The organism is Micromonospora sp. NPDC005174, assembly GCF_040608495.1.
GTDB lineage: Bacteria > Actinomycetota > Actinomycetes > Mycobacteriales > Micromonosporaceae > Micromonospora.
Genome location: NZ_JBEXIJ010000023.1, coordinates 1 through 104489, shown reverse-complemented (window position 1 = coordinate 104489; position 104489 = coordinate 1). Strand labels below are relative to the sequence as shown.

The 104489-nt window shown below is 70.4% G+C and carries 92 protein-coding genes; 52 read left to right on the top strand and 40 right to left on the bottom strand.

Annotated features, from left to right (window positions below; all coding sequences use genetic code 11):
- Positions 1-89 precede the first annotated feature (89 nt).
- The gene (locus tag ABZU91_RS23240) at positions 90-431 is read right to left on the bottom strand and encodes a hypothetical protein (RefSeq protein WP_355244063.1); all 342 of its coding nucleotides are present in this window, start codon (positions 429-431) and stop codon (positions 90-92) included.
- 206 nt (positions 432-637) lie between these two features.
- On the opposite strand from ABZU91_RS23240, the gene ABZU91_RS23235 reads away from it, so the two are divergent.
- Complete coding sequence (locus tag ABZU91_RS23235) at positions 638-1240, top strand: maleylpyruvate isomerase N-terminal domain-containing protein (protein WP_355244060.1); 603 nt, start codon at positions 638-640, stop codon at positions 1238-1240.
- A gap of 170 nt (positions 1241-1410) precedes the next feature.
- Entirely contained in the window at positions 1411-2421 is a 1011-nt protein-coding gene (locus tag ABZU91_RS23230) for a mechanosensitive ion channel domain-containing protein (protein WP_355244057.1), read from the top strand.
- A 63-nt stretch (positions 2422-2484) separates the two neighbouring features.
- On the opposite strand, the gene ABZU91_RS23225 is transcribed toward ABZU91_RS23230, so the two are convergent.
- From ABZU91_RS23225 to ABZU91_RS23215, 3 genes are all read right to left on the bottom strand, one after another.
- Positions 2485-3660 carry a zinc-dependent alcohol dehydrogenase gene (locus tag ABZU91_RS23225; RefSeq protein ID WP_355244054.1) on the bottom strand — a complete coding sequence of 392 codons (1176 nt, stop codon included), beginning with the start codon at positions 3658-3660 and terminating at the stop codon, positions 2485-2487.
- Positions 3657-4559: an SRPBCC family protein gene (locus ABZU91_RS23220; RefSeq protein ID WP_355244052.1), complete on the bottom strand. Its 903-nt coding sequence runs from the start codon at positions 4557-4559 to the stop codon at positions 3657-3659. The genes ABZU91_RS23225 and ABZU91_RS23220 overlap by 4 nt, the downstream gene beginning before the upstream one ends.
- Positions 4560-4886: 327 nt before the next feature.
- On the bottom strand, positions 4887-5468 hold the full coding sequence (locus ABZU91_RS23215; protein WP_355244049.1) for a type 1 glutamine amidotransferase domain-containing protein: 582 nt from the start codon (positions 5466-5468) through the stop codon (positions 4887-4889).
- Between the two features lie 269 nt (positions 5469-5737).
- On the opposite strand from ABZU91_RS23215, the gene ABZU91_RS23210 reads away from it, so the two are divergent.
- Complete coding sequence (locus ABZU91_RS23210; protein ID WP_355244046.1) at positions 5738-6535, top strand: aldo/keto reductase; 798 nt, start codon at positions 5738-5740, stop codon at positions 6533-6535.
- An 87-nt stretch (positions 6536-6622) separates the two neighbouring features.
- On the opposite strand, the gene ABZU91_RS23205 is transcribed toward ABZU91_RS23210, so the two are convergent.
- Entirely contained in the window at positions 6623-7750 is a 1128-nt protein-coding gene (locus ABZU91_RS23205) for a hypothetical protein (RefSeq protein WP_355244044.1), read from the bottom strand.
- Between the two features lie 388 nt (positions 7751-8138).
- On the opposite strand from ABZU91_RS23205, the gene ABZU91_RS23200 reads away from it, so the two are divergent.
- Entirely contained in the window at positions 8139-8549 is a 411-nt protein-coding gene (locus tag ABZU91_RS23200) for a hypothetical protein (RefSeq protein WP_355244041.1), read from the top strand.
- Between the two features lie 188 nt (positions 8550-8737).
- On the opposite strand, the gene ABZU91_RS23195 is transcribed toward ABZU91_RS23200, so the two are convergent.
- The gene (locus tag ABZU91_RS23195; protein ID WP_355244038.1) at positions 8738-9661 is read right to left on the bottom strand and encodes an AEC family transporter; all 924 of its coding nucleotides are present in this window, start codon (positions 9659-9661) and stop codon (positions 8738-8740) included.
- 7 nt (positions 9662-9668) lie between these two features.
- A complete protein-coding gene (locus tag ABZU91_RS23190; protein ID WP_355244035.1) occupies positions 9669-10397 on the bottom strand; it encodes a DUF4291 domain-containing protein in 729 nt (242 codons plus the stop codon).
- A 166-nt stretch (positions 10398-10563) separates the two neighbouring features.
- Here ABZU91_RS23190 and ABZU91_RS23185 point away from each other — a divergent pair, with 166 nt between their 5' ends.
- Positions 10564-11586: a hypothetical protein gene (locus ABZU91_RS23185; protein ID WP_355244032.1), complete on the top strand. Its 1023-nt coding sequence runs from the start codon at positions 10564-10566 to the stop codon at positions 11584-11586.
- A 53-nt stretch (positions 11587-11639) separates the two neighbouring features.
- On the opposite strand, the gene ABZU91_RS23180 is transcribed toward ABZU91_RS23185, so the two are convergent.
- Genes ABZU91_RS23180 through ABZU91_RS23170 form a run of 3 tightly spaced genes read right to left on the bottom strand, consistent with a single transcriptional unit; the run spans position 11640 to position 13905 of the window.
- Complete coding sequence (locus ABZU91_RS23180; RefSeq protein WP_355244029.1) at positions 11640-12617, bottom strand: ABC transporter permease subunit; 978 nt, start codon at positions 12615-12617, stop codon at positions 11640-11642.
- Positions 12614-13513, bottom strand: a complete 900-nt coding sequence (locus tag ABZU91_RS23175) for an ABC transporter ATP-binding protein (protein WP_355244027.1) — start codon at positions 13511-13513, stop codon at positions 12614-12616. The genes ABZU91_RS23180 and ABZU91_RS23175 overlap by 4 nt, the downstream gene beginning before the upstream one ends.
- A complete protein-coding gene (locus tag ABZU91_RS23170; RefSeq protein ID WP_355244024.1) occupies positions 13510-13905 on the bottom strand; it encodes a GntR family transcriptional regulator in 396 nt (131 codons plus the stop codon). The genes ABZU91_RS23175 and ABZU91_RS23170 overlap by 4 nt, the downstream gene beginning before the upstream one ends.
- 332 nt (positions 13906-14237) lie before the next feature.
- Between ABZU91_RS23170 and ABZU91_RS23165 the strand changes: the two genes are divergently transcribed.
- Complete coding sequence (locus tag ABZU91_RS23165; RefSeq protein ID WP_355244021.1) at positions 14238-14828, top strand: hypothetical protein; 591 nt, start codon at positions 14238-14240, stop codon at positions 14826-14828.
- A 39-nt stretch (positions 14829-14867) separates the two neighbouring features.
- On the opposite strand, the gene ABZU91_RS23160 is transcribed toward ABZU91_RS23165, so the two are convergent.
- Positions 14868-15290 (bottom strand): helix-turn-helix domain-containing protein, encoded by a 423-nt coding sequence (locus tag ABZU91_RS23160; protein WP_355244018.1) that lies wholly within the window; start codon positions 15288-15290, stop codon positions 14868-14870.
- A 92-nt stretch (positions 15291-15382) separates the two neighbouring features.
- Here ABZU91_RS23160 and ABZU91_RS23155 point away from each other — a divergent pair, with 92 nt between their 5' ends.
- Positions 15383-16192: an NAD(P)H-binding protein gene (locus ABZU91_RS23155; protein WP_355244072.1), complete on the top strand. Its 810-nt coding sequence runs from the start codon at positions 15383-15385 to the stop codon at positions 16190-16192.
- 40 nt (positions 16193-16232) lie between these two features.
- Here ABZU91_RS23155 and ABZU91_RS23150 read toward each other — a convergent pair whose 3' ends face one another.
- Positions 16233-17327 (bottom strand): hypothetical protein, encoded by a 1095-nt coding sequence (locus ABZU91_RS23150; RefSeq protein ID WP_355244015.1) that lies wholly within the window; start codon positions 17325-17327, stop codon positions 16233-16235.
- Between the two features lie 269 nt (positions 17328-17596).
- Here ABZU91_RS23150 and ABZU91_RS23145 point away from each other — a divergent pair, with 269 nt between their 5' ends.
- A complete protein-coding gene (locus tag ABZU91_RS23145; protein ID WP_355244012.1) occupies positions 17597-18196 on the top strand; it encodes a hypothetical protein in 600 nt (199 codons plus the stop codon).
- A 4-nt stretch (positions 18197-18200) separates the two neighbouring features.
- On the opposite strand, the gene ABZU91_RS23140 is transcribed toward ABZU91_RS23145, so the two are convergent.
- A complete protein-coding gene (locus ABZU91_RS23140) occupies positions 18201-18800 on the bottom strand; it encodes a hypothetical protein (RefSeq protein WP_355244009.1) in 600 nt (199 codons plus the stop codon).
- Between the two features lie 122 nt (positions 18801-18922).
- On the opposite strand from ABZU91_RS23140, the gene ABZU91_RS23135 reads away from it, so the two are divergent.
- Complete coding sequence (locus tag ABZU91_RS23135) at positions 18923-20164, top strand: helix-turn-helix transcriptional regulator (protein ID WP_355244006.1); 1242 nt, start codon at positions 18923-18925, stop codon at positions 20162-20164.
- 141 nt (positions 20165-20305) lie between these two features.
- Here ABZU91_RS23135 and ABZU91_RS23130 read toward each other — a convergent pair whose 3' ends face one another.
- Complete coding sequence (locus tag ABZU91_RS23130) at positions 20306-23149, bottom strand: BTAD domain-containing putative transcriptional regulator (protein WP_355244003.1); 2844 nt, start codon at positions 23147-23149, stop codon at positions 20306-20308.
- 185 nt (positions 23150-23334) lie between these two features.
- Between ABZU91_RS23130 and ABZU91_RS23125 the strand changes: the two genes are divergently transcribed.
- From ABZU91_RS23125 to ABZU91_RS23100, 6 genes are all read left to right on the top strand, one after another.
- Positions 23335-24189 carry a hypothetical protein gene (locus tag ABZU91_RS23125; RefSeq protein WP_355244000.1) on the top strand — a complete coding sequence of 285 codons (855 nt, stop codon included), beginning with the start codon at positions 23335-23337 and terminating at the stop codon, positions 24187-24189.
- A 437-nt stretch (positions 24190-24626) separates the two neighbouring features.
- Positions 24627-25202 carry a MauE/DoxX family redox-associated membrane protein gene (locus ABZU91_RS23120; RefSeq protein ID WP_355244069.1) on the top strand — a complete coding sequence of 192 codons (576 nt, stop codon included), beginning with the start codon at positions 24627-24629 and terminating at the stop codon, positions 25200-25202.
- Between the two features lie 16 nt (positions 25203-25218).
- Positions 25219-25767, top strand: coding sequence for a hypothetical protein (locus ABZU91_RS23115; protein WP_355243997.1), 549 nt, complete (start codon positions 25219-25221; stop codon positions 25765-25767).
- Positions 25764-27731 (top strand): ABC transporter ATP-binding protein, encoded by a 1968-nt coding sequence (locus tag ABZU91_RS23110; RefSeq protein ID WP_355243994.1) that lies wholly within the window; start codon positions 25764-25766, stop codon positions 27729-27731. The genes ABZU91_RS23115 and ABZU91_RS23110 overlap by 4 nt, the downstream gene beginning before the upstream one ends.
- Before the next feature lie 80 nt (positions 27732-27811).
- Positions 27812-28435 carry a S26 family signal peptidase gene (locus ABZU91_RS23105; protein WP_355243991.1) on the top strand — a complete coding sequence of 208 codons (624 nt, stop codon included), beginning with the start codon at positions 27812-27814 and terminating at the stop codon, positions 28433-28435.
- Positions 28423-28869 (top strand): hypothetical protein, encoded by a 447-nt coding sequence (locus tag ABZU91_RS23100; protein ID WP_355243989.1) that lies wholly within the window; start codon positions 28423-28425, stop codon positions 28867-28869. Before ABZU91_RS23105 ends, ABZU91_RS23100 begins: the two co-directional genes overlap by 13 nt.
- A gap of 47 nt (positions 28870-28916) precedes the next feature.
- Here ABZU91_RS23100 and ABZU91_RS23095 read toward each other — a convergent pair whose 3' ends face one another.
- Complete coding sequence (locus ABZU91_RS23095; protein ID WP_355243987.1) at positions 28917-31739, bottom strand: BTAD domain-containing putative transcriptional regulator; 2823 nt, start codon at positions 31737-31739, stop codon at positions 28917-28919.
- A 182-nt stretch (positions 31740-31921) separates the two neighbouring features.
- Here ABZU91_RS23095 and ABZU91_RS23090 point away from each other — a divergent pair, with 182 nt between their 5' ends.
- The 8 genes from ABZU91_RS23090 (at position 31922) to ABZU91_RS23055 (ending at position 36968) form a co-directional block, all read left to right on the top strand.
- Complete coding sequence (locus ABZU91_RS23090; protein ID WP_355243985.1) at positions 31922-32293, top strand: hypothetical protein; 372 nt, start codon at positions 31922-31924, stop codon at positions 32291-32293.
- 102 nt (positions 32294-32395) lie between these two features.
- Positions 32396-32812, top strand: coding sequence for a hypothetical protein (locus tag ABZU91_RS23085; protein WP_355243983.1), 417 nt, complete (start codon positions 32396-32398; stop codon positions 32810-32812).
- On the top strand, positions 32809-34248 hold the full coding sequence (locus ABZU91_RS23080; protein WP_355243980.1) for a caspase family protein: 1440 nt from the start codon (positions 32809-32811) through the stop codon (positions 34246-34248). The genes ABZU91_RS23085 and ABZU91_RS23080 overlap by 4 nt, the downstream gene beginning before the upstream one ends.
- A 111-nt stretch (positions 34249-34359) precedes the next feature.
- A complete protein-coding gene (locus ABZU91_RS23075; protein WP_355243977.1) occupies positions 34360-34827 on the top strand; it encodes an NUDIX domain-containing protein in 468 nt (155 codons plus the stop codon).
- Between the two features lie 152 nt (positions 34828-34979).
- Complete coding sequence (locus ABZU91_RS23070) at positions 34980-35552, top strand: GNAT family protein (protein WP_355243974.1); 573 nt, start codon at positions 34980-34982, stop codon at positions 35550-35552.
- Positions 35553-35664: 112 nt separating this feature from the next.
- Positions 35665-36492 (top strand): TIGR02452 family protein, encoded by an 828-nt coding sequence (locus ABZU91_RS23065; RefSeq protein WP_355243972.1) that lies wholly within the window; start codon positions 35665-35667, stop codon positions 36490-36492.
- Entirely contained in the window at positions 36473-36619 is a 147-nt protein-coding gene (locus ABZU91_RS23060; RefSeq protein WP_355243969.1) for a hypothetical protein, read from the top strand. Before ABZU91_RS23065 ends, ABZU91_RS23060 begins: the two co-directional genes overlap by 20 nt.
- Before the next feature lie 175 nt (positions 36620-36794).
- A complete protein-coding gene (locus tag ABZU91_RS23055; RefSeq protein ID WP_355243966.1) occupies positions 36795-36968 on the top strand; it encodes a hypothetical protein in 174 nt (57 codons plus the stop codon).
- Between the two features lie 153 nt (positions 36969-37121).
- Here the strand turns inward: ABZU91_RS23055 and ABZU91_RS23050 are convergent, their stop codons facing one another.
- Positions 37122-38135 carry an aminoglycoside phosphotransferase family protein gene (locus ABZU91_RS23050; protein WP_355243964.1) on the bottom strand — a complete coding sequence of 338 codons (1014 nt, stop codon included), beginning with the start codon at positions 38133-38135 and terminating at the stop codon, positions 37122-37124.
- Positions 38132-40606, bottom strand: coding sequence for a hypothetical protein (locus ABZU91_RS23045; RefSeq protein ID WP_355243962.1), 2475 nt, complete (start codon positions 40604-40606; stop codon positions 38132-38134). The genes ABZU91_RS23050 and ABZU91_RS23045 overlap by 4 nt, the downstream gene beginning before the upstream one ends.
- 332 nt (positions 40607-40938) lie before the next feature.
- On the opposite strand from ABZU91_RS23045, the gene ABZU91_RS23040 reads away from it, so the two are divergent.
- The 6 genes from ABZU91_RS23040 to ABZU91_RS23015 all read left to right on the top strand — a co-directional run bounded on the left by ABZU91_RS23040 (position 40939) and on the right by ABZU91_RS23015 (position 47731).
- Positions 40939-44124 carry a penicillin acylase family protein gene (locus tag ABZU91_RS23040; RefSeq protein WP_355243960.1) on the top strand — a complete coding sequence of 1062 codons (3186 nt, stop codon included), beginning with the start codon at positions 40939-40941 and terminating at the stop codon, positions 44122-44124.
- Positions 44125-44238: 114 nt separating this feature from the next.
- On the top strand, positions 44239-44496 hold the full coding sequence (locus tag ABZU91_RS23035) for a hypothetical protein (protein ID WP_355243958.1): 258 nt from the start codon (positions 44239-44241) through the stop codon (positions 44494-44496).
- 157 nt (positions 44497-44653) lie between these two features.
- Positions 44654-45508, top strand: a complete 855-nt coding sequence (locus ABZU91_RS23030; protein ID WP_355243956.1) for a hypothetical protein — start codon at positions 44654-44656, stop codon at positions 45506-45508.
- Positions 45501-46001 (top strand): SigE family RNA polymerase sigma factor, encoded by a 501-nt coding sequence (locus ABZU91_RS23025; protein WP_355243953.1) that lies wholly within the window; start codon positions 45501-45503, stop codon positions 45999-46001. The genes ABZU91_RS23030 and ABZU91_RS23025 overlap by 8 nt, the downstream gene beginning before the upstream one ends.
- 199 nt (positions 46002-46200) lie before the next feature.
- Complete coding sequence (locus ABZU91_RS23020; protein WP_355243951.1) at positions 46201-46815, top strand: hypothetical protein; 615 nt, start codon at positions 46201-46203, stop codon at positions 46813-46815.
- Positions 46808-47731 (top strand): serine hydrolase, encoded by a 924-nt coding sequence (locus ABZU91_RS23015; protein ID WP_355243948.1) that lies wholly within the window; start codon positions 46808-46810, stop codon positions 47729-47731. Before ABZU91_RS23020 ends, ABZU91_RS23015 begins: the two co-directional genes overlap by 8 nt.
- Before the next feature lie 58 nt (positions 47732-47789).
- On the opposite strand, the gene ABZU91_RS23010 is transcribed toward ABZU91_RS23015, so the two are convergent.
- A complete protein-coding gene (locus tag ABZU91_RS23010) occupies positions 47790-49004 on the bottom strand; it encodes a histidine decarboxylase (protein WP_355243945.1) in 1215 nt (404 codons plus the stop codon).
- A 251-nt stretch (positions 49005-49255) separates the two neighbouring features.
- Here ABZU91_RS23010 and ABZU91_RS23005 point away from each other — a divergent pair, with 251 nt between their 5' ends.
- Complete coding sequence (locus ABZU91_RS23005; protein WP_355243943.1) at positions 49256-50170, top strand: hypothetical protein; 915 nt, start codon at positions 49256-49258, stop codon at positions 50168-50170.
- Positions 50171-50237: 67 nt separating this feature from the next.
- Here the strand turns inward: ABZU91_RS23005 and ABZU91_RS23000 are convergent, their stop codons facing one another.
- Positions 50238-51728, bottom strand: coding sequence for an APC family permease (locus ABZU91_RS23000; protein WP_355243940.1), 1491 nt, complete (start codon positions 51726-51728; stop codon positions 50238-50240).
- Between the two features lie 347 nt (positions 51729-52075).
- Between ABZU91_RS23000 and ABZU91_RS22995 the strand changes: the two genes are divergently transcribed.
- Positions 52076-53263 carry an amidohydrolase family protein gene (locus ABZU91_RS22995; protein WP_355243937.1) on the top strand — a complete coding sequence of 396 codons (1188 nt, stop codon included), beginning with the start codon at positions 52076-52078 and terminating at the stop codon, positions 53261-53263.
- A gap of 15 nt (positions 53264-53278) precedes the next feature.
- On the opposite strand, the gene ABZU91_RS22990 is transcribed toward ABZU91_RS22995, so the two are convergent.
- Both ABZU91_RS22990 and ABZU91_RS22985 read right to left on the bottom strand, forming a co-directional pair.
- Positions 53279-54544, bottom strand: a complete 1266-nt coding sequence (locus ABZU91_RS22990) for a PHB depolymerase family esterase (RefSeq protein WP_355243934.1) — start codon at positions 54542-54544, stop codon at positions 53279-53281.
- A 142-nt stretch (positions 54545-54686) separates the two neighbouring features.
- The gene (locus ABZU91_RS22985; protein ID WP_355243931.1) at positions 54687-55289 is read right to left on the bottom strand and encodes a hypothetical protein; all 603 of its coding nucleotides are present in this window, start codon (positions 55287-55289) and stop codon (positions 54687-54689) included.
- 112 nt (positions 55290-55401) lie between these two features.
- Here ABZU91_RS22985 and ABZU91_RS22980 point away from each other — a divergent pair, with 112 nt between their 5' ends.
- Positions 55402-57720, top strand: coding sequence for a tetratricopeptide repeat protein (locus ABZU91_RS22980; RefSeq protein WP_355243928.1), 2319 nt, complete (start codon positions 55402-55404; stop codon positions 57718-57720).
- A 106-nt stretch (positions 57721-57826) separates the two neighbouring features.
- Entirely contained in the window at positions 57827-58534 is a 708-nt protein-coding gene (locus ABZU91_RS22975; protein WP_355243926.1) for a TMEM175 family protein, read from the top strand.
- A 42-nt stretch (positions 58535-58576) separates the two neighbouring features.
- Here ABZU91_RS22975 and ABZU91_RS22970 read toward each other — a convergent pair whose 3' ends face one another.
- From ABZU91_RS22970 to ABZU91_RS22960, 3 genes are all read right to left on the bottom strand, one after another.
- Positions 58577-59947 carry a glycosyl hydrolase family 18 protein gene (locus ABZU91_RS22970; protein ID WP_355243923.1) on the bottom strand — a complete coding sequence of 457 codons (1371 nt, stop codon included), beginning with the start codon at positions 59945-59947 and terminating at the stop codon, positions 58577-58579.
- 94 nt (positions 59948-60041) lie between these two features.
- A complete protein-coding gene (locus ABZU91_RS22965) occupies positions 60042-60485 on the bottom strand; it encodes an alpha/beta fold hydrolase (RefSeq protein WP_355243921.1) in 444 nt (147 codons plus the stop codon).
- Between the two features lie 51 nt (positions 60486-60536).
- Entirely contained in the window at positions 60537-60722 is a 186-nt protein-coding gene (locus ABZU91_RS22960; RefSeq protein WP_110562400.1) for a hypothetical protein, read from the bottom strand.
- Positions 60723-60960: 238 nt separating this feature from the next.
- Here ABZU91_RS22960 and ABZU91_RS22955 point away from each other — a divergent pair, with 238 nt between their 5' ends.
- On the top strand, positions 60961-61119 hold the full coding sequence (locus tag ABZU91_RS22955) for a hypothetical protein (protein WP_355243917.1): 159 nt from the start codon (positions 60961-60963) through the stop codon (positions 61117-61119).
- 213 nt (positions 61120-61332) lie between these two features.
- Here the strand turns inward: ABZU91_RS22955 and ABZU91_RS22950 are convergent, their stop codons facing one another.
- Complete coding sequence (locus ABZU91_RS22950) at positions 61333-62160, bottom strand: SAM-dependent methyltransferase (RefSeq protein ID WP_355243914.1); 828 nt, start codon at positions 62158-62160, stop codon at positions 61333-61335.
- 224 nt (positions 62161-62384) lie between these two features.
- On the opposite strand from ABZU91_RS22950, the gene ABZU91_RS22945 reads away from it, so the two are divergent.
- Together ABZU91_RS22945 and ABZU91_RS22940 are read left to right on the top strand one after the other, a co-directional pair.
- A complete protein-coding gene (locus ABZU91_RS22945; RefSeq protein WP_355243911.1) occupies positions 62385-63575 on the top strand; it encodes a cellulose binding domain-containing protein in 1191 nt (396 codons plus the stop codon).
- A gap of 26 nt (positions 63576-63601) precedes the next feature.
- Positions 63602-64729: a glycosyl hydrolase 53 family protein gene (locus tag ABZU91_RS22940; protein WP_355243909.1), complete on the top strand. Its 1128-nt coding sequence runs from the start codon at positions 63602-63604 to the stop codon at positions 64727-64729.
- Between the two features lie 75 nt (positions 64730-64804).
- Here ABZU91_RS22940 and ABZU91_RS22935 read toward each other — a convergent pair whose 3' ends face one another.
- Positions 64805-66328 carry an RICIN domain-containing protein gene (locus ABZU91_RS22935; protein WP_355243906.1) on the bottom strand — a complete coding sequence of 508 codons (1524 nt, stop codon included), beginning with the start codon at positions 66326-66328 and terminating at the stop codon, positions 64805-64807.
- Positions 66329-66600: 272 nt separating this feature from the next.
- Between ABZU91_RS22935 and ABZU91_RS22930 the strand changes: the two genes are divergently transcribed.
- A complete protein-coding gene (locus ABZU91_RS22930; RefSeq protein WP_355243904.1) occupies positions 66601-67839 on the top strand; it encodes a hypothetical protein in 1239 nt (412 codons plus the stop codon).
- On the opposite strand, the gene ABZU91_RS22925 is transcribed toward ABZU91_RS22930, so the two are convergent.
- Entirely contained in the window at positions 67761-68120 is a 360-nt protein-coding gene (locus tag ABZU91_RS22925) for an MFS transporter (RefSeq protein WP_355243901.1), read from the bottom strand. The genes ABZU91_RS22930 and ABZU91_RS22925 overlap by 79 nt on opposite strands.
- A 9-nt stretch (positions 68121-68129) precedes the next feature.
- Positions 68130-68663: a hypothetical protein gene (locus ABZU91_RS22920; protein ID WP_355243898.1), complete on the bottom strand. Its 534-nt coding sequence runs from the start codon at positions 68661-68663 to the stop codon at positions 68130-68132.
- A gap of 113 nt (positions 68664-68776) precedes the next feature.
- Here ABZU91_RS22920 and ABZU91_RS22915 point away from each other — a divergent pair, with 113 nt between their 5' ends.
- Positions 68777-69274: a YcxB family protein gene (locus ABZU91_RS22915; protein WP_355243895.1), complete on the top strand. Its 498-nt coding sequence runs from the start codon at positions 68777-68779 to the stop codon at positions 69272-69274.
- A gap of 6 nt (positions 69275-69280) precedes the next feature.
- Here ABZU91_RS22915 and ABZU91_RS22910 read toward each other — a convergent pair whose 3' ends face one another.
- Positions 69281-71299: a GTP-binding protein gene (locus tag ABZU91_RS22910; RefSeq protein WP_355243892.1), complete on the bottom strand. Its 2019-nt coding sequence runs from the start codon at positions 71297-71299 to the stop codon at positions 69281-69283.
- Positions 71300-71694: 395 nt separating this feature from the next.
- Between ABZU91_RS22910 and ABZU91_RS22905 the strand changes: the two genes are divergently transcribed.
- From ABZU91_RS22905 to ABZU91_RS22895, 3 genes are all read left to right on the top strand, one after another.
- Positions 71695-72996 (top strand): cellulose-binding domain-containing protein, encoded by a 1302-nt coding sequence (locus tag ABZU91_RS22905; protein WP_355243889.1) that lies wholly within the window; start codon positions 71695-71697, stop codon positions 72994-72996.
- A gap of 123 nt (positions 72997-73119) precedes the next feature.
- On the top strand, positions 73120-73731 hold the full coding sequence (locus tag ABZU91_RS22900; protein WP_355243886.1) for a YdeI/OmpD-associated family protein: 612 nt from the start codon (positions 73120-73122) through the stop codon (positions 73729-73731).
- A 119-nt stretch (positions 73732-73850) separates the two neighbouring features.
- Entirely contained in the window at positions 73851-75446 is a 1596-nt protein-coding gene (locus tag ABZU91_RS22895) for a Na+/H+ antiporter (RefSeq protein WP_355243883.1), read from the top strand.
- Positions 75447-75471: 25 nt separating this feature from the next.
- Here the strand turns inward: ABZU91_RS22895 and ABZU91_RS22890 are convergent, their stop codons facing one another.
- From ABZU91_RS22890 to ABZU91_RS22875, 4 genes are all read right to left on the bottom strand, one after another.
- Positions 75472-75813 carry a transcriptional regulator gene (locus ABZU91_RS22890; protein WP_355243880.1) on the bottom strand — a complete coding sequence of 114 codons (342 nt, stop codon included), beginning with the start codon at positions 75811-75813 and terminating at the stop codon, positions 75472-75474.
- Positions 75780-76235 (bottom strand): hypothetical protein, encoded by a 456-nt coding sequence (locus tag ABZU91_RS22885; protein ID WP_355243877.1) that lies wholly within the window; start codon positions 76233-76235, stop codon positions 75780-75782. The genes ABZU91_RS22890 and ABZU91_RS22885 overlap by 34 nt, the downstream gene beginning before the upstream one ends.
- Before the next feature lie 150 nt (positions 76236-76385).
- Complete coding sequence (locus tag ABZU91_RS22880) at positions 76386-77138, bottom strand: GNAT family N-acetyltransferase (RefSeq protein ID WP_355243874.1); 753 nt, start codon at positions 77136-77138, stop codon at positions 76386-76388.
- Positions 77139-77142: 4 nt separating this feature from the next.
- Positions 77143-78147, bottom strand: a complete 1005-nt coding sequence (locus ABZU91_RS22875) for an RNA polymerase sigma factor (protein WP_355243871.1) — start codon at positions 78145-78147, stop codon at positions 77143-77145.
- Positions 78148-78404: 257 nt separating this feature from the next.
- Here ABZU91_RS22875 and ABZU91_RS22870 point away from each other — a divergent pair, with 257 nt between their 5' ends.
- From ABZU91_RS22870 to ABZU91_RS22860, 3 genes are all read left to right on the top strand, one after another.
- Complete coding sequence (locus ABZU91_RS22870; RefSeq protein ID WP_355243869.1) at positions 78405-81305, top strand: BTAD domain-containing putative transcriptional regulator; 2901 nt, start codon at positions 78405-78407, stop codon at positions 81303-81305.
- 113 nt (positions 81306-81418) lie between these two features.
- Positions 81419-82627, top strand: coding sequence for a zinc-dependent alcohol dehydrogenase (locus ABZU91_RS22865; RefSeq protein WP_355243866.1), 1209 nt, complete (start codon positions 81419-81421; stop codon positions 82625-82627).
- A 118-nt stretch (positions 82628-82745) separates the two neighbouring features.
- Complete coding sequence (locus ABZU91_RS22860; RefSeq protein WP_355243864.1) at positions 82746-83669, top strand: hypothetical protein; 924 nt, start codon at positions 82746-82748, stop codon at positions 83667-83669.
- Between the two features lie 138 nt (positions 83670-83807).
- Here the strand turns inward: ABZU91_RS22860 and ABZU91_RS22855 are convergent, their stop codons facing one another.
- From ABZU91_RS22855 to ABZU91_RS22840, 4 genes are all read right to left on the bottom strand, one after another.
- Positions 83808-84524, bottom strand: coding sequence for a zf-HC2 domain-containing protein (locus ABZU91_RS22855; RefSeq protein ID WP_355243861.1), 717 nt, complete (start codon positions 84522-84524; stop codon positions 83808-83810).
- Positions 84521-85069, bottom strand: coding sequence for a sigma-70 family RNA polymerase sigma factor (locus ABZU91_RS22850; RefSeq protein WP_355243858.1), 549 nt, complete (start codon positions 85067-85069; stop codon positions 84521-84523). The genes ABZU91_RS22855 and ABZU91_RS22850 overlap by 4 nt, the downstream gene beginning before the upstream one ends.
- 223 nt (positions 85070-85292) lie before the next feature.
- Entirely contained in the window at positions 85293-85856 is a 564-nt protein-coding gene (locus ABZU91_RS22845) for a type VII secretion system-associated protein (protein ID WP_355243855.1), read from the bottom strand.
- Entirely contained in the window at positions 85856-87694 is a 1839-nt protein-coding gene (locus tag ABZU91_RS22840; RefSeq protein WP_355243852.1) for a putative T7SS-secreted protein, read from the bottom strand. Before ABZU91_RS22840 ends, ABZU91_RS22845 begins: the two co-directional genes overlap by 1 nt.
- Positions 87695-87893: 199 nt before the next feature.
- Here ABZU91_RS22840 and ABZU91_RS22835 point away from each other — a divergent pair, with 199 nt between their 5' ends.
- Entirely contained in the window at positions 87894-88199 is a 306-nt protein-coding gene (locus ABZU91_RS22835) for a hypothetical protein (RefSeq protein ID WP_355243849.1), read from the top strand.
- Positions 88196-88870 (top strand): hypothetical protein, encoded by a 675-nt coding sequence (locus ABZU91_RS22830; protein ID WP_355243847.1) that lies wholly within the window; start codon positions 88196-88198, stop codon positions 88868-88870. Before ABZU91_RS22835 ends, ABZU91_RS22830 begins: the two co-directional genes overlap by 4 nt.
- 59 nt (positions 88871-88929) lie before the next feature.
- Here ABZU91_RS22830 and ABZU91_RS22825 read toward each other — a convergent pair whose 3' ends face one another.
- Both ABZU91_RS22825 and ABZU91_RS22820 read right to left on the bottom strand, forming a co-directional pair.
- A complete protein-coding gene (locus ABZU91_RS22825) occupies positions 88930-93318 on the bottom strand; it encodes an FtsK/SpoIIIE domain-containing protein (protein ID WP_355243844.1) in 4389 nt (1462 codons plus the stop codon).
- Between the two features lie 87 nt (positions 93319-93405).
- Positions 93406-93702, bottom strand: coding sequence for a WXG100 family type VII secretion target (locus ABZU91_RS22820; protein ID WP_007457407.1), 297 nt, complete (start codon positions 93700-93702; stop codon positions 93406-93408).
- 232 nt (positions 93703-93934) lie between these two features.
- Between ABZU91_RS22820 and ABZU91_RS22815 the strand changes: the two genes are divergently transcribed.
- From ABZU91_RS22815 to ABZU91_RS22805, 3 genes are all read left to right on the top strand, one after another.
- Entirely contained in the window at positions 93935-94615 is a 681-nt protein-coding gene (locus ABZU91_RS22815) for a hypothetical protein (RefSeq protein ID WP_355243841.1), read from the top strand.
- Positions 94616-94631: 16 nt separating this feature from the next.
- Complete coding sequence (locus ABZU91_RS22810) at positions 94632-95066, top strand: DUF4333 domain-containing protein (RefSeq protein ID WP_355243838.1); 435 nt, start codon at positions 94632-94634, stop codon at positions 95064-95066.
- A gap of 179 nt (positions 95067-95245) precedes the next feature.
- Positions 95246-95761 carry a sigma-70 family RNA polymerase sigma factor gene (locus ABZU91_RS22805; RefSeq protein WP_355243835.1) on the top strand — a complete coding sequence of 172 codons (516 nt, stop codon included), beginning with the start codon at positions 95246-95248 and terminating at the stop codon, positions 95759-95761.
- A gap of 20 nt (positions 95762-95781) precedes the next feature.
- Here the strand turns inward: ABZU91_RS22805 and ABZU91_RS22800 are convergent, their stop codons facing one another.
- The gene (locus ABZU91_RS22800) at positions 95782-97845 is read right to left on the bottom strand and encodes a glycogen debranching N-terminal domain-containing protein (protein ID WP_355244066.1); all 2064 of its coding nucleotides are present in this window, start codon (positions 97843-97845) and stop codon (positions 95782-95784) included.
- 365 nt (positions 97846-98210) lie between these two features.
- On the opposite strand from ABZU91_RS22800, the gene ABZU91_RS22795 reads away from it, so the two are divergent.
- From ABZU91_RS22795 to ABZU91_RS22785, 3 genes are all read left to right on the top strand, one after another.
- Positions 98211-101177 (top strand): BTAD domain-containing putative transcriptional regulator, encoded by a 2967-nt coding sequence (locus tag ABZU91_RS22795; RefSeq protein ID WP_355243832.1) that lies wholly within the window; start codon positions 98211-98213, stop codon positions 101175-101177.
- 567 nt (positions 101178-101744) lie between these two features.
- The gene (locus ABZU91_RS22790; protein ID WP_355243830.1) at positions 101745-103076 is read left to right on the top strand and encodes a cellulose binding domain-containing protein; all 1332 of its coding nucleotides are present in this window, start codon (positions 101745-101747) and stop codon (positions 103074-103076) included.
- Positions 103077-103575: 499 nt separating this feature from the next.
- Positions 103576-104489: non-reducing end alpha-L-arabinofuranosidase family hydrolase (locus tag ABZU91_RS22785; RefSeq protein ID WP_355243828.1), on the top strand; the 914-nt coding region annotated here is incomplete at its 3' end.

The window sequence follows — 104489 nt, the reverse complement described above, 5'->3', positions numbered from 1 at the left end:
CCCGCTACGCCAAACGAGCATCCCTTTACCGGGCCAGCCTTGTCCTCATCGCCGCCATCATCTGGCTTCCATGATCGACAGGACAGGCCCTAGTCCGGGATGTCTCGTCGATACAGCTGGGCGACCGGAACCAACGGGATGGGATCCTCGATCAGGTCGTCCAGGTCGAGAGCATCGGCCGAATCGAGCTCGGCCCGCTCATCCGCCGTCAAGAAGTCCCCACCCGGTAGTGGCTCCCGGGCTTCTGCGGTCGCGAGGATCTCCCTCCTGCGGTGCAGGGCGGCCAGGGTCGTCAGGTTCCATGGCTCGTGCGCTCCGGCGTCGTCGCAGGCGGGCCACACCTCATCTGCCGGCCACAGAAGGGGTCCACCGACCGAGCTGTCCCTGACGCTCGGAGCGCCCGGTCGGGGATGCAGACGGGTGGTCGTCACGGAATGGTCCCGCAGTTCGGGAAAGACCGCAGTGATGTCCAAGGGGCGCGGAGGCGTGGTGCGGAGCATGTCGGCGGATCTTATGGCTCTCGTACCTGTCCTGACGTCCCGGCCGACGAACTGCCCCTCGCGGGCAGGCGCACCCATGACGACAGGTGCCCGCAGGGCATAGCGTGCATTAGATGATCCGATCTGCCTTCCTCGACATGGCCGGCACCGCCGCGGCTCTGTTGCGTGAACCGGTACTGGCCGAGCGGTGGTCCCGGCCCAGCGCGTTGCCTGACTTCTCGATGGGGGGCCTGGCTCGTCATCTCGCCTACCAGGTGACTCACACGGTGATCTTCCTGGGCGCTGCTCCAGGCAGGTCGGCGATCTCGGTGCTGGAGCATTTCACTGGCAACACCTGGGTGACCTCAGGCGTCGGCAGCGTGGACAACATCGGTATCCGGCGTCGCAGCGAGCAGGCAGCCGCGTCGATCACCGCCGAGGGCCTGGCGGACGCCGTCGATGCCGCGTTGACCGAGCTGCGGGCCGTCGTGCCGGCACAACCTCTCGACCGCATCGTGGACCTCGGCGAGTGGGGTCTGCGCGTCGATGACTTCCTCCTGACCCGTGTCATGGAGCTGGTCGTGCACGTCGACGATCTGGCCGTCAGCCTCAGCTTGCCGACGCCCTCGATGCCGGCGGCAGCGACCGAAGCGACGATCCATCTGTTGACCAGCCTCGCCGCCTGGCGACACGGTTCCCTGAACGTGATGCGCGCACTTGCTCGACAAGAACGAGCTCCCACCTCGATCGCCGCCCTCTGAACGCCGCAAAGCAGTGCGGCGTCGCCGTGATCTCCGCCAAGCTCACCGCTCCGGCACACCAGCAATCGCCGATGTTTGCCGCCTAGCACTGCGCAGGATGGGACGCTGGCACCTGGACTGGGCAGGAAGTCGGGGGAACCTGGCATCGGGATTACGGTGAACGGCCTCTGATGCGTACCGCGTTGATCGTAGTAGCCGCGCTGGCGGCGGCGGTGGTCGTGGACTTGATCTCCGGCTTGCTGATTCGTCGGGTAGCCCGTGGCCGTTATCGGTGGCTGCTGGAGCCGTTGCGGCATTCCTGCCGGCGCCCGGCGGCAGCGGTGCTGCTGACCGGGGCGCTGTACTACGCGCTGCCGCTGGATTCGGTCGGTTGGCAGCGTCATCTGCGGCACGCGGTCCTGGTGGCCCTGGTTCTGTCCGGGGCCTGGTTGGTGATCAGGGCGTTGCACGTCGCCGAGGCGGTCGCGTTCAGCCGGCTGCCGGGTGACCCGGTCGCCAGTCGGCGGGTCCGGCGTGCTCGGACGCAGATTCGTCCCGTGCGACGGCTCACCGTCGCCGTGGTCACGATCGTCGCGATCGGCCTGATACTGATCACCTTTCGACCGGTACGCCTCTTCGGTGTCTCCGTGTTGACGTCGGCGGGGGTGGTCGGGGCGTTGATCGGTCTGTCCGCCCGTACCGCGCTGGGCAACGCGTTCGCCGGCGTCCAGGTCGCCTTCGCCGACGGGCTGCATGTCGGCGACGTTCTGGTGGTGGACGGTGAGTGGGGCCGGGTCGAGGAGGTGAAGCTCACCAACGTGGTGATCCGGCTCTGGGATGAACGGATGCTCATCCTGCCGACGACGTACTTCACCGAGCGGCCGTTTCAGAACTGGACCCGAAACGAGTCCCGCGTGATCGGCAAGGTCCAGATTCACGTCGACCACACCGCCGACCTGGATGACCTGCGCCAGGAAGCGCGCCGGCTGGTCGAGTCCTCACCGCTCTGGGATCGCGGCCAGTGGGTGCTCCAGATGGTCGACTCCACACCGCAGACGGTGGTCATCCAGGTGCAGGCCTCGGCCGCCGACGGCGCCAGCGCCTGGGACCTGCGCTGCGACCTACGCGAGGGACTGGTCTGCTACCTGCGCGACCATCATCCGCAGTGGCTTCCCCGCACCCGCAGTCAGTATCAGCCCTGAAGGACGCCGCAGGACACGCATCCGGCCACCGGGCGCGTCGCGGTGGCCGGATGCGGGTGGTCGTCAGGGCTTGAGAACGACCTTCTCGCAGTTGTCCTGCTTGTTTTTGAAGATCTCAAAGCCGCGCTCCGCCTGGTCGAGCGGCAGGGTGTGGGTGATGACCCGGGTCGGGTCGATTTCCCCCCGTTCAATGCGCTGGAGCAGCGGTTTCATGTAGCGCTGCACGTGGCATTGACCGGTACGCAGGGTCAGCGCCCGGTTCATCCACGCCCCGGCGGGGAACTTGTCGAGGAAGCCGCCGTACACGCCGATGACCGACACGATGCCGCCGCTGCGGCAGGACAGGATCGCCTGGCGTAGCGCGTGCGGCCGCTCGGTCTCCGAGCGGACTGCCTGCTTGATCCGGTCGTACGCGTGCACGTGCGCGGCACCGTGGGTGGATTCCATGCCGACCGCGTCGATGCACTTGTCCGGCCCCCGCCCACCGGTCAGTTCCAGCAGTCGGGACCGCACGTCCACGTTCTCGAAGTTCACCGTCGTGTGGCCCGCACGTTCGGCCATCTGCAGCCGGTACGGCTCTTTGTCGATGGCGATGACCTTCGCGGCGCCGAGTGCCCGGGCGCTGTCCATCGCGAACTGCCCGACCGGGCCAGCGCCCCACACCGCAACCACGTCGGTGGGCTGGATGTCGCACATCTCGGCGCCCATGTAGCCGGTGGGCAGGATGTCGGAGAGGAACAGCACCTGCTCGTCGGTGAGGTCGGCCTCGATCTTCAGGGGACCGACGTCGGCGAACGGAACCCTCGCGTACTGCGCCTGACCGCCGGCGAAGCCACCGGTCAGATGCGAATAGCCGAAGATCCCGGCGACCGGATGGCCGAACATCTTCTCGGCGATTCCGGCGTTCGGGTTGGAGTTCTCGCAGCAGGAGTAGAGCTCTGCGGCGCAGGCGCCGCACGCGCCGCATGCGATCGGGAACGGCACGACGACCCGGTCCCCGACGCGTAGCCGACCCGGGTCGACGCCCCGGCCGACCTCGATTACCTCGCCCATGAACTCGTGGCCCATGACGTCGCCGTCCTGCATGGTGGGCACGTACCCGTCGAGGAGGTGCAGGTCCGAGCCGCAGATCGCGGTAGAGGTGATGCGTACGACGGCATCGCGATCGTTCAGGATCTTCGGGTCCGGCACGTCACGGACCTTGACCTTGTTGCGGCCCGCCCAGGTGTTCGCCCTCACGCGCCTGCCCCCTTGGCCAGCTCGGAGTCCGACAGCGGCTGCGCCGGACGCTGCGGGAACTCCTTGCGGGCCCGCTTGCCCCACGGGGCGCCCTCGGATCGGACCACCTGCCCGGTCTCCAGCACCTGCTTGAGCCGGCGCAGGTCGTCGTCGAGCTGCTGGTGCGGTTCCTCACCGAAGTACCTGGCGACCGCCTTGCCGACCGCGCCGCCCGGGAGGTCGTAGGACATGACGACGTGCACCTCGGTGCTGGCACCATCCGGAGCGGGCACGAAGCGGACCGTGCCGGCGTTCGGCACGTCGGCGTTACCGGTGGACCGCCACGCGATCTTCTCCCCGGGCGCCTCGTCGGTGATCTCCGCGTCCCACTCGACGTTCCTGCCGAAGGGAGCGCTCGCGGACCAGTGGCTCGTGCGGTCGCCGGTGGCACGGATCGTCTCGAGATGTGCCATGAACGTCGGGAGGTTGTCCAGGTCACGCCAGAACGCGTACACGGTGGGTGGGGATTTGCGGATTGTCGTCGTGGCTGTCAGCTCCATGGATCCTCCTCCGCGTGAACCTCGTATCGCCGGCGCCGAACCGATCCTCTTGACGCGGGTGGCCTGCACGGCGGTCAGCAGGTCCACCACCGTGATTCCGACGATGGCGCTGGTGACACCGACGAGGCGACGCCGGCGGTGCCCGCCACGGTGGGGCATGGCCACCCCGAGAGAGGCCAGGTCCATCGCATCGCCCAGCACTCGGGTCCACACCCAGATGCCCTTGCGACGGCTCGTCAGGAGCCCGGCCGCATGGACCAACTCCCGCGCCCCGACAAGCGGCACCACCGCCCGGGAGGTCGACGAGTCGTCCACCCCGCTGATCCGGCGCACCGTGTCCGGTGCCGCGAGCTGTGCCACGCCCAGACCGAGAATTCATCCAGCCCAGCCGGCGTCCTCGCCGTCGCACGTCGTCCTGCCTGGCCTGCGCTGCCTCTCGGGTTGCTAGTTGAGTCACGGGTGGCCCTCCGTATCCGGTCGCTTCCCGGCCGAGCCATTGCGGCCCACGGAAGTCCGGGGACGCGACCTGTAGAGCCCGCATACCCCTCGAAAACCACCTCAATCCGTGCATCGGTCGCGTCATGGAGGTGATCCCTGTCCCGCTGCTCAGCACGGGGTCCGGGCCGCGACCGCCAGCGGCAGCCGCTCAGGCCCGGGCTGATCCACCGGAACCTGAACCCCACCGTGTCAGGCCGACGCCATCTGACGAACGTTCTCGCCCTGGGCGAACACCTCGACCATCTTGGCGCAGAAGGCCGGAAGGTCGCTGGGGTTGCGGCTGGTGACCAGGCCGTTGTCGACCTGTACCTGTTGGTCAACCCAGTTGCCGCCCGCGTTACGGATGTCGGTACGCAGGCTCGGGAATGAGGTGAGGGTTCGGCCCTTGACCATGCCGGTCTCGACCAACGACCAAGGGCCGTGGCAGATCGCCGCCACCGGCTTCTGTTGCTGGAAGAACGCCCGGACGAAGTCCATCGCCTGCGGGTTCATCCGGAGCCGGTCGGGGTTGACAGTCCCGCCCGGCAGCAGCAGGGCGTCGTAGTCGGCCGCATTGGCATCGTTCACGGTCCGGTCCACCCGAAAGCGGTTGGCCGGGTCGATGTCCTGGTTCATCGACTGGATCTCGCCGGAGTTCAAGGAGATCAGGTGGACCTCGGCGCCCGCCTGCTCCGCTGCGGCTCGGGACTGGGTGTACTCCACGTCCTCCACCCCGTCGGCGGCGAGGCAGGCGATTCGTTTGCCGGTCAGTGGCTGCTGGCTCTGCGCCATCTTGGGCGGCCTCTCCTTCGCGGCGCCGCCCCGTCGGCGGCGCATCGTTCGTTCGCGGTCGTCTTCCCGGTGGCAGAACCGGGAAACAGCTCACCGAGCGCCGCTCAAGGGCGGACGGGTCGATCCGCTCGCCGATCAGGCAGGTCTGCGCACCCTACGAGAGTGCTTGCTGTCGGAGCGGGTAACGCACACAACCACCGGTGCCGAGGCCCAGAAAGGCCGACATGACCCTCCCTACCGCTCCCATCGAACTGCCCTCCGGTCAGACCATGCCCGTGCTCGGCCAGGGCACGTGGTACCTGGGGGAGCGCCCCGCGCGGCGACGGGACGAGATAGCCGCCCTGCACACTGGCCTGGACCTGGGTATGACCTTGATCGACACCGCGGAGATGTACGGCGATGGCGCGTCCGAGGAACTTGTCGGCGAGGCTATTGTCGGACGACGCGGCGATGTGTTCCTGGTCGACAAGGTGCTGCCGTCCAACGCCAGCCGGCAGGGAGCCGTGCAGGCCTGCCGCCGCAGCCTGCAACGACTCGGCGTCGACCACATCGACCTCTATCTGCTGCACTGGCGCGGCACACATCCACTGGCGGAGACGATCGAAGCATTCGCCGAACTCGTCGACGCCGGCGACATCGGGCAGTGGGGCGTGAGCAACTTCGACCTTTCCGACATGACCGAGCTACTCGACGCGGGCGGAAACGGCTGCGCCACCAACCAGATCCTGTACAACCTCACCCGCCGCGGCCCCGAGTACGACCTGCTGCCCTGGCTACGTGAACACCGGATCCCAGTGATGGCGTACTCCCCGATCGAGCAGGGCAGACTGCTTGGCCACGAACAGGTCGCGGAGGTCGCCGCGCGGCATGAGGCGACGCCCGCCCAGGTCGCGCTGGCCTGGGTGCTGAGGCAGGAAGCGGTCGCGGCCATTCCCCGATCGTCCAACTCGGAACACACCCGGGAGAACGCGGAAGCACGCGACCTGAATCTGACCGACGATGACCTCACGTCACTCGACAAAGCATTCCCGCCTCCTACCGGCCCGCAACCGCTGGAGATGTTGTAGGGCTGCCTGCGGCGGCCCAAACCGCTGCGGCGACGTCCTGCCGAGTGCCTGCCGGTCCGATCGCGACGCACGAGTGCGTGCGCCCACTCACCTCCCGTTACGAGACTGTCCGTGGCCTTTCTCGTCCCGCCAGCTGCCGGGTTGAGGGTGGTAGCCGTAGGCGGCCGACCGGACCGTCTCCTCGTTTTCCAGCCCTGAGCCGATCGCGCCGCCGACGGTGGCCAGTGAGCTGGTGATCCAGGCGAGCGTCAGATAATCGCTGGCATTCGCCGGGCGCTGCAGTACCTGTTCGAGCACTGATGTGTCGATCAGTAGCGCTCCGACGAGCACCGTTCCCACGAACAGCACCACGTAGGACACCGCCGTCGCCAGAGTGAGAGTGAGGATCGTACCCAGGTTGAACAGCCGTGCAAGCTCAGCCGGGGTTTCGCGGCTCGGCTTCTCCCACAGGTCGTGCGCAACGATCAACCAGGCCACCAACGCACTCAGCCCGAGCAGCATGATCACGGTGAGCCGGAGTCCGCCGAGGGCATCGCCCATCTGCCAGATGGTGTCCGTGGTGAGCGCGAACGCAGCCGTGCCGAACGCGCCGACCAGGAGTTTGGACAGGCCCAGCAGGGCGCGTCCCGGGCGATTGGCGCGGACCATGCCGGTCAACAGGCGCGCCCGGCCGATCAGCCCTGATGCCAGGTAACGCCGCTCACCGTCGTCGGCTTCGCCGCTCACGCGATGGACTGCGGGAATATGCCGTGTCGTCCCGGCTGGTGCCCGGTCGGCCAGTGGCACCCGGCCGGGGGCCTCTGCCAGCAGCCGGCCCACCAGATCCGGGACGGCTGCGCGGACCGAGCGCAGCTGGTGGAGTCCCAGCGCGGGCAGGGAAATCATCCCGACCTGGCGCCGACCGGAGGTCTGGGCGACCAAGGGCACCCGCTCGGCGTGCAGTGGCAGGTCGGTCAAGCAGATGGCGACGTCCCACTGGTCGTCCGTGCGCCGCCGGGCAAGATCGTCGAGCAGCGCGTCCGCGCCGCCGTCGCGGCGCGGCGCCACCTCTCCCCAGCCTTCCCGGACGATCCACCGCACGTCCGCGCTCACCTGCTCGGTGAGTCCGCTGGCCAGTTCCGTAGCGAGCCTCGCGGCCACCCGAGCCGGCTGGTCGGGCGGAGTTGCCACCAGTCCCACGACGATCTCCGGGCGATGCCGTTCGGTCTGGGTCACCGCTGCTCCTCACCGATAGCCGGGCTCGGACGCCGACGGCGAAAATCAGGGCATCACGGGACGTCGCGGCAGTTCCCGCTCCGGCTGACGTGGTGGTAGAGCCAGGCCGCAAGGGGAACGCCCCGACCAGTCCGAACAGCGCCACACGATGCTGCGTCGAACCGGGCGGCCCGCCCATGCAGCCTAAAAGACCATCCCGAATGGTGCAGCGGATTCGATGGGCTCAGGCCGGCCCGAAGGCAGCCCATAGGTGGGCCAGGCGAGGGCTCGCTGCTTCCCGGCGCAGACTGCCTGCCCGGGAAAGCGAATCAAACGTTGTCGCAGCGGCAGGCCCAGCTATGTCGATGAGCGGATATCCGCCACCGCCGCGATGATCAAAGATGTAGCCATGAGCCACGTACACCGCACCTTTCACAACCCTCCGCCGGCAACGCCGGCCGATGTGCGGCGGGCTCTCGACCGCAACGACATCGCCGGGGCTACGGATGCCATGGTCGGATGCGCCCTGTACGGCGACGGCGACTGGAGGGAATTGCAGGAGCTCTACCTGACCCTGCTCGATCACCCTGACCGTCAGGTGCAGGCGCTTGCAGCCACGTGCCTCGGGCACCTCGCGAGGGTCTACGGTCAACTCGATGAGGATCGTGTCGTCCCCGCACTCCGCCACGTACGCGCCAGGCCTCACGTCAGGGGGACTGCCGGCACCGCGCTGGAGGACATCGAGGCCTTCCTGCATCCGCGGCGTGCGCGCTGGCGCGGGCGTCTGTGGCGACTGACGCGACCGGGCACCTGGTTCTGACGCAGCTTGGCGGACGACGCCTTCCACACATTCACCAGGGTGCACACCCAGCTATTCCTGAGCACATGTACTCCCCGCCGGAGCGGTGTCGCTCCTTCCCGCAGGTCGTGGCCGACGGCATCGCAAGCTCAGGGTTCCGGTACGCGGATCTGCGGTCGACCGCGCTACGCCCAGTCGCGATGCAGTACTCACTCGAGTAGCGCGGCCGCCGCGGCCAGAGTGGCCAGCGACAGTGTCGTGGTGACCACCACCGCCCGATTGGCCACCGCCTCGCCGACGCCGTACTCCTGGCCGAAGATGAACGTGTTCTCCGCTGTCGGCAGGCCCGCGCACACCACCACGGCGAGCAACTGCGGCGCGGACAGGTGCAAGGCCAGGCCGGCCGCGTACGCGATGACCGGCTGTGCGACGAGCTTCAGCGCGGTGATCACGGCCAGCTCGACCGGCGCGGTCGGCTCTGCCGTTGACGGCACCGTGCGGTGCAGTGACGCGCCGAGCGCGACGAGAGCAGTCGGGACGGCGGCGCCCGCCAGCAGGGTGAGCGACGCGTCGGCCGCCGACGGCAGGTGCAGCTCGGCAGCCGAGAACGCGACACCGAGCAGCGACGCCAGGATCACTGGGTTGCGTACCGGCAGGGAGGCGATACGGCGGACCCGTACCCGCCCGGTCGGGTCACTGTGCCGGTCCAGGGCGATCAGAATCACGGGACTCACCACCAGCACCTGTAGCAGCACCACCTCCGCCAGGAAGGACACGTTGCCGAGGACCTGCGTTGCGATCGGGATGCCGAGGTTCGCGGAGTTCACGTACCCGGCGGCCATGCCCCAGATCGGCCGTTCTCCGGGAGTGCGACCGAACAGCCAGCTCGCGGCGACCCAGCCGAAACCGACGACTGCGGCTGTGCTCACCCCGAAGGCGAGCAGCGAGCGGCCGGCGAACCCGGACAGCGGCATTCGGGACAGGGTCAGGAACAGGGCGGACGGCATCGCGAGATGGAATACGAACCGGCCGAGCACCGACGCCACCGCCTCGCCCAGCAGGCCGCAACGACAGGCCGCGTAACCGACTGCGGTGAGGGCCCAGATCGGCACGAACGCCGATACCAGACTCATACGGGCGTCACCGGTGGCGGGCGTCGGGCCGGCTCAGGGCATGAAGGGCGTCCGGGGGGTACGAGCCGGAAGATCCGGCGACAATGTACGTCGATCGGGGAGCCTGCTGTTGCTTGGCCGCGTCGTCGGCGGTGATGTCCGGGCTGGCGTCAAGTCTGGCGGTGATCTGGGCCCGCAGTTGATAGGGATGTTCGACAGGCAGGTGAGCTGCCGCCGCGTGCTCGTGTCCGCTGCGCAGAAGGTCCCGGATCCGATGAACGGTGGGGGTGATGTCCGTGACGGCCACAATCCAGTCGTCAACGTATCGATCGACCGCCTCGCCCGACAATCCGACCTGCAGCGACCGGTACGGCAGCGCCTTCAGGTGCAGTGATCGTTCTGGATCCCACTGCACTCGTACGGGGCTGGTCTTCAGTTGCCGGGTCCAGGAAGCCCTGTCGCCGTGCAGGTCGCGGTCGTAGTGGCTCAGGCTGGCTCGTGCCAGCGCCCACTCGAATCCCTCCCGCGTGATGTCGATGGACAGCACGTGCTCCTGCCCGGGCTTGGTGGCCCAGCCGCAGCGGTACATCATCCACAGGAATGAGGGCTTGATCCACGTCATTCGGTCCCGCTTGAAGGGGGCCACGAAACGGCCGGCCTCCACCGCTGGCAGCGCAACCTGCGGAGGGTATGCCTGGTAGACGGTGATGGTGTCGGTCGAGTGGCGGGCGCGAATCTGACGGGCGGGTACGGACACGGCTTGATCGTCACGGATCGGGACTCGCCTGCGCCACCGAGATTGCGGGTCAACACCAGCACCGGCCGACATGGACCCGCGGCTGCACCCGATTCGGCGCACTTCCGGTGCTGACGTCGACGTGCTTTGGTAATCACATCACCGCCAACCATCAATGGGAGTAGAGATGATGCGATTTGTTGGCAACCGTTTATTGGCCAGTCTGACCGCAGGCACCCTCATCGCGACGCTGGGCCTGCCCGGCGTCGCCACGGCCGAGTCGACGCACCAGAGCGTCTCGACCTGTGCGCTACAAACCCTGCCCTATCCGACGGACATGCATGGTCGAGCTACGGCCGTCGACCCGACCGGCAAGTTCATCGCCGGTATCGGTTACGGGGTCGATGACGACGGGTGGCGGCCGCGGCTGCTGCTCTGGGCCGGAGCGCGCCCCGGGGCGTGGAACCAGCCGCGCCTCACCATCGTCGAGACAGCAGTGGTGGAGGAGGTCGAGGGCATCAATCGCAACGGCGTCGCCGTTGGCAACGCCGTCGTCGACCACATCTACCGCCCCTGGCGCTACCGCGACGGGCGGCTGGAGTGGCTGCCCGTCCTGCCGGGGGCCTCCAACGTCTTCACCTCTGGGATCAACTCGCGCGGCGACATCGTCGGACGTGCCTCCGTTGAGGAGACCGAGACATCTCTGCCGCTGCTCTGGCCGGTCGACCGACCGGGCACCGTCGAGGTGATCGACGCCCCGTACGACGCCGGCGCGACGGAGATCCTCGACGACGGCACCATCATCGGCGGCGCTGGCGGCTTCGGCTGGGTACGCCATCCCGACGGAACGACTGATCGACTCACCGTCCCCGGCGCCCGGTGGGCGGGGATCGTCGCGGCTCGGGGGACCTGGGCGGTCGGTAGCATCGGTACCGGCCCCGGGGAAGAGGACAGGGCCCCGGTGCGCTGGGACCTACGGACTGGCGTGGCGACCGCCGTGCCCCCGGCGTTGGTGTCAACTCTGGACGTCAACAGTCAGGGCGCGGTGCTCGGTGACCGGGCCGTCGCCCACGGCGACCGGATCGTCCCACTGGGCGGCGTCATCCCCGGTGTCCAAGACCCCTTCGGCTGGGGAATCGCCGACAACGGCCTCGTCGTAGGCTCCGTCAACGGCTCCCGACTGCGCCCGGCGCGCTGGACCAACTGCTGATATCCATGCATCGGGCATCCTCGCGCGAGGATGAGACGTTTGCGGGCAGGGCGCTAGAGCACACGGCGGCGTACCCGCCACACCACCACACCGATCAGGACCATCGCGACGGCGGCGAACAGGGCCGCCTCGACCAGCTGGAACGTCCAGAACCGCTCGGCCGGATGGTAGACGCCGAACTGCTGGATGCCGCGCGCGTGCAGGAACTGGTTGAGGTTGGTGCCGGCCCGGTTGGCGGCGTCCTCCAGTTCGAGGTACTCGGTCGAGCTCAGCCTCCGCCCGGTGGCGTCTGCGTAGCCGCGTTCGATCATCCAGCCGGCGAAGCTGGGCACGGGTCGGTGCCCCGCCTGGTCCTCCGCGCCGCCGACGGGGACCGGTGCCATGGTGGTGAGCGGGGTGGCGTACGCGGGACGGGCCAACAGCGCCACCGCCATCCGGGCGGCGAGGAACGCCCCGAACGCGACGCCGAACGCGGGCAGACTGCGCCGCAGGATCGCCCCGGCGGCGGTGGCGACGGCGAACGCGAACAGCGCGTACGCCAGCGGGACAAGTCCTTCCAGGTCGAAGGCGTCGTACTGGAACCGCCCTTCCCAGGCGTCGAATGGCTGACGGAACCAGGTGAGCACGGCGGTGAAGACCCCGGTGAGCGCGACGGTGACGCCGGCCAGTGCCGCGAGCTTGGCCGCCAGCCAACGCATGCGCGGCACGGCCTGTGTCCAGGCGAGCTGCCAGGTGCCGTCCTCCAGTTCGCGGGCGAGCAGTGGCGCACCGAGGAACGCACCGATGACGACGGGGATCAGATAGAAGGCCGCCAGGAGGTTCTCGACGTACCCGTACTCCTCGTCGAGCCGGCGGAAGGAGGCCGTGCAGCCCTCGTTGACACCGGCCTCTCCCGCACACCGGGCGGGACCGCCCGGGAACAGGTCGTGGGCCTGCGTCCCGAGCACGAGCAGGGCGATGCCGAACAGGCCGACGAGCAGACCCAGGACGAAGACCTCGGTCCGGTGCTGGCGCCAGATCAACCACGTCATGCCGCCACCCCCGACGTGACCGCGGCGCTCGGCTCGGGCGGCCGGCGCAGGTACGCCAGCACCAGGTCCTCCAGCGCGACCGGCTGGGTCTGCCACCCGGGCGCGGCCGGGAGCGCGCCGTCGCGTACCAGCAAGGTTGTGTGCCGGTCGCTGTGGACGGCCTCCACGACGGTGCCGGCCCGGTCGAGGTCGGTGGCCGTGCGCGGGCCGACGAGCAGTCGGTGCTCGGCGAGGAGGGTGTCGATGTCGCCGGTGAGCGTGACCCGGCCCTGGTTGAGCACGACCAGGTGGTCGCAGACGCGCTCCAGCTCGTGCAGGACGTGGGAGGAGAACAGGACGGTCACTCCGCCGTCGGCCACCGCGCCCATGAGGATCTGTAGGAACTCGTGCCGGGCCAGCGGGTCGAGGCTGGCCACCGGCTCGTCGAGGACGAGCAGGTCCGGCCGTTTCGCCAGCGCCAGAGCCAGAGCCACCTGGGCCTGCTGCCCGCCGGAGAGCGTACCGGCCCTGCGGTCGAGCGGGATGCCCAGCTTCGCCAGTCGGCGCTCGGCCAGCCCCTGGTCGAACCGCAGGTTGCAGGCCCGGCCGAAGCGGAGCATCTCGGCGACGGTGAAGCGCCTGTACAGCGGGTGGTCCTGGGCCAGGAACCCGACCCGGGACAGAGTCTGCGGGGTGCTGGCGGTGACGTCGTGGCCGAGGACCTCCACCGTGCCGGTGCTCGGCGCCAGCAATCCGACGGCCATGCGCAGCAGCGTGGTCTTGCCCGCGCCGTTCGGCCCGACCAGCGCGATCACGCCGCCCGCCGGCAGGGCCAGTGTGCAGTCGCGCAGCGCCCAGCCCTTCCGGTACCGCTTGCCCACACCATCGGTGCGCAGCGCCAAATCGACCGCTGTCACGCCACGTCCTCATTCCTCGTCTGCCGGTGGACGGAAGTAAAGAGCGCGTTGACCGCCTGCTCGTCGAGGCCGGCCGCGTAGGCGCGGCGCAGCCAGGTCGCCAGGCTGCGGTGCAGCGAGGTGTACGTCGATGCCGACATCACCGCCGACTGCTGCTCGTTGACGAACGTGCCCTGGCCGGGCCGGCCGGTGACCAGGTCCTCCTGCTCCATCTGCCGGTAGGCCTTGGCGACCGTGTTCGGATTGATCGCCAGGTCCTCGACCACCTCGCGGATGAGCGGGAGTCGGTCACCGGGTTGGAGGAAGCCCAGCAGCACCGCCTGGCGGACCTGCTGGACGAGTTGCAGGTACGGCGGCACACCGGAGTGGGTGTCGAGCCGGAAGACGAACACGGTCGCTCCTTAACTGCTTTCCTAGTGCCATAGTAAAGCAACAGGAGGCTCGGCCGGCCTCGTCCGGTGGGTATCGGGGTCGCCGGACCGGTCCCGACCCGGCATGATCCTCAAGCCGCCGCACCCGACGGGCCGGTCATCCTGCGCGTGATGACGTGAAATATCGAGCTCATCCTGGCTGGCAGAGGCTTGGTTGCGCTGCTGAGCAGAACACTGTGCGCTGCACGACATGCGGGACCGAACTTGAAAGCCCCGGCCAAGGTCATACGTGTCGGTCATCGGCACCTCCGCCCGCGCCCAGGGCGGCAGGTTGGGACGTCGCGACCTGGTTCGTGGCCGGGTTCGCCATCCTCTACGCGCTAGCCGCGATCGCCGCAGCCATCTTCGGCAGCGCATCGAGCGACCCTGCCCGGCCGCTGCGGTTGTCCTCGGCCAGCACCGACGCCGCGATCGGGTTCGTCCTGGCCAGCCTGATCCTTGTCGTCGCCATCATCGGCCTGGCCGTCAGCGGGCTGATCTGGGGCCGCGCCACTCGTCGGATCGCCGAAGCGAACGGCTCCCCGGGCCGCTCCTACAGCCGCCACTGGGGCCTGCGCGTCTTCTCCTCCTGCCTGGTCTTGAGCACCGCGATGTCCTGTTTGGCCACCGACCGGACCGTCCCGGCCGTCCTGTTCGGTCAGGCGGCCCTGCGCACCCTCGGAGCGGCCGCGCTGATCGGCGGCGTGCTGCACAGCCGGACGCGGGTTCTGCGGCTGATCGCCCAGGTCGACCGGGTCATCGCGGGGCACCACTCGCCGGTCGCCCGGCAGGACCCGGCGTGGCCGCTGTCGCCCACTCCGACCAGCGCCGACTGGAATGCCAGCCAATGGGACCCGGAGGTGTTGCGCGACATCGAAGCCCGCCGGCACCGTGACAGCACCTGATCTCGCTCGTCGAGAAATTCGAGGTCGTGTGCACCTGCGTCAGCGGATCTCGTTGTCGGGGTGGTCGCTGTCGTAGGCCTGACGGGCTTCGGAGATGACTGCGCGGTGTGCCAGTGACCAGTCCGCGAGTGCCTTGACGAGATGGGTGAGGCTTGTGCCGGTCTCGGTGAGGCGGTAGTCGACCTGGGCGGGCACGGTCGGGTACGCGGTCCGAAGGACGAGGCCGTCTCGTTCCAGGCGGCGCACCGTGAGGGTCAGCATGCGCTGGGAGATCCCGTCGATGGCGCGCTGGAGCTGGCGGAAGCGTCGCGGCCCGTTGGCGAGTTCGACGATCACGAGAACCGACCACTTGTCGCCCACCCGGTCAAGAACGTCTCGGATGCCGCAGTCCGGGTGATCCGGCTGTCCGCATGGTTCGAGGTCGGCGGCGCCCGTGGTTACTTCGGTGTGCGCTGGTGACACGAGACTGCCTCCTTGTGGGCCGCCGGGCGGGCGTCCAGGCTCTCACTGTAGTTACTGAAGAGAACCACGGTGGGAGGCCGATCCGCGTGATCATGGTGACCGGTGCCAACGGACAGCTCGCTGCGCTCACACTCACGGAGCTCAGCCAGCGGGAGATATCTGTCCTGGCGGGGAGCCGCACTCCCACCGGCGCACAGCGCCACCTTGACTTCGACGACCGCGTAACCCTCGACCTCACAGGCGTCTCGACCCTGGTCCTCGTCTCGGCCGGATATGCCGAGGACGACCAGGTCATCGCGCGTCACCGGACTCTCCTCGACGCTGCACGCCGCGACGGCGTGAGCCACGTCGTCTACACCAGCCTGACCAGCGCGGGGGACCACCTCGGGTTCGCACTCGCCCACCGGGCCACCGAGCGGATGATCAGAACCAGCGGGCTCGCCTGGACCATCCTGCGCAACGGGCTGTACGCCGAGCTCTTCGGCGCCTTGCTCACGTGGACACCCGACGGCCTGGAATCAGCATTCGGAGCCGGCGCGCTCTGCGCGGTAGCGCGGGCTGACCTGGCGGCCGCCGCAGCCGTGGTCGCCAGCGAGCCCACCGCGCACATCGGCAAGGTCTACGACCTGGTCGGTGCCCCGATCACCGCTGGCGATGTCGCCGACCGTCTCGGCGTCGCGCACCGCACAATCGAACTGGGTGAGTACCGAACCCGCCTCCTCGGCGACGCCAACCTGCTGCCGTTCCAGCCGCCGATGCTCGCCTCGATCGCCACCAGTGTCCGCCACGGGTTCCTCGACAACGCCAGCCCCGACCTCGTTCAACTACTGGATCGACCGCTCACCGATCCACTCACCGTCGCTGCGGATGTCACGGCCGCCCTGCGCCCAGGCACCCACTGACGCACGTGCTTCGAAAGAGGGCCGTCGGTGCGCGGAGAGGTCACAGACCCCGTTCGTGGAACTGGGCGAGTCGGTCCGGTGGGAGGCAACCGATCAGGTTCCGTTCCAGGTCGACCAGTTCGAGGTCGACCGCGTACACCACGAAATCTTCGGTGACCGGCAGTGTGGCAGACCAGTCGCGCAGGTTCAGTCGAGCCGCAACCGCGCACAACAGTCGCCGGCCGGTTTCGGACCCGGCGGCCACGTCGTGATCGTCCGCGTCGAGCAGGGCGAGTTCCTGCCGTACCAGCCGCGAGGGCCCCGTGTCGTCGAGGTCGATGTCGGTGCTCGTCTCGAACTCCTCCGCCGCCCAGGCAGCCTGGGCATCGATCGCGCTCAGGTCGCCGCGCTCAGCCTCGGTAGCCACGCTGATGCCGATCGACAACTGCGCGGGTTCGGCATAGCTGAGGGCGAGACAGGCGATGGGCTCGTCGACGTCCAGCCGTGCCGCAGCGTCCGGGATCAGCGCGACCAACTCGTCCTCGACGGCACGGCACGCCGCATCAAGATCGAAATCCGCTGGTGGCCGGACGTACAGTACGTGCGATTCGCTGCTCGTGGTCTGGACGAGGCGGAGCAGGCCGAGGTCGTCGTGCTCGGCGGCCAGTACGGCGTGCGGGCCGCCGTTGTGCTCGACCTCGACGCGGCTGATCCGCCCGTCGGTGTACGTGTACGACTCTCGTCCCGAGCCGCGCCGCGCGACCATGGTGGCCGAGCGCATCAGCCCGCCTCCGAAGCGGTACTCGTGGAGGTAGATCGGACCCTCCGTGGCGAAGTGCGCCACCTCCACGAGGTCATCGTCGTGGCGGAAGAACGTCTCGGCGTGCAGCTTCCCGTGCAGGAATCCGCTGTACTCCGCGATCACGGTCAGGCGCCCCCGGGCATCAAATCCGATCCGCAGGACATCCCGATTCTCCGGCGGACGGTCGTCCAGGCGACGCCCAGGCTTGAGGAGATCCCGCTCGAAGTGCAACGGGCGCAGATCAAGGCCCGGCCAGGTGTACCAGTCCCAGCCCTCAACGAGCGCGTGTGCCGCCCGCTTCCGGGACTCGTATTCGTTGCCAAGCTGGCCGAACCGCGCGGCAGGATCAGGCATGTCCGGGATCGTACGGATGCCATGCCCGGCTGACCCGACTCGTAGACGCCCGACGGTGGGAGCCTCCTCATAAGAACCTGCCGTCGGACTCTGCCCTCGACCCGGCCGCCCCTGGGAAACAGGCCATTGCCACCTGAGAGGAGAGTGCACGCGGGCCGAGTCGACAACCTTGCGGCGGGTTTGGGGTTTTCCGACCGTGTCCGAGATTGACGAGAAGCGTCAGCTGGCGGACGAGACACCGAGCTGTGCATCGGTCGATAGTGGCCGGCATGACTCGTCTCAACGTCGCGCTCGAACCGCCCGCGCCCGTCGCAGCAAGACTCGTTCATCTGGCGGCGGAACTCGTGCCCTCCGACTCGGTCTTCCGCATCGGTGAGGACGGTCGACATCCTCACCTGACGCTTTACATGGCCGATTTTGAGCCGTGGGCGTTGGACGCCGTGCTGGCCAATATTGCCGACGCCGCCCGCGAGGCGCCCGGCGCGGCGGTCTGCACCGGGCAGAGCCTGGCGTGCACCGCGGGCGGTTACGTGGAGCTCGGCTATGCCAAGACGGGGGCGTTGCTCGGCCAGCAACTCAAGATCGCCGACCGGCTTCGGGACCTGGCGGTCCCGGCAACTATGCCGCCGCATCTCACCCCGACCGACGACCAATGGCGCAACCTTGAGTCCTACCATTACGAGCTGATGGGGGACAGTTTCCGCCCGCACGTCACCCTCGGCCGGCTGGCCTCGAACGGGCGCTCGTCCCTGTTCGACGCGGGATTCCCGGCCTTCTCCTTCGTGCCGACCGCCCTCATGGTCGCCGTCGCGGACGACCAGGGCGCCGCCCGGCACATCGTTCTCCGGGCGGCGCTAGCGGTTCGCTGACCCGTCATCCACCTCGCGCCGGCGTTCGGCACACCGGGATCTCACCATTGTGCCCGGCAGGGGTGGTGTACTTCGCGAGAACCCATCCGACATACGGATCACCGGGCGAGTCGAATCTTGCGGTCACGTCGCCGGGAGTATTGGTCGGCCACGTGATCGCCAGCCAGTCGGTGGTCGTGTCGTTACCGTTGAAGCCAGAATCGAAATGGCACCGTGCATAGATCAGACTCGCATTGCGGGCGAGCCCGATCTTTTCGCACAGCGCGTTCTTGCAGCCGCAGAGCTGGTACGGGCAGGACCGCACGGTCAGACCCAGGTCGGTGCCTGCGACGACAGTGTCGGCGACCCGGAAGGCCCACGGCCCGGGACCCGGCGGTGTCTGGTCGGTCCGATATGGAGTCTTCTCTTCGATAGGCCCTGGGTTGCAGTAGGCAGTGCCGTTGTTGCCCATGTTGACGCAGTTTCCATTGCCGTTGTTGATCGCCACACCGCTGTTCGCTGGCGAATCCTTGTGGTTCTGTACGTAGACTGTGGCTCCGGCGGTGACGAGCGCGGCCACCAGCACCGGAATGCCGGTGATCATTACTTTCTTGAGGCTGGGCACGAGCGGACTCCTCCCCGGTGAAAGCTTGGTCATTCGAATATGACCGATCGGCCCATCAGCGTCGTGTCCGCCGACTGCCAAGTTGTGTCAGTGGATGCACAACGCCCGGACGAGGGGTGATCTTGTCCTCGAAGCGAGCATCGAGCGCGCGCTCCGCCGCGCGGGTCACCTGGGGCAACGTCGTCGCCGAGGCGCTGCGCAAGCGGAATCTGTCGGTCAACGCCGCCGCCCGGGCGATCGACGTCAGTCGCAACACCCTGCAGAATTGGCTCAACGGCGAGGCCGACGCCGACCTGCGCACGTTCGATCGACTTTCCGAACTCACCGGACTGTCGCATGTGCTGTTGCTGGAGCTGGCAGGGGTCCTGCCACCCGAGCTGGGGCCGATCGCGTACCAGACCCAGGCTGCGCACGAGCTGCGGGAGGGTCTCCGCCGGGTCAAGCGCTGGGTCGACCAAGCCATCGACGTGGCCGACTCGCCGCCCGCCGCTCAGGTGGCTGCGGCGCTGCTGTCCCGAAGCAGGGAGTGGGAGGTCACGCTTCGCCCGGCGCTGCGCGGACGCGAACACCGTCTGCTTCAGCACACCTACCTCGCGTTGAAGCCCATACATGAGCCGGCCCTGCCCGAGGAGGTCGCCCGCGAGGAAGTCCATCACCTGCTGGCCGACCTCTACGTGCCGTACGGCCTGACTTGGCGGGAGCAGGAGGCGCACGACTTTGTCGGCCATCCACCGTTCGTCCTTCAGGTGCCCGACCACGAGCGCCCGCGCGGGCCGCGGGCGGCCGATCCGCACGCGCCGCCGTCGATCCTGGCGCTGGGCCTCCCGTACGCCCACGCGGAGTTCCTCGGCAGCTACGTCGCCCACGCACTCGGCTACGGCTATGCCGACCTTCGCTACGGTCCGCGCGCACCGAGCGCGATGCGCGATGAGGACGGGCGTGTCGCGGCGATGATCGAGCACGCCCAGCACCTGATGGCCGATGACACCCGCCGCCAGGTCTGGTCGCTGGCCGACCACCGGGTGCTACGTGCGCTCGACGAGGAGTTGGGCAGCGCGAGCCTTCCGCTCGTACTGGTCGTGGAGCCCGGGCCACGGCTTCGCGCTCGAGGCTGCGAGGTGTGGAACGTGCCCGCGGAGGAGATGGCCACGCGCTACCGACAGATGCGTCGTTATCTCGAGGACCCGCCCTGGCCGATCGTCCACCTGTCGGTCGACGACGACCTGGGGCCGGACGGTGCCGTCGACCCCGACACGCTGGTGGACGTCATGGCACGGCTGTCGATCGAGGCTCTCACCGCTATCCACCGCGACCACAACGGGCCCGGCCCCCGGCGGTGGCTGACCTTGCCGGGCCATCCGTAGCGGGTGCCGGGGCCATTGCGTGTGTAGAGCAGCCGGCTAGGGCGCGGGAGGATGCCCGGTCGAGCCCGGTCGACGGATCTCTCGCCGCAATCGTGGCCACGATCAGCCACGGCGTCGGCCCGTGAGGTCGTACCTCGTCGTCTAGAACTCGCCGCCCGCGGACGCCGCGGGGACCGCCGGCGCCGCCAGTTTGGCGCGCGGGCGGTCGGCGTCCGGGTGACGCAGCTCGTCGAAGATCGTCAGCGCCTCGCGCCACGCCCGACGCGCGGCGTCGAGGTCACCGGCGGCCCGCAGGCTGTTGCCCAGGTTGTCCAGCACCTCCGCCTCGTCGTACCGGTCGCCGAGTTCCCGGTGTAGCGCCAGCGCCCGCCGGTAGCAGTCCGCGGCCTGGTCGTGGTCGCCGAGGCCGTGCCGGACGTACCCGAGACTGTCCCAGGTCAGCGCCGCGCCGTGCCGGTCGCCGGTCTGCTCGTGCAGCCGCAGGGCCGCCTGGCAGCAGTGCAGCGCCGGCCCCGGCTCGCCGAGCCGGGCGTGCATCCAGCCCAGATTGTTGAGCGCCTTGGCCTGCCCGACCCGGTAGTCGGTCGCCCGGTAGAGGTCGAGGGCCAGCCTGGTCTCGTCGAGAGCGGCGCGCAGCCGGCCCTGCCGTGCCAGTACCCAGCTCACACCGAGGTGCGTGTGCGCCCGTCCGGTGTCGTCGCCCAACTCGCGGTACAGCTCCAGGTCGCGTTGGTAGTGCCGGTGTGCCGCCTCGTGATCGCCGGACCAGGTGCAGGCGATGGCGAGGCCACGGTGCGCCAGGGCCTGACCCGCCAGGTCACCGCGGCGCAGCGCCGCCGCCAGGGCGGTCCGCTGCGCGCCGGCCAGCTCCGGCCAGTGCCCGCTGCGATCGAGGTACGTGGTGAGGGCCGCCGCCAGCGTCCACGCGTGCCGGTCCAGGCCGGTGTCCGCCGCCTGCTCCACACAGGCCAGCAGCACGTGGTGCTCGGCGGCGAACCACGCGGTCGCCCACGCGTGCTCCGGGCGGTCACCGACCGTCACCCCGGGCGCGGGCGGCGGCAGCGCGGCCGGCCGCGCCAACCGGTACGGGTCGAGCAGGTGGTCCGCTGCGTGCGAGGCGTGCAGATAGTGGTCGAACAGGCGGCGTCGGGCGGCCGTGCGCTCGACCTCGGGATCGGCGTCCTGACACAGCTCCCAGGCGTACGCGCGAAGCAGGTCGTGCATCGCGTACCGGCCTGAGGTGCGCTCGGTGAGCAGGTTCGCCCGCGTGAGGTCGGCCAGCAGTGGGCCGACCCGAGCGGGCGGCAGGCCTGCGAGGCTGGCCACCGCCGCCCGTCCGACGTCGGGACCCGGGTGCAGCCCGAGCAGCCGGAACAGCCGGGCCGAGTCGGCGGCCAACGCCCGGTACGACCAGGAGAACACCGCCCGCACGTCGGTCATGGGGTCGCCGGTGGCCAACGCGGTGAGCCGCTCCGAGTCGGTGTCCCGCAGTTCGGCGGCGAGCGCCGTCAGCGGCACGTCGGGCTGCCCGACGGCGCGGGCCGCGACGACGGCCAGGGCCAGCGGCAGGCCGGCGCAGCGGCGCACGATCTCGTCCAGCGCCGCCGTGTCGCGCGCGGCGCGCCCGCGACCGAGCCGGCCGGCCAGCAGCTCCCGGGCCTCGGCCGGCGGAAGCAGGTCCAGCGTCACCGGGTGGGCCCCGGCGTTGACCACCAGGCCGGTGAGCCGGTTGCGGCTGGTCACCACGACCAGGCTGCCCGAGGAGCCCGGCAGCAGAGGTCGCACCTGCTCGTCGTCGCGCGCGTTGTCGAGCAGCACCAGGACGCGCCGGTCGGCGAGCAGGGTCCGGAACAGCGCGGCCTGCCCGGGCAGGTCGCTGGGCATCCGTGGGGGCGGCACGTGCAGCGCCTCCAGGAAGCCGCGCAGCGCCTCACCCGGCGACACGGCCCGGCCGTCGAGGTCGAACCCGCGCAGGTTGACGTAGAGCTGCCCGTCCGGGTACCGGTGCGCGACCCGATGTGCCCAGTGCACCGCGAGGGTGGTCTTGCCGACCCCGGCGGTGCCGGCGATGGCGGAGATGACCACCGCGCGGCATGGGCCGCCCTCCCGGGTGTCGCTGGTCGGCTCGGCGGGCAGCAGCGCGTCCAGTTGTCGCAGCGCCGCCGCGCGGCCGGTGAACCAGGCGGGGGCGCTGGGAAGCTGCGCCGGAGGCCGGCCGCCCGGCTTTGCGGGTGACGGCTCGGTCGGCGTCTCCCCCCGCAGCACCCGCAGGTGGGCCCCGCTCAACTCGGGACCGGGCTCCACGCCCAACTCGTCGACGAGGTGGCGGCGGGTCTCGGCGTAGAGCCGCAGCGCGGCGGCCTGCTGGCCACAGCCGGCCAGGGCGAGCAGGTACCCGGCCACCAGCGGCTCCCGCAGCGGATGCTCGGCCACCAGGGGGCGCAGGGTACGCGCGGTCGCGGCGAACCGGCCGAGGCCGAGCTCCACGGCGGCGAGCCGTTCGTACGCGAGCAACCGCTGCTCGTCCAGGCCGGCGGCGGCAGCGTCGACGAAGGCGCCGGTCGCGCCGGCCAGCGCCGGCCCCCGCCACAGCGCCAGGCCGTCGCGTAGCAGTCGCGCCGCCTCCGCACCGCGACCGGCCGCCTCCTCGGCGCGGGCCCGCTCGACCGCCGCGGTGAACTCGGCGAGGTCCAGATCGGTGACGCGTACGGCGAGCCGGTAGCCACCGCCCTGCGTCGTCAGCAGATCGGCCGCACCCGCCTCGCGCAGGGCCGACCGGATCCGGGAGACGCAGACCTGGACCTGGGTCCGGGCGCTGGCCGGAGGGTCGTCGGCCCAGAGCGCCGCGACGATCTGCCCGAGGGACACCAACCGGTCGGCGTTGAGGAGCAGCAGCCCGAGCACCGCGCGTTGCTGAGGGCGGTCGATGGGAAGGACCCGCCCTCCGGCGGTCACCTGGACGGGGCCGAGGAGGGACCACCGCATGGCTTTCCTCATCAGTCGTGATCGGACGATCACAGTCTATGGACGACGCGGACGGCACGGCCGGCGCCAAGCGGTCGGATAGCGGACGACAAGCGAGCCCGCCCAGGCTCTCCTCAGCCGTCGGACCCGAGAGTCCGGCGGGCGAGGCCGGCACGGCGTCGGCCGAGGCGGACAGGGAGAGCGACATGCGAGTAACCAAGGGACGGGGCATGCTGACGGCCGTCGTGTCGACGGCTGCCGTGGTGGCCGGCATGGGCTGGGCGACACCGGCCTCGGCGGAACCGGCGGGGCTGGAGACGGTCACCCAGTCGGCGGCCGAGAGCAGTCTGGACAAGTCCGCGTTCGCGTCCTGCCCGGCCGGCAAGGTGGTCACCGGGGGTGGCGGCTTCCTCCCTGCCGGCTCGTCGGCCGCTGGACGGGTCGGGTTGGACCGGTTGGAGCCGCTGGCGAACGGCACCGGGTTCTTCGTGACCATGCGGGAGGCGGGCCCGGTCAACTTCGCGGGCGACTGGGGGCTACAGGCCCTCGCCCAGTGTGCCACCGCGCCGGCCGGCTACCAGGTCGTGGCCGCGACGGGGGCGGTCGGAACGGAGTTCGTCACGGCGAGCTGCGGGACCAAGAAGGTCATCGGCATGGGTGGGCGGATCAACAGCGGTCTGGGCGACGTCGTGCTCGACCAGGTGGTGCCGTCGTTCGACCTGACGTCGGTGACCGTCCGGGCGGTTGCGGTGCAGGGCACCTCGCCGGCCGGCTGGAGCGCCACCTCGATCGCGGTCTGCGCCAACGGACCCGCCGGGCTGGAGCGGGTCGTGACGACGGGGGCGAGCGCGAGCGACCCGTCCTCCACCCACCTCAAGGCGTGCCCGGCCGGCAAGGGCCTCTACAGCGCGGGTGCGGACATCAACGCCGGGAACGGTCAGGTACTGCTGACCGCGATCAACATCACCGGGGGGAACACGGCGCGGGTGCGGGCGGATGAGGACGCCGACGGCCTCGCCGGCTCGTGGAGCCTCAACGCGTACGGCATCTGCGGAAGTTGACCTGACCGGGGCCGGGGCCGCCAGTGGCGGCCCCGGTCGTCGTTCGGTTCGGGGCGACGGCCGGACAGGAATTCAAGCTTCTCTCCAGCTTTCCTGTAGGCCCGCCCGGCACCTTTGCACCAGTGGAGCGGTCGACGGGGGCCGCCCGGACGTGTGAGGAGTGTTCGATGATCTCGAAGATCGAGTCTTTGGGCAGCAGGCTTCTGGCCAGGCTGGTGCCCGCGGTGGAGGCCTCGGCGGCGACGTGCTCGTCCCCGTGGGGTCCGAAGTTCTTCCCGAGCTGCTACCAGTGCGCCGGCGGAGCCGCCTGCACCGCATGCTGCCGGAGCGGATACGGGTGCAAGGCACCCTACCAGTGCTACTACTGACCGACGCTCTGATGCCGTCCGGTGGGAGGGCGGAAGCCTCCTCCCGCCGGGCGGGTCCGCGTGATCGCGATGGAGAGGATGCCTGCGGTGCAGTACCTTGCGATCGGTGTTCGTTGCCTGCTGGTGATGGTGTTTCTGACCGCCGTCGTCGGTAAGGTGGCGCCCCGGGGTGGCTTCGGTCTGTTCGTCGCCTCGATACGTGACATGCGGTTGCTGCCCGTGGGTTTGGCCCGGCCAACGGCACTCCTGGTGCTGGCCGCCGAGTGCTCGGTGTGCGTGTTACTCGCCTCCCCGGCCGCCGGCGTCGCCTCGATCGGCTTGGGCCTGGCCACGCTGCTGCTGATCGGGCTGACCGCGGCCGTCGTGCTCGTCAACCGCCGCGTGGACGCCGTCTCCTGCCGGTGTTTCGGCGCGTCCAGCAGCCCGTTGGGCGCTCGCCACGTGTTCCGTAACGCCTTCCTGACCGTGCTGGGCGCGGCGGGCGTCATCGCCAGCCGCAGCGATGGACCCATGGACGCCGACGGCGTCGTGGTGGCGGTCTGCGCGGGAGCCCTGCTCGCCCTGCTGATCGTCAAACTCGACATTTTTGTCGATCTCTTTCAGACCTCCGCGAGGCCCTCCCCGGGCCGCCGGGAAGGTCGATGAAGACGAGGAGAATCCGATGCTCTTTCTTATCGCCGCTGTGATTCTGGTCGGCCTGGTGTGTGTGCTCGACCTGGTTCTCACGCTCGGTGTCATCAGGCGGCTCCGCGAGCACACCGAGCTGTTGAAAGCGGTTGAGAACCCGTCGCACGACCTGACGGTCGGTGACGCGATCGAGGCGTTCTCCGTCGAGGACGTGGAGGGGCGGCGGCTCAGCGCGGACCGACTGCCGGCGGGCACGGTCGTCGGGTTCTTCTCGGTGGGTTGTCAGCCGTGCCGGGCGGCGCTGCCGAAGTTCGTCGACCACGCCGCGACGATGCCGGGTGGGCGCGACCAGGTCGTTGCCGTGGTGGCCGGAGCGGACGCGGCGGACGCCGAGAGCCTGGTGTCGGCGCTGCGGCCGGTGGCCAGGGTGGTGTTCGGCGACTACGAGGGGGTTCTCCCCACCGCGTTCAAGATCAAGGGCTATCCGTCCGTGCTGATGGTCGACCCGCTGGCCGACGGACGGCTCGTGGTCACCAACGACAACGTGGACCTCAGCCGGGCCGAGTTGGTCGCCGCGGCATGAGTTCCCGGGGCAGCCGGCCGGCGGACGAGGAAGAAGGTGGGTCGGCCAGTTCCGACCTGGCCTTCCGTCCACCGGTCGGCATCAGGGAACTGGCCAGGTTGGTCCTCGCCGCAGGGGCCATCGCCGTCCGGGCCGCACCGCGGGCGCTCGCCTGCTACCTGGCCCTGACGGTGCTGGACGCACTGCTACCGGTGGCGGTCGCCTGGCTGATGAAGACCCTGCTCGACCACCTGGCCGGGTCGGCTGCCGGCGTCGACCCGGCCGTGGTCGTGGTGGCCGTCGGCGTAGCGGTGACCGCGCTGCTGGTCGGGCTGCTTCCCCACTCGTCGCAGTACCTACGCGCCGAGATGGATCGCGAGGTCGGCCTGCTCGCCCAGGACCGGCTGTACGCCGCGGTGGAGCGCTTCGTCGGCCTGGGGCGTTTCGAGGACCCGAATTTCCTGAATCGGCTACGGCTGGCGCAGATGAGCGCGGGGTCGATGCCCAATCAGGTGGTCGACGGCCTGCTGGGCTGCGGCCGGAGCGTCATTCTGATGTCCGGCTTCCTGGTCTCGCTGCTGGTGATCGACCCGCTGATGGCGCTCCTGGTGGTCGGCGCGGGTCTGCCCGCCCTGGGTGCCGAGATGGCGCTCTCCCGGCTGCGCGCCGGAATGTTCTGGCAGGTCGGCCCCACTGAGCGTCGGGAGATGTTCTACAGCCAGCTGCTGTCGAACGTGGTGGCGGCAAAGGAGATCCGGCTCTTCGGCACGGGCGCGTTCCTGCGTGGTCTGATGCTCGCCGCACGGCGCTCGGCCAACTCGGCGAAACGCGCGGTGGACCGTCGGGAGGCACTCGTCCAGTCGGCGCTCGGGCTGCTGGCGGGGCTCGCCTCGGGCGCGGGGCTGTTGTGGGCCGTCGACGCGGCCGTTCGAGGGGCGTTGTCGATCGGTGACATCACACTCTTCGTGGCGGCCGTCGCTGGTGTGCAGGCAGCGCTGGCATCGCTGGCCGGTGAGTTCGCCCGTACACATCAGGCCGTACTCATGTTCGGGCATTTTCGCACGGTTGCCACCGCGGGGCCGGACCTCCCGGTGGTGCGGGCGGCGCCACCGGTGCCCAGGCTGTCCGGCGAGATCGAGTTCCGCGACGTGTGGTTCCGTTACGCGGACGGGCATTCGTGGATCCTCCGTGGCGTCAACCTGCGGATTTCGTACGGCGAGACGCTCGCGGTGGTCGGGCTCAACGGCGCGGGGAAGTCCACGATCGCCAAACTGTTGTGTCGCCTGTACGACCCCACCCGCGGCGCGGTGCTCTGGGACGGCGTGGACATCCGCACCGTCGAGGTGACCGCGCTGCGACAACGGGTGGCCGCCGTGTTTCAGGACTACATGCAGTACGACCTGTCGGCAGCGGAGAACATCGCCCTCGGAGACATCGACGCTCTCCACGACCGGGCTCGGATCGAGGCCGCTGCCCGCCGGGCCGGAGTCCACCACGTACTCGACGGTCTGCCCCGAGGTTACGACACGCTGCTGTCCCGGACGTTCTCCGGTCCGACCGACGACCGGGACGAGCCCGAGGTCGGTGTCGTCCTGTCGGGCGGGCAGTGGCAGCGGCTGGCCCTGGCGCGAGCCCTGCTGCGCGACCGGTGTGACCTGATGATCCTGGACGAGCCCAGCGCCGGGTTGGACGCCGAGGCCGAAGCCGAGATACACGACTCACTGCGCCGGCATCGCGCCGGCCGGACCAACGTGCTCGTGTCACACCGGCTCGGTGCGGTACGCGACGCCGACCGCATCGTCGTACTGGCGAACGGGCGGTTGGTGGAGGAGGGTGACCACGCCTCCCTGATGGCCGCCGACGGGGCGTACGCCCGGCTCTTCCGCTTGCAGGCCGCCGGCTATCAGAGCACCGGGGGACAGGACCAGCCCGACACGCCGCAGGCCGATCGGTCTGCCCGTCCGAGGATCGTGGCGATCACATGAGCCTGGTGAGGACAGGTCCCAGGTCGACGGGACATGCTGCCCGTCCAGGGCGGGCGACGGGCCGCCGGGCGGCTCTGGTGGTGGAGCTGGCGCTCTGGCTGGCCGGAGTCGCCCTGCTGTGCGCCCGCGTACCGATCCGGGTCGTGGGTGGCGTGCTGCTGCTGGCGGCGCTGGGCCGCGCGATGGTCGCGTGGTCCCGGCTCAGCAGGCGGTTCATGGTGGTGACGGTCCGCGGCCAGAGCATGGAGCCGACCTTCTCGGAAGGCGACCGGGTGCTGATCAGGCGTGGACAGAGACTGCAGGCAGGTGACGTGGTCGTGCTGCGGACGGCGGCAGCCCGCAGCACCGCAGCCGCTCGGCCGTCCTGTGTCATCAAGCGGGTGGCCGCCGTCGCGGGCGAGGTCGTGCCGCCGTACATCGGTCCAGCAGGTGACCGGGTGCCCACCGGACGGCTCGTGCTCCTCGGAGACAACCGAAGTGCCAGCTTCGACTCGCGTCAGGTCGGTTACTTCCGAATCGACGATCTGCTCGGCACGGTGGTACGCCGGCTGGGCAGCCCATCTGCCCCACCTCGTCGCAACGCGCAACCAACAGATACCCAACATCCCGTTGCAAGACTGCGCCCAGCCAAGTCGGTCAATCTCAGATCGGAGACACTGTGGTGCGATCAGTCAAACGGCGAGGGCTCTTCATGGTGGTCGTGACGGCGATCCTGTCCCTGGTGCTGCCCGCGAGCCTCGCCTCCGCAGCACCCGCCGAGTCCGCGACCTCGACGGCGATGAGCAGGCAGGCCGCTGAATCGGCGCTGCTCGAATACGCGGCGCTGCATTCCCCCGCCGCCGTCGCCGCCGGCAACCGCATCGGCAATGCCTGGGGCGGCGGTCTCGGCGTCATCCACGTCCGCGACGGGAAATACACGTACGGCACGCACGACGCCGTCCTGCCCTTCGACCAGTGGTCCGACGCGTGGTTCGGTTGGGCCACGACCGCCGGCTGGTACACGGGGGCCGGCTACTGCACCATGCAGCTACGTTCCGACGGCGGTGGCCCCTGGTATCGCCAGCTACCGGATCTCGGGGCCGGTCAACACTTCGTCGGTTTGCAGACCAGCTACATCGTCAGCATCTACGGCTGCTAGCGGAGCGGCGTGGCAGGGGAGATCCATCGCGGAGGTGGGTCTCCCCTTCACGAAGAGCGTCGCGCGCGCCGAGGTGGCGGCGCGTCCTCCGGTGCCGGCGCGGCGGAGCTGTCGGACAGCAACGCGGACAACAGACCGCGCATCTCGTCGAGGCGACGGTCGCCGAGCGGTTCGAGGATGGTGACGGCCTCGTGCAGTGCCGCGACGGCGGCGGGCAGATCTCGTCGCGCTGCCGCCACGTCGGAGCATCCGTGCAGGGCCCACGCCTCCCGCATCCGATCGCCGGTGCTGCGGGCGAGGCGGACCGCGGTGTCGTAGTGGTGTCCTGCCTCATCGAGATTGCCCCGCAGAAAGTGCACCCTGCCCAGATTGGTGTGGACGCTCGCCGACAGCCAGTCCCGGTTGTCGGACCGCTCGGCGGCCGACAACGCCGAGGTGTACGCGTCGAGCGCCTCCTGTTGGCGGTCAGCGCGCCGGTGCAGGTAACCGAGATTGAGTTCTACCTTGAAGATGAGATCGGGATCGTCGAGCGGGGCCGCGAGTTCGCGGGCGCGTAGCAGGGGCGCGAGTGCCTCGTCGAGCGCGCCGCTGTCGGCCAACATCGCACCCAGGCTCGCCTCGACGTCCGCCACGCCGGCGTGGTCGCCGTGGTCGGCGAAGAGCGCGCTGGCCCGCTGGTAGGCGGTCCGGGCTTCGGACCGTTGCAGCAGCAGACTGTGTGCCACGCCGAGGCTCCCGTACAGGGTGGCCTCGCCGGTGCCGCTGCCGGCCAGGACCGCGGCACGGATGCCCTGCTCGGTGACGGAGATCCAGGTGTCGCGCGGTGCCCGACGTTGCAGCCAGCCACGCATGTTCACGGCGAGGGGCCAGACGAGATCGGGGTGGGTCTGCCCGTGCTGGGCGATCAATCTGGCGATGGTGTCCGCCTCGGTGTCGGCCCACCGCAGAGCCGCCGCGGTGTCGGTCAGATCGGGTACGAAGAGGTGCCCTGCACCCCGGACCCCCGCACCGTCACGTGGGCTGGTCGTGGGCCGGATGCGCCGCTGCGCACGACCGCTCACCTGCCCGTACCAGTCGAGGGCCTGCCGTTCCGCGATCCGCCGGTCGACCGCGCTGTCCTCCCGTTGGGCCTGCTGGTGGGCGAACATGCGCGTCAGTTGGTGCAGAGCGATCCGGCTGCTCGCCTCGACGGTGACGAGGTTGGCCGAGGCGAGCCCGTTCACCAGTTCGGTCAGCGCGCTGACCGTGGTCGTGCCGGCCAGCGCGGCGGCGGCACCGAATCCGATGGCGGCAACATCCAGCAGTCCGAGCCGGCGCAGCAGCCGACGTTCCGCTGCGGTGAGCCGATGGTAGGAGACGGCGATGACGGCTCGTACGCTCACGTCTCCGTCGCTCGTGGCGAGCCGGGCCAGGCGGGTCTGCTCGTCGCGCAGGGCGGCGACGAGGACGTCCGGTCGGGCGTCCAGCCGGAGGCGTGCGCCGACGATCCGGATGGCCAACGGCATACCGTGGCACAGCTTCACCAGAGCGGGGATGTCGTCTGTGGCGGAGCCGGACAGTCCGGCGACCGCCCGCAGCAGGCGGGTGGCCGGCTCCTCGGGCAGCGCGCCGAGCACCAGCAGGTGAGTGCCCTCGCGAGCGATGAGCCCGTCCAGCCGGTTTCGGCTGATGATCACGAGCAGGCTGTCACCGCTGCCGGGGAAGAACGGCCGAGCCTGCCCGGCGCTGCTCACGTTGTCCAGGACCAGCAACATCGTACGGTCGGACAGCAGTGAACGCAGTCGCGCCGCCCGTGCCTCCACCTGGCGTGGCAGGTCGTCGGGGGCGACGCCGAGGTCGACGAGAGCGCGGGCCAGCGCCACCGTCGCGGGAACGTCGTCATCGAGATCCAGGTAGAGCTGCCCGTCCGGAAAGCAGTGCCGGTTCTGGTCGGCCCACTGCGCGACCAGAGCGGTCTTGCCCATGCCGCCCGCGCCGGTCACGAGTACCGATCCGGAGCGGTGCTGACCAGAGCGCGATGCTCGTTGTACGGCGTCGAGGGCCGCCAACTCGTCGTCGCGTCCGACGAAGGTTCGGGGTGGCGCTGGTAGCTGCGCCGGCCGGACCGCGACGACCACGGCCGGCGTGACCGTGGGAGTGACGCCGCGCAGGATCGCCGTGTAGAGCTGTTGGAGTCGGCTGCCGGGGTCGGTTCCCAGCTCGTCGGCGAGCATGCGCCGGGTCCGCTCGTACACGGCCAGGGCCTCGGCCCGTCGGTCACTGCGCACCAGCGCCAGCATCAGCTGCGCCTGGAGGCGCTCGCGCAGCGCGTACTCCCTTGCCAGGGTCGACAGCTCCGCACACAACTCGCGGTGCAGCCCGAGGCTGAGCTCGATGTCGACACAGCTCTCGTGGACGCTCAGCCGCTGCTCGCCGAGGTGGTGCGCCGCCGCCCTGACCTGGTCGGTGTCGGTGGTGCCCTGGTAGGCGTCCGATCCCCGCCACAGGCGCAGTGCAGCCCGGTAGCGCACGCGTGCCTCCGTGAGCCGGCCCTGCGCCTCGTGCCGTGCGGCGGTCTCGGCGAACGTGACGAACTCGTCGGCGTCCAACTGGTGGTCGTCCGGACTGATCCGGTAGCCACCGCCGGCCCGGACTATCGTCTCGGTGCCCAGAACGCGACGCAGATGGTGGACGAGAACCCGCAGTGCCCCGTGCTTGCGGTCGCTCGGATCACGGCCCCACAGGGCCTCCATCAGGACGCCGTCGGTGACCGTCCGTCCGTCCGCGGCCAGGAGGCAGGCGAGCAGCACTTCGTGCTGACGTCTGCCGACCGGCACCACCGATCCCGATGCGTCGACGGCTCGCAGTGGCCCCAGGACTTCGAACCGCATGATCCCTTCCCCGGCTGCGAGCAGGGCTGGCGCCGCGATGGTGGCACCGACATCACACGGCGGTGGGCGCGACTCCGACCGTCAACCAGCGACCGAATTCTTCGCCAACATCCAGCCAACATCCTCTCGTCAGACTCTGGCTGCACGGTTCGACGAAGTCCATCGTCCTGGAGGGGGAAACCATGAAAACCACGGGTGTACGACGAAGCCTCGCCGCCGCGGTCGGTCTGGGAGTTGTCGGGGCGCTCGCGCTCGCGCCCGCACCAGCGTCCGCTCACGACACCATGGCCTATGTCTACAACAACGCCGGCGTCGCGGTCGGCGAGGGATACATCTTCATCAGCCACACGCTCTTTCGGGTCTGCGACATCAAGGCCGACAACGTGGGTGTCTACGGCCGGATGAAGCTCCGGAACGGCACCATCAAGGACATCCCGGACCTCGACGGGGCGGGGGGCTCCTGCGGCCAGGGGACCACGAGCTACGAGAACTACATCGTGTCCTACGAGGTCGTCTGGCGCGGGGGCAAGAGCTCCGGCTGGCGGACGGCCTGATTGGTCGGACCGTTCACGGGTGCTGTCGACGGAGGTGGGTTGTGTATCGGGGGGCGCCTCCGTCGTCGGCCACGCGTGAGCAGCTTCTTGTGCCTCCCGAGTATGGTGGTCGATGTCCAGCCGGTGGTGCCGAGGGGAGTGGCGTTGCGGGTACGGATCCTCGCGGATGGTCCCGCCGAGCTCAACGCCCTGTACGGCTGGCTGCGCATCGACCCGGCACTCGCCCGGAAGGCCGACGTACGGTCCGCCCCGCCGCCCGCGGGCAGCATGGGCGCTCTCGACGTGGTGGACGTGGTCCTGACCCACGCGACCGCGGTGTCCAGCCTCGCGGTGTCGGTGCTGGCCTGGTGGCAGAGCCGGCCCAGGTCCTCCTCGGTCACCATCGTCCGGTCCGACGGACACCGCCTCACCGTCGACGACGCGTCGCAGGTGACCGCCGAGATGATCGCCCAGTTCCTGGCCGCCGACCACACAGCCAGCGACGGTCCTGACGGGGACGCCCGCCCTCCGTCGCCGTGACCGTCGGTCTGCCCGATCCGGCGGGCTCACGGGCCGTCCTGATCGGAGTGTCCCGATACCAGGCGATGCCCGGCATCCCCGGTGCCGAGCGCAACGTGCGCCGCCTCTACGCCCTGCTGACCGATCCGACCGTCTGGGGCCTGCCGCCCGAGCACTGTCGTATGGTCATCGACCCCACCTCCGGCGAGGAGGTGCTGAGGGCCGTGCACGAGGCGTCCTTGGCCGCGACCGACGCGCTGGTGGTGTACTTCGCCGGTCACGGCCTGCTCGACGACGTCGCCGAGCTGTACCTCGCGTTGCCCGAGGCCAGCCGCGAGCGGCTGTGGGGCGCCGTCCGCTTCGCCGACGTCCGCCGCGAGATCGTCACCGCCGCCCGGGGCTGCCGCGCGAAGGTCGTGCTGCTCGACTGCTGCTACAGCGGACGGGCCATGGCCGGATTCATGTCCGAGCCGGGTCAACTGGCCGACCAGGCCGTCGTCGAGGGCGCCTACCTGATGACGGCCACCGCCGAGAACATGCCGGCGATCGCCGCGGTCGGTGACGAGTACACCGCCTTCACTGGCGCGCTGGTGCAGGTGCTCCAGGACGGCGTACCTGGCGGGCCCCGCCTGCTCGACATGGACACCCTGTTCACCGAGGTCGACCAGAGCCTGCACGCGCGGAACCGTCCGCGGCCGCAGCGCCGCAGCCGAAACGGCGGGCACCGGATCGCCATCGCCCGCAACCGCGCCGCCGCCACCGAGCCGGACGGCACCTCGCACGAGGTGCGGGTCGAGGAGCCGGCTTCGCCCGGACCGGCCATTCGACCGGGGCACCGTTGGACGCGCGGGCGGTCGGTGTGGGCCGGCGTCCTCGGCGCACTTGTGTCGCTCCTGGCGGTCGTTGGTTGGCAGACTGGCCTGCTGGGGGGCGGGCCGGGGGCCTCCGATGGCAGGAGCGCGACCCAGAGGCCCAGCACCTCCACGGCTCCGTCCGGCCCTGCTCCCTCCGGCCCTGCTCCCTCCAGTTCCGCTCCCCCCAGCTCTGCCCCGCCGGCGGTAACGGCGTCACCCGCGCCCGCGCGGGGTGGCGCGCCCGTCGAGATCGCTCTGTCGGAAGCTCCCGACCGCAAGATGCCCGTCGGCAGCACCCCCGACGGGTCGATCCGGGTCCGCGTTCTTGAGTGGGACACCAGTGAACAGCGAATCGGCTTCTTCGTGGTGAATGCCGAACAGACCTGCACGGTCAGCGCCGCGAGGGTCGGCCAGTCAGTGGTGATTCCGGAATCCGGTGGTGGGTGGATCTGGATCGTCGTGGAAGACGTCCGGACCGAGGTCCTCGGGGATGATGCCGGCGAGGTCTACCTTCGTGGGCTCCTCTCGGTGTCCCGTGGTGCCGGCTCCCCTCCCAGGAACGACGTCGCCTGTACGAGGCCCGGTCCAGCCGGTTCCGGTTGATGGCGACCGCACCGAGCAGGTGAGCCGTCAGCTGCCGCTGCGACGGCGGTGAACGTGCGTGTCGTGCCTGGTAGAGCGGCTGCCGCGGGGTGTGACGGCTACCGTGTCCGGATGGCTATCTCGTCGCACCTGGCTCGGCTGCGGGCCGTCATCGGCCACGAGTTGATCCAGCTGCCGTCGGTGGTGGTCCTCGTCGTCGACGACGACGCACGCCTCCTGCTCGTACGTCACACCGGCGAGCAGACCGGTTGGGCGGTGCCCGGGGGTGCGGTCGACATCGGAGAATCCGCGGCCGAGGCGGCCGCGCGTGAGATCCGTGAGGAGATCGGCGTCCAGATCAGCCAGCCGCGGCTGCTGACGGTGCTCGGTGGCACCGACTACGAGGTGACCTACGCCAACGGCGATCGGGTCGCCTACGTCCCCGCCGTCTACGAGGCAGGGATCGTCGACGGGACACCGGTCCCGGACCAGGAGGAGATCAGCGAGCTGGACTGGTTCACCCGGTCGCAGCTCCAGAGCGTGGACCTCAACCGGTTCAGCCGGGCGCTGCTGCGGGCCACGGGCCACCTCGCCAGTTGACGGCGGCACAGTTTCCACAGGACCGGGTCTGGCCTGTCGGAGCGAGCTCACGCGGTCCTGGCCCTCTGCGTGACGCGATGCGCGTCCACCTACGGCCGCTGTCGGGCGTTCGGGGGCAGCGGACGGCGGGACGCATCACTACGGTGCGAAGGGTGGACAGTTCCGATCCGTTGGTGGCCGGCGTCGTGCACCACGCGCCCGGCTCGACCGTACGGCTGCGTCCGGTGGTCGAGGACGACGTGGCGATGTTGCGCCGGTTCGCGGTCGAGCCCGGGCTGATCGGGCTCGACTGGGCTGGCTTCCGGGATGCCGCCGCGCCGGCTCGCCGCCTCGCCGAGGACGGCTATCTCGGCGAGCGCACCGGCGGCCTGATCGTGCAGGTCGAGCCGGCGGCGGACTCCCGGGCGGGCTTCCTCAGCTATTCCCAGGGCCAGTACGGCGGTCGGGCGCCCTATTGGGAGATCGGGATCGTCCTACTGCCCGAGTGGCGCGGCCAGGGCATCGGCTGGCGGGCCCAGGCACTGCTCTGCGACTACCTGTTCAGCCACACCCCGGCCCAGCGCATCCAGGCCAGCACGCATGCGGAGAACGTCGCCGAGCAGCGGTCGCTGGAGAAGGCTGGTTTCCAGTTGGAGGGCGTCGTGCGGGCGTGCGAGTTCCGGGCCGGTGCCTGGCGCGACGGGTGGCTCTACAGCCGGTTGCGCGACGACCGTTCACCGCTGTGATCACCGTCCGCCGCCTCGAGCGGGATCGGGAGAACTGCCTGTCGGTAACCGTCTGTCTGCCTGGCCTGCTGGTTGTGCACGCCCCTCACCTCCCGACGCGCGGGGTGGACCGGTGAGCGACAGTCTTCGTGAGATCGCTCGCCAGACGGTGGCGATCGCCGAGTCGGGGCGCTACCGCAGTGGCAACGGTGTTGATGTCGTCCTCGGCGAGGCGGTACGCGCCGCGGTCGCCGGCACGCGGCATCACCTCCCGGACGAGGTGCTCGCGGTGCCGGACGCGGCACCCGGCGCCGCGCGGGTGGAGGTGACACACGAGTCGACGTTGCAGGCGGCGTACCGCCTCGGGCCCGGTGCGGCGTGTCTGGTGTTCGCGTCGGCGAGGAGCCCGGGCGGCGGGTTCCTGAACGGGGCACAGGCGCAGGAGGAGAGCATCGCTCGCTCGTCGGCGTTGTACCCGTGTCTGAGCGCCGCGCCCGAGTTCTACGCGTTCCACCGTGGGCAGCACGATCAGCGGTACAGCGACAGGGTCATCTACTCCCCGCTCGTGCCGGTGTTCCGGGACGACGACGCAAATCTGCTCGAGCAGCCGTACACGACGTCGTTCCTGACCGCCGCGGCACCGAACCTCGGCGCGATCGTCCGTAACCAGCCCGCGCATGTGCCGGACGTGCCGGCGGTGCTGGCCCGGCGTGCGCGGCGGGTGCTGGAGGTCGCCGCCGCCCACGGACACCGTTCGATCGTGTTGGGCGCATGGGGGTGCGGGGTGTTCCGCAACGATCCCGCCACGGTGGCCGGCGCGTTCGCCGAGGCTCTGCACGTGGTCGACCGATTCGACCACGTGGTGTTCGCCATCCACGACGGCCTTCCGGGCACCCCCGTGTATCGCGCCTTCGTGAAACGCCTGGCGGGATCTGCCGAGGATGCGCCAGCGTCGGGTTAGTGCCGCACGGGACGACGAGAAGCTGCCCGACTACCTGCGTGAGTACGGCGAGATCTGGACGGCGAAGCCGAAGGTGCTCGTGTCCCGGGGCGTCACGATGCACCGGTACACCGTCCGCCTGCCCTGACGACGCCAGCTACGCCGAAGGCGCACGCTCCTGCCGTACGGCGACATCCCCGGCAGCGGGTACGCGATCCGGTCGGGCGACGAAGGCGGGGCGACTGGTGTTGCTGAACGCCGGCCCCGCCGCCACCGACGAATCGATCGCCGGGCTGGCTGAGTACGGCGAGATCCTCGGCTAGGTGCTCGACCCCGGCGACTACCCGGAGTTGACCCCAGCCGTACGCGCCAACGCCTTCGGTGCCGCCGAGGAATGGATCGACGACTCTGATGTCGCCTTCGGGATCGATCTGCTACTCGACGGCATCGAGGCGCTCATCGCCCGCAGCGCCCGCGACGAGCCCGCGCGCGACTAGCGCCTGTTCCACAAGAACTGGCTGGCTGCGGCGGGCCCGGACGACACCCGGCGGCGTTGCGGTCGCGAGCCGCCGCCACTACGTCGCTTTCGGGTACGCCGTCAACCCCTCAGCGGCCACCCCGCACCCAGGCGAGGGCGGCGACGTCTGCCGTCATGAGTGGGAGCGGTGAGAGGCGACCCAGTCGGCGAACCCCGCGCGTACGTCGTCCAGGCTGATCGGCGCGGTCATGCCCCACCGCGGCCGGGCCGCGTTGAGCTTGCCGGCCATCGACCGGATCATGTCCTCCTCCGGGTATGGATACGGACCGCCCGCGACGAACAGTTGCGCGTATCGGATGGTGTCCACGATGGAGGATTTGATGCGCTCGTGGCCGAGGTACCCGTCGAGATCCGGCTCCCACCGGGCCAGATGCTCGGCCGGCATGGCAGCCTGCCAATGCTCGAGCAACACCGTCTCCTCGGCCGGCAGGTACGTCATCTTGTGGAGGTGAACGGCGAGGTCGTAGACCGGATCACCCCACAGGGCCAGCTCCCAGTCCAGGAAGACGCTGGCGCCGTTGTCGACAATGATGTTCTTGCGGTGCACGTCGGCGTGGACGCAGACGAACGGCCGAGACGTGAACGTGGGCCACATGTGGTCAAGCGCCGTCAGCGGGTCATCCGGAATGCCGAACCTGTCGAACAGTGGTCGGTACTCGTCGACCGAGGTGTCGTAGATCCACTGGGTGATTCGGGCTAGACGGCGTCCGAAGCCGCCGCTGTCGCCGTCGGCAGGCCAGTCGTCGGGTATCGGCGGCAGCTTGTCCCTGGGGACGTCGACTAGCTGCCGAAAGAGCCTCGCCACGTCATCCGGGACGTGCGGCGGGCAGGCGGTGCCGCGTGGTGCGATGTCGTTGAGCACGTCACCGGGGATGAACTGGTGGATCTGGAAGGCCGGATCGTCGTTGAGGAACAGCAGCCGCGGCGCCTCGATAACGTACGGCGCGATGGCCGGCAGCAGATCCTCCTCGCGCCACAATCGCAGGTCCATGACGTCCGCGCCGTGGATAGGGATCCGGACGATGACTGGTCCCGACTCGACCTCGACCCGGATGTTGTGGTTGTAGTAGCCGGCGGCGGCATCCACCCGCGACCGGGCCCGGTCGTAGATTTCCGTCCACGTCATGCCCGTTCCTCCAGGAGCGCCGCCACCAGTTGCCTGCCACGTTCCTCTAACGCGACGAGGGTGTCCAGCGCATCGATCTGGTCGCGGGCCACCGCAACGGAGTCGGTAACCCGCTGGTCGCGTTCGCCGAGGGCGTCGAGGAGCTGCCCAGCCAACACGATCAGGTTCGGGTAGACCTCCGCCTCGACCAGTTCGGTGACGGCCCAACGCGCGGCGTCCACAGCGTTGGCGCGGCGCCCCCGCCTGACGTCGAGGAAGGCCCGGAACAGCTCCGCCCGAGCACGCCCGGAGCGATAACCCGCCTTGTCCAAGGCCTCGGCGGCGGCCCGGAACGAGCCGGCCGACTCGTCGTACCGGCCGAGCCGGAGCTGCGCGATGGCCAGTGCCGTGAACGCCTTGCCGATCTCGTGCTGGGCGCCCATGGTGCGCTGCACCTCGATCGCCACCATCGCGGCCGGCACCGCGTCCGCCGGGTTAGTCCAGGCCAGCAGCTCGGCGCGGTTGGTCTTGAGGTTCGCCAACCCCACCACCGTGTCCGCCCGTCGGTACAACTCGTAGGCGTGATTCCACTGTTGCTCCGAGGCCGGGAAGTCGAGGGCGAACCGGTGCCCGAGGTGTAGCAGCCGAGCTACGTCCCCGCGCAGCACCGCGTCGTCCTCCGGGCAACCGGCGAGGATCTGCTCGGACATGGCGAACGCGGCCCGGAACCGGCCCTGCCACATCTCGATGTCCGCGAGACAGACACCCGCTCGATGCCGTACCGGTCCCGGGTGGTTCTCCCAGACCTCGGCGAACAACCGACGGGCCGCCTCGGTGGCGCCGCCGATCCGGCGTCCGTGGGCGGCGGCGAGCGCCAGCCGGGCACCCACCACCTCGTCCACCGGCCAGTCGAGCGTCGACGTGAGCGTCGTGGCGGCCGGCGCGTCACCCAGCACGACGGCCGCCTCAGCCTCCATACATCGCAGCGTGGCGGCCAGCTCGGGCGCGTCGCCGCTCTCACCGACGAACTCCTGGAGGTCGCGCCGCACCCCGTCCACCGCCTGCTTACCGCCACAGTTCAGTGCCTGGTCGGCGTACTCCAGTAGTCTCGCGCCGTTGACGTCCCCGGCGTGTAGCGCGGAGTAGGCGGTCTCCCGGATGGCCCTAGCCCTGGTCGCCACCCCGTCCTCCGTGCGTGCGGCCTGTCCGGACCGGTCCGCCCAGATGTCGCGCAGGAGCCGGTGTACGTCCCGGGCTGTGGCCGGCGAGACGTGCGTGCTCAGGGCGGACCGCATGAGTTGGTGCAGCCGATGACCGTGCTGGCCGGCCTTGTAGACGAACGAGTAGGCCGTGAGTGACTCCCAGGCCGGCCGGTGCCGAGGCAGGTCGAACGCGTCGGCGAGTGCCTGGAAGATCTCGAAGTCGAAGATCCGGGGGATGCTCAGCAATTCCAGGGTGCGGATCTCCTGGCCGCCCACATGTTGCAGGAAGCGCTGGACGATCTCCTCGGGGGAGACGGCGCGTCCCGGATCGCCCGCGGCGGTCCAGGTGTCGATAGCCAGATGCAGATAGAACGGAAGGCCGGCACTCGCCCGGGCGATAGCGTCTCGATCCGCCGCGTCGGCGATGCCGCTCTCGGTCAGCAGCTCCAGCCGGGCATTCATCGGCAGCCCATCCACCTGGCACTGACGAGTCACCGTGGCCCAGCTCGGATCGTACGCGTGCCAGCGCAGCGGTTCGCGGCTGGCGACCACGACGAGACCCCGGTCGAGCTGTGCCACAAGGTCACGCAGCCAGACGTCGAGCATCGAGGCGCGGCCGGCCCGGACCGAGACCGACACCAGTGCCTCGTACGCGTCGACGAAGATGACGTACGGCCGTTCGGCGCTCGACTCCCGCAGATCCTCGGCGAACAGGAAGGTGACGGCGTCGACCAGGTCGACGTTGGAGAGGTCGTCGAGCGAGCGCAAGGTGTCGTCGATCCGGATCTGACGTCGACGACGCGCGCCTGTCGTTGCCCGCTCCGCCAACTTCACGAGGCCGATAGCCGTGCCGAACACCGGAATTCCGGACACGTCATCGAGGATCTGGGTGAGGGCCTCGCTCTCCTCGATGAATGGCAGTTCCTTGGCAGTGAGCCGCAGATGTGGGTGCAGCCGCTGCCAGTACACGGCGTAGCCGATGTCGAAACGGTCGAACCGCACCCCCTGTCGGCCCAGCTCCACCCTCAGTACGGCGAGGGCGTCTTCCTGCTGACGCATGGCGGGCACCTGGAGATCGAGAGTGGCCGTGCGGCGACCCTCGCCGGCCCGGTCGCGCAACTCGCGCAGCAACCTTGACTTGCCGATGCCGCCCACCCCGACGACATTGAGCACCCGGATGCCAGCGCCGACGTTCGCCAACTCCTCGGCGTACGTCTCCAGGATGGACTCGCGGTTGACGAATCGTCGGCGCAGCGCGGCCACGCGGCGAAACCTCGGCTCCAGCGGCATCCCGCAGTCCCTTCGGGGTCATGCGCTACGTGGTCGTGTGACGACCGATGCGCCGTGACTGTACCGGCAGGGGGCAACACGCTCAGCGATCCGCTGACTGCCGCAGCCCAGCGTTGAGTAGCAAAGACGGTCGACGCCCGCTGGCGAAACGTCGGCATTCGCGCGTGGTGAACGACGGGTATCCCTAACGACGGTTCAGCGTCGATCATTGCCCGAGATTGATATGAGTCATTCTCACCTCCGGGTGGAACGCCCGGGCGCGGAGGGCGAGACGTCGGCACCGTAGCCGGGCGAGACCGTACGGCCCGACTCCGCGTCCCCGGAGGATCGCCATGCCCCGTCCCGCACTCCGTACCCGGCTCGCGGCGTTCACCGCCGCCACCCTCACCGCCGGCGTCCTGACGGTGACCCCGCCGTCAGCGGCGCTCGCCGCCACCACGTTCGCCGCCGACGACTACTGCCTCGGCCAGTGCTCCGACATCCTGCCCCCGGGGCAGAACGGCAACGCCACGCTCGTCGCCATCCTGGCGCACCAGGCGCTCGGCACCCGACCGGCGCACTCCAGCGACCAGCTCGACGAGTACGCGAACCTGGTCTACAACTACGCCGGGCTGACCGACGAGCAGATCGCCCACTTCTACAACGACGCCTCGTTCGGCGTACCGGCCGCGCAGGTCGAGAGCACCGTCTCGCCGCGCGCCGACGTCACCATCGTGCGGGACAGGGCCACCGGCGTCCCGCACGTCACCGGCACCACCCGCGCCGGCACCATGTTCGGCGCCGGCTACGCCGGGGCACAGGACCGGCTCTGGGTGATGGACCTGCTGCGGCACGTTGGTCGGGGCAACGTCACCTCGTTCGCCGGGGGCGCGCCCGGCAACCGGGAGCTGGAGCAGAGCGTCTGGGCCAACTCGCCCTACACAGAGGTGGACCTCCAGGCCCAGGTGGACGCGCTGCGTACCAAGGGCGTCCGGGGCCAGCAGCTCTACACCGACGTGGTCGACTACATCGCCGGCATCAACGCCTACATCGACAAGTCGATCGCCGACGACAACTACCCGGGCGAGTACGTGCTCGCCGGCGCGGGCAAGCCGAAGCACTTCACCATGACCGACCTGATCGCCACCGCCGGCGTGATCGGCGGCCTGTTCGGTGGAGGAGGTGGCAGCGAGATCCAGTCCGCGCTGGTCCGGATGGCCGCCCGGGCCAAGTACGGCACCACCGAGGGTGACCGGGTCTGGGCTGCCTTCCGGTCGCAGAACGATCCGGAGACCGTACTCACCCTCCACGATGGGCAGAGCTTCCCATACGGGGCGACGCCGTCCGGCGCGACCAGCGCGGTGCTCCCCGACGCCGGCACGGTGGTCGCCGAACCCCTGGCCTACGACGCCAGCGGTGGGGCTGCCGCCCGTACCGGGTCGAGCACCGCCACCCAGGGGCTGGTCGGCGGCCTGTCCAACCTGCGCGCGCACGGCATGTCCAACGCGGTGGTGGTCTCCGGGCGGCACACCACCACCGGCAACCCGGTAGCCGTGTTCGGGCCGCAGACCGGCTACTTCGCGCCGCAACTGCTGATGCTCCAGGAGTTGCAGGGGCCGGGGATCAGCGCTCGTGGGGCCGCGTTCGCCGGGCTCAACCTCTACGTGCTGCTCGGCCGCGGCCAGGACTACGCGTGGAGCGCCACCTCCGCCTCGCAGGACCTCACCGACACGTACGCGGTGCCCCTGTGCACCACCGACGGCACCGCGCCGACGCTGCGGTCCAACCGCTACCTCTATCACGGGCAGTGCCTCGCCATGGAGGCGTTGGAGCAGCGCAACTCGTGGTCACCCACGCTGGCCGACTCCACCCCCGCCGGCTCGTACACGCTGCGCGCGCTGCGCACCAAGTACGGGCTGGTCTCCTATCGGGGCCTGGTGAACGGGCAGCCGACGGCCTTCACCAAGCTGCGCTCCACCTACCGGCACGAGGCCGACTCGGCGATCGGATTCCAGGCCTTCAACGACCCGTCGGCGATGGGCAGCGCGGCGGCGTTCCAGGCGTCGTCCGCCAGTGTCGGGTACGCGTTCAACTGGTTCTACGTCAACTCGACCGAGGCGGCGTACTACAACTCCGGCTCGAACCCGGTCCGTTCGTCCGTCACCGACCCGAACCTGCCCGCGAAGGCGGAACCGGCGTACGAGTGGGCCGGCTGGAATCCCGACACCAACGACGCCACGTACGCCCCGGCGTCGGCGCATCCGCAATCGGTGAACCAGGACTACTACGTCAGCTGGAACAACAAGCAGGCGCGGGACTTCGGGGCGGCCGACGGCAACTTCAGCTTCGGCTCCGTACACCGGGTTCAGCTTCTCGACGGCCCGGTGCGGGCCGCGATCGCCCAACGGAAGCTCGGCCGCGCCGACGTCGTCCAGATCATGGCGGATGCGGCGGTGACCGACCTGCGCGGCCAGCAGGTTCTCGGCGACCTGCTGCGCGTGCTGGACAGCACGCCGGTCACCGACCCGGCGCTGGCCGACGCGGTGGGCAAGCTGCGGGCCTGGCAGCAGGCGGGCGCCCGCCGGGTGGAGACGTCACCCGGCTCGAAGGTCTACCAGCACGCCGACGCCATCCGGATCTTCGACGCCTGGTGGCCGCTGCTGGCCTCGGCGGAGTTCCGCCCCGGGCTCGGGCCGGACCTCTACGCCGCGTTGGTCGATGCCATCGAGGTCAACGAGGCCCCGTCGGGCGGCCAGAACGGTGGCCGTGACGGCGCGGCGAGCTGGGCGTTGCAGGGTCAGGCGCACAAGGGCTCGTCGTTCCAGCACGGCTGGTGGGGCTACGTCGACAAGGACGTGCGCACCGTGCTCGGCGACCCGGTGTCCGGCGGGCTGGGCCGCGCGTACTGCGGCAACGGCAACCTCGGCGCGTGCCGGCAGGCCCTGCTGGACACGCTCGGTCAGGCCGCCGCGGTGCCGGCCACCACTGTCTATCCGGGCGACAAGTCCTGCGGGGCCGGCGACCAGTGGTGTGCCGACTCGATCGCCCAGTCCGGGCTCGGCGGCATCACCCACCCGCTGATCGCCTGGCAGAACCGCCCCACCTACCAGCAGGTGGTCTCGTTCCCGGCGCGCCGGGGCGACGACGTCACCAACCTGGCCCAGGGCCGCCCGGCGACCGCGTCGAGCACCCAGTTCCTGACCAGCTGCACCCCGGACAAGGCGGTCGACGGCAGCCTCGGCAGCCGGTGGGCCAGCAGCTACAACGACAACCAGTGGCTCCGGGTCGACCTCGGCGCTGCCCGCACTGTCAGCCGGGCGGTCCTGCGCTGGGAGTCCGCCTACGCCACCTCGTACCGGATCGAGGTCTCCGGCGACGGCAGCTCCTGGACGCCGGTGTTCACCACCACCGCCGGCAACGGTGGCGTCGACAACGCCACCTTCGCACCGGTCACCGCCCGCTACGTGCGGGTGTACGGCGTCAAGCGGGCCACCTCGTACGGATTCTCGCTCCACGAATTCGAGCTGTACGGACGGTGACCCTCCCCGCAGGGGCGGGGGGAACCATTCGCCGCCCCTGCGGGGACAGGGCCGTGGGGCGACATCGGGGACCTGCGGGCAGCGCCCGACCGGGGCTGTCCGGACAATGGAGGAATGAAGCGAAACGTACGACTGGGGCAGTTGACCGCAACACGCGCCGACGGCGCGGTGGCGACGGGTGCGGTGGCCACCGGTGCGCGGGCTGCGGGGGCAGCGTCGCTCGGTGCCCTGGCAGTAGGGGCGCTGGCCGTCGGTGCCGTGGCTGTCGGGGCGCTGGTGATCGGGCGGCTGGCCGTCCGTCGGGCGATCGTCCGGGAGCTGCGTGTCGGTCGGTTGGAGATCGGCGAGCTGGTGGTGCGCAGCCGAACGTGACTCTCCGGAGACGGCCGAACACGTGCTGAAAGCACAGTCCAGGTCGAGCGGGGGCAACCGAAATTGGTGCCGAGAAAGGTGACCAAATCGGCCCTCCGGCCCGTCTCTCAAGTGACGGCTGGGCACGGCTGGCGGTCGGCCGAGGGGGGTACGGGACATGGGGGATGTGCGTGGGCGTTTCAGGGACGAACTGTCCCGACACGTCGCCCCACCGTTGGGTGATCTGGTCCAGCAGTCGGTGGTGCAGGGTCGCCGACTGCGCCGCCAGCGCCGCCTGACGCAGCTCGGGGCCGGCGGATCGGCGTTGGCGGTGCTGCTCGTGATCGGCCTGGCCGTCGGGCCACTCGCCGGCGGTGCCGATGGCGGCGGTCGGTCCGGCGGACCGAACGTCGGTTCGCTGGATGGGCTGGTCGACACCGTCACGCCGTCCCCAGATGGCGGGTTCGGTCCGGGTGCCGGAGAGGCGGCCGCGTCGCCGACGCCCAGGACCACGACCACGGTGATCGACAAGGTGCGGATCGGGGCGGGGCCTGACGGCGAGCTGCTGACGACCACACCGCAGGGCGCTCTGGAGCTGTTGACCTGGCTCCTACCGAAGGGGAAGACCAGCGGTTACGCGAGCCTGGAGAGCGGTGGGGCGGGCCCCGGCATGCCGTACGTCCAGATCTATCTGGATCGGGGCGACGGGCCGGGCATGGTGCGGCTCTCGGTCTACCAGGACCACCTCGGCGGCGACCCGGCCCCGGGGACGGTGGAGCTGACGGAAGTACCCGGTAACTGCCTGCAGGACAAAATGGTCACGGTGCACCACCGCGACGGCCTGCAGATCGACGTGCTGATCTCCACCTGTCTGGCGTGGGACGGCAAGGAGGCCCCGCCGGCGCCGGCCGCCCTCACCGTGCAGGAGGCGACCTCGATCGCCGCCAACCCGATCTGGGGGACGAGGCTGCCGGCCAAGTTCGTCGAGAGCGGTGCCAAGAACTTCCCGCATCTGGCCAGGTCGAATGGCTGACGAAGACTTCGTGGAATTCGCGCAGGCAGCCGCTGGCCGCCTGCGCGATGCTGCGTTCCTGATGTGCCGCGACTGGCATCTCGCGCAGGACCTCACCCAGACCACGCTGGCCAAGGTGTACGCCAACTGGGGCCGGGTCTGTCGGGCCGACGACCCCTACGCGTACGCCCGCAAGATACTGCTGCGCTGCGTGATCGACCAGCAACGGCGTCGCTCCAGCCGCGAGCTGGCGATTCCGGTACCGCCGGATCGGGGTGAGGAACATCCGGCGGAGCTGCGCATGACCCTGCTCGACGCGGTCGCCACCCTGCCGGTGCGCGATCGGGCGATCATCGTCCTGCGCTACTGGGACGACCTGAGCGTGGAGACGACCGCCGAGGTCGTGGGCGTCTCCACGGCCGTCGTCAAGAGCCAGAGCATGCGCTCCCTCGGCCGGCTGCGCGAGTTGCTCGGCGAGACCCGTTCCGAGCTGTTCGCCGAGGAGCGTCATTGACCGGCCGGGAGGCGGCGGAGCGGATCCCCCGTGGTGTCGGGTCGCCCACCGGCAACGGCCGCGTTTGTCCCGAATTGATGGGGAGGGCACCACCACGTCTCGTCGGCAAGGGCGTGACCTGCGGTGGCAATCATCTGTGTCTGGGGAGGTTTCGGTGTCCGTACCGAGCAGCAGGAGCTGTCGAGGCCCGGTCGCTGTCGTGTCGTTGGTCCTGTCGACGTTTGTGGTGTTGCTCACGGGGTGCCAGCAGGGGGAGCCCGGCGTCGATGCCGACGAGTCGCCCACCGCGGCCGTCGAGCGGAGTGGTCTGAGCATGCTGCTGGGCGCGGGTGATCTGGGTTCGGGCTGGCGCGAGGACGACGCTCGGACCGGCCTGCCGCCCTGGCCGTGGGAGCAGGACGACTGCCCCAACTACCTGAGCAGCGACTACACGGCGAAGTCGCACCGGCGCGCTGCGGTCGAGCGTTACTACCGGTTGCCGGACGGCTCGTCACCGGCGCACCATGTCGTGGAGACGTACGAACCTGGATGGGCCGAGCAGAACGTCGATGACGTTCGCCAGGTCCTCCGCCGGTGCGCGAGCTACGTGGTCCACGGTGCGACGGTCTCCTTCGACATCGTCGACTCGCAGTATCTGGGGGGCGTCGGACTGCTCGTCCGAGGCCGCATCTACCATTCCCAGACCCCTGCTACCACGAGGTACTTCGTCATGTTGAAACGAGGCGAGACGGTCTCGACCGTCAGCCTGCCCGACCTGGGCGACCAGGCAGCGGTCGATTCGATCGCGGCGAAGGCGGTGGCCCGCCTTGGCTGAGCGGGGAGGTCGGAAGCTGCCACGCCGCTGGGTCGTCTCCGCGGCCACCATGTCTCTCGCCGGCGTCGCGACGGCCGCCTACGGTGCCACGCGTGCTCGCGACGGTGACGGAGCCAGCTCGTCGCCCGGCCCATCGCCGGCCAAGCCGATCCCCACGACGCCGTCCGTCGACCGGGTCAAGGAGGCGAGGGCCCGTATCGAGGCCTTCGTGAAGCCGTACAAGGGCCATCTGGCGGTAGCGGTACTGGACCGACAGGGGACGGCTACCGTGACGGCCGGCACCGCGCGGTTCGAGACGGCCAGCATCGTCAAGGTCAACATTCTTGCGGCTCTCCTGCTGCGTCAGACGCCACCGGGCAAGGCCCTGAGTTCGGGGACCAGACGGCTGGCCGAGGCCATGATCGAGTCCAGTGACAACGAGGCTGCCGAGACCCTGTGGCTGAAGATCGACGGCTCGCGCGGTCTCACCGCCGCGAACCGCGCGTTCGGTCTGCGGGAGACCAAGCCCAGCGCGCACTGGGGGATAACCACCACCACGGCCGCCGACCAGCTCCGTCTGCTGACCGCGCTGACGTCGTCGAAGGGACCGTTGACCCCGCAGGACCGTACCTTCGTCATGGGCCTGATGAAGAAGGTGATTCCCGAGCAACGATGGGGAGTCACCGCCGGGCGGACGCCGGACGCCCGTTCCGTGTACGTCAAGAACGGCTGGGACACCGCCGACGCCGACGGTGGCCGCTGGATCGTCAACAGCATCGGCCGGATCGTGGAGGACCGCCACGACTGGCTGATCGCCGTGCTCTCCAACCATCACGTCAGCCAGGAGGCGGGCGTCCGCGTCGTCGAGAAGGCCGCCACGTACGTCCTCAAGGAGATGCGCGCCGCCACGGCGGACGACGGCCCCGCGCCCGGATAGGCCGGGGCGTCGCGGCGCACCTCGGACCGCTCGGGAGGGCGAGTCACCGAACGGCCGATCAGGTCCGGTCGGCGGCGGCGCGGGGCAGCTGCGCGACCGGCACGAGTCGCCGGACACCGCGGCTCGGGCTGGGCTGCTCGGTGCCCTTGACGGTCGCGATGTCGGCCGCGAGCGCCTCGATCTGTTGCCGGGTGACGCCCGGCATGCAGATCAGGTGACTGATGCCGCCGTCGGCGTTGGACAGGCCGTGGCGGCGGGCGATCGCCGGCGGCGGGGTCGTGAAGTACACCGTGAAGGCGTGCACGTTGCGCCAGGCGGGCCAACCGACGCTGGCCAGCAGGGAATGGGCGAAGCGGGCCGTCTCACGCGCGCGTTCGGCGCGCTCGCGGTGCCCGTCCTCGCCGAGCAGTCGCAGCGCGTACCACATCTGGACGGCGAGTTGCCCGCAGCGCGAGCCGCTGATGGTGCTGTCGGTCGTGGCGGTGTAGGAGATTCGTCGCGCTGCCCGTTGCAGTGAACGGCGGGTCATGACCAGGCCGCCGGGAACGGTGGTTCCGTAGAACTTGTGGCTGGAGATGGCCACGGAGTCGACCACGCTGCCGAGGTCGATGGCCACCGGCCGGTCCGGCAGCAGGGCCAACGGCACACCCGCGAGCGCGCCGTCGACGTGCAGGTGGGCGTTGCGGATCGCCAGCTCGGACAGGGCGCGGCGCACACGGGCGGGATCGTCCACCGCCTCCGTGACGGTCGTGCCGGCGTTGGCGACGACGATGGCGGGCCGGTCCCTGCGCCGCGCCAGCTCGCCCCGCAGATCGTCATAGTCGATCTCTCCGGTGGCGTCGGTGCGGATGACGACCTCGGGAAGGTTCAGCATGCCTGCGGTCTTGCGGATCCAGTCGTGGGTGGCCTGGCTGTAGTAGAGCACCGGACTCGTGCCCGCGAACCGGTCGCGGGCGAGCAGGATGGCTGCCTGGTTCGCCTCGGTGCCACCGCCGGTCAGATAGCCCCACCGATCGTCGGCGGGGGCGCCGAAGAGGTCCGCGTGCCAGTCGATGACCTTGCGCTCGTAGGCCTTCGTGTGGCCGGTGTCGGGGTCGGTCTCCGGGTCGCCGACGTTATTGATCAGCAGGCCGAACAGCGAGGTCACTGGTCCGTAGTCGATGTCCACTGCGGCCGGGAAGCCGATCGACCTGTGTGCTGTCAGAGTGGCTCGCAAGTGCTCGATCTCAGCAGCGAGAGACAGGTCGTCGGGAACGCTGGTGGGGGAGGTCACGGGTTCTCCGTTGATAGGCAACTAAGCGAAGAGTGGACCATGACGTCGACCACCAGGCAACCGCCGTTAAGCGCGATCAAGCCGACTCGTGGTGCATGGTTGATCGCGGTGTGTGTGCGATGAGAGGCTGTGGCGACGTCTTTGGAGGGACTACCAACGTGGCGTACGACAGGCCAGCAACTCGCTCGGGTCCTTTTGAGAGCAATCCCGAGGATTGGAGAGCGGCGGCGACCGCCGGAAGGACGGCGGCCGTGCCGTGGGACCAGCCTTCGGGCAGCCACTCGTCACCCCCGCCCGAGGTGCCGGCGACGGCCGGACGGCACGGGTGGGTCGCGCCCACGAGCGCGATGCCGTCACCGGTGGTCGAGCAACACCCACCGGTTCCCTGGCCGTCCGCGCCGTCCGCGCCGTCCGCGTACCCGCCGCCGCCCGACCCGTCGCCGGCCGCACGGGAGTCACCGCCTGCGCCGCCGATCAGTGATCCGGAGACGCGGCGGATCTGGGCCTCACTGCGATCCTCCGCGCTGAGCCGGGTCGGGCTGATGAACACCATGCACGGCCGCCACGCGTGGGCGCAGCGACGGCGTAACCCGTTGTGCCCCTACGGCTTCGCGTTTCTGTACGCCGTGCCGGTCATCGGGTCCACAGTGGAGCGTGGGGTCTTCGAGGTCGGCGCGGCGACACGTCTCGACAAGGCTGGCGAGGACGTGTCGCACCTGCCCAGGTTGCTCTACGACCTCGCGCAGACAGCGCGGCACTACCTCGACCACGGTGGCCTGGACCCGCGTCAGCCACCACAGATGTGCAACCGTGTCGACGAGCGGGTCAACGCCGACTCGACGTTCATCGGCCTGGCGGTCAGCTCACTCGATGGTCCGCTCGGCACCTGGGAGCAGACGATGCGGCGGATCGAAGGCGAGGATCGTATCCCCGGACGCTTCTACATCCAGCTGATGGACCCCGAAGAGACCCGGATCGTGGTCGACCGGCCCACCGACCCGTGGGAGCGGCCGCTGATCCAGTCGACGACGCCGCTCTACGAGACGTGGCGACCGTTGCAGAGCTACCCGGGTGACGCTCCCATCTGGACCGGTATCGCCCAGCTGGCGACGCTCGTGCACCTGGGCGCTCAGCGGATCGGCTCGGCGAGAGGCGCGACGACGTAAGCCGGTACGACGACAGCAGGCGGTGCCGCCGAGGCGGCACCGCCTGCTCCAGGTCCGGAGACGGCGCTCAGAGCGTCAGGTGGCTCAGATCCTCGTCGACCTGTCGCGTGGGGTTGGTCTCGCGCTCACCGATGCCGGTGAGTACGTCCGGCCGACTGGTCCGCACGCTGATCGCCCAGAGCACACCGATGACGACGAAGACACCGACCGTGCCCGGCACCAGCCACGCCCGGTGTGAGCCGGGAGGCGTGCCGAGCGCCGCGCTGATGTTGACAAGCGTGACGAGCAGGATCACCGCGATGGCGATACCGCCCAGGGTGGGTGCGATCGCCCGCGCCCACAACGACTCGCTGCGCCCACCACCGCGCGCGAAGTAGCGGACGGTGGCGAGCGAACTGGTCGCCATCAACAGCATCAGACTGACCGCGGCGATGTTGCTCAGCCAGGTGAACATGGTCAGCGCCTCGGCGCCGCTCACCACGAACAGCAGGATGACGATCAGGGCGGTGACCGACTGGGTGATCGATCCACCCTGCGGCGCGCCGGACCCACCCTCACGGATCGTCGCCAGGCGAGCGGGCAGCAGCCGATCCTTGCCGAGAGCGAAGAGGTACCTCGCCACGCTGTTGTGGAAGCTGATCATCGCCGCGAGGACGCTGCTGACCAACAGCAGGCCGCCCAGTGCCACCAGCAGCACGCCGGCACTACCGGCGCGGGAGCCCGAGAAAACCTCGAACGGCAGTGGCGCTGCCGGGTCGCGGGCCAGGTCGACGACCCGGTCAGCACCCACCGTGGCCACCATCGCCCACGCGCACAGGGCGTAGAGCAGGCCCAGGCCGACGATGACGTAGATGATGCTGCGTGACACCGCCCGCGGTGTCCGCGCCTCCGCGCCGTACGCGGCGATGGTCTCGGTGCCGAAGAACGCGGCGAAGCCGAGCGGAAGCACCGCGAGCCCCGCCACCACGCCGGTGTCGAACAACTGCGTCGGGTTCAGCGCCGTGAAGGTCAGGTGACCACCGGCCGGGTGCGCGAGGCCGACCAGCACGAACACGAGCAGCAGGGTGATCTCGACGATCAGGATGGTCCCGAACATCGCGGTGCTGACGCCCGTGCGTTGCAGGCCGAACGCCGCGACGATGGCCCACGCGATGAGGGCCCCGATCCACCACGGCCCGCCGACCAGTCCGCTGATCACGGAACCCAGCAGCCCGTACAGCGAGATCTGAATGGTGTTGTAGGCGAGCAGAACCACCGGCGCGCCCGCCACCCCGACGAGCCGGGACAACCCGGCGGCGAGGGCGGTGTAGAAGATTCCACTGGGCTGCACGTAACGGGCGATGGCGATGTACCCCGGTGCCCAGAGGAGCATCACGACCGTCAGGAGCAGGAAACTGGAGGCCACACCGGTGTTACCGGTGGCCGCGTAGGTGGCGACGATACCGCCGACGAGAACGGCCATCGGGGACGACGCGGTCGCGCCGAACGTCACCAGCGAACTTGTCCGCAGAGTCTTGCGTGCCAGTCCCCTCTCGGCGGACACCGTCAGGGGGGTCACCGAAGGCGTGACCATATGTAAACCTCCACAGGTTCAAGGCGATCGATCGGGGGACGGGACGCGATGACCTTACAGGTGATCCCACCGTTACTGGCAGCAGTGGTCCGCAGAATTTGAACGGCCCGGAGAGCGGTGTCGTGATTCGACAGGCGGCGCCTTGTGTCCTGTGTGGACGCCCCTATTTCGATCGGTGACCGCCTAGTTAGGGGGAGATGGAATCACCCTGGCGAGGGAGGCTGGACGGCCCTCGACTCTGCGATGGTCGGGTCACGGCCGGTGGTTCGCCGGAGGATACGAGGTAGCGCGGCGTGGCGGGTGGCTGCGGTCGCACGGGGGACGGGGTGACCATGACGAAGCAGGCTGTCCGGGCGGCACGGATGTTCGACGGCGAGCGGCTCGTGGAGGGTGGGGTGCTGGTCCTCGTCGAGGGCGGGCGCATCGTCGACGTGCACCGGGGTCGGGTCGACGCGCCGGAGGGCTGGCCGGTGCGCGAGGTGCCGGACGGCACGCTGTTGCCCGGTCTGGTCGACGCACACGTGCACCTGTGCGCCGACGCCGGGCCGGACGCGCTCGGCCGGCTCGCCGAGCGCGCCGAGGCGGATCTCGACACGGTCGTCGAGGCGTCACTGCGCGCGCACCTGGCGGCCGGCGTCACGACGGTACGGGACCTGGGCGACCGACGGGACGCGGTGCTCCGCTGGCGGGCTCGGGGAGTGCGCGACGACCTGCCGACCGTGGTGGCGTCCGGCGCGCCCATCACCAGCGTTGGCGGACACTGTTGGACGCTGGGGGGTGAGGCCAGCGGTGTCGACGGTGTGCGGGAGGCCGTGCGGCTGAGGGCGGCGGCCGGCGCAGACCTGATCAAGATAATGGCCAGCGGCGGGGTGTTCACCCCCGGCACGGACACCACCGGTCTGCAGTTCACCGATCAGGAGATGACCGCCGCCGTCGAGCAGGCCCACGACCTGGACCTGCCGGTGACCGCGCACGCGCACGCGCTCCGCGCTGTCGAGCAGGCGCTGCGGGTCGGTGTGGACGGCATCGAGCACTGCACCTGCGTGACGGCGGCCGGGGCTCACGTCCCCGACGAACTCGCGGACCGCCTGGCCGCGTCCGGACTGGCGGTCTGCGCCACGCTCGGCACCGACCCGGCCGTGGTCACGCCGCCGGAGGTGGTGGCGATGGCGGAGCGGGCCGGGCTCAGCGCCGCGGCGCTACGTGCCGGCACCGCCACCCTGTACCGGGCCGGGGTCCGTCTGGTGGCCGGTTCCGACGCGGGCCTCGGCCCCGCGAAGCCGCACGGGGTCCTACCGGAGACGCTCATCGAGTACGTGGCCTGCGGCACTCCCGCCACCGCCGCTCTCACCGCGGCGACCGTGGTCGGTGCCGAGGTGTGTGGCGTGGGCGGCCGTAAGGGTCGCGTCCGGCCCGGATTCGAGGCCGACCTGTTGATCGTCGACGGTGATCCGACGAGCGACATCAGGGTGCTGCGCCGCCCGCTCGCCGTGTACCGCGCAGGTGTTCAGGTGGGCTGACCTGCGCAGGGTGGGTCATCGGCGGCGGCAGGCCATCCACTGCCAGATGTGGGTGCCGTGGTAGCTGGGGTCGTTGCGGGCCACGTAGATCCAGGACCAGTGACCGGGGAACTGGTATCCGTTCCAGACGACCTTGTCGTACAGGGTGACCAGTGATCCTTCGATGAGGTCGTGGGCGTGGACCGTGTTGGTCTCGGGCGGCACCGTGTCGTCGTCGCGCGAGGTGACCAGCCACGTCGGCGTGTGGATTCCAGCCAGTTCCGCGTCGGTGATCAGCGGCGGGCCGTCCCCGCCGAGCGGCTCGACGATGCCACAGATCGGCACCGACGCGGCGAACAGCTCGGGGTAGGCGACGGTCATCTCCAGGGACATGTAGCCGCCGTTGCTGCAACCGACCACGTAGATCCGGTCGGGGTCGACCCGCTCGCGGCGTACGAGGTCCTGGACGACCTCGCGGATCAGCGGGGCGAACCGGGGGCCGTCCTCCATCCAGTAGGAGGTGCTCTGTGGAGCGACGACGTACGCGCCGGAGAAGATCCGCTGCGCCTCCGGGGTGGCGAAGCCCAGCGCGCCGCGGTTGGCGCGCAGCGTCGTCTCGTTGTCGTAGTAGTCGTCGGGCAGCGATGCGCCCTCGCCGCCGCCGTGCAGCCAGAGGATCAGTGGTCGGCGACCGTGGCGGGGCGAACGCGCCGGGGAGTACAGCCGGTACTTCAGGCCCGAGCCCGAGACGTGGTGGCTGAAGGCGTCCACCTCGGGGTTCGACAGCCGCCCCTGCACGAAGCGCGTGATGGTGAGGGGGGAACCGTGGCGGCGGACGATCGGGGTGTTCTGCGTGATGGTGTAGACGAGGTCCAGCCGGACGTTGCGTCCCCTGCTGACGATGTAGCCGAGGGTGCCACCGCCGGGCTGACCTTCGGCGTGGCTCAGCTCCAGCACGATGTGCCCGTGTCGGTCGAGCCGGGCCGCGGTCACCGTGCGGTCCAGGTCGTACTCGCTGAAGATCAGGTCGCCGGGGGCGATCGGGATCGGGCTGGTGGCCTTGGCGTGCACGGAGAACGTGTCGGGAGTGAGCCCGGCGGGGTCGATCGACCCGAGCCGGCGGGTGTCGAGGGTGACCGAGGTGACCTGCTCACCGCCGTCGAGCGTTCGCGCGTCGAGCGTGAAGCTGACGCTGCTCTCGTGGTGGCCGCCGGCGTGCGCGGCGGTGCCGGGCAGCGCCAGGCCGAGGGCGGCGCCGGCGCCACCGGCCAGGACGGTACGGCGAGTGACAGGCGTGGACATGCGGCCCCCGATTTGTAGACAAACGTCGATGGGACCTCACCGTAACGGCGTGGAAATCCACTGGCAACCGATGCGGTCGGGCGGTCAGGGCGCCCGAGGCCGGGAGTCCCGGAGGGCGCCCTGATCGATCACGGACGGACGGTCAGCTCAGACGTTCGAACACGGAGAACGGGTAGACCCAGGCGGGGTTGAAGATCAGGCCCAGCCGGTGCAGGTAGCGCTGGCAGGTGTTCGGCTGCGCGGGGTTGGTGCAGAAGGTGAGCCACAGCTCGGAGTACCCGTCCTTCTCGGTCGGGCTGATGTGCACGATCTCGTCCCGCACGACGAACCGCATCGACGTCAGTCGGGGATCCTGCACGTCGTTGGGGAAGGAGAGGGAGGTGTCCAGGCCGTACAGGACGATCTCGCTGGGGAACAGGCAGACGCTCGCCTGGAAGTACAACTCGTAGATGGTGGCGTAGGTGGCGGTCTCGTAGACCTCCTCCGAGACCTCCTCGCGATAGCAGGGGGTGCTTGGCGGGAAGGCGGCCGGCGGGGGAACGGGGATGACATTGGTCCCGACGCCGCCGCTGACACGGGCCGGCTTGTGCGACGACACCACCGAGAGGCCGCCGTCGGCGCAGGTGGACTTCGTCCTGCAGATGGCCGCGTCGGGCGTCGTCGCCGACGCGGCCGTCGTCGGGATGGCGAGCGTCGCCGCGAGCACGGTCAGGGCGAAGATCAGAGGCTTGAGATGTACGGACACAGGACCTCCATCGATCGGATCTGTGCGCTCTGCACGGGAGCAGGATCGCGTGTCGAATCGGCCTCTGGTCGGAATTCCGTACACCGCCGTACACTGACGAACGTCGATCTCAATGGTGGGGGGCAGGGCACTGGATGCCGCGGGGGCGCAGACGTCCGACGACCTCGCCCGCCTGTTGCGGGCGTTGCGACGACGGCACGCACGTCAACAGCGCGACGGTGAGCTGACCTATCGTGAGCTGGCCGCCCGCACCGGCTGGTCGCACACCGCGATCGCGGAGTACCTCACCGGCAAGACGCTGCCACCCACCGACCGGCTCGACGCCCTGGTCCAGCTCCTCGGCGCCACGCCGGCCGAGCAGGGCGAGCTGGCCACCGCCCGGGACCGCATCGAGGAGAGTCGCCGCCGTGCCCCGCGCGCACCCGGCCGACCGATACCCCGGCAGTTGCCCGCCGACGTGGCCAGCCTCGCCGGCCGCGACGACGAGCTGGCCGTCCTCGACAAGCTCGTCGCGGCGCCCACCTCCGTGGTGGTCGCCGCGATCTCGGGCACCGCCGGTGTGGGCAAGACCGCCCTGGCCGTGCACTGGGCGCATCGCGTAGCCGACCGTTTCGACGACGGTCAGCTCTACGTCAACCTGCGCGGCTTCGACCCGCGGGGGCAGGCGGTGAGCGCGGCGAAGGCGCTGGACGGCTTCCTGGACGCGCTCGGCGTTCCGGCCACGCGGGTGCCCGCCGACCTCGACGCCCAGGCCGCCCTGTACCGCAGCGCGCTCGCCGGAAAGCGGATCCTCGTCGTGCTCGACAACGCCCGCGACGCCGAACAGGTCCGCCCGCTGCTGCCCGGCACACCCACCATCATGGTGCTGGTGACGAGCCGCAACCAGCTCACCTCACTGGTCGGCCTGGACGGCGCGCACCCGCTCCCGCTCGGGCTGCTCAGCCAGGACGCGGCCGCCCACCTGCTCGCCCATCGGCTCGGTGTCGAACGGGTGGCCGCCGAGCCGAGGGCCGCCGAGGCGATCATCGCCGCGTGCGCGCGGCTTCCACTGGCGTTGAGTATCGCCGCCGCCAGGGTCCAGCAGTCCGGCTTCCCACTGGACACCCTCGCCGCCTCGCTGGGAGCGGCCGGTCAACGGTTCGGCGTACTCGACGCCGGAGACGCGGTCGGTGAGGTGCGGGCGGTGTTCTCCTGGTCGTACACCGCACTCAGCGCGCCGGCCGCCGGGCTGTTCCGGCTGCTGGGCCTGCACCCCGGCCCGGACATCACGGTGGCCGCCGCGGCGAGCCTGGCCGGTCGCCCGGTGGACGACACCCGCCGGCTACTGACCGAGCTGACCCGTGCGAACCTGCTCGCCGAGCACCGACCCGGCCGGTTCACGGCCCACGACCTGTTGCGGGCGTACGCGACCGAACTCGGTGACGGCACCGATACCGGGCCGGACCGCAGGGCCGCCACGATCCGGCTCCTCGACCACTACACCCACACCACCCACGCGGCCGACGCCCTGTTGCGTCCGCACAGCGACCCGGTCGACCATCTGATGACTTCGCCGGCGGTCGGTGTGCGCCCGGAGCGGCCCACCTCGCACGCGGAGGCGCTGGAATGGTTGACCGCGGAGCACCCGGTCCTGGTCGCCGCCCTCCGCCTGGCCGCGAGCGGCGGCTTCGACGCCCACACCTGGCGGTTGGGGCGGGCTCTCGACACGTTCCTGGACCGGCAGGGGCACTGGCACGATCGCGTCGAGACGTGCCGAGCGGCCCTGCTCGCCGCCGAACGCCTCGGCGATCCGGTCGCGCAGGCGGTCGCGCACCGCTTCCTCGCCGGGGCCCACACCGTGGTCGACCAGTACGCCGACGCACTCGGTCACCTCGAACGCGCCCTCGACCTGTACGTCGCCAGCGGCGACACCGAGGGCGAGGCGCGTACGCACCAGAACCTGGCCTCGCTGTGGGACCGCCAGGGTGAGCCCCGCAGGGCCCTCGAGCACTCGGAGCGGACCCTCGTCCTGGCCCGGACGGTCGGCCACCGCAGGGCTCAGGCGGACGCGCTCAACGCCGTCGGCTGGTGCCACGCCCAGCTCGGCGAACACCTCACGGCGGTGACCTACTGCCAGCAGGCACTTGACCTGCTCCAGCAGCTCGACGACCGGGCGGGCGAGGCGGCTACCTGGGACAGCCTCGGGTATGCACACCACCACCTCGGCCAGTTCGGCCGGGCCGTGGAGTGTTACGAGCGCACGCTGGACCTGACCCGGGATCTCGGCGACCTCTGGGGCGAGGCGGACACGCTGAGCCGGCTGGGCGACACCCGCCTCGCGCTCGGCGACCCCGCTTCCGCCCGAGCCGACTGGCAGGGGGCACTGGACATCTTCACGGCCCTGGACCACCCGGACGCCGCAGCCGTCCGCGCCAGGTTGCAGGCACGGTGAGCCTCCGGGCCATCCGGACGATGGTGTGGGCGCCGGTTTAGCTCCTTGCGCGGCGGGGATTCCCGGCAGCGCTCCGGCGGCAGTCGGGTACGGGTGGGGGAGGCTGATGCGCAAGATCCGGACCTCCTGCGGTGCCACCTCGAACGGGGCGACCAGATCCCGAAGGCCGATCGGAGCGGAACGTGACCCGAGCCGGGTGGTCACCTTCAGCGACGCCGTCATGGCGATCGCCATCACCCTTCTCGTCCTGGAGATCCGGCCGCCCATGGACACCGAGCACCTCATGCGCGAGCTGCTCGGCCTGTGGCCGTCCTACCTGGCCTACGGCGTCACCTTCCTGCTGCTCGGCCAGATCTGGGTGAACCACCACGTCATGTTCGACCACATCCGTTCCGCCGATCGCCTGCTGCTCCTGCTGAACACCCTGCTCCTGATGGTGATCGCGCTCCTGCCGTTCGTCTCGTCGGTGCTGGCCCGCGCCTTCGAGGAGGGCCCCGGCACGCGGACCGCGCTCGTCTTCTACGGCATCGTCTACGGGGCCGCCGCCATCCTCTTCAACGTCATCTGGGAGTACGCCAGGAACGGTCACCGCCTGTTGACGTCCACCACCGACGAGGCCACCGCCCGAGCCATCAGCAGGCGTTTCCGGGCGGCCCCCATCTGGATCGCCGTCGGAACCGCCCTGTGCATCGTCCACCCGATCGCCGGCCTGATCGCGGTCGCGGCGTTCATCCCCTTCTACTGGCTACCGATCAACGGTGAGATCGACAGCATCAGACGTACCCGGGCCCAGACCGCGCACGGCCCGCCCTGAACCCGGTCCTGTCGTGGGCCTCGGGGCGGGCCAGCGAGGGCCTCAGCGGCCCTGGAGGCGCTTCACGTTGTCGCCGAAGGTCCACCCCTTCGACCCGTCCCAGTTCGCCGACCAGGTCATCAGGCCCTTGAGGCCGGGCACGGAGTTCCAGGCCTGCGTGACCAGCGACGTCGACAGGTAGCCGCCGCCCGCGCCGGTCTGGGCCGGCAGACCGGGAACCTGCTTGTCGTACGGCACGCGGATGGTGGTGCCCTGAATGGTGAGGCCGTTGTTCAGGCACTGCGTCTGCACCGTGAAGCCCTGCACGGTCCCCGCCGGGTACGAGTCGCCGGAGCAGCCGTACATGCTGCCGTTGTAGTACTGCATGTTGAGCCACCACAGCCGGCCGTTGTCGACGTACTTCTTGATGATCGGCAGGTACGAGCCCCAGATCGAGCCGTAGGTGACGCTGCCGCCGGTGACGTAGGCCGTCTCCGGCGCCATGGTCAGGCCGAAGTTCGAGGGCATCCGCGCCAGTACGCCGTCGATGATCCTGATCAGGTTGGCCTGCGACGTCGACAGGGTGTTGATGTTGCCGCTGCCGGTCAGGCCGGTCTCGATGTCGATGTCGATGCCGTCGAAGTGGTAGGCCGTCAGGATGGGCACGATGGTCGCGACGAACCGGTCGGCGACCGCGCTGGAGCTCAGGTCGATGCCCGCGGCGGCCCCGCCGATCGACATCAGGATGGTGGCGCCGGCCGCCTTGGCCTGGCACATCTCAGCAGGGGTGGCCACCTTCACGCCGGCGTCCATGCCGTTCTCCCAGAGGACCGTGCCGTCCGCGCGGATCACCGGGAACGCCGCGTTGATCACGTTGTAGCCGTGCTGGCCGAGCCGGCTGTCGGTGATCGGTATCCAGCCGAGCCCCGGGTGTACGCCGTTGGAGGCGCCGTCCCAGTTCTCCCAGTAGCCCTGCAACACCTTGCCGGTGGGCCGCGACTTGACCGCGCAGGTCCCGCCGGTCGGCGGCGGCGTGGTGGGAGGAGCCGTGGTGGGAGGAGCCGTGGTGGGTGGCGGCGTGGTGGGCGGCGGCGTGGTGGGCGGCGCGGTCGTCGGCGGCGCCGTGGTGGGTGGGGGAGCGCTTCCCGAGCAGGCGCCGAGGTCACGCCACAGGGACGGTGTCGAGGCCGGGTTCCAGCCGGCGCCGGCGTACGCGGTGTGGGTGACCAGGGCCTGGTAGAGGCGGCCGCCGTAGGTGACCTGGGTGCCCGCCTGGTAGGTGTTCCCCTCGGCCCAGCCAGGTGCGGTGCAGGCGACCAGCGCGACGGCGTTGGCCGAGGACACGGCGGCCATGCTGCTGGGGACGAAGGCGACGGCGGCCGTGACGGTCATCGCCGCCCCGGCCACCAGTGCGACGATGCGACGGCTTCTCATGGCTCACTCCCCAGGCTTCGGCGACCCGCGACCTCCACATATTGACGTTCGTGACGTCTAATATCAAGGGTTGTTTACAGATAACCGTGGAACGTCACCGGGCGGCGCCGTTCGGTGTCGGGCTCCGAGTGCCGTGGGCCGCCATGATGATGAGGTCGGCTATCGCCTCCGGGTGAGTGACCATGGCGAGGTGCGACGAGTCGACCTCGATCGTCGTCGCGTTCATCCGCTCGGCCAGGAACTGCTCGAGCTCGGGTGCGGTCCTACGGTCCTGGCGCGAGATGGAGTAGTAGCAGGGTTTGTCCCGCCAGGCCGCTGTTGTCGTACGCGCCTTGAACAGGAGGCCGGCGATCGGACCCTGAACGACGTAGAGGGCGCGCGCAAGGGCCTCGTCGACGCCGCCGGCGAAGTCTTCGAGGAAGGCGCTCTCGCTGAGCTGCGTACCCGTTCTACATCGGGCAGGGTGCGGGTGGTCGGCCGGTAACCCTGTTCCTCGCGCCGCTGGCGATGGGGCCGCGCGGCCAGGTGGCGGAGGCACGAGAAGTCTCGGCACCCATCACGGGCCACCGGGGCGCTTTCGTCGTATCGGTCAGTCGGCCTGGTCGGGTCGATGTTCAGCGATCCACCGGGCAACATCGCGCCGACGCCACACCTTGCCCATCGCGAGCACGGCAACCGGGTCAGGGAAGCCCTTGCTGTTCGCGATGATGCTGACCCGCTGCCGGCTGATCCCGCCGAGCATGTCTCGGATCTCCGCAACGCCGACCAGATCCATGCCCTTGACGGTAGGCAACAACGTGTGGTAGCTGAGCGACAACGTGGAACATTGGTGCCGCACGTTGTTGACGCATGACACCAATGAGCGACAGCATGTGAGCATGACGTTGCGCCACACCCCATCCGGTCACTGCCTGCCGATCTCCGCAGGACACGCACCCATCCGCCCGATCTGGCACTGCCGCCGGGGGTGCGGAGTCTGGCCGTGCGCAACCGCCCGACTGACCCTGCGAGCCGTGTTCGACGGCGACCCGGTCGGGCTGTCGATCGAGATGGCCGGCTACCTCTTCGACGCGACCGGCGACATGGTGAAGCTCAACCCTCACGACATGCCCGGCCCTGACGCCCTGTTCGTTAGGTTCGTCGGATGGACCAGGCGCAGGCCGTTCACGTAGCCAGAGAGGAGGGCGCCCCGGCACCTCGGGGCGACCGGGGCCCTGGCGCTTGATCTCGGCGGTCCCGCTAGAACGACTCTGGAACCGTGGCACGATCTCGGGCGCTGAGACATGGCAGTACGGCAGTTTGGCGCACCCCCAGGTGCCCCGCAATCGCTGACGTTGTAGCTCGGGCTCAGTGCTCTCGCCGACGGACCGCGTCGAGGGTGGAACCTACGGTTTGCGGGCGAGCAGCCCGACGAAGGTGTGATAGGTGTCGGTCTGCTGCGGAGCGGACGCGCCCGGCTCCGGACGCCACTCGGCCAGCGGCACGAGCCCCGGTTCCAGCACCTCCAGGCCGTCGACGAAGGAAAGGATCTCCTCGTCCGTGCGCCAGCGGCCGGTGCCCAGCGACTCGTTGAAGACCCGCTCGACCTCGCGGGCCTTGCGGGAGCCCTCCGGGTCGCGCTCGCCCGGGTCCCGGAAGTGCGAGACCGCCACGTAGCTGCCGGAGGGCAGCGCGTCGATCAGCTCCGCCGCCACCGCTCGGGGGTCCTCGTCGTCACCGAGGTGGTGCAGGATCGCGAAGAGCAGCAGCCCGATCGGCCGGTCGAAATCGAGGAACCGCCGTACGTCCGGGTGGTGCAGAATCTCCTGCGGCGTCCGGATGTCCGCCTGGATCACCGTCGCGGTGCCGTCCGCGGCGAGCAGTGCCCGCCCGTGCGTCAGGACTATCGGGTCGTTGTCCACGTAGACGACCTGAGCCTTCGGGTTCTGCTCGGTGGCGACCTCGTGCACGTTGCCCTGCGTGGGCAGCCCCGATCCGATGTCGAGGAACTGGTCGATGCCCGCCTCGGAGACGAGGAAGCGGATCACCCGACGGAGGAAGGCCCGGTTCGCCTGGCCGGCGGCCGGCCCGTCCGGGGTGATCCGTAGGGCGTGCTCGGCGACCTGTCGGTCGGCCTCGAAGTTGTCCTTGCCGCCCAGGAAGAAGTCATAGACCCGGGCGACGCTGGGAATGCGGGGGTCGATGCCCGGGGGTGCCGCCTTGTCGCGGGTCACAGGCGTCTCCATTCGATGCGATTCAGCGCAGGCTGAGGACTGTGGACGGTGCCGGCGTTGCGGCGAGTGTAGCGATCGGGCAGAAAGATTTTCGCCCCGGCTGGTATCGCTCCCAGCAAGTCGTCCGCTCACCAGCGCACACATTGGCCGACGTGCCGAAAGGGCACCGACCGACTGGTGAGACGCGTTGGCGATCATCGATATGTGGCCGGCATCGTCGACGTATGACAGGAGTCTCGTCGTACTCGCTGTTCCGCCGTTCGGGGCTGGGTCTGCTGGCCGCCGTCATGGTGTCGACGGTGGTGCTCGCCACCGCTCTGGGCACCGCCCCGGCGGCCGACGCCGGCACCGCGGCGCCCGCCGCGTACCCCGGGGTCGCCCCGGCACCCGCCGGGGCCGCGATGCCCGCCGCCGACCCGACCGGCACCGCGCCGCCGCCTCCGACTTCGGCGCCCAGCACGCCGAACACCTCACCCTTTCCGCCGGGCCCGCCCACGAACCTGACCGCCAGCGAGGTGCGGGCCGGCTCGGTGACCCTCACCTGGACGGCCGCCAAGCCCGGCTGTTGCGCCATCGCCGGGTACGACATCACGTACTACCAGGCGTTCGACGACGTCATCTACAGCGCCAGCGTCGGTGCCGTCACGAGCACCACGATCAGCTTCTACATCGGGCCGGGCAAGCAGTACTCGTTCCGGATGGTCGCCCGGGACACCCTCGGGCACGGCTCGACCACCACCGACACGCTGACCGTGGTCACGCCGGTGACGGACACCGGCCCGGACACCACCCCGCCGAGCGCCCCGCAGACCCTGACCGTCGCCGAGGTTAACTCCTCGACGGGCACGCTGTCCTGGTCACCGTCGACCGACAACGTCGGCGTCCTCGGTTACAACGTCTACCGCTTCGACGGCTGGTTCAGCTCGACGCTGATCGCCACAGTGCCCGGGACGACGTACACGACAGCGCTGCCGGCATCGACACCGCTGCGGAACCTCTACTACGTGCGGGCACGGGACGCGGTTGGCAACGTGTCGATCGCGTCCAACACGGTCACCCTGCCCACGACGTCCACCCCGTCGCCTCCGCCGCCCTCGACCTGCCGGGTGACCTACCGGAACCAGTCCGAGTGGCAGACCGGTTTCGTGGCGTCCGTGACCGTCCAGAATCTCGGTGCGGCACCGGTCGACGGCTGGATCGTCACCTTCGCCTTCACGGGGGACCAGCAGGTGACGTCGGCGTGGAACGCCACGGTCGCCCAGACCGGCGCCACCGTGACCGCCCGTAACGTCGACTGGAACCGTGTCCTGGCGCCGAGCGGCTCGGCGACCTTCGGCATCCAGGGCCGGTGGAGCGCCAGCGACGCGCCGCCGCTCGGCTTCACGCTGAACGGCGCCCCGTGCACGGTGGGTTGAGCCCGTCCCCCTTCCTGAGGAGTCTCGTGAGCAGCACACCCCACCGCCGGCGGACGACCCTTGTCGGGGCTGTCCTGGCCGGCATCCTCGTCGCCACCACACCCGCCGCCCCGAGCGCACCCGCCTGGGCCGCGAACACGCTGAGCATGCGGGGCGCCGATGTCTCCTCGTTGCAGCGCAGCCTGGATCTGGGTGCCCGGTACTACGACGCGGGCGGCGTCGCCCGCGACCCGCTGGACATCCTGAGGTCCATCGGCGTCAACTACGTCCGACTGCGCGTCTGGAACAACCCCGTCAGTGGCTACAACAACAAGAGCAGAGTGTTGGGTCAGGCGAGGGCGGCCAGGGCGAAGGGCCTCAAGGTGCTCGTCGACTTCCACTACTCCGACACCTGGGCCGACCCCGGCAAGCAGTACAAGCCCGCCGCGTGGAACGGCCACACCCTGAGCCAACTGGGCGCCGACGTCTACAACTTCACCTACGACGTCTGCGCCAGCCTGCGCGGGCAGGGCACCCTGCCGGACAGCGTGCAGATCGGCAACGAGATCAACGTCGGGATGCTGTGGAACGAGGGCAAGGTCGTCAACAACGACTTCGCCCCGCTGGCCGGCCTGCTGAAGCAGGGCTACAACGCCACAAAGGCGTGCGGCAGCGGCATCCCGGTGATGATCCACACCGCCAACGCCGACAGCAACGCCAACGCCCGATGGTTCTACGACGGCATCCGCGCCCAGGGGGTGCAGTGGGACATCACGGCCCTGTCCTACTACTGCATGTGGCACGGCAGCCTGGCGAACCTCTACAACAACATCGTCGACCTGCGCGGTCGCTACGGCAGGCCGGTGGTGATCGCGGAGACCGCGTACCCCTTCACCCGCAACAACGCGGACAGCGAGCCGAACGCCATCGGCGACGCGACGTGCGACGGCATCAGCGCGACCTGGTCGGGCCAGGCCCAGGAGTTCGACTGGGTCCAGAACACGGCTCGCAACGCCGGGGCCGTCGGTGTCTTCTACTGGGAACCGACCTGGTACGCCGTCAACGGCAACGGCTGGGACCCGGCCAACATCAACGGCACCGGGAACCAGTGGGACAACATGGCGGTCTTCGACTGGTCCGGGCGGGTGAACCCGAACGTACGCTGGACGCCCTGACCTCCGCTGAGACGCGGTGACTCGTCAACGCGAAGCGCCCCCGCCCGATGAGCGGGGGCGCTGCCGTGCAGATCGTCAGACGGTCGTACGCGACCACTGCTGGTTGGCGCCGCTGTTGCACGTGTACTGCTTGAGGACCACGCCGTCGGCGGTCGACGAGGCCGGTACGTCCACGCACTTGCCGCTGTGCCGGGCGCGGAGCTGGAAGTAGCTGCCGTTGGCGACCATCTGGAACTGCTGGTTGGTGCCGCTGCCGCAGGTGTACTGGATCAGCTCGGCGCCGTCGGCGGTCGAGGCGCTCGTGACGTCGAGGCACTTTCCGCTGTTCCTGCTGATGATGCGCCAGTAGCCGCTGCCGGCGTCCTGGAACTGCCACTGCTGCCACGCGTTGCCGCCGTACGTGTACTGGCCGACGCGCGCGCCGTTGTCGGTGTTCGGCGACTGGACGTCCATCGCCTTGCCGCTGTGCCGCACGTCGATCCGGTAGAACGTCCCCGTCGTCGGCGGAGGCGTCGTGGGATCGCCGCCACCGATGGTGTCACCCCACCCGTAGCGGATGCGGTCTGCGCCGGAGGTGTTGCGGATGGTGAGGTTGAGGTCGGTGCCGCTGCCGCTGAGCGAGTACATCGAGTACCAGTCGTAGCCGATGCTGCCCGGCTTGCCGCCGAGGGCGGGCCAGTAGGTGCCGCCCATCTGGTTGTCCCGCATGACCTGGGCCATGGCGCGGATGTAGCGCACGAAGTTGTCGGTGCTGTTCGCGTCGCCGTAGTTGCGGCCGTCGTTCATGGGCGCGCCGAACTCGGTGGCGACCGCCCGTGCGGCGCAGTTGCCGAGGCGTGCCTGGATGTGGCTGCGGAAGGCGTCGTAGGTCATCGCGCCGTAGAAGAAGGCGTAGTAGTGGAAGGACAGCAGCGTCGAGTTGAAGCGGCTGTCGTTGCAGATGTCCCGCAGGTCCTGGCTGAACCCGGTGCCACCGATGAGCACCCGGCTGGGCGCGGCCGAGTAGTGGTAGGTGAGCCAGTTGGCCGCGACGTTGCGCCACTCGGTCGAGCTGTAGCCGTGCGGCTCGTTCATCGGCTCGAAGTAGACGTTGGTGTTCGCGCCGTACGTGTTGGTCACCGTGGACCACATGGCGTTCCACGCGGCGAGATTCGTGATCCTGCCGCCGGAGGCGGCCCCGTCCTCCCAGTAGGCGAGGATCACCTTGAACCCTCGGGCCGTGGCGGCGTCGATAGCGCCTCGATACGCCTCCCACCAGGCCGTCCCCACGGTGTGGGTGTTGATGGGCAGTCGGACGGTGTTGACGCCCATGGTGGACGCGAGGTCGTCGTAGAGGGCGTTGGCCTTGGCCCGCACCGTCGCGTTGCTGTCGGACATGCTCAGGCCCTGCACGACGAGGGGACCGGTACTGAAGTTGTCACCCAGCACGGCCCAGTTCATGCCTCGGAACTGACTGGTGGCGGCGGCGGCCGGCGTCGACATGACGGCGACGCCGCCCACCATCGCGGTCAGCGCGGCCACCAGAGCGACAAGCGTCCGTCGTAACAGTCGTGGATCGCGCGTCGAATCAGGTGCGCGGCCAGCGGGTGGTGTGACCATGATGCCTCCGTGGCGGTCGTGAGTGTGTTAGCGCTAACACGAACCGCGGACGTGAGTGGTCGCATCGCGGCGTGATGTAGGTGCCGCACAGGTGGACCCGGCACCTCACCCTGATGCGGACAGCGTGTGTTCTACGTGTTAAGCGCGTGTTGCAGCCAAGTGTTAGCGATCGCATCTGGGGTGTCAAGGCATCGACGTCTCTCGCTGGTGAGGCGATCGCCGGCCTCGTCGCGGGGCAGCGGGTGCCGATCGACCAATGACAGGATCGGTCGATGCGTGTTCTCTTCGACGGCCCGGTGCCGGTCGACTACGGGCAGATCTATGTGACGAGCCGCGAGCTGCCCACCATGGAACAGGCGTTCGCCGGGCAGGCGAACGGCCTGTGCGGGGGCGGTCACCCGGGCGGACTGTTCCTGATGACCGGCACGCATTCCGGGCGGGTCCGGTTCCGGATCGAGTGGTACGACTCCGAGCCGTCGGCCGCAGCCCCGCAGTGGGAGGACGTGGTGGAGGTGTCCTTCCTGCCCAGGGACTCCGTGGTCGACCTGGTCCCGTGGGGCGACGGTGCACTGGCCCGGCTGCCGTTGACCCCCGACGGGCACGACGGCGGTCGGCTACCGGCCTACCGCGTGCGGTACTGCGCGGCGGGCATGGACGAGGGTAGCGATCCGTTCGGAGGGCTCGACCCCGACGGGATCGACGAGGACGATCACTCCTACCTGGACCGCCGGCCGGACCGCTACCTGCTGTGCTTCTGGCCGCAGGGCAGCGCGAGTGGCGACCCGAGTGCCGGAGTCGACCGTACCGACACGATCCTGCGCCAGAGCAGCGACAGCGCCGCGTACTGGCACGGTTGGGCGCGCGGGTTGCCGCCCGCGCTCACGCTGTGGGAGCAGGTCGAGGCCGAGCTGCTCCGGCGGGCGGAGGAGGATCGCCGCAGGGAGGAGTACCGGCGGCGGGAAGAGCTGCGGCGCTGGGGTGGGCGTCCGCCGAGTGACCGACTCCGGCGGGTACGCGGCAACATCCACGGCCTCGTACTGCTGGACCGGGACCTGGTCGACGGGGTGGCCGGCGCCGACGCCGTCACCCAACGGCAGATCGCGATCTGGGCGGCGCGGCAGGCGTGCACCCTCGCCGGTATCGCTGACCTCGACTGGATGGCGCCGGTGTGGGCGGCGCTGGACCGGGGCGAGCCGCTACCCGACGATGTCACCGACACGAACGCGTTGTGGGAGCGCATCCTGGGCCGGCCGGCCGTCACGTTCGCGGTCCATTCACTGCGCCGGGCGGGTGAGGCGCCGTCCGACCTGCTGCGCGCGGGTCTCGACGCGCCGGTGGACCCGGTCCCGATGGCGCTGCCGGCACTCGTGGCCGCCGGGGAGCCGGACCCCTTGCAGGCAGCCTTGGAAGCGCTGTGGGCCGCGGTCGGCACCTACGCCTTCCGGCGGGACGAGTTCCTGGCGGAGGTGCGGCGGGTCTTCCCGATCGTCGACCGGCCCGACCAGGACTGATCCGCGCTGCCGCCATACCCGGGACGGCTCCTCGTCAGGTGGCGGCGGCGGTCCAGGATGTCGCCGAGCGGCACGAGCAGCAGGACGCCGACGGCGTACCCGATCTGCGTCGCGGTGACGAGCCAGCCCGCGGTCGCGGTCGACGCGTCCAGGTCCTCGGCGATGAAGCTGAGCAGCGGCTGCGCCCAGTACAGGTTGGCGATGGCCGCGCCCGCCGCCACCGCGAGGAGAAAGGTCAGCCGGCGGTTCAGCGCCGAGGGCGATGCCGGGGGGCCTGCCATCCCGCCACGCTAGTCGACAAGCGGTCCGCGCCGCAGTTCGCGCAGTACGCCGTGCCGGCGCACCGCCCAGGCGAGACGCCGGACGCTCTGGTGCCGTACGAACAGCGCGGCCGCTCGGCGGATCATGCCGAACCGGTGGTCACTGACCTGGTTCTCCATCGCTTGCCAGATCAGCTCGCGTACCTTCGCGTTGTCCAGGACGGACCGCAGCTCACTACGTACCGCAGGGTCTTCGCCCGCCGAGGCGATGGCCGCCGCCAGGCCCGGTCGGTCGGCGAGCGGCTCCACCGCCGCCGCGACGAGCGGCCGGCGCACCTCGTCCCGCTCCAACAGCAGCAACACGGCCTCCCGGATCTCGACCGTCTCCAGGCTCGACCGCAGCAGGTCCAGCAGACTGCGCTCGACCGCACCGTCGTGATCCGGTACGGCCAGCGTGGCCAGCAGCACGGACACCTCGTCGAGGTCGATGAGGTGTCGCAGCCCGTCGCGGAACTCGGGCAGCCCCCACGCAACCTGTAGCGCCTTCACGAGATCGCGGTTCATGCGCCATCCGCTACCCGCAATCGACACCGGGCGAAACTCCCACGACCACGGCCGGGGTCGGACTCCGACCGGTCGGAGGCGTGCCGGGGCCGGCGGGGCACTATCGTTCTGGAGTGCGCATCCGTTTCGACGTCCCCGCCGATCCCGCCTACCCCGCTCGCGTGGCGGCCACCCTCGCCGGTGTCCGGCTGCGCCGGTACAGCTACGTCGGCGCGGTGCTGGTGGTGGTCGGGGCGATCGGTCTGGCGCTCTCGCGCGGGTTGGCCTGGGGCGAGCGGGCGTCACCGCTGTGGACGGCGTTGCTGGTGTGCGGCGTGCTGTCGATGCTGTACCTGCCGTGGGTGCGGTCGCGGGCACGACGCCGCTCGGGTAGTTACGCCGTCGAGGGCGCCTACGAGATCACCGACGACAACATCATGATGCGCAGCGGGTCGGAGTCCGGCGGTATCGCGTGGGACGGCGTCGCGCAGGTGCGGGACACCCCGGACTTCTGGATCGTGTTCGTCGGCCGGATGCCGGCGACCGTGATCCCCCGGTGGTTGATGTCCGCCGAGGATGCCGAGACGTTGCGGAGCTTCATGGCCGACCGGGATCTGCTCCGAGCGCGGTGAGCGCGGTCACCCCTTCCGGGGCGCGTCAGCGGTGCCTCTTGGTGAGGCCGCGTCCCTGACGGCGCGGGGTCGGTTCTGCGGCTGGGCGAGGAAGCGCAGGTACGCCGCACGGTCGAACGGGTTGCCGTCGGTGCGGGGCCGGCGCGGCGGCTCGCCGGACACCGGTCGGTCACCGCCGGGACCCGATGACCACAGGCCCTCCCCGCTGGACAGGTCGGGCAGGTGCCGCTGCGCCTGCCGTTCGAGCCGCGCCGGCAGCACGCCGGTGATCCGCCAGCCGGCAGCGACATCGTCGGTGCCGTCGACCCGGGCGCCGAGCCGGCTCAGGTACGACGTGACAGGGCCGAGGCGGTCGGCCGGCACCTCCGCCTCGAAGCGGCGGTACGGCTCGAAGACCCGCGTGCCGGCCCCGGCGAGCGCCTGCATGAGGACGTAGGGCGCGAGGTCCCGAAAGTGCCCGGCGGTGGTGATCGGCGACCAGTAGCCGCTGTGGGTCAGGGTGATCCGGATGTCGGTGACGGGCCAGCCGTGACAGCCCTGGTCGAGGGCCGCTCGGGTGGCCTCCTCGATGGCGGTGTGGAACGACAGTGGCAGCGAGCCGAGTTCGACCTCCCGTCGGTAGTCCACGCCGGTGCCGGGCTCGACCCGGAACCCGACCGTCCCGAAGAAGCCGTGTCCGATGATCTCCAGGGCGGTGCCCGTGCCGGCCGGCCGTTCGACGTGCATGAGCAGCCCCGGCCCGAACTCCGCCTCGATCCCGTACGTCTCGAGGAGCGTGGCGGTCAGCACCTCGCGCTGCACATCGCCGTAGAGCAGCACACTCGTGCCGCCGTCCGGAGCCACCCGCGTCCGCAGGAACGGGTCGGTGTCGGCGATGTCCACCAGCGCGGCGTGCAGGGCCAGCGTCCGGGACACCTCGCGGGGTCGCACCACCGCCTCCAGGGTCGGCGCGGGAAAGTACGACCGACCGTCGAGGCCGGCCGGGCTGCCGAGCTGGTCGCCGAGACGTACACCGGTCAGGCCGGCGACCCGGGCGATGTGGCCGGCGGTCAGCGCGGTGGGCGCGGCCGGGGCGGTGGTCGCGCCGACCACGTCGAGCCGGGTGATCCGCCCGCGTGTCGCGGTGGTCCGGCCGTCCGGCCCCCGGCGGTACGCGGTGACCCGTTCGCGCGCCCGGAACTGCCCGCCGTACGCGCGCAGATACGCCACCCGCTCGCCAGAGGGGTCGCGCTCGATGGCGAACACCCGCGCCCGCGGATCCGGCTCGGCCGGCGGGGACGCCGGGAGCACCGTCGCGATGGCGTCCAGCAGCTCGGGTACGCCGGTGCCGGACAGCGCCGAGCCGAACAGCAGCGGGTGCACCTGCCCGGCCGCGACCTGGGTCCGAAGCGCCTCGTCGATGCGGTCGGCGTCGGGTGGCAGGTCGTCCACCAGGGCGGCCAGTAGTTCGTCGTCGTGCTCGGCGAGCGCCTCGGCGAGCCGGTGGGCGGCGTTGTGGTCGTACCCCGGATGGTGTGGCCGGTAGGTGGCCTCGGGGGTGCCGGGCGCGCGGACCGTGCCCAGCGGGACGACGGCCGGGGTGAGGAGCCGGCGCACGTCCGGGACCAGCTCGTCGGCGCGGGCGCCGACCCGGTCGATCTTGTTGACGAAGACCAGGGTGGGCAGTCGGAGCGACCGGAGGATCCGCATGATCCGGCGACTGTGCGGCTGGACGCCCTCGACGGCCGACAGCACCAGAACGGCCGCGTCGAGCACGCCGAGCGCGCGCTCCACCTCGGCCACGAAGTCGCTGTGGCCGGGGGTGTCGAGCAGGTTGACCCGGCGGTCCCGCACGGTGAACGAGGCGACGGCGCTGCGGATGGTGATGCCCCGGCGGCGCTCGATCTCGCCATTGTCGGTCTGGGTGGTGCCGGCATCGACGCTGCCGAGCCGGTCGATGACACCGGTGGCGTACAGCAGGCGTTCGGTCAGGCTGGTCTTACCGGCGTCGACGTGGGCGACGATGCCAAGGTTGATGGTCTGCACAGGCTGTCAGGTCCTCGAAAGCTCGCGTCCGGATGGGCGGGGTTTCGAGTCCTCGCATCGCCGTGCTCCTGTCTGCGGGCTGGTGCCGAGCCGTGGGAACCCGGTCCTTCTCCGGTCAGGCTGGCACGGTCGGGGACGTCGGGCCACCGATTAACGCGCATGCTTGATTAGATAGTGATCAGTCAATAGATTGAGGGCGGGCGTCACCGGGGGCCGGGCAACAACCGGACCGGTGACTGACAGCTCCACCTCGAGCCGGGCACGTCGGTCGTACGCACCGACCAGTCGCTGTGGCGCATCGCCGCGCCGCACCCGGCGTGTCGGCGCACCGCGTCCGCCCCGGACGCGCGCTGCCGCGCCGGTTCCTCCCGCTCGATGGCAGAAGGACACTTCCCATGACGATTTTCCGCGCCCGCCCCGCCCCGACCCTCGCGGTCGTCGCCGCGCTGGCCGCTGCCGTGACCGCGACCGGCACGGCCCTGCTCGTCGTACCGGCTGCGGCCGCCCAGGGCTGCCGGGTCGACTACACGCCCAACCAGTGGCCTGGCGGCTTCACCGCCAGTGTCAAGGTCAGCCCGGGCGACACCGCCGTCTCCAGTTGGACCGTGACCTGGACCTACGGCGGGAACGAGCGTGTCACGAACGGCTGGAACGCCACGGTCAGCCAGTCCGGATCGACGGTGACCGCCCGCAACATGTCGTACAACGGCGGCATCCCGGCCGGCGGCGCCACCGAGTTCGGCGTCCAGGGCACGTACGGCACCAGCGGAGGCGCGCCGACCGGGTTCACCCTGAACGGCGTGCCGTGCAACGGCGTCGCGCCGACCACGCCTCCGCCGACGACGCCGCCCCCGACGACGCCGCCCCCGACGACGCCGCCCCCGACGACGCCGCCCCCGACGACGCCGCCCCCGACGACGCCTCCGCCAACGACGCCTCCGCCGACCACGCCGCCCCCCACCACGCCTCCGCCGACGACGCCGCCCCCCACCACGCCTCCGCCGCCGGTCGGTTGTGCCGGGGCGGTGCTCTGCGACGGCTTCGAGAACCAGACCGGCTCGACGCCGTCCGGCGACTGGGCCGTCGTGAACCCGGACTGTTCCGGGGCTGGGACCGCCACCATCGACACGGCCACCACGCACAGCGGCAGCCGGTCCGTCCGGATCAACGGCGCGGCCGGGTACTGCAACCATGTCTTCATCAGGTCCACGAAGAACCTCGGCAGCCTGGGCAGTGTCCGGTACGGGCGGATCTGGGTCCGGCACACCACCGCCCAACCCACCGACCACACCACGATGATGGCGATGACCGACGCCGCCGACGGCAACCGGGACCTGCGGATGGGTGGCCAGAACGGCGCCCTGCAGTGGAACCGCGCCTCCGACGACGCGACCCTGCCCGAGCAGAGCCCGGCCGGGGTGGCGCAGAGCGTGCCGCTGCCCACGAACCGGTGGACCTGCCTGGAGTTCATGGTCGACGGCTCCTCCGGTCAGCTCCGAACCTGGCTGGACGGCACCGCCATCGCGGGACTGACCGCCGACGGCGTACCGACGCACGACATCGACGGACAGTGGTACAACCGCACCTGGCGACCGCAGCTCACCGACCTGAAGCTGGGCTGGGAGAGCTACGGCAACGGCGCTGACACCCTCTGGTACGACGACGTCGCGGTCGGGGCCAGCCGGATCGGCTGCTGACCGCTGGACGAGGTCGGGGGTGTGGCGCGGCTGTCGCGGCGCACCCCCGACCCTCCCCGCGCCGGTGCCGGAACGGTCCACCTGGTGGAGGCTGACGGCACGACGCGGCGCTAGCCTGCTGGCATGGCGAGCGCCGAACTTGAAGAGTTGATCGTCGCGGATGCCGACGCCCTGCGCGCGTGGTTGTCCGCCAACCACGCCGCGTCGCCGGGTGTCTGGCTCGCCCTGACCAGGAAGGGCGGCACGGTCACGACGCTGACCTGGCAGCACGCGGTCGACGAGGCCCTCTGTTTCGGCTGGATCGACGGGCAGGCCCGCAAAGGGGACGAGCATTCCTCCTGGATCCGGTTCACCCCCCGCCGCCCCCGCAGCGCCTGGTCACAACGCAACGTCGCCCACGTGGCCCGGCTGGAGGAGCAGGGGCGGATGACGCCCGCGGGCCGAGCCGCGGTGGAGGCCGCGAAGGCCGACGGGCGCTGGGCGGCCGCGTACGCCCCGCCGTCGGAAGCCGAGGTGCCGGCCGACCTGCTCGCCGCGATCGCGGCCGACCCCGACGCCCAGGCCATGTTCGACGTGCTCACCAAGACCAACCGGTTCGCTCTCATCTACCGCGTCAACGCCGTCAAGCGGGCGGAGACCCGCGAGCGCAAGATCGGCGAGTTCGTCGCCATGCTGGCCCGGCACGAGACCGTGTACCCGCAGAAGGCCAGGCCGTCGAGCACCCCGTCCTCGTGATCATCGGTGCGGAGGCGCCGCTGGTCGTCCTGCACGGCACAGGAAGCGTCAAGTAGCTGTCCACTGGGTCCGGCCATCCTTGTCCGACCCACCACCGGAACGAAGGACAGAGGAACCTGGTGTCCAGCCTCGCACTGGTCGTAGCGGTTGGCGTCGCGATCCTGGTCGGTACGGGCGCGGCCCGACGGCTCCGGATCGCCCCACCCGTACTGCTCCTGATCGCCGGTGTCCTCCTCGGGTTCGGGCCCGCGCTGCGTGGGGTGCACCTACCGCCCGAGGCCGTTCTCCTGGTGTTCCTTCCGGTGTTGCTCTACTGGGAGGCGTTCTCCTCGTCGTTGCGCGAGATCCGCCGGAACCTGCGGGTCATCGTGCTGCTGAGCACCCTCCTCGTGGTGGCGACGGCGGCCGGTGTGGCGGCCGCCGCGCACGCGCTCGGCCTCGGCTGGGGAGCGGCGTGGGTGCTCGGCGCCGCCGTCGCTCCGACCGACGCGACGGCGGTCGGCGTCCTGGGCCGGATGCTGCCGCGTCGCATCGCGACCACGCTGCGCGCGGAGAGCCTGGTCAACGACGGTACGGCGCTGGTGATCTACACGCTCGCAATCGGCATCACCCTGGGCGAGGAGCACCTGAGCGTCGGTCGGGTCGCCGGCCTGTTCGCCTTCTCGTACCTCGGCGGTATCGCGTCCGGCGTGATCGTGACGTTCCTCGTCCTACAGGTCCGTCGCCGGTTGACCGACCCGTTCCAGCACAATCTGCTCGCGCTGTTGACGCCCCTGACCGCCTACCTGATCGCCGAGGCGGCCGAGGTGTCCGGTGTGCTCGCGGCAGTGGTCAGCGGACTGTGGGTGGGCCGCGTCTCGCCACGGCTGTTCCCTGGTAGAGCCCGCAGGCAGGTCCACACCGTCATGGAGTTCGTGACCATGTTGGCGAACGCGGCGTTGTTCGTCCTGGTGGGGTTGGAGGCGCAGTCGGCGGTACGCGGGCTGGACAGCACCGGTCTGGCACACGGCATGCTGGTCGCGGTCGTGGTGTGCGCGGTCATCGTCGCGGTGCGGTTCGGCTGGCTCTTCACCAGCCCGTACGTGATCCGGGCGATCGACCGCCGACCGCAACAGCGCGAACGACGGCTCAGCGGGCGGCCACGGGCGCTCATGTCGGCCGCCGGGTTCCGCGGCGCGGTGTCGATGGCGGCGGCGCTGGCCGTACCGCACACCCTTCCGTCCGGGGCCGGGTTCCCGGACCGGGACCTCATCGTCTTCGTCACGGCCGTGGTGATCGCCGTGACCCTGCTGCTCCAGGCGCCGCTGATGCCCCGGGTGACGCGGTGGGCCGGGCTGGGCGCCGACGGGGAGGCCGAGCGGGAACGCCGGCATGCCGAGATCACGTCCATGGACCGGGCGCTGGAGTCTCTGCCCATGATGGCGGCCGAGTTGGGTACGAGCGACGACGTGCACGAGCAGTTGCGCACGGAGTACGACCGTCGTTTGCGTGTGCTGCGCGACGGCGACGCCACCTCCGGCCCGGACGAGGCCGCGGCCGACTACGAGAAGCAGTATGCCGACCTGCACCTCGCGGTCATCGACCACCGCCACGGCACGGTGGTGCGCATGCGCGATTCGGGCGAGATCGACGACGAGGTGCTCCGCCGGGTCCAGGACGGCCTCGACCTCGAACAGGTCCACATGGCCCAGCGGCGGGACAACGACACGCGTTGAGCGTCCCGCCGCCGGTGGTGGTGGCTCAGTCGACACCGTCCACGCGGGCGGCGATGTCCCGCAGGGCGGCGATGTGGGCGCTCAGGGCCGTCCGACCGGTCGTGGAGAGGTTGATCCACGTCCGGGGCCGCTTGCCCACGTAGCCCTTGCGCACCTCGACGTACCCGCTGTCGCTCAAGGTCGAGATCCGCTTGGACAGGGCCGAGTCGCTGAGTTCCATGGCGTCACGGACGAACGCGAACTCGGCCCACTCGGTCCCCGCCAGCAGCGCGAGGATGGCCAGCCGGGTGGGATCGAGCAGGGCCGGGTCCAGCTTCGGGTCGGCCGCCACGGTCAGGCCGAGCGGGTGAGGACGCGGCGCTGCCACCACGGCCCCGCGGCGGCCATCAGCACACCGACGATCAGACCGCTCCACACCCAGACGTGCGGGACGTCCAGGGCGCTGGCGAGCGTCGTGCCACCGATCAGCAGGGCCACCACCAGGACCGACCACAGCAGGGCCGACGTGTCGGCGGTGGCGCGGGGACGCACCGGCCGCTTCAGCAGGGTCGCGCCCCACCTCGTGTTGGGGAGCATCGCGACGACCAGCAGCAGGATGACGATGGTGGTGCCGTAGGTGCGCACGAAATCCGGATACTGGTCGGCGGCAAACCCGCAGGCCCCGACGGCGACACCGCTGGCGAGCCAGGCCCACCACGGCCAGCCCGCGGCTGCCGCCGTCTGGTCCCGGCGCCGGTCGACGTCCTGGAGAGCTCGTCGGGCCTCTTCTGGGGTGGGGGTGGTGCTCATCGCGCAACTCCTTGAGCTAGGGAAAGTACTTGCTCGGATGGAAAGTTAACACTCACTTTCCGTATGAGCAAGTACTTTCCCCGCCGGTGGCGCGCGTCACGGCGCTGCCGCCAGGACGGGGTGTCAGCCCGGCGGCAGCGCCGTACGGGTTCACTCCGGGAGCTGGTAGAGGCGGTAGCGGGTGACGGTGTCGAACCCGATCTGCCGGTATACCGGCTCGCCCTCACTGCTCGACTGCAGGGTGACGATCTGCCGTCCGGCCCCGCGGGCGACGCGCAGCGCCTCCAGGGTGAGGGCGGTCGCGATGCCCCGCCGGCGGTGGTCGGGGTGGGTGGCGATGCAGTAGAGAGCGCCGACGTCGGTGCCGAGCGACAGGGTGCACGTGCCGACGGTGCGGCCGTCCACGATGCCGGCCAGGCGGACCACCTCCGGATAGGCGAAGGCGAGTTCCCGGTCGGCGACGAGCCCGAGGTCGCCCGAGATGCCGAGCGGGCCGGCGTACGCCTCGACGTACTCCCGCACCTCGGCCGGCGTCGCGGCGACCTGGATCCGCAGGTCGGCGGGAGCCTCGCTCTCGGCCACGCCGGTCACGTCCATCGCCATGACGGGCATGTCGGAGATCTGCGTCGCGCCGCGCGCGAGCAGGCCCTCGGCGGTGCCCTCGTCGCTGTCCGCGCCCACCCACCAGCCCCAGGTGGAGCCGGTCAGGTGCTTCCTCGCCTCCGTGATCGCCTCGTCGAGCTCCCGCCCGCGCACGCGCAGGACCCCGTTGAGCAGCGGGTGGGGGATGTCCGTGCGGTAGGTCGGCAGATCGGTGTCGGGCTGGGCCCCGGCCCAACCGCACCAGTACCGGCGGTTAGCGGCGAGCTGCGGTTCCAGATCATGGATGGAGTACGTGGTCATACCCTCAGGACGCCGCTCGGCCGGCGGAAGTTCGATTCCGCGGGGGAGTTGTCTCCGGTCGGGCCGGCCGTGGGGTGTGCAGAAGGCGCACCTCGCGTACCAGGCCCTCTTGCTCCCTGAGCAGCCAGGTTGCCCCCGGCGGGCAGTGGTACGGGTCCTCCAGCGGGTTGATGAAGGCGTTCTCCCAGATCGTGATGCCGGAGCCCGCGACCACGCCGGTGATTTCGTGGCGGACGCCCGAGTCGTAGTCCTGTCGGATGACCGCGAAGACCGGTTCCCGACCGATCGTCCGGGTGCCGTTGGGCCACCAGAAGCTCATGTCCTCGGCCCAGCGGGCCGCCACCTCGTTCAGCGGCGCGCCGCCCGGCACCGCCGCCAGGATGGTCGTCGCCTCCTCCTGTCGTTCGGTGCGGAGCGCCACGGTCTCGCCGTGCCGCTCGTCGTGCACGCGAGGCAGGACCTCGGCCAACTGCCGGCGCGCCTCGCTCAGGCGACTACGGACGGTGCCGACCGGGGTTCCGCAGAGGGCCGCGATCTGCTCGTACGAGTTGTTCTCGGTGAAGTACCGCAGCAGCGCCACGGTCTGCGCGGCCGGCGACAACTGCCGTAGTCCGTGCCAGACCCAGTCCCGCATGGCGCTGCGCTCGATGCGGGCTACCGGGTCGTCCAGCTCAGAGGCCAGCAGGTTCTCACCGGCAACCCCGACCGGTACGGGGAGACGGTCGCGGAGCATCGTCCGGCAGTTGTTCCGCACGATGGTGTGCAGCCAGGGCCGCGCCGCGCTGGGGTCGCGCAACTCCCCGATCCGGCTGAACGCCGTGATAGCCGCGTCCTGGCACGCGTCCTCGGCGTCGGGGCCGCCACCCAACAGGCGGCGAGCCACGGCGAGCATGCCGGCGTAGTGACGGTCGAAGAGCAGCGCGAAGCTGGCCGTATCGCCCTGCTGGGCGCTCCGCACCAGCTGAGCCGTGTCGCCGGCCGGCACGAGCGCCGAGGTCGGAAGAAGCATCCGGGAACGCTAGCGCGCCGGCGGGAAAAACCCGTCCAGGGGATCGAACTTTCCTCTCGCCAGCGACGTCTGCTGAGCATGGGTTACAAGACAGGGCCGCACCATGGCGTCGCCGACCGGTTCGATGCGTGCCGTCTTCGACCCGGAAGTCGGTTTCGCCGGGCCCGGGATTGTCGGATCGTCCGTCGCGCGCCCGGAAATGTCCAATCCAGTCATCGTCAAGTCAGCCTCCACCAGGTGGACGCAGCGTGATCAAGGTGAGGGAAGACGTCGGCTCCGGTCGGACAGAGGAATCGGCGTTGCAGGAGGGACCACGCCTACAGATCATGGGTCCGCTGCGGGTGTGGCGCGGCGCGACCGAGCTCGACGCGGGCCCGCGTCAGCAACGCCGTCTCCTGGCGGTCCTGCTGGCCCGCCAGGGGCGCCCCACCACCACCAGCGATCTGTTGGATCTCGTCTGGGGCCCTGATTCGCCGGCCAGCGCCGTGAACGTGATCCACAAGTACGTCGCGGCGCTGCGCCGCCTGCTCGAACCCGACCTGCCCCCGCGGGCCGTCGGCTCGTACCTGTTGCGGCACGGCAACGGGTACCTCTTCGTGGCCGGGCCGGAGGCGCTCGACCTCGTCGCGTTCCGCAGCGACGTCTCGGCCGCGAAGTCCAGCCTGGCGCAGGACCGTCCGGACGACGCGTTGGAGCACTACCTCGACGCGCTGCGGCGTTGCCACGGCTCGTCCGGTGACGGCCTGGTCGACAGCGCCGCCGCCGCGGCAGTCCTCGCGGGCATCGACGGCGAGTTCTTCGACGCCGCCATCGCCGCCGCCGCGGTGGCCGTGCGACTGCGGCAGCCCGCCCGGGTGCTGGCGCCGCTGCGGCTCGCGGCCGCGATGGGTCAGCTCAACGAGCCGGTCCACGCGAGCCTCGTGACGACCCTCGCCGCGGCGGGCCAGCAGGCCGAGGCATTGGCGGTGTACGGCGCGATCCGGACGCGCCTCGACGAGGACTTGGGTATCGACCCCGGCTACCACCTTCAGGACGCCCACCGACGGGCCCTCACCCAGACGGCGCTGGCACCCGTCGAGGACGCCGACCCCGTGGTGGCCCGACGGACGACGCTGATCCGTCCGGCGCAGCTCCCGCCGGACCCACCTCTCTTCGTGGGCCGCGAATCCGAACTGCTGATCCTGCGCGATCTGAACACGGGAACGCGGACCGCCGAACGGACCAGCCCCCTGGTGATCGCGATGGACGGCATGGGCGGGGTGGGCACCTCGACGCTCGCCGCGCACTTCGCGCACCGGGTGGCCGACGAGTACGCCGACGGGCAGCTCTACCTCGATCTGCGCGGCCACCTCTGCGCGGGCGGGCGCCTGTCGGCCGACGACGCCGTGCGTTCACTGCTGCACCTCGTGGGCGTGCCCGCCTCCGACGTACCCGACACGTTCGACGCGCGCATCGGGATGTACCGCAGCATGACAGCCGGCAGGCAGATGCTCTTCCTGCTGGACAATGCTCACGACGCCGCCCAGGTACGCCCGCTACTGCCGAACTCGGCACGAAGTCTCGTGATCGTGACCAGCCGGCGGGCCCTCGTCGGCCTCGCGGCGTTCGACGGTGCGCACCTGCTCCGGGTCGACCCGCCCGATCTGCCGACGGCCCGTCGACTTCTCGAACGTCGGCTCGCCGGCCTGCCGAGCCGGTCGACCGACGACGGAGGCTGTGCCAGCACCGCCGACGAGATCATCGAGCTGTGCGGCCGGCTTCCACTGGCGCTGGCCATCCTGGCGGCCCGGATCGCCGCTCGTCCGGGGCTGTCGCTCGCGACCATCGCCGCGGAGCTGCGCGACAGCGCCCGCCGACTGGAAGCGTTCGCGGGTGGGCCTGGGCTGAACGACCCGCGTACCGCCTTCTCGTGGTCCTACCGGCAGCTCAGTCCGGACGCCGCCCGGCTGTTCCGGCTCCTGTCGGTAGCCCCGCTGCCCGGTGTCACGGCCGAGGCGTGCGTGAGTCTCGCCGACCGCGACCCGGACAGCACGCGCGCCCACCTCGCCGAGCTGATCGACGCGGCGCTGGTGACCGAGCACGAGGACGGCCGCCTCACCTCCCACGTCCTGGTGAAGGCGTACGCCGAGGAGCTGCTGGAGGCCGAGGAGTCGACGGCGGAGCGCGAGGCGGCGCTCTCCCGCCTGTTGCAGCACTACCTGCACACCAGTTACCAGGCACAGCTGGTTCTGGACCCGAACCGGCCACCGATCGAGCCGCCACCTCCGCTGCCCGGTGTCGTCCCTCAGCGGCCGGGCACGTACGACGAGGCCATCGACTGGTTCGACCGCCAGCGGGAGATGCTCACGGAGGCCGTACGCCTGGCCGCCGACGTCGGGTACGGCATCGTGCCGTGGCAGCTCGCCCTCGCCATGCAGCAGTATCTGCAGTGGGCCGGACGCTTCCAGGACTGGGAGGACGTCATGCGGATCGCGCTGCGGGACGCGCGGGAGCGCGGCGATGTCGTCGGGGAGGCGCACGTCCTGCGCAGCCTGGCCGGCGCACGGTACCTGCTCGGCGCCCACGAGGAGGCGCTGCGCCTGCTCGGTGAGGCCGCACGGACCTACCGGGACCGGGACATGCGTCTGGAACAGGCGCTGGTGCACAACAACTTCCACGAGGTGTTCAGCGCGCTGGGCCGGCACGACCGCGCCCTCGAGCACAGCGCGAAGGCGCTGTCGCTGTTCCGCCTGCTCCACAATCGTCGGGGCCAACTCGGCAGCCTTCTGGGCACGGGACGGTCGTTGACCGCCCAGGGCAAGGTCACGGAGTCGATCGGGGTGCTCCGGGAGGCGCTTGACCTCAGCCAGCGGGTGGGGCGGGGGCACGAGGAGAGCGAGATCCGGGCCGCCGTCGCGGACAATCTCGCCGAGACCGGACGCGTCGCCGAGGCGGTCACCGAGCTGGAGATCGCGGCGAGCGCGGCGCGGCGCGTGGGGGACCGGCCGTCGCAGTTCGATGCGCTGCGACAGATGGTCGACGTTCTCATCGCCGCTGGTGACGTCGCCGCGTCGCGTCGGGCTCTCGAACAGGCTCGCACGCTTCTGCACGAGTTTCCCGACGGTGGCACCGACAGCATGCGTGCCTCCGTCACCCGTCTCGCCGAGAGACTGAGCTGAGGGCGCGGTTTGGACACCTCGTGCCCGGGGAAGCCGGCATTCGTCCCGGGCACGAGGTGTCCCGTTGTCGAGTGCTGGCGCGACGAGGTCGGCCAGCGCGGATGGGAGTACGCGTGAAGGCAGTCGTTTGGCATGGCATCGGTGACATCCGGGTTGACGATGTGCCCGAACCCCGCATCGAACAACCCACGGACGCGATCGTCCGGGTGACCACCGCGGCGATCTGCGGTACCGACCTGCACTTCGTGCGCGGCACGATGCCGGGGATGAAGCAGGGCAAGGTCCTCGGTCACGAGGGCATCGGGGTGGTCGAGGAGGTGGGCTCGCAGATCCACAACTTCCGGCCGGGTGACCGGGTGGTGATCTCCGCGGTGTGGGGCTGTGGGTCCTGCTGGTACTGCCGCCGGGGCCTCTTCGCGCAGTGCGACAACGCCAACCCGCTCGGGCCGCGGATCGGCACCGCCTCGCCCGGCTCACCCGAGATGCAGGGTCCGTTCAACGGGTTGCAGGCCGAGTACGCCCGTGTGCCCTTCGCGCACACCAACCTGATCTCGTTGGGCGAGAACGTCACCGAGTCGCAGGCCATCACGCTCTCCGACATCTACCCGACCGGCTACTTCGGCGCGGTTCTGGCCGACGTCAGCGACGGCAAGGTCGCCACCGTCTGGGGCTGCGGTCCGGTGGGCCAGTTCGCCATCCTCTCGGCGTACCAGCGCGGCGCGTCCCGGGTGATCGCTGTCGACGGGCACGCCGACCGGCTGGAGCACGCCCGCAGCCGTGGCGCCGAGGTGATCAACTTCAACGAGGTCGACCCGGTCGAGGCCATCATGGAGTTGACGAACGGCATCGGGGCCGACTGCGCCATCGACGCCGTCGGAGTGGACAGCGAGAGCGCCAAGTCGGGGCCCGCAGCGGGTAAGGACGACGCGCGCAACGCCGAGGAGCAGCGCAAGATCTCCCCGGACCTCGACAGCGCGGGCCAGGACGGGCACTTCAAGCCGGGTGACGCGCCGAGTCAGGCGCAGACCTGGGCGGTGGACAGCCTCGCCAAGGTCGGCACGCTGGGCATCGTGGGCGTCTATCCGCCTGGCGACCGGTACTTCCCGATCGGGATGGCCATGGGGCGCAACCTGACCATCCGCGCCGGCAACGGCAACCACCCCCGGTACATCCCCAAGCTGGCGGCCATGGTGGCGTCCGGTCAGGTCCGTCCGGAGGACGTCGTGACCGAGCACGAACCGCTCACCGACGCGGTCGCCGCGTACCGGGAGTTCGACATGCGCAACCCGGGTTGGCTGAAGGTCGCCCTGCAAACCACCTGAGGTCGCCCACGTGATGACGGCGGCGGCACCGGCCCTGAACCGATCCCGGACCTGTTCCGTGTGAGGGGCGAACGGTTTCCGGACCTCCTGGAAGCCGGGTGACCGCTGGAGATTCCCGATGATGCGCAACCACGTGACACCCTTCATCGCCGCGCTGGCCGTCGGCGCGGTGACGCTCACGGCGTGCGGCCCGAGCCAGGTGCCACCCGGCCCGGCGCGGGCCGCCGACCTGAGCGGCAGCCCGGCGGCGTCGCCGCAGGGCGGGGCCGGTGTCGCCGACCTCGCTCTGACGTCCGGCACCGCCAAGTCCAACAACGCGGCTCCGGGGACCGGTGACTGGGCGGTACCCGACGGTGGGGTGGCGACCGGGGCCGCCCGCGAATCGGCTCAGCGCTGGGTCCAGATGACCGTGGGCAGGGCGGGCAAGCTCGACCCGGTCGTCGTCAACGGTGCGGGGCTGACCCTCTACCGATTCGACAAGGACAGCAACAACCCGCCGACGTCGACCTGCGACGGTGACTGCGCCGCGACCTGGCCGCCGGTCACGGTGATGCCGGGCGGCAAGATCTTCGTCGCGGGGGTCAAGGCGGAGGCCGTCGGCACCGTCCGGCGCTCGGACGGCAGCCGGCAGGTCACCATCGGGGGCTGGCCGGTCTACCGCTTCGCCAAGGACACCAAGGCAGGCGACACCAAGGGCCAGGGTGTCGGAGGCACCTGGTTCGGCGTGACCCCGACCGGCGGCAAGGCCGGCGTGTCCGGTGACGAGCAGCCCGCCGCGGAGTCGCCGGCCGCACCGGCCACCAGCGCGGTCCTCTTCGACGACCCGAACTTCGGCGACGGCGCCGGTTCGCAGGGCGTCGCGGGAACCGGCTGCCGCAACCTGAGCCGCCCGGGGGTCTCCTCCTCGGTGGCGGCGCCTGGCTCGCTCAAGCTCTGGGCCGGCCCGGACTGCACCGGCCGGTCGAAGGTGATCAACGGGGACGTCACGGATCTGGCGACTGTCGACTTCGACAACGCGGTCGTCTCGGTGCGCCTGGGCTGACCTTGCGCCACGGCTCGCGCCGGCCCGGCCACTGGCCTGGGCCGGCGCTGCTGTCTGTCGCCCGGCCGTCGAACACAACCATCGGCCACTGACGATGGCCGGTGGCCGGATCAGCCACCGGCCACCGACGAGGGCTGGCTACAGCTTCGCGCTGACGTACGCCATGCCGTCGGTCGTCTCCACCCGGACACTGTCGATCTGGGCCTCGTCGATCAGGGCGCTGCCGTCCAGGGTCACACCCTCGGCGGCCCCGCGCTCCGACACCAACCAGCTGCCCGCCAGCACCGTGCTGCCGTCTCTGCCCACGACCAGGAGGCGGCAGCGTTGGCCCTGCGGGATGCCGGAGACCGTGGCGTTGACACGTACCCAGCCGGGGGCCGGTGTGACGGCCACGGCGAGACGAGCCCCCGTGCGTGGGTCGGAGGCGCTGGTGGAGCGGACGGTCGGGTCGGCCGCGACGGTCGGGGTCGGCGGCGGCGCTGTCGCGTCCGTCGTCCCGTCTCCCCGGGGAAGGAAGAGGGCGCCACCGAGGACCGCGGAGGCGACAACGGCCGCCGCGACTCCGGTGACGGTGTGATGGCGACGGCGCTGGTCGGCGGCCTCCCCGCGGATCTGGCGCAGAGTGCGCTGCAACAGCAGGTCGCCGTCCTCCGGCGGGCCGTCCAGCAGCATCACGTCGGGTACGTTCTCGAGCGCGCCCGCCCACGTCCGCAGCGACTCGACCTCGGCTCGACACTGCGCGCAACCCGCCAGGTGCTCCTCGGCTCGGTGGGTCGCCTCCTCATCGAGTGCCCCCAGCAGATAGCCGCCGATGTCGAAGTGGTCGGCGCGGGGCGATGAGCTGTCGGAATTCATGAGGCAGGCCGTTCCACCCCGGCGCGACGCTCGGCGAGATCGCGGAGTGCTCGGAGTGCGTAGTAGGAGCGAGACTTCACGGTGCCCGGTGGGATACCGAGGACCTGTGCGGCTTCCGCGACTGTACTCCCGCGCAGGTAGACCTGCTCGAGCACCTGTCGGTGCTCCGTGGAGAGGCGGTTGAGCGCGTCGGTCACGACAATCGAGTTCACCACCTGGTCGGCGTGGTCACGCTCGACCGCTGATTCGGTCGGGCCCTCCGGCACCTCGGGTGGGCGCGCGTTCCGGGCGCGGATGGTGTCGGTCACGATGTTGCGGACGACAGTCAACAGCCAACCCCGTACCGAGCCCTTGCCGTTGACTAGCGCGTCGGGGTGCCGCCACGCGCGTACCAGCGCTTCCTGGACGACGTCCTCCGCGGCCGCGCGGTCGCGGGTCAATTGTGTCGCATAAGCGAGCATCGCGCGTCCGTGCTCCTCGAATATGGACCGGACCAGTGCTTCGCCTGCCACTTCGCGCCGACGAACAGGTCCCGATCCCGCCATTGCTACCACCCTTTTGCTGACCCTCACGTCGTCGGCGTTCCCGCCGGATGCCTACGGGTCCTCAGGATGCACGTCCTGTTCGTACCGTTAGTTGATCACTAGAAGATCTGTCTACTGACCCACGTCGAGGCCGAATCGAGATGTCAACCGTCGCCGATGCGGGTCCGGCCACCCGGTCCGCGCTGGGCTCGGACGACACGTCCGAGCCCAGCGCGGTGGTACGTCACGGACCTGTCGGTGCTGGCTCGCCCTGGACGGCGATGTCCCGCAACGCGTCGGCGAACAGGCGCATGGAACGCGGCCCGCCCGGATTGAGCAGCACGTCGACGCCGTCCGGGAGCAGCGTCAGCAGCTCGCGCAGGTCGACCTGCCGCCAGTCGACGGCGTCGACCCGGGCCTGGTCGACGGCACCGGTCGCGACGAGCACACAGGGGACGTCATCCGGCGCCGGTGCCACGATCACGCCACCCTCGGCGTCCAGCGCGACGTCCACGAGGCTGTCCCGCAGCGCCAGGAGCACCACGTCGACGCCGGCCCGACCGGAGGCGACAAGGGACGCGGAGGCGTCCACCGGGCTGGTAGGCAACGCCGGGTCCTCCGGCCGGTACAGCGGATTGGCGGTGAAACGGCCGACGGTGCCGTCGGGCTCGACCAGCCAGCCACCGACGATGGCCTCCACCGGTGGCACGTCTGTCGCATCCGCCGCACCTTCGTCGGGCGCGCTCCACCGCGCGTCCGTCAGCAGCATCCAACTCCGCTGCCGATCACCGTTGTCGTGCTCGCTCATCAACTCGCCCCCTCGACGCTCGGGTGGATCTGCTTGAACTTGCCGCCGTTCTGCACTGCCAACGTCGCGATGTCCCGGCCCGCGTCGGTCAGCAGGCCGCCCTCGTCCACACCCTGAGTGGTGACGACCGTCTCGTTCGCCGCGAAGATCCGCCGCTGACTGCCGAGATCCCGCATGGCGTTGGCGAAGTCCTGCCCCGCCGTGCCGGAGGTGTTGCCGAAGTTGCAGGAGATCATCGCGATGGACCGCTTCGGGTCCGTGGCGGTGTTGCTGGCCCGGAAGATGTCGTTGTGGTGCAGGACCTTCGCGAACTGCCCACCCGGGACCTGGAGCACGGTTCCGTTCTTCAGGCGCACGGCGGCGCCGTCCGGGCTGCCGTGCGCGATGACCAGGGTGGGGTCGGTCTTGAGCCGGGCCCACGGCGCGACCTGGAACTGGTTGTCCGCGAAGCCGGTTTCGGTACCGGGCAGCCTGCGGATCGCCTTCGTTCCCGGTTCGGCGATCTCCCCGCCGATGTTCCGGCCGAAGGCGAGGTTGGCGTCGGTCCGGGCCCAGCTCGTGAAGCTCTCGTTGTCGGTGGCCCTACTCGGGAAGAGCACGCCGATCTGTTTGCCGTTGTTGTCCACCAACGGTGTCGACTCGACGTCCGAGGCGTGGAACGTCTTGAGGTGACCCTTGCTGTTCTGGCCGAGGATCAGCGTCGGGTCGTTGGCCTGCTTCTTCCTGGCGGCCTTGAGGTCCCGGTCGAACCGTATGTCGAACAACTTCTGGTCGATCCGGTTGAACACACCCTTGACGGTCTTGCCGATGCCGACCTCGGTGACCGTGGCGTCGATCCCGCGTCCCGGAGCCGCACCGGTACCCGGCACGCCACGGCTGCCGCCGGTGACCTCCCTGGTGTTGTTCCTGATGCCGTCCGCGACGCTGCCGGGGCGGATCTTGCCGGCGAACTTGTTGGCGAATTTGAGGACCCGGCTGACGATTCGTCCACCGGGCACGAGGCCGAGGGCGAGTCCGCCGGCGGCGAGGGCGATCTCGGCGGGGTCGCCGCCGACGGCCGCCGCGGCGAGATCGATGGCGCCGGAGAGGAAGCCGATGGCCGAGCCCAGGGGCGGGAAGATGAACGAGGCGACGACGGAGAGCACGTCGAGGATGGTGGTGATCCACTCGATGACGGTGCTCTGGAGGAAGTCGACGAACGCCTCGAACGCCTCGACGATCTTGTCCCAGAGTGACCGTTGCGGCGCGTCCTTCGCCAGCTGGTGCAGGGTGTCGGCGGCGGTACGGGCGGCCTGGTCGCGCAGGGCTGTCGCCTGACCGAGCAACGACTTCGCCCCGTCCAGCGCCTGCTGGGCGTCGGCCTGCCGGTTCTTGGCGGCGGCGGCGTCGTCGGTGGCCTGCTCCTTGCCGTCCGGACTGGTCGCGGTCTCGGCGTTCAGCACGAGCAGCGTCGCCGCCGCGGTGACGGCTGCGGCCTGGGCGGCGCTCTGGTCTCCGGCCGCCTGTCGGGCCTGGTCGAGGGCGCGCAGTGACATCGTCTGCGCCTCCTCCAGCGAGGGCAGGTACCGCAGGTACGCGTCGGCGGCGCTGGCGTAGGAGTTCGCCATCTGGTCCAGTCGCCCCGGCAGCTTGCCGATCAGGTCGCGGAAGGCGTCCATTGCCTTGCCCTGGCCGACGTCGATCTGACTGCCCGAGGCGAGCAGGTCGTGCGCCTCCTGGGTGGTTCTGGCCAACTCCTGGTATGCCCGGGTGATCTCCTCGAAGGACTCGGGATCACCCGGCACCGGATCCGAGTCGAGCTGCAACACGGACCACTCGGCGTCGCCCGGACGCGTCATGACAAGTCCTCCCACCGCATCGTCACACCGACGCCCGGACCGTCCGCCGGGAGCCGGATCGCACACGTAGCCGGCGGGAGATCGGTTCAGCAGGTGAACCAGGCTGGCCGCCGATCCGTGTACGGCGCAGTTGCCGTGACGGTCTGGAGGGTGCGGAGATGAGCGATGCGATGGGCAGGCCGGCGGGGGAGCGCGCGGGATGAGCGAGATCCTCGTCCCGGGCGCAGAGCTGGAACGCGTACACGAGCTGCTGCGGCGTACCAAGGAGTTGATGGACGGCGCGTCGGTCCGGTCGATGGGCGCGGTGGTCGACACCCTCGGGCAGCGCGGCCTGGAGGACGCCGCCCGGCACTTCGAGAAGCGGTGGGGCGACGGCCGGCACGTCGTGGGCAAGGACCTCGGTGGCGTACGCGACGCCGCGAAGGCCGTCGCCGACGCGTTCCGGGAGACCGACACCCAGACGGTCAACGCGTTGACCGCGCCGGACCAGCAGGCCGCACAGTGAGCGCCCCGACCCAGGCCCATGCCGCGACGCCCACCCCGACCGGCTTCGAGCTGCGCACTCCGCAGGCGTGGGTCGACTTCCCGGTGGCCGACGAGGCGAGTGAGAACCGGATGGGCGAGGAGGCACGGGGACACGCCCTGACCGGCGGCTTCACCGCGGACCAGGCGGGCCGCTTCGCCGAGCAGGTACGCCGGTCGGTACGCCAGGCCCGGCGCAGCGGCGCGGTGCACGCCGCGGGCGTCTTCGAGATGTACGAGGACGGCCCGCTCACCGCCACCGTGGTGGTCGCGGTGGTCACGCCACCGGCCAACGGTGACATCCTCGGCGCGCTGACCGCCGTGGGGCAACCGACCCGGGTCGACGGGACGTGGCGGCGGGTGACGACCGCGGTGATCCCCGGGATCGGCACCGTGGGCCGTGTGTACGGCATTCAGAACGTCGTCCAGGACGGCGCGACGATGCGGTGCGCGGTGATGCACACCGTCGTGCCGATGCCGGGGTCGGCGGACGTCGTGGTGGTGACCGGATCGAGCCCGAACCTCGCGGAGGCGGAGGAGATCTTCGGACTCTTCGGCGCGATCACCGAGACGCTGGCGTTCACGTGGGACGACGAGCAGCCGGCGTTGACCGCGCGTCCGGAGTCGAGGGATGTGACCGCGACCGACGCCTGAGTGCGCGACGAGGGGGGACACCGCGCCGCGGTGTCCCCCCTGTCGTATCCGGCTCTACCTCACTCCTGCACCGGGGCGGTCTCCGCTGGCGTCACCAGCGTCCGTAGCGCCGCCGGGTCGGTCCGGGGCACCTGCACGAGGCGGACGGTACCGTCGCCCAGGTGCAGCAGCGCTCGGCCCAGGCGTCCCCCGCCGAGCTGTCCCCGGCTCAGCTTGGCGCCGATCAGCTCGCCGTCGCCGAGGCCCTGCGGGCTGAGGAGCGCGCCCTGTCGGTTGCGCCGGGCGTCGACGTGCCAGCCGCCGAAGCCGCCGGACAGGCCGTCGATGGTGCCGGCCATGATCAGTCCGAGCTCTCGTTCCGTGCCGGACCGCGCGATCTCCCCGAGTTCGCTTCCCGCGTCGCACTTGAGCAGCAACTCGGCGTCGTCCAGCACGACCACCGCCGGCCCGCTCCGTTGCTCCAGCGCGGCCGTCAGAGCGGCGGAGGTGAGGTTCTCGCCCGGAACGAGGTCGAGCACGCCCGGCAGGCCGGCCAGCTCGCGCAGCGGCGATCTGCGGGGCGCCGCCACGACCACCTGCGTGCCCTTGCGCAGCAGCCCGGCCACCATCGTCAGCAACGCGGTGCTCCGCCCCGAGCGCGGCGGACCCGCCAGGACCAGGGTCGGGACGATCGTCAGATCCGGTCCGATCGCGGTGAGTTCGTCGCCACCGACGCCCAGCATGGTCCACAGCGGTCCGTCGGGTCGGCTGAGCGCCTCCGTGTCCGCGAGAGTCAACTCGTCGGGCAGCACGTCGATCCGGAACGGGCGGTCGACGGCCGCGACGTCCGCGTCCCGCTGCCGGGCCGTCTCGGCGATGTCGGCGAGTACGCGCGCCTGCCCCTGACCCGAGGTGTCCTCGCCGAGCACCGCGATCTGCGCCTCGGCGCCGTCGGCTGCCCGGATCGCGCGGCCCGCCTCGATCTCGTCCGGCAGTTGCCGGTGGTTGATGCCGACCATGCTGTAGTCACCGCGTTCGGTCAGGCGTAGCACCAGCTTGTCGTCGCTCGTGGACGAGATCCGGCTGGAGAACATCGCCCGGTCACCCGCCAGCACCACGTGGATGCCCACTCCGGCGCCCTCGCGGAGCAGCGTGAGCAGACCAGCCATGATCGTGCCGTTGTCGTAGTCGGCGAACGTCTTGTCGAAGACTTCGAACCGGTCCAGGAGCACCAGGATGTGCGGCGGTCGCTCACCGGCGGGCGTACCGGTGCGGTACTCGACCATGCTCGCCGAGCCCCGTCCGGCGAGCAGTTGCTGCCGCCGGCCCAGTTCCGCGACGAGGCGGGCGAACAGCCGGCCGAGCCGTTCCGCCTCGGTACGCTGCACCACCGCTCCGCAGTGCGGCAGGCCGTTGAGGGCGAGCAACGCCCCGTTGCCGCAGTCGACGCCGTAGAGGTGGACGTCGGCCGCGGAGTGGACGCGGGCGAGAGCGCCGGCGATCGTCCGGAGCGTCTGCGATCGGCCGCTGCGCGAGGAGCCGATGACGTGCAGGTGGCCGAGCGTGGAGAGGTCCAGCGCCAACGGCACCTGGTCCTGCTGGGCGGGAAGGTCGACCAGCCCGTAGGCGACCGCCGGGAGGTGGTAGTCGCTGGCGCGGGCCGGGGGCAGCGCGTCCACGGTCAGCGACGTCGGCAGCGCGGGTAGCCAGGGGCTGTGCTGGGCCGGGATGCCGAGCCGTTCGCTGGCATCCCGGATCGCCGTCACGAGCACCGCCAGGTCGGTCAGCTCGGCCGATGGCGCCGCTTCGCCGGAACGGCGACGAGGCGCGGGCCGGCCGAGGTCGGGAAAGGACAGTGGCGCCAGCCAGGGGGCCGGTCGCTCGGTGCTGCGCGCCCCGGGGCGGAATCCGCCGACCCGGCCGGCCTGGAACGGCACCAGCGACGACTGGGCGAGACGGACGAAGGCGCGGCCCGGCGTCGACTTCGAGATGGTGGCCGCGTCCGGGGCGTTCAGCACGTCCTGGCTCTCGCTGCTGTCGGTGACCCGCAGGGCGATGCGCAGGTTGGTGTTGGCCCGGATCTCGGGGGAGACCACACCGCCCGGCCGCTGGGTCGCCAGCACCAGGTGGATGCCGAGCGACCGGCCTCGCTGGGCGATGTTGACCAGCCCGGTCACGAAGTCGGGCAGGTCACGGACCATCGACGCGAACTCGTCGATCACGATGAGCAGCCGGGGCATCGCGACGCGGGACGGCTCGCGGCGCAGCAGCTCCACGTAGTCGTCGATGTCCTTCGCTCCGGCCTCGGCCAGGATGTGTTCGCGTCGCCGCAGCTCCGCCGAGAGCGAGGTCAGCGCCCGGCCCACCAGGTGGGTGTCCAAATCGGTCACCATGCCGACGGTGTGCGGCAGGAGGACGCAGTCCTTGAACGCGCTGCCGCCCTTGTAGTCGACAAGCACGAACGTCATCGCGTCCGGCCGGTTGGCCACGGCGAGGGACGCGACGAGGGTCTGCAGCAGCTCCGACTTGCCGGAGCCGGTGGTGCCGGCGACGAGGCCGTGCGGTCCGTCCCGCTTCAGGTCGAGCGCGAACGGCCCGTCGAGCGACACACCGAGCACCGCCTCGGTGGTCCGACCACCCGAGGTCCACCGGGCCGTCACGGCTTCCGGCTCCGGCGGCTCCATCCCGAGTACGTCGAGCAGCCGACTCGCGCCGGGCAGGGCGCTCTCCTCGTCGGCGCCACCGATGTCCCGCAGCGGCGCCAGCGCCCGCGCCACCCGGTACAGCCACTCGGGCGGGACGACGTCCGGGTGGACGTCGGCGATCGGGGCGGCGAGGGTCTGGGTCACCAGCAGCGATCCGTCCTCCTGCTGGGCGATGACCGCCTGGCACTCCTCGGGCAGCAGCCTCTCCTCGGCGTCCAGGCAGATGGCGTACACCCCGACCGCTGGTCCTTCGCGCAGGATCTGGGTGACGCCGGGCAGGGACCGCAGCTTGCGGGCCCCGTCGAGCACCACGAGGACGTCCCGGAACGCGCCGTTGGCCCGCTCACCGGAGCGGGACGAGATGATCGTCACCAGTTCACCGACCCGGCGGGCCAGGGTCTGGGTGTCGGTGCCGACCGTGGCGAGGGTGTCCTGACCGTCGCGGGGCCGCAGGTGTGGCAGCCATCCGGCCCAGGCCCACCCGGCCTCGTCGGCGGTCCCGCAGAGCAGGTAGATCTGCAGGTCCTCCGGACTGTGCAGCGCACTGGCCTGGGCCATCATCCAACGAACCGTCGTACGTGCGACGGCGTCGCCGGCCACCCCCACGACTCCGTGCTTACGCACCGGCACGGTCGCGGGCACGTCGAGGGCGCTCCACCGGACCTCGCGCCGGTTCTCGTCCTGGCTCAGGTCCCGCAGCACCACCTCGGAGGGCAGGTCCGCGCTGCCGACCCGCAGCTCCAGAAAGTCGGGGTCGGTACGCCGTCGCTCCCAGAGGCGACGCTGCGGCCCGACGGCGATCAGCCCCATCGCGGCGGGGTCGGGGCAGTTGTCCCGGCGGACCAGCCGTTCGGTGGCCAGCGCCTCCTCGGCCTCGCCGCTGATGCGTGCCCTCTTCTTGTCGTACTCGGCGAGCCGGGAGCGGTACGTGGCCCGGCCCTGACGCCGCGCGCCGATCTGACCGGCGATGAGCACCAGGGGCGACAGGATGGCGAAGAGCAACGTGAGCGGGTTGCGGGTGATGACGAACGCGGCGCCGGAGAGCACGACCGGCGCCAACACGGTGATCAGCGTGAGTGGCCGCCGCTCCGGCGGCGCCGGCGGCCCGGGGAGCGTGAACTGGGTGGTCCGCGCCGCGGGCAGCAGGCGGGGCGGACGGTTGTAGTCGAGGCCCGTACGGTCCTCCGAGATCTGGAGTGCCGCCTCGTCCGCGAGGGGGCGGCGAAGCTCCAGCAGGGACGAACCCGCGGCGAGTTGCGCCCCGGTCGCCCAGATCCGCTCCTGCTCGTCGATCTCCACCCGGTCGAGCAGCAGCCCGGGTCCGGTCGGGTGGAGCCAGCACTCCCCGTCCTCGGTCACGCGCAGCCGCGCGAGCGCGGGCGCGAGCGGGTCGTCGTGCACGAGCACGTGGCCGTCGTCGGAGGGGCCGATGGCGTGCTCGCCGATGTCGAGCGGGTAGAGGTTGCCGGCGCCCAGACCGCTGACCACCCGGATCTCCAGCGGACCCGGCGTCCGTGCGGGCGACACGGGTGCCGGGCGGTCCAGTTCGAGAACGCTGCCCTGCCACAGCGGCGCGTCGGCGAGTGTGAGCCCGGGGTCCAGCGGCGCGCCGGCGACGAAGATCGTCGGCGGGCGGGTGCCGGGTTCCGGACGACGCCCCGCCAGCACCTCGGCGAGCTCCGCGACGGTGGAGTCGAGGGCGGCCTCGACCTGGTAGTCGGTCGCGGGGGTGGACTGGTCCGTCACGGTGAGCAACAGGCGCACGGGTATCTCCTGGTCGGATGATCCGTCGGGAACACGGTCGGGGCCGCGCGGTGAATGCTCACCACGCGGCCCCGACCGTTCGTTTCGTCAGCGGCTGAGGCTGGCGGCGGTCTGCGTGTCGGTCTCGGAGAAGGCGTCGCTGACCTGCGTGAGGTACTGGCTGATGCCTTCCATGCCGTGCAGGGTCTGGTCGACGCTGCCCTTGTACTCCTCGAAGTACGGCCCGAACTGCTGCTGCGCGCCCGGGGTGTTGTAGCCACCCTGGATCAGTGTGTCGATCTTGCTCTTGGCCTGGGTCATCCCGTCCAGCAGGGTCTGCATGTTCTGCTGCAGCCAGCTCGCGGACTCCTGGATGTCCTCGCTGACGATGTGGTAGGTGGCCATGTCGCCCTCCCGGTTTCTCGGTTTCCCGGGTCGGCGAGCCGGTCCCCTCGTGGACCGTCTTGCGCCGACGCCGCCACCCACACGGATGCTCACGCCATCCGGTTCAGCGCAAGTTCGAGTCGGACGCGGGCGTCCGTCGTGACGCGGTGGTGAACCGTTTCGGTACGACGTCCGTGTGGGTGCCGGACCTGTGCACGAGCCCGGTCCACACCGAGTACGAGGTGGAGCGAACATGGTGCAGAGAGCGCGGATCGCGATCGCGGTGATCGGCCTGGCGGCGCTGACCGCGTGCGGGGACTCCACGGGGGCGGGCGGCACCGCGACCGCGCCGACCCAGGGGGCGTCTCCGGTGGCATCCGTCAGCGCGAGCGCGGACCCGACCCCGCAGGTGATCGAGGTCAGCCCGGTGCCGCCACCGAGCGTGGCGAAGACGCAGCGCCGCGTGCAGATCTACAGCGGGCCGTCCGACGTACCCGTCCCGGCCAGCCCGGACCGTGGTCAGGGCAGCTCGGTGGTGCAGTTGCGGGCGACGGACCAGGCCGACATCGGCACGTACGTCGCGGACGGCCAGGGCAGGACGCTCTACCGCTTCGACAAGGACTCGGCGCGGCCGCCGAAGGCGACCTGCGCGGGCGACTGCGCGAAGACGTGGCCCCCGCTGCTCATCTCGTCACCCGGTCGGATCTACCCGGACGGCGTCGACCCCCAACTCGTCGGGTACGTCGAGCGGGCCGACGGCACCTGCCAGGTGACCATCGGCGGCTGGCCGGTCTACCGGTTCGCCAAGGACCTCGCGCCCGGTGACATCCGGGGCCAGGGAGTCGGTGGCACCTGGTTCGCGGTCGCTCCGACCGGCGAGAAGACGAAGCCGCTGCCGGAGGTCGTCGCCGTGCCGACCCCCACCACCCGCTGAGAGCGTGGAGCCGACGATGAACGACAGCCCTGCGGGCACCGGCGCGGGGACGGCCCTGCTGGCACCCCGTTGGAAGCCCGCGCCCCCGCCGCACTGGGGCCCGGCGGCGAACGCGCCGACGGCGAGCCGTTGGCGGCGACCGTCCCCGAAGCTCGTGGTGGCCGTCGCGGTCCCGCTCGTTCTTCTGGTTGTCGCGGGGACGGTCGTGGCCGTGACCCGACCCGACCTCCCGCGCCAGAAGGTCCTCGACACCGCCGCCCTGCAACGGCAGGTGCTGACCGTGCTCCGGGACGACTACGGGCTGAACGCGGACACCGTCGCGTGTCCGGTCGACCAGCCGGTCATCGAGGGACACCGGTTCACCTGCACGGCCGAGGTCGACGGGGCGACGGTCACGACCTGGGTGACGGTCCGGTCCACGGGTCAGCTCGACGTCGCACGCCCGAGGTGATCGGCCGGGGACTCGGGGTGCGCCGGGGTGCCGGCGCGGGCCGGTAAGAGTTCGTCACGACGTTGGTAACTGGCGGACCGTAGGGTCGGGGATCGGGTCGATCGTCGGTGCCGGTCGCAGGACGGTGTCGGCGGCGGGCCCGCTCGCACACCCGCTCGCTAAGGACCAGGCACCCGCCAATGACAACGGCTCACGAGACCTGCGCGGCGTCCGGTCGGACTCCCGCGCTGGACGAGTTGATGGCCGATCACACCCGGCCGCTGCTCACCTTCGTCGAGAAGCTCGTTGTGGACCACCACCTCGCCGAGGACATCGTGCAGGAGACGTTCATCCACGCCTGGCAGCATGGTGGCCGACTCCGCCTCAACGAGGTCCCGATCCGGGACTGGTTGATGACGGTGGCGCGTGATCTGGCCGTGACGTCGCTGCGGAAGGTCGCCGTCGGGCGTGAGCGACCCGCGCCGGAGGTCGACGTCGCCCAGCCGGACCACGCGGACGCCGCCGTCGCGGCCGCCGAGACGGTCTCCATGCTGCGGCGGTTGTCGGTCGAGCACCGCGCGGTGCTCCTGCACACCTACCTGGCGGGACGGACCACGCACCAGACGGCCCGCATACTCGGAGTCCCGGTCCGTACGGTGCGGTCCCGGCATCACGAGGCGCTGTCCAGCCTGCGGACGAGCTTCCTGACCGCCTGACCCGGTCGACCCGCCCGTCGTCAGGCCAGAGAGCGCAACCGCGAACCGGAGGCGTCGACGCTCCGTTTCGCGCCGTGCACGCTGAGCCCGGTCAGCCGGATGCCGCCCAGTTCCTCGGGGATGTGCGGGTCCGTGCCGAGGACGCCGTCGCTGACGTCGAGCCCGAGCATCGTCCGCAGGAAGAGCAGGGGCGCGCCGCTGGCCCACGCCTGGGGGTTGCAGGCGGTGGGGTACGGAACGGGTCGTCGTCCCAGCGAACGGTCGTACCCGGAGAACGCCTCGGGCAGGCGGTAGTCGAAGTGGGCCGCCGCCTCGAGCATCGCCATCGCGATGCGGTTGGCCTCGTCCCGGTGGCCGTACCGGGCAAGGCCGGCGGCGATGATCGAGTTGTCGTGTGGCCACACGGTGCCGAGGTGGTAGCCGATGGGGTTGTACCCGACGTCCACGGTCGCCAGGGTCCGCACACCCCAGCCGGAGAACATCTCGTCGGACATCAGGTGCCGCGCCACCACGGCGGCCCGCTCGGGCGGAACGATCCCGCTCCACAGCAGGTGACCCATGTTCGAGGTCATCGAATCGATGGGCCGCTTCCCGGCGTCTAGCCCGATCGCGTAGTAGCCCCCGCGCTCCGGTAGCCAGTAGTCGCGGTTGAACCGCTCGCGCAGGTCGGCGGCCTCGGCCCGCAGTCGTCGTGCCAACGGGGCGTCGGCCCAGGGCCCGTCGGCGAGTTCCGCGGCGCGTAGCTTGGCGTCGTAGGTGTACCCCTGGATCTCGCAGGTGGCGACCGGCAGGTCGGGGAGCCTGCTGTCGGCGAACTGCACACCGTCCGGCGAATCGCGCCAGCACTGGTTGCGCATCCCGTTCGGAGAGCGGGTGGCGTACTCGACGTAACCGTCGCCGTCGCGATCGCCGAATTCGTCGATCCACCGCAGCGCTGCGTCGGCATTCGGTCGCAACTGCCGCACCAACGCGTCGTCGCCGGTCCACCGCCAGTACTCGGAGAGCAGGATGAGCCACAGCTGGGTGGTGTCGGCCGCGCCGAAGCAGGGGCCGTAGGGCTCGATGCCGAGCTGCGTCAGCTCACCCGAACGGAACTCGTGCAGGATCTTGCCGGGGTCCTGGTCGCTGAAGTCGTCGACGACGGTGCCCTGGTGCGCGGCGAGAGTCAGCAGTGCACCGCGCGCGACGTCCGGGCCGCAGGTGACGCTCTGGTACGCCGTGATCAGCGTGTCCCGCCCGAACACGGTCAGGAACCAGGGCATGCCGGCGGCCAGCAGGACGATCTCCTGGCCGTTGATCTCCTTGACGATGCGCATCGACACCAGGTCCGCGGCCGATTTGTGGTAGACGTTGCGCAACAGTTCCGAATCCGCGCTCAGGTGCGGTTTTCTCGCTACCCAGCGCGTCGCCGGGTCGTCGGCGTCGGCGTCGTGCGACTCGCCGAAGGCGCGGCTGCTGGGCTGGAACTCCCTACCCTGACAGGTCAGCAGGACGCGTAGCTCGCAACTCCAGGTGCCGCCCCGTTCCAGGCGCACGTCCCAGGCCAGTGAGTCGCCCTCGACCCGCTCGGCGGGCGGGTCGGCCTCGACCGTGGTGGCGACCGACCAGCGCGAGTTCTGGTAGGAGAAGCGCAGGGCGGAGCCGTCCGACTGGTGGTTCCGCCGGATGTCGGCCAGCCTGCTCGGACCCGACCTCTTGATCTCGAAGAGGTCGGCGAAGTCCGCGCCGACATCCAGCCGCAGACGTACGGAGACCGGCTCGGCGCCGAAGTACTGCAACACGACGCGCTCGTACATGCCGTCCCCGACGAAACGTTCCCGGCGCACGCCGAGCCCGTTCGCCCGTAGGTCCGGCAGTTCCGGGTTGGCGAGAAAGAAGGCCGCCGAGTAGGCATCGACGGTACTCGCGCTGAGCACCAGTGGGGCGAGTCCGCCCAGGGTCATCTCCCAGCGGCTGATATAGCGGGTGTCGTCGTGCACCAGTCCGGCGATGGAATCGTTTGGCACGTCGCCGACAGAATTGGACAACACGAAGGTCCGGCCCTCGAATATGCCAATGGAATCCGAGCCGAGTTCCGGCGGCATGTCGCGGTTGGCCCCGCCGTGGTGGCTCTCCTGCTGTTTCGTCGGCCGAGAATTCATGAACCCGCACCTCTTCCGTGGCAGGGGGCGGCCCCGCCGGACACGCTCGCAGTCTAGGACCCGAAAAGACGGCCTCGCTGCCGTTTGGCGCGGGATCACCGGCCTCGACGGGAGAAGGACGAACGGTGCCGGGACGTCATTATCCGACGTATTCCCCGCAGTGAGATATCTGTTGCCGCCGCCCCGGTCCGGCGTTTCGTCCCGTTCCGCCCTCGGCGACGAGCTCTGCCGGCGGGCCTCCCACGTAGACTGGGAGCGCGGGTGGTAGCCGATGGTGGCGACGGGTCAAGGCGAAACAGGAGATTGAATTGTCGAGTTCGGTCGATGTCCGCCATGGGCAAGACGGACCTCGGCCGACCGCCGCCGCGCTGCGTTTCGAGATCCTGGGTCCCCTGCGGCTGTGGCGCGACGGTGTCGAGGTGGACGTCGGCCCTCGTCAGCAGGGTCGTCTGCTGGCCCTGCTCCTCGCCCGCGCAGGGCGACCCGTCAGCGCCGCCGACCTCATCGAACTCGTCTGGGGCGAGGACGCCCCGGCCAGCGCCTCCAACGTCATCCACAAGTACGTCGGCGCGCTTCGGCGACTGATGGAACCCTCGCTTCCGCTGCGGGCGTCCGGCTCGTACCTGCGCCGGCACGGCGGTGGCTACCTCTTCGCGCCGGCACCCGGCTCGCTGGACCTGTTCAGCTTCCGCGAGCTCGTCGGCGCCGCGCGGGCGAGCCTCACGGCCGGCAATCGTCACGAGGCACTGGACCGCTACGTCCAGGCCCTGGGGCTGTGGCGCGGGCCGGCCGGTGACACGTACGCCCACGGCACCACCGCGATGTCGATCTTCGCTGCGCTTGATCGGGAATTCCTCGACCTCTGCGTGCCGGCGGCCGAACTCGCCATGTCACTGGGACGTCCGACGCACGTGTTGCGGCCCCTGCGGCTGGCCGCCACGATGGCGCCGTTCCACGAGCCGGTGCAGGCGAGTCTGATCGCCACGCTGGGTGCCGGCGGGCACCAGGCGGAGGCGCTGGAGTTGTACCGGTCCGTCCGCACCCGCCTCGCCGAGGAGCTGGGCATCGATCCGGGCGAGGCACTCCAGTCCGCGCACCGGCGGGTGCTGGCCGGGACGGCGACGACCTCGGAGGGGAACGGCCCGACCGGCGGCGGGACACGGCGGAGCGTCCGGTCGGGGCCGGTGCCGCTGGTACGACCGGCGCAGCTACCACCCGACCTGCCCGCCTTCGTCGGGCGTACCGCGGAGCTCTCGGCTCTCGCCGGCCTGCGCGCGGGGGCTGCCGACGCGCGAGGAACGGGTCCGCTGGTCGTCGCTCTGGACGGAATGGGCGGCGTGGGAAAGTCCACGCTGGCCGCGCACTTCGCCCACCTGGTCGCCGGGGGTTTCACCGACGGTCAGCTCTACCTCGACCTGCGCGCGGAGCAGCCCGAGACCGACGGCCTGTCCGCCCGGGACGCGCTCGGATCGCTGCTGTCGTCGCAGGGCTTCCACATGTCCAGCGTCCCGGAGACGCTCGCCGCGCGGGTCGGCATCTACCGGAGCCTCACCGCGGGCAGAAAGATGCTCCTACTCCTCGACAACGCGCGAGACGCCGCCCAGGTGCGCCCGTTGCTGCCCAACTCCCCGCAGTGCCTGGTCCTGGTGACCAGCCGGAGTCCGCTCGTCGATCTGGCGGTCCGCGACGGCGCACACCTGCTGCACCTCGACCCTCCGGACATGCCGACCGCCCGCAGGCTGGTCCAGCGCCGGCTGAACGACGCGCCGAACCGCGCCCTGGCGGGCAGCGCTCCGGTGTCCGATGCTCTCGACGAGATCATCGAGATGTGTGGCCGTCTACCCCTCGCGCTGGCGATCCTGGCGGGCCGGCTGAGCGCGCGTCCGCGACTCGCCCTGGAGGACGTGGCCGCCGAGCTCCGCGACGGCGCGCAACGACTCGCCGCCTTCTCCAACAATCACGGGGTATGCGATCCGCGTGCCGCCTTCGCCTGGTCGTACCGCCAGCTCAGCCCGGACGCGGCCCGGCTCTTCCGCCTGTCCTCCGCCGCCATGACGGCCGGCATCTCGGCCGAGGCGTTCGCCAGCATGTCCCAGACCCCGCCGGCCCAGACGCGCGCGATGGTGCGGGAACTTGCCGACGCGGCCATGCTCGACGAGGACGACAGGGGCCGGTTCACCTCGCACGTCCTGCTCAGGGCGTACGCGCAGGAACTGTTCCTCGCCGAGGAGCCGGTGCGTGAGCGGGAGGCGGCGGTCAGCCGGCTCCTGCGGCACTACCTGCACAGCAGCTATCAGGCCGCGCTCCTGCTCGCGCCGATGAGCCCGGCGGTCGCGCCGGCCCCGGCCCCGGACGGTGTCGTCGCGGAACGACCGCCTTCCTACGACGCGGCGGTCCGCTGGTTCGACGACCACCGGGAGACCCTGTTCGAGGCGGTACGTCGCGCGGCCGAGGGCGCCTACGGCGTCCTGCCGTGGCAACTGGCGCTCACCACCTGGCCGTGGTTGCAGCTCACCGGGCGCTTCCACGACTGGCAGGACGTGATGCGGGTGGCACTTCGGGCCGCCCGCGACAGCGGGGACGAGGTCGGTGCGGCCCACGCCATGTGGGGCCTGGCCGACTCCTGCCACTACCTGGCCACCTACGACGAGGCGCTGGACCTGCTCACGGATGCGCGGAGGATCTTCGCGGAGCACGGCATGATCGCCGAGTTGGCCGGTGTCCATGGCGCGCTACAGCGGGTCCACAGTCAGCTCGGCCAGCACGACCGGGCGCTCGAGGAGAACGAGAGGGCGCTGTCCCTGTACCGTGCCGCGGGCATCGAGCACGGTGAGATCTGGGCATCCGTGGCCCGGGGGCACTCGCTCGTCCAGCTCGGTGCTCCCGGCGAGGCCATGGCATGCCTCGACGATGCGCTCGCCCGCAGCGAGAAGTCCGGACCGCAGACGGACGAGGCCGCGATCCGGACTCTGATCGGCGAGTGTCTCGCTCTGCTGGGGCACCAGCGCCAGGCTCGGGACCAGCTCGAGCAGGCGTTGCAGGCGGCCGTCGAGGCGCGGAGCCGGATCCGCGTCTTCGAGGCGTCGGTCCGGCTCTGTGGGACGTTCCTGGATCTCGACGACGTGCCCGGCGCCTGCCACGCCTGGCGGCAGGCCTGCGACGCCATGCACGCCATGCAGAACGGCGGGACCCGTTGCATGCGGGACATGGTGTGCGACCTGGGGGACAGGCTGCTCGGTGTCACCGACTACAGTCCTCGATCCGAGGCCAGGTAGACGGGACACCCGTTCGGGACGGCGGATGCGCCGCGCTCCGGCCAGCCCTCTGACCAGCGCTTTCGACCGATGATCACTGGGCCGCACCGCCCACTGTGGCCCGTTGCGCAGCACTCGGCCGGTTGAGCATGTTATCGATAACATGCTATGTTCCGGCGCGGGGAGCGAAGGGCACGCTCCCAGTCACCGCGGACAGTTGGCGCAGGCACGCCGAGGGCTCGCCTTCCCGCCGCCGCGCCGGTCGGTGACCAGTCCGGGCCGCTCCGCCACTGCCAGGCGACCGCGCGGTCGTCGGACGCCCCGGTCCGACTGCACCCCCCGCATCCATGCCCCGTCGCGGACAACCCCGGCAGCGACGGTACGGCCCGTACGCCACCCGTGTACGCCGCACCGGCCGCCGAAGCACGCCGGCCCCGCAACGGAAGGACGTCCTGTCACGGCGCCTCGTCGGCCGACCCCTCGTTCCGCCAGCGCGGGGCGAGCACCCTCACCGGCACGAACCGGAGCTCGCCGAACCGCCAGGCGAGGCGCATGTCGTACGCACGATCAACGGCAAGGAGTCGAGCAATGGTCAGACGGAGAAAATTACTGACATTCGTCGCGGCCGCGGCGGTACTCGTCGTGGCGACCGGCGGCGCGCTGAGCGCCGGGTTCCGCGGTGAGGCGGCGGCTGCCACGAACGGCACCCTCGCGGCGACCGCGGGCTGCGGCAAGGCACCCACTCTCACCAACGGGACGCGCACGATCACGAGCAGCGGTCAGAACCGCACCTACATCCTCCAGATCCCGAGCGGGTACGACAGGAACCGCCCGTACCGGCTGATCTTCGGCTTCCACTGGTTGAACGGGTCGGCCAGCAACGTCGCCTCGGCCGGCTACTACGGCCTCGCGCCGCTGTCGAACAACAGCACCATCTTCGTCGCGCCGCAGGGCATCAACGCCGGGTGGGCCAACACCAACGGGCGGGATCTGACCCTCTTCGACGACATCTCCCGGCAGGTCGAGAACGACCTCTGTGTCGACACGACGCAGCGTTTCGCTTTGGGCTGGAGCTACGGCGGGGCCATGAGTTACGCGGTGGCCTGCGCCCGACCCAACGTCATCCGTGCGGTCACCGTCCTCTCCGGCGCGAACCTCAGCGGCTGTAACGGTGGTACCCAGCCCGTGGCGTACTTCGGTATCCACGGCATCTACGACAGCGTGCTGAACATCTCCCAGGGTCGGGCGTTGCGCGACACGTTCGTCAGGAACAACGGCTGCACCGCGCAGAGTCCCCGTGAGCCCAGTCGGGGCAGCCTGACCCACATCACCACCACCTACTCCGGCTGCCGTGCGGGATACCCCGTGCAGTGGGCGGCGTTCGACGGCGACCACACCCCGAGCCCGGTCGACGGGTCGTCCAGCCCCAACGATTCCCGGACCTGGACCTCGGGGGAGATCTGGCGGTTCTTCAGCCAGTTCCAGTCCACCACTCCGCCGACCACCCCGCCGCCGACCACGCCCCCGCCGACGACGCCTCCCCCGACGACGCCTCCGCCGACCACCCCGCCGCCGACGACGCCTCCGCCGACCACCCCGCCGCCGACCGGTGAGCCGGGCACCTGCGCCGCCACCTACCGGGCCGTCAACAGTTGGCCGGGTGGCTTCCAGGGCGAGGTCACCGTCACCAACAGCACCGCCAGCACGGTCGACGGCTGGACGGTACGGCTGACCCTGGCGAGCGGCCAGGCCATCAGCAGCCTCTGGAGCGGCACCAACACGGGCACCACCGGCGACGTCACCGTTCGCAACGCCGCCTACAACGGCACGCTCGCGCCGAACGGCTCGACGACCTTCGGGTTCACCGCCACCGGCGACGGCGCCACCCCGCCCAGCAACATCACCTGCACCAGCCCCTGAGTACCGATGCCCGGGTCCGAGGCCACCGGCTTCGGACCCGGGTGCGGTGGTTGGGCACCACCGCAGGGCGTACGCCGACGGCCGAATCGCCGCAAGCGCGCCCGAGGCATGGGGGTCGCGGACGATAGATGCGCCGACGTCGATGTCAGCGTCGGTCATCCCGCGTCGCCGGGCGCGTCGGCCCGACCGTGGGCACTGTGGATGACGCGGCTGGCAGGCGTGCGACCGGCGTCGATGGGCCGAGCGGGCCGCGACGGCCCCGTTTTACGCGGATGTTACGTCTTGACGAACAGCATGTTATCGCTCACAGTCGATGGGCAAGGGCGACGTCGGATGCGATACACCGCCGGCCGGCATCGTCGGCCGTGAATCAGGCGCACGTCCCCAGCATGCCGGGATCCTGTTAACGCGAACATTCCCGCCGTATGCGCCCGGTCCCGTGTCGCGAAGCGCCCAGCTTCGGGGTGGCCGTTCGGCTCCCCGGTGATTGAGGAGGATCATGTCTGCCATCGGTACGTCTCCGGCGATAGCACCGCCGTCACGGCGGCGAGGTTGGTTGGTACGAGCGGCAGCCGCCACTGTGACGGCGGCGGTGGTGGCTGGCGCCGCCGCGATGGCGGTGTCGTCGCCCGCCGCCGCGGCCACTGTCGACACGAGCGCGTGGTACGTGTTGGTGAACCGCAACAGTGGCAAGGCGTTGGACGTCTACAACCTGGCCACGAGCGACGGTGCGCGGATCACGCAGTGGACGCGTAACAACGGCAACCAGCAGCAGTGGCAGTTCGTGGATTCGGGTAGCGGCTACTACCGGGTCAAGTCGAGGTTGTCCGGCAAGGTGTTGGATGTTTCCGGCCGTTCGACGGCCAACGGCGGGGCGATCGTGCAGTGGTCCGACAACAACGGGACCAACCAGCAGTTCCGGCTCGCCGATTCGGACAGCGGTTATGTCCGGTTGATCAACCGCAACAGCAGCAAGGCGATGGAGGTGCAGGGCGCCTCGACGGCTGACGGCGGCAACATCGTGCAGTACGACGACTGGAACGGCACCAACCAGCAGTGGCAGCTCGTGCGCGTCGACGGTGGCGGTAACCCCACCACGCCACCCCCCACCACGCCACCCCCGGGTGGCACGTGTGACCTGCCGTCGTCGTACCGGTGGTCGTCGACCGGCGCCCTCGCGCAGCCCAAGTCGGGCTGGGTGTCACTGAAGGACTTCACGGTGGCCCCCTACAACGGCCGGCAACTCGTCTACGCGACCACGCACAACACCGGCACGTCGTGGGGGTCGATGAACTTCGGCCTGTTCACCAACTGGTCCGAGATGGCCTCCGCCAGCCAGAACACCATGAACAGCGGCACGGTCGCACCGACCCTGTTCTACTTCGCACCCCGCAACATCTGGGTCCTGGCCTA

Bases quoted from the DNA above. Each gene is read 5' to 3' on its own strand.
- ABZU91_RS23155 (WP_355244072.1), top strand. From the start codon at position 15,383: ATGGTGACCGGTGCCAACGGACAGCTCGCTGCGCTCACACTCACGGAG.
- ABZU91_RS23150 (WP_355244015.1), bottom strand. From the start codon at position 17,327: ATGCCTGATCCTGCCGCGCGGTTCGGCCAGCTTGGCAACGAATACGAG.
- ABZU91_RS23050 (WP_355243964.1), bottom strand. From the start codon at position 38,135: ATGACGTGGACGGAAATCTACGACCGGGCCCGGTCGCGGGTGGATGCC.
- ABZU91_RS22860 (WP_355243864.1), top strand. From the start codon at position 82,746: ATGATGCGCAACCACGTGACACCCTTCATCGCCGCGCTGGCCGTCGGC.
- ABZU91_RS22905 (WP_355243889.1), top strand. From the start codon at position 71,695: ATGACGATTTTCCGCGCCCGCCCCGCCCCGACCCTCGCGGTCGTCGCC.
- ABZU91_RS22935 (WP_355243906.1), bottom strand. From the start codon at position 66,328: ATGGTCACACCACCCGCTGGCCGCGCACCTGATTCGACGCGCGATCCA.
- ABZU91_RS22885 (WP_355243877.1), bottom strand. From the start codon at position 76,235: ATGAGCACCACCCCCACCCCAGAAGAGGCCCGACGAGCTCTCCAGGAC.
- ABZU91_RS23215 (WP_355244049.1), bottom strand. From the start codon at position 5,468: ATGGCGCAGAGCCAGCAGCCACTGACCGGCAAACGAATCGCCTGCCTC.
- ABZU91_RS22930 (WP_355243904.1), top strand. From the start codon at position 66,601: ATGCGTGTTCTCTTCGACGGCCCGGTGCCGGTCGACTACGGGCAGATC.
- ABZU91_RS23035 (WP_355243958.1), top strand. From the start codon at position 44,239: ATGAAGCGAAACGTACGACTGGGGCAGTTGACCGCAACACGCGCCGAC.
- ABZU91_RS23115 (WP_355243997.1), top strand. From the start codon at position 25,219: ATGCTCTTTCTTATCGCCGCTGTGATTCTGGTCGGCCTGGTGTGTGTG.
- ABZU91_RS22920 (WP_355243898.1), bottom strand. From the start codon at position 68,663: ATGAACCGCGATCTCGTGAAGGCGCTACAGGTTGCGTGGGGGCTGCCC.
- ABZU91_RS22875 (WP_355243871.1), bottom strand. From the start codon at position 78,147: ATGCTTCTTCCGACCTCGGCGCTCGTGCCGGCCGGCGACACGGCTCAG.
- ABZU91_RS23040 (WP_355243960.1), top strand. From the start codon at position 40,939: ATGCCCCGTCCCGCACTCCGTACCCGGCTCGCGGCGTTCACCGCCGCC.
- ABZU91_RS23235 (WP_355244060.1), top strand. From the start codon at position 638: ATGGCCGGCACCGCCGCGGCTCTGTTGCGTGAACCGGTACTGGCCGAG.
- ABZU91_RS23030 (WP_355243956.1), top strand. From the start codon at position 44,654: ATGGGGGATGTGCGTGGGCGTTTCAGGGACGAACTGTCCCGACACGTC.
- ABZU91_RS22900 (WP_355243886.1), top strand. From the start codon at position 73,120: ATGGCGAGCGCCGAACTTGAAGAGTTGATCGTCGCGGATGCCGACGCC.
- ABZU91_RS22815 (WP_355243841.1), top strand. From the start codon at position 93,935: ATGGTGCAGAGAGCGCGGATCGCGATCGCGGTGATCGGCCTGGCGGCG.
- ABZU91_RS22990 (WP_355243934.1), bottom strand. From the start codon at position 54,544: ATGTCCACGCCTGTCACTCGCCGTACCGTCCTGGCCGGTGGCGCCGGC.
- ABZU91_RS22840 (WP_355243852.1), bottom strand. From the start codon at position 87,694: ATGACGCGTCCGGGCGACGCCGAGTGGTCCGTGTTGCAGCTCGACTCG.
- ABZU91_RS23210 (WP_355244046.1), top strand. From the start codon at position 5,738: ATGCCCGTGCTCGGCCAGGGCACGTGGTACCTGGGGGAGCGCCCCGCG.
- ABZU91_RS23125 (WP_355244000.1), top strand. From the start codon at position 23,335: ATGCGAGTAACCAAGGGACGGGGCATGCTGACGGCCGTCGTGTCGACG.
- ABZU91_RS22835 (WP_355243849.1), top strand. From the start codon at position 87,894: ATGAGCGAGATCCTCGTCCCGGGCGCAGAGCTGGAACGCGTACACGAG.
- ABZU91_RS22790 (WP_355243830.1), top strand. From the start codon at position 101,745: ATGGTCAGACGGAGAAAATTACTGACATTCGTCGCGGCCGCGGCGGTA.
- ABZU91_RS23130 (WP_355244003.1), bottom strand. From the start codon at position 23,149: ATGCGGTGGTCCCTCCTCGGCCCCGTCCAGGTGACCGCCGGAGGGCGG.
- ABZU91_RS22970 (WP_355243923.1), bottom strand. From the start codon at position 59,947: ATGAGAAGCCGTCGCATCGTCGCACTGGTGGCCGGGGCGGCGATGACC.
- ABZU91_RS22855 (WP_355243861.1), bottom strand. From the start codon at position 84,524: ATGAATTCCGACAGCTCATCGCCCCGCGCCGACCACTTCGACATCGGC.
- ABZU91_RS22960 (WP_110562400.1), bottom strand. From the start codon at position 60,722: ATGGATCTGGTCGGCGTTGCGGAGATCCGAGACATGCTCGGCGGGATC.
- ABZU91_RS23230 (WP_355244057.1), top strand. From the start codon at position 1,411: ATGCGTACCGCGTTGATCGTAGTAGCCGCGCTGGCGGCGGCGGTGGTC.
- ABZU91_RS23045 (WP_355243962.1), bottom strand. From the start codon at position 40,606: ATGCCGCTGGAGCCGAGGTTTCGCCGCGTGGCCGCGCTGCGCCGACGA.
- ABZU91_RS23095 (WP_355243987.1), bottom strand. From the start codon at position 31,739: ATGCGGTTCGAAGTCCTGGGGCCACTGCGAGCCGTCGACGCATCGGGA.
- ABZU91_RS23145 (WP_355244012.1), top strand. From the start codon at position 17,597: ATGACTCGTCTCAACGTCGCGCTCGAACCGCCCGCGCCCGTCGCAGCA.
- ABZU91_RS22980 (WP_355243928.1), top strand. From the start codon at position 55,402: ATGGTGGGGGGCAGGGCACTGGATGCCGCGGGGGCGCAGACGTCCGAC.
- ABZU91_RS22995 (WP_355243937.1), top strand. From the start codon at position 52,076: ATGACGAAGCAGGCTGTCCGGGCGGCACGGATGTTCGACGGCGAGCGG.
- ABZU91_RS22880 (WP_355243874.1), bottom strand. From the start codon at position 77,138: ATGACCACGTACTCCATCCATGATCTGGAACCGCAGCTCGCCGCTAAC.
- ABZU91_RS23025 (WP_355243953.1), top strand. From the start codon at position 45,501: ATGGCTGACGAAGACTTCGTGGAATTCGCGCAGGCAGCCGCTGGCCGC.
- ABZU91_RS23180 (WP_355244029.1), bottom strand. From the start codon at position 12,617: ATGACGTGGTTGATCTGGCGCCAGCACCGGACCGAGGTCTTCGTCCTG.
- ABZU91_RS23200 (WP_355244041.1), top strand. From the start codon at position 8,139: ATGAGCCACGTACACCGCACCTTTCACAACCCTCCGCCGGCAACGCCG.
- ABZU91_RS22945 (WP_355243911.1), top strand. From the start codon at position 62,385: ATGACAGGAGTCTCGTCGTACTCGCTGTTCCGCCGTTCGGGGCTGGGT.
- ABZU91_RS22845 (WP_355243855.1), bottom strand. From the start codon at position 85,856: ATGAGCGAGCACGACAACGGTGATCGGCAGCGGAGTTGGATGCTGCTG.
- ABZU91_RS22820 (WP_007457407.1), bottom strand. From the start codon at position 93,702: ATGGCCACCTACCACATCGTCAGCGAGGACATCCAGGAGTCCGCGAGC.
- ABZU91_RS23100 (WP_355243989.1), top strand. From the start codon at position 28,423: ATGGTGGTCGTGACGGCGATCCTGTCCCTGGTGCTGCCCGCGAGCCTC.
- ABZU91_RS22975 (WP_355243926.1), top strand. From the start codon at position 57,827: ATGCGCAAGATCCGGACCTCCTGCGGTGCCACCTCGAACGGGGCGACC.
- ABZU91_RS22925 (WP_355243901.1), bottom strand. From the start codon at position 68,120: ATGGCAGGCCCCCCGGCATCGCCCTCGGCGCTGAACCGCCGGCTGACC.
- ABZU91_RS23085 (WP_355243983.1), top strand. From the start codon at position 32,396: ATGGTGGTCGATGTCCAGCCGGTGGTGCCGAGGGGAGTGGCGTTGCGG.
- ABZU91_RS22805 (WP_355243835.1), top strand. From the start codon at position 95,246: ATGACAACGGCTCACGAGACCTGCGCGGCGTCCGGTCGGACTCCCGCG.
- ABZU91_RS23185 (WP_355244032.1), top strand. From the start codon at position 10,564: ATGATGCGATTTGTTGGCAACCGTTTATTGGCCAGTCTGACCGCAGGC.
- ABZU91_RS23060 (WP_355243969.1), top strand. From the start codon at position 36,473: ATGCGCCAGCGTCGGGTTAGTGCCGCACGGGACGACGAGAAGCTGCCC.
- ABZU91_RS23195 (WP_355244038.1), bottom strand. From the start codon at position 9,661: ATGAGTCTGGTATCGGCGTTCGTGCCGATCTGGGCCCTCACCGCAGTC.
- ABZU91_RS22850 (WP_355243858.1), bottom strand. From the start codon at position 85,069: ATGGCGGGATCGGGACCTGTTCGTCGGCGCGAAGTGGCAGGCGAAGCA.
- ABZU91_RS22810 (WP_355243838.1), top strand. From the start codon at position 94,632: ATGAACGACAGCCCTGCGGGCACCGGCGCGGGGACGGCCCTGCTGGCA.
- ABZU91_RS23090 (WP_355243985.1), top strand. From the start codon at position 31,922: ATGAAAACCACGGGTGTACGACGAAGCCTCGCCGCCGCGGTCGGTCTG.
- ABZU91_RS23075 (WP_355243977.1), top strand. From the start codon at position 34,360: ATGGCTATCTCGTCGCACCTGGCTCGGCTGCGGGCCGTCATCGGCCAC.
- ABZU91_RS22800 (WP_355244066.1), bottom strand. From the start codon at position 97,845: ATGCCGCCGGAACTCGGCTCGGATTCCATTGGCATATTCGAGGGCCGG.
- ABZU91_RS23120 (WP_355244069.1), top strand. From the start codon at position 24,627: ATGGAGAGGATGCCTGCGGTGCAGTACCTTGCGATCGGTGTTCGTTGC.
- ABZU91_RS23110 (WP_355243994.1), top strand. From the start codon at position 25,764: ATGAGTTCCCGGGGCAGCCGGCCGGCGGACGAGGAAGAAGGTGGGTCG.